This is a genomic window from Nitratireductor sp. J20-h4, assembly GCF_056780505.1.
In genome coordinates, this window is the sequence record NZ_CM165557.1 from 4,174,028 (window position 1) to 4,287,410 (window position 113,383).

Here is a 113,383-nt window from a genome sequence, read left to right on the forward strand (position 1 = left end):
CGTCTCGCTCAACGCCAAGGACAGCGACATCGTCAACATGGCCGCGATCGCGGCCTACAATGCCGGGGCATGACGCGCCGACCCGCGCCCCGAAAACGGGGTCGGCCAAGGCCGCTTTCAGTGTCCCGGCCTGTCGTCCTCGGCCTCGTCATCGGCGGCGGCGGGCTCGAAGCGCGCCTGCCACCGCGCCAGCAATCGCAGGCGGGCGGTCTCGCCGAGATGGCCGCAACGGTGCATCTCCTGGCGCAGGGCGAGCCGCAGGGCCGTGCGGGCGAGGCGGGTTTCGGACGGCGTGAAGCCGTCGGGCGCCTGACCGCGCGCCAGGGCGGTTAGCACCCGGTTCTTCTCAGCGACAGCCTCCGGAAGGCCATATGTCGCCAAAAGGGCCTGGAAGCCGGCATGCAGCGCGGCGTCGAAGGGCCGGTCCTCGCCCAGCGGGCCGATCACCGGATGGCCCGGATGCAGTGATGCGAGCGGCATCAGCCCGTCGGGAATCGGCGTGTTGGCGGAATGGGTGCGGCCCGTCCTGAGAAGTCTGGGCAGAACGTGGGTATGCGGCCCCGGCGGCGACACGCCGCCGGTGTCGGGACCGCCGATCTTCTGGAACACCTCGACCCGGCCGATCCCGGTGACGGCGACGCGATGCGGATGGGCGGCAAGAATTGCCGCCATCGCCGGGTTGCCGGGCTCCAGCAGCGAGCGGCCGACCGACGAACGCAGCACGGCAAGCAGCGCGGCGTCTCGGGTCCGGACGCAGAAATCCGACTGCGGCAACGACAAGCCCATATCGAACAGGATCGCGCCGCGATCCGCCTCGCGGATCGCACCGTCGTCGGGACCGAGTTCGCTGAGCGTCGCGCGGCAGGCGCGGCGGGCGGCGGCCTCGGGCAGGCACAGCGCCAGCGCATGGCTCCAGCGATGCCGTTTCGGGCTCAGCGTTTCATAGGCGACGGGAACGACTGCCGCCAGCGCCGCGTAGTCGAGCGCGACGCCGCCTCGCGCGGTGGCGCGCGTCAGCGTTTCGGGATCGTCCACGATCGCCGTCTCGCCGTCGTCGTGATGAAATTCGGCGATGGCGCCGAAAGTGCCCATGCTCCAGCCGCACTGCCAATCCGCCAGGGCGCGTCGCAACAGATTTTCAAGATCGTTCACCGGTGCACGGTCCTTTCGTTCTTGGCGTTCGACGCCACTAGGTCCAACGGCTGCACGACGAGACCGCCGGCTGCCTCGCCGAAAAAGGCTTCGACGGCATAGATGTCCCGCAGCCGTTGCGGCGTCAGCACCTGCCGGGGCGGGCCATCGGCGACGATGCGGCCGCGGTCGAGCAGCACCAGCCGCGTGCACCAGCGCGCGGCAAGCCCGAGATCGTGCAGGGAGGCGACGACGCCGCGGCCCTCGCGGGCGAGATCCGCGAAGAGGCGCATCAGGCCGATCTGGTGCTCGGGATCGAGGCCGGCGGTCGGCTCGTCGGCAAGCAGCAGCGGCGCCTCCTGCGCCAGCGCGCGGGCAATCAGCACCCTGGCCTTCTCGCCGCCGGATAGCTGGGTCGCCGGGCGGTGACGGAAGGCGGCGATCTCCATGCGCCCGAGCGCGGCTTCAACGGCCGCGCGATCCTGCGCGCCGGCGGCGGCGAACGGGCCGCGATGCGGCGCGCGGCCGAGCCCGACCAGCATTTCGACCGAAACCGGCCAGGCGATCTCGCGCTCCTGCGGCAGATAGGCGATGCGCAGGGCGCGCTCCCGCGCCGACAGCCCCGCCGCCGGCATGCCGCCGATCTCCACCGTGCCGCGCGCGGTAACCAGTCCCAGCGCCGCGCGCAGCAGGGTCGACTTGCCGGCGCCGTTCGGCCCGATCAGCCCGACGAATTCGCCTTCGCCGACGCGCAGCGACACCTCGCCGAGAACGTCGCGCCCGCCAAGCGCGACCCCGATCCCGGACAGGGCAAGCAGGCTCATGCCAGCCTCCCGCGGCTGCGCCAGATGAGCCAGAGGAAGAACGGCGCGCCGACGATCGCCGTCAGAACGCCGAGCTTGAGATCACGGCCGGGCGCGATCAGCCGCACCAGAATGTCGGCCGCCATCAGGACGCACGCGCCGCCGAGTGCCGATGCCGGCAAAAGCCTTGACGGGCGCGCGCCGACCAGAGGCCTGAGCAGATGCGGCACGACGAGGCCGACAAAGCCGATCGCGCCGGCCACCGCCGTCGCCGCGCCGACGCAGGCCGCGGTGCCGAAAACGGCCAGGAAACGTACCCGGCGCATGTCGACGCCGAGGCTCGATGCCGCGTCGCCACCCAGCGTCAGCGTGTCGAGCGGCCGGGCGAGCATGGCCAGCATCGCCCAGCCGAGGAGGATGAACGGGCCGGCCAGCCAGACATGGTCCATGGAGCGGTCGGTGAGCGAGCCCAGCATCCAGAACAGGATTTCGAGCGCAGCGAACGGGTTGGGCGACAGGTTGAGCGCCAGCGAGGTCATTGCGCCGGCGAAGCTCGACACAGCGACGCCGGCCAGAATGATGGTCAGCGTGCCGCCATGCATACCGGCCAATGCCTGGACGACGAGCACGCCCGCGACCGCGGCCGCCAGCGCCGACAGCGGCAGGGCGAGCGGAAAGGCGGCCGACAGGCCGGTATAGATCGCCAGCACGGCGCCGAGCGAGGCCGAGGCGCTGACGCCGATCAGCCCCGGCTCTGCCAGCGGATTGCGCAGGTAGCCCTGGAGCGCGGCGCCCGAAAGGCCGAGCGTGGCGCCGATCATCAGGCCAAGCAGCGCGCGCGGCAGGCGTATTTCGCGCATGATCAGGACAATCGCGCCGCCATCGCCGGAGACGAGCGCGGCAAGCGAATCGGCAAAACCGATCGCCGCCGGCCCGACCGTCAGCGACAGGACCAACAGCAGCGTCGTCGCGCCGCCGAGCAGCGCCAGCAACAGGCGGTAACGCGCCGGCTCGCTCATTCCTGCCCCGCCTCCAGCCTTCTCGCGGCCTGTTTGAGAATGCGCGCGGCAATCAGCGTGAACGGCGCGCCGCACAGCCAGTATTTGTCGGGTATGTCGACCTCGGCGATTTGGCGGGCGAAGGCGCGGAAGGCCGGATGGCGGAAATTCTCCTGGGCGAGCGCGGGGTCGTCGAAACGCTGCGCGCCGGTGACGACCAGGTCGGGATCGGCGGCAATCAGACTTTCCAGCGGCAGCCGGCCGGCGCCGGAAATGCCCAGGGCCGCGGCGATATTGTCGAGCCCGGTTTCGGCGATGACGGCGTCGGCGAGCGAGCCCGGCCCGACCGTGTAGCTGTTGGAGGAATAGACCGCCACCGAGCCCTCCGCCGGCGATGCTGCCAGCGCCGCCAGCCCGGCGTCGAGCGCGGCCGTCAGCGCCGCCGCCCGGTCCCGCCGCCCCAGAATCGCGCCCATGCGGGCGATGTTTTGCCGGATGTCGTCGAACCCGGTTTCCGGCGCGAACTCCTCGACGCGAAAGCCGAGCCGGCGCAGCAGCGCCACGGTCGTGCGCGTCGTGTAGGTGCCGGCGATCACCAGGTCCGGCCGCATCAGGAAGATTTCCTCCGCCAGGCCGTGATTGACGACATAGGCTCCGGCGCGCCCGGCAAGCACCGAGGCGCCCGGATCGGCAGCCAGATGCGAGACCGAATGGAGCTGGTCCTCATCCGCGATCAGCATGGCAAGCTGGTCGGTGCACAGATTCATCGACACGACGCGTTTGGGTGCAGACGCGGCGTGCGCGGTCGCCGACACGCAAATCGTCAGGGCGGCCATGCACGCCGCCCCGAGCCATCGACAAAGGAAAAGCCGTTGCGTCATCGCGCTCAGAAACTGCCCTTGAGACCGAAAAAGGCGACCAGGCCCTGGGCGTTGTAGCCGAGCACGTCCTCATACTCCTCGTCGAACAGGTTCTCGATACGGGCAAACCCCTCGACGGTTTCGTTGAAGCGGAAACTGCCGCCGACATTGACCACCGTATAGGGCTTCAGCCTCACACGGGAGGACGGAAAGGTCGAGAAGTCGAGATCGAGCATCTCGCCGTTGACGACGACTTCGCCGAAGACGCGGGCGCGGTTGTCGTAGAAACGATAGGCCGCGTTCAGCGATCCCGAATGTCTTGGCCGACGCACCTCCACCAGGCGCGGCCCGCCCGCCACCGCCTGCTCGGTGGCGTCGGTATAGGTGTAACTCGCCGTCGCGGTGAAGCCGTTGAAGAGATCGACCGTGGCGGCGACCTCGACGCCCTGGCGTTCGCTGCGGCCATCGAGATTGACCGGCGTCGGCAAAGGCCCGTCATAGGCGGTGGCGATCTCGTTGGTGAGATCCTGATTGAAATAGGTCAGGTCGACGATCAGCATGCCGCCGAAAAAACCCTGCTCGACGCCGACATCCCAGCCGAAGCTCTCTTCGGGCAGCAGGCCCGGATTGCCGATGAACTGGGTCGGCAGATACCCGAACTGCTCGAAAAAGGTCGGGTTGGTGACCCCGGTGCCCAGCGAGGCATGCAGGCGGGTGTCGATGCCGGGAATGCGCCAGGCGCCGCTGAGGCTATAGGTGGTGGCGTCGCTGAAGGCGTCGTTGTCGTCGCGCCGCAGCGCGGCATTGACGGAAAACTGGTCGAGGAACTCACCACGATATTCGCCGACGAAGGAATTGGTGGAGCGGGCGAGCTTGTTGGCCAGATGCGAGGGCAGGAAGGTTTCCCGCTCCCACTCATAGCCGCCGGTGAGCCGGTGGCGCGCTTCCAGCAGGCTCGGCGTGTCGAATTCCCAGCTCGCCTGGTAAAGCCCGTTATAGCGGCCGCCCGAATTGGACGACGTCACCGCGCCGCCGGCGGAATATTCGCGGAACGTGTCGCTGCCGGTGAAGCGCAGGCGCTGGGTCAGCGCGCCGTCGAGCGCGACATGGGTCGCGCCGAGTGAGCCGAACAGTTCGCGGCTCGCGACCTGGTCGTCGGTGTCGAGCACCTGGCCATAGGTCGGGCTGCCCCAGCCATAATCCTGTGCGTCGAGGTCGCTCTTGCGGTCCACGTAACGCAGCGTGCCGTCGACGCTGAGCGCGGGCGTCAGGTCGACCGTGAAACGGCCGTTGAGCGTGGCATTGCGGTCGCCGTCGCGTTCGGTGCCGTAATCGGAGACGTTGAAGCCGCCGGTATTGCGCAACAGGCCCGACAGTGCCACGTCGTAATTCTCGCCGCCGCCGCGCATCGACAGACCGCCGAGCCAGGTGCCGTCGGTGCCGGCCTCGGAGCGGATGGAGGTCGAAAATCCGTTGCGTTCGCCGCGCTTGGTGATGATGTTGATCACGCCGGCGGTGGCGTTGGAGCCCCAGAATGCGCTCTGCGGGCCGCGCAGCACCTCGATGCGCTCGATGTCGTCGACCAGAAGGCTGCCGAAATCGAACTCGCCCGAGGAGGTTTCGCTCATCTCGATGCCGTCGATCATCACCAGCACGTGGTTGCCCTCCGCGCCGCGCATGCGCAGCTGGGTCAGGCCGCCATAGGAACCGGTACGCGACACGGCCACGCCCGGCACCATGCGCAGGGCGTCGGCGACGTAACGCACCCGGTTTTCCTCCAGCGCCTCGCCCGAAATCACCGTATGGGCGCGGCCGGATTTCTCGGCCTCCACAGGCGTGCGCCCTTCGCTGATCAGCAACCGGTCGAGCTTGGTGATCTCGGTGTCGGCATCCGCCGGTTCCTCGGCCTGTGCGCCCGTCAGCCCGACGAATGCCAGCGTGCCGGCAACGATATATTTCCTGACCATACCTGTCCCTTGTGCGGTTGGTCGCGCAACGCGGCATGGCGTTGCGCGGCATCAATCAACCGCAGGCGGAGATCGGTCTTGGGCAGATCGGCAAACATAGGCGTCCTCACCCCTCGGCCGTTCCCGGCTGCGGCAACACTTCATCGAATGTCACCGCAACGGACGGCCGCGCCTGGACACACCCCGTGTCCTGGCATGGGTGACCGGTCCTGGCAGGTCTCCTGACTTCCGTCTCGTCGCCCGGCTCCGCCTTCCCGGCCGCGAACGGCCAGTGGCATCATGGAAGCGGGCTCAACGGTTACAGTTGCGGGGGCAGCCACGGATTTGGCCGGCATGCGGCCTCACCGTGTTCCCTTTTCATCCGCCCGAGGGCGGAACCAGTTCCGTGCGCGACCCTAGAGATATCAGCAAAAGCTTGTCAAGCGCGTGCGCGGAGAACTCCGGCGTGGTCCATCGGAAAGTTCTCGCTCATCGTTCCGTGCCCGAATAGGCCGGGAGGCGCGTCTCGATCGTGGCGCAGAGATCGAGCAGCGCCCGCTCCCTGCCCGGCTTGCCGACAACCTGGACGCCGAACGGAATTCCGTTCGCATCGCGCCCGATCGGCAGTGTGACCACAGGCCACCCCAGCAAGGTGACCGGAACGGTGAAGCGGGTCAGTGCGTCGAAATAGAAGAGCGGACCGGCGGCGGTGTCGAAGCGCTGTGCGTAGTCGCGCACCCCGGCCCTGTCCGAGCTCGGGTCGAGATGTCGAAACGCACACAGGCCGGTGACCGGCAGCACCAGCGCGTTGACGCCGTCAAAACGCGCGGCGGCCTCGCGCCGCGCTACGGCCATGCGCGCCAGATTGTCGGCATGGCGCGCACCGTCCCTGCGATATCCCGTATGAACGTGGGCGAGGAAACCCGGCGAACGCCGCGCCGGGCTCCGGTCGCGCCGTAGCAGCCAGCGAATCGGCGCTGGAATCAGCGCACCGGTCTCGTAGCCCATGATCTCGCCGAAAAGCCGGTAGCTCTCGGGTTTAAACAGGAGACGCATCGGGTCGGGCTCGACGTTAACGCCCGTGGCGGCGAGCCGGGTGGAAAACCCGTCCCAGACCGTGCGGGCCGCCGCCTCCATCGGCGGGGGCGAATCAGGCGTCCACAGGCCGATCCGGTACGATCCCGACGTTTCTTTTCCGGTTTCGGCTCTGGCAAGACAGTCCCAGAGAAAGGCGAGATCGTCGACCCGCCGCGCGATCGGCCCTATCCGCGCGAAGTGTTGCAGGCGCTGTCCGCCGGGCAGCATGCCGTCGGAAGGCCAGCCGCCCTCGGTCGGGGTGAGCGAGGTCACGCCGCACCATGCCGCCGGCAGGCGAAGCGAGCCGGCAAGATCGGCGCCGATATCGAGAAGGCTCATGCCGCTCGCCACCGCCGCCGCGCCGCCGCCCGAGCTGCCGCCTGCGGTGAAGCGGGGATCGTGCGGATTGCTGGTACGGCCGCGACGGCGGTTGAACGTCTGGAAATCGAGCGCGTTGGGCGGCAACGCGGTCTTGCCGGTCACCTCGGCGCCGAGCCCGACCAGCCTGGCCACGATCGTCGCGCTCGCCCGGTCCGCGCGCCGGCTGGGACGCTCGAGCCCGAATGTCCGCGGCCACCCCCCGGCCGCGATCTGGTCCTTGACCGTGACAGGCAGGCCGTTCAGCGGCCCTTTCGCCGTGCGGGGCGACTGTTCGCGACGGGCCTCGAACGCGTTGACGACCGGTTCGACGTCTTCGCGTCGGGCGCGCAAGGCGCGGTAGAGGGCTTCGCGCGTCGCTTCGTTTGCGAGCCCGGCGACGGTCTCGCGCAAAGGGCGGGTCAGGATTTCGGGTAGGTCGATGGTCATGGTCTTCTCCAACGCTGCGTTCGCCCCGTTGGATAAGCCCCGCCGACCGGCCTAGGCTTTCCCGATCGTGCTTTTGTGGATCGGAAGGTGGACAAGCGCGCTCAGCGCTGCACCCGGCGCCTCGGTCCGCGAGGTCAGATAGGTTTCCACCATCCATCCGGGCCGCAGCCTCAGCTTCAACCGGCCCAGGCCGACGCGCGCGGCGCGATGCCAGGTCAGGTGCAGCGTGTTCAGCGGCCCGTTATGGGGAAAGATTGCGTAGAGCCCGGCCTCGATCCCCGTCCGCCCCTCCGCCCAGGCCAGGCTGCGCTCGGTGTCGAAAAGCGCACCGAAATGGGCGACGGCACTCTGATCCTCGAAGGCAGCGGGACCTTGGGCATAACCGGCGGCGAAAGCCGCCTCGTCCTTGCCCAAGATGCGCGCCAGCTCGCCGAACGCGGCTCGTGTCGCAGCCAGGTCGGGGAAGTAGCGCCCGTCGATCATGCCGGTCGCCCGCCGCCAGCACAGCCATTGCTGCGGCATCTCCACCAGATCGCAGGCCATGGCGAACGATTGGACCTCGACAGGTCTCAGGAAAGGACGCGGCGGCGCGCCGCACAGGGCCGAATCGAGCCCATCGCGGCGAAAGGCATCGGGCGTGATGCCGAAATGCGCCTTGAAGGCACGCGTCAGCGCCGCGTGGGTCTCGAACCCGCAATCGAGTGCGATGTCGAGAATGCGCGCGTCGGTTTGGCAGAGCGCGATCGCCGCGCGTTCGAGCCGCCTGGCTCGGAGATAGCCGGCGACCGTTTCGCCCGTGGCCGCCGCGAAGCGGCGCTGGAAATGGTGCTGAGCCATTCCGCTATCCCTGGCCAGGTCGGCGATGCGGTGGCGGGCAGTCAGGTCACGCTCGATCGCCGCGCAGGCGCGGGCGATATTGGCGGCATTGCGGGCATGCCTGTCGGATGGGGCTGACATTGCCAGTCACTACGGAAAAATCGCCGCCGATCAAAGCCCGTAAAGCGCGCGGCCGGCTTGGATGCCGGCCCACCTTCGAGTGTGCGCCGGACGCAGCGGGAATATTTTCGACAATGTATGCTGCGGGATATGGCTTGTTCGTGATAGCCGTTCGGCCACACGTCATCATCATCCAGCGAAACCGAACCGGAGGTTCCCATGCAGCTTAACGTCTATCTGGCCGGTGAGATCCATACCGACTGGCGCGAGACGATCGTGACGGCCTGCGAGGGCCTCGACATCGACTGGTTCGGCCCGGTGACCGACCACGATGCCTCCGACGATTGCGGCGTGGAAATCTTCGGCGCCGAAAGCGACAAGTTCTGGCACGACCGCAAGGGGGCGCTGCTCAACGCCGTGCGCATCCGCACCGGCATCGAGCGCGCCGACGTGCTGGTGGTGTGTTTCGGCGAAAAATACCGGCAGTGGAACGCGGCCTTCGACGCCGGCTATGCGGCAGCGCTCGGCAAACCGATCATCGTGCTGCATCCGCCCGAATTCGACCACGCGCTGAAGGAGGTCGACACCGCCGCCAACGCGGTCGCCCGCACCCCCGCCGAAGTGGCGCGCGCGCTGCGCTACCTGGTCACCGGCGCCCTTTGAGGCAGGTTGCCGCCATCGCCGGCAAAACGCGCGCCCCGGATCGGAAGACGTCTCAGGCGGGCGCGGCGCGGCTTGCTTGAGCCGATAGCCGGGCGGCCAGTTCGGTCCGGTTGCGGACGCCGAAACGGCGACGGAGATTGGCCACGTGCTCCTTCACCGTGTTTTCGGAGATCGACATGGCGCGCGCGATTTCCTTGTTGCTGCGTCCCAGGCGCACCAGCCGCGCGACCTCGGCCGAGCGGGGTGCAAGGGCGGCTTCGACACCGCCGCCCGACGGCGCGTACGGCGTAAAACCGCTTTCGGCGATCCGGTCCAGCGCCATCGAACTCGCGCGGCAGATAATGTCCATGCGCATGCGAACCAGCTCGTCGGAGCCGCTGCCGTCACCGGGGCCGGCCGTGTAGAGGATCCCCGCCAGTTCGCCGTCGAGGCATAACGGACCGCATAGATTGCCGTCATAACCCCAGCGCCTGAGCAGCCGGAACATTTCGCTGTGACGCCAGTGGCGGTCGCCATAGATCGACATGCCGGTGGTCGCCACGGGCCGTTGATGCAGGCTTTCGATCAGCGGGTCGTTGGCGCCCAGCCGGTCGGTATAGTCGTCGAGCATGCCGGGATCGACGTGGTGGCTGTATTTGAGCACCGGCATCGAGCCGTCGAGCAGGTAGAACCCGAGCGTCGGCGTGCCGACGAGCCGGCTGACGGCGCGCTGGCAGGCATGCCCGAGTTCGCTCATGGAACCGCTGCAGGCGATCGAGGCCACGCAGTCGGCCAGCACCGCCTCCGTTACGCGCGGAGCCTGCATTCCTCCCGTCCTCCCGACATCGACCTCCTCATCAGGTCCGATCGCCCGAACCGCCCCTCCCAGGCCGCCCCTCCGGCTGGTCGCGCGCAGGCTTTGACCAGTCGAGCATGTCATCATATCGCGCCGCGTCGCCGGCACCTACCCCCCCGAACGCGGGGGTTGTCGCAGCGCGCGAGCCGCCAGCATGGTTGTCGCATCGGGCGCCGTGCCGACCACGTATGCAGCGATCGGCCGGCGATACCCCGACGACAGTCACGCGGCGGCAATCGGGTCTCCGCGCCACGGATTTCATAGGGAGCGCAGATCGATGAACGTCCACCCCAAGCAACGCGATTACCTCGCACGCGTCGACGAGATTCTGCCGCTCGTGGAGGAGCGTGCCGGCGCGGCCGAGGCGCTGGGACACCTGACCGACGATGTCGTGGCCGCGATGCGCGGCTCCGGCCTCTACACGATGATGTACCCGGCCGCCGTCGGCGGCGGCGACGCGACGCTGGTCGAGATGATGCGCGTCGTCGAGCGCCTGTCGCACGCGCACGCCTCGGTCGGCTGGTGCACGATGGTCAACAACATGGAAGGCATGATGATGGCCGCCTTCATCGCCGACGAAGGCATCGCCACCGTGTTCGCCAACGGGCCAGACATCACGATCGCCGGCAACGGCGTGCCGCGCGGTTTCGCGCGTCCGGTGGACGGCGGGTACATGATCCGCGGCCGCTGGGCCTATGGCAGCGGCATCCATCACGCCGAATGGATCCACACGGGCTGCTTCATCACCGACCAGGAGGGCAACATGGTGATGGGCGAAGACGGCCCGAAGATCATCATCACCCACCATCCCCGCGACACGATCAAGCTGCTCGGCAACTGGGACGTGCTCGGCCTGCGCGCCACCGGCAGCTACGACTACACCTTGCCGGACGGGCAGGAGGAGCTGTTCGTACCGGCCACGATGACCTACAAGTTCGATGACACGGTGCCGCTGCGCGGCGGTCCGCAATGCGGTCTCGGCCTGGCCGGGCTCAGCGCCTTCGGCCATACGAGCTGGGCACTCGGCGTCGGCCGTCGCGTCCTCGACGAACTGGCCAAGGTGATCGTCGAGCGCACTGATCCGTTCGGCAAATCGGCCGACAGCCCGAGCTTCCGGTTCCAGTTCGCGCAGGCCGAGGCGCGCTACCGCGCCGCACGCGCGCTCGCCTATGAGACGTGGCTCGCCATCGACGCGCGCGCCATGAAGGGCGAAGCCCAGCCGCTCGAGGCGGTGACGATGGCCAAATTGTGCCTGCGCCACCTGCACGACGTGATCTCCGACGTCGCCACTTTCGCCCATCGCGCCGCGCGCGGCGCCTCCCTGCACGCCACCCCGATGCAACGCGTCTATCGCGACATCCACGCCGGCACCCAGCATATTCTGATGGCCGACCAGATCGTCGAGGAATGCGGGCGCGCCCTGCTCGGCTCAACCGGCGAGAACGCCGAGTGGACCGTCTTCGGCATCAAGGGATGACGCCCGACCTCCACCGCCCGCCGCATGGCCGAGAGACGTTTGCCGGGAGAACGCCGATGAATGCCGAGCCCGCCCAGCGTGCGCCGCGGATCGTCGGCTTTTGCGGCACGACCTGGCGTCCGGCCCGCGCCTGCGCGCTGGTCGAGGCCGTCGGCGGCGAATTGCGGCGCGCGCACGGCCTGCACCCGGTCATCCACGACCTGGCCGACGTGGTGCCCGATCTGTGCTCGACACGGCCCGAGGCGATGGGTCCGCGCGCCCGCGCGCTCCTGGCCGAACTGCAGGCAGCCGACGGCATCATCATCGGCTGCCCGGTGTTCCAGGGCTCCTTCCCCGGCCTGTTCAAACACGTCTTCGACATGGTCGCGCCGGGTGCGTTGCGCGACCGGCCGGTACTCTTGACGGCGGTGGGCGGGGGCATGCGCCATTCGCTGATGGTGGAACATCAGCTTCGCCCGCTGTTCGGCTTCTTCGAGGCCCGGACCGTGCCGACCGCCGTCTATGCGTGCGCGGCCGAACTCGAGCCGGGCCGGCCGCTGCCGGCGCCGCTGACGGCGCGGATCGGCATCGCCGCGGAGCAGTTCGCCAGGCAGTTCGACCATCGCAGGGCTTCGGCCGCATGAAAACAGGAAAGCAAGCCATCATGAAAGACGCCCATCTGCGGGGTTTTGCCCGCACGAGCCGGACGATCAACGGCATCCGCACTGAACTGCTGGAGATCGGCGACGGCCCGCCGCTGGTCTTCCTGCACGGAACCGGCACCTTCACCGGCTTCGAGATGGCCCGGCAATGGGCCGCCTCGCATCGGGTCATCATCCCGTTCCATCCGAATTTCGGACTGTCGGCCGACAGCCCCGACTATGACGGTATCGAGGACTACGTTCTGCATTATCTCGACCTGTTCGACAGCCTCGGACTCGGAGCGATAGACCTAGTCGGCTTTTCGCTCGGCGGCTGGATCGCGGCCGAGCTCGCCCTGTGCCAGCCCGCACGCGTTTCCAGACTGGTTCTGGTGGCGCCGGCGGGACTGGTCGACCCGCAGGCGCCGGCCCCGAACCTGTTTGCGCTGGAACCGCAGGAAATGCCGGCCTATCTCGCCCATGATCCGGCGCGGATCCTGCCGTATCTACCGTCCGGGCCGGACCCGGTGTTCGAGGCGGCGCTGGGACGCGAGATGGGCGCGGCGCAGCGGATTGTCGGCGACGACATCCAGGGCAACCCTTTGCTGTCGCGCTGGCTGCACCGCCTGACCATGCCGGTCCTGTTGCTGTGGGGCGCTGAGGACCGGCTGCGCCCGACGGCGCAGGCGCAAAGCTGGGCCGACCGGCTGCCCGATGCCCGAACGCACATGGTCGCCGCGACCGGCCATCTCGTTTTCGAGGAAACCCCCGAAGCGGCGCGGGTCGTCACCGATTTCCTGGGCGACTGAGCCTTTTCCAGAATCACGACACACAGCGGAGCTAGTCAGCACATGAGCTTTCCCACCGACACCATGCCTGCGGGCATCACCACCAAGGACGAGGCCACGAACGGCCTGGTGTGGAGCATTCTCGGCCAGACCTACACGCTCAAGCAGACCGCGGCGGATTCGATGGCCTGGCATGCCGTCTTTCCGTCGGGAACCTTCGTGCCGCCGCACGTGCACCCGACGCAGGACGAATTCGTCTACGTGCTTGGCGGCGTCTATACGATCTGGCTCGACGGCAAGGAAGAGCAGGCTCGGCCCGGCGATCTCGTGCGCATGCCCAGGGGCATCGCGCACGGCATTTTCAACAAGGGCGACGAAACCGCCACCAGCCTGTTCTGGGTGACGCCGCGGCGTTCCCTTCAGGAATTGTTCGCGCGCATCCACAACGTTCCCGACCCGGCGGAGGTGGTGCGCATCGCCGCCGAGCACGAGGTCGACTTCCTGCCGCCGCCGGCCGCATGATTTCTCGGGCGGGCGCCGTCCGCCACGCAACCCGGCGCGCGAGTACGGTCATCCGCCCCGCGCGTCTGGAAACCGTCTTGTCTCGCCGGGATACAACCGTGAAGGCAACAGCGGATTGAGGAAAAAGTAACACCACGACAGGTAAAGGGTTCAGTCAGGGCAACCGAACGCCACTGCAATCCGGCGCAAAGACGAGGTGAAGGCCCGATGCGCCTCACGATCCATCCAGTCAACGCGTTTCAGAATGCCGTCCGGTTCACGCCGGACCGCCATTTGATCACCAGCACCCACCCGAAATGAGGCCGCTCCCGCCGGCCGGCTGAATGCTCCGCCGGGCCGGGATCTACCCCGCCTCCATCGAGGCAAGGCGCAAATTCGCTTAATATGATTTCCAGAAACCAAAGACATACTCAAAAGGAAGATCCACATGTGCAGCAAAGCCGACACGAAGACCATTGGACGGCGCAATCTGCTCGCCGGCGGGCTGGCGCTTTCCATCGCGGCGCCGTTCGTCTCCCGCGCGCATGCGCAGGAAACCGCGTCCGCGCCGGTGACGCCCGATGAAGCGTTGCAGCGCCTGATCGACGGCAATGCGCGTTATGTGGCGAACGCGCCGATCAACACCGATCACTCCGTCGGCCGGTCGAACCGGGCGCTCGGCCAGCAGCCCTTCGCGGCGATCGTCAGCTGCGCGGATTCGCGCGTGGCGCCGGAACTGATCTTCGACCAGGGCCCCGGCGAATTGTTCGTCGTGCGGGTTGCCGGCAATTTCATCAACGAAGAGGGCCTGGCGAGCCTCGAATACGGCGCGGCCGTTCTCGGCATCAAGACGATCGTCGTGTTGGGGCATACGTCCTGCGGCGCGGTCGACGCGACGATCAAGTCGGTCCAGGACGACACGCTGCCGCCCGGCCATCTGCCGAGCCTGGTCAACGCCATTCGTCCTGCCGTCGAGCAGGCGATCGCCGAGGGCTCGAGCGACCTGCTGGCGGCCGCGACCGCGCGCAACGCCAAGCTCAACGCCGAGGCCGCGCAGACGGCCGCGCCGATCCTGTCCGACCTCAGCGCGTCGGGCCGGCTCAAGGCCGTCGCCGGCGTTTATGAAATCGCGACCGGCAAGGTCGATTTCCTGTAGCACCTTCCAAGATCGGCTCCGATCACGATCGCGCGGCAGCAATTTGCCATCATGACGCGGGATCGTGATCGGGGCCGGTGGCCGTCCATCCGGTCGACACGGCTTGTGGCTCGAATTCCTCCATGACCCGGCTGTATCGCCAGGCTCCGCTCGATCCCGGCTCCGGCCGTATGGCGACCGCCTGGACTTAGCGATCGGGAACGAATCGCGCCCCGCACCGTTGCCATCGGGCTTGGCAGCGGCATGCGGACCGCGCAAGATGCTGGTTCCGGTGCGGGAGGGCACGAGGCGACCATGGCGCTCGCGATCTATCTGTTGCTTGCGACGGTTCTTCTCGCCGGAACGGTGCTTCCATTCCTGCCGGTCGCGCACGGGCTTGTGCGCGTCGGCGATTTTCCGCGCCAGCAATATCTCGCCCTGGCGCTCGCGTTGATCGCGGCCGCACCGTTCTTCGCCGAGCGGACGGCAATCTGGCTGGGGCTGCTGGCACTGCTGGCGGCGGTGGCGTTCGTTCAGGCGGTGCTGATCGCGGAATTCACGCCCTTTGCGCGCAAACAGTCAACCGGCTTCGACCCGACCAGGCACGACGGCGACGCTTTGCGTCTCGTCGTCGCCAACGTCAAGATGTCGAACCGGCAACGCCAGGCCATGCTGGCCGAGTTGGAACGCGCCGAACCCGACATCCTGGTGCTGATGGAAGTGGACGATGGCTGGGCCGCCGCCCTGTCGCCGCTTACCGGCTTGTATCCGCATGTCGTGTCGCGCCCGCAGAACAACAGCTACGGCATGATCGTCGCAAGCCGTCTGGAGCTCGCCGACATCGCGCTCCAGTGTTTGCTGACCAAGGACGTGCCCTCGGTGGTGGCGACGGTCCGAACGAAGGCTGGCCGGCGCTTCCGGCTCTATGCCCTCCATCCCGAACCGCCGGTGCCGCACCGCGGCACCACGGGGCGCGATGGGGAAACCGCGCTGGTCGCGCTTCGTGTGCGCGAGGAGACATTGCCGGTGATCGTCACCGGCGACCTCAACGACGTCGCCTGGTCGACGACCACCCGCCGGTTTCGCCGGGTCAGCCGCCTGCTCGATCCGCGTATCGGCCGGTCTGTCTTTTCCACCTTCGATGCCCGCATCCCGCTGCTGCGCTGGCCTCTCGACCATCTGTTCCATTCCGCCGAGTTCCGGCTGGTCGGCATGCGGCGGCTGGCGCCGTGCGGGTCCGACCACTTCCCTGTCTCCTTCGATCTGGTGCTGTGCTCCGAGCCCGACGCGGACAGCCACCCCCAACCGGCCGATGGCGACGACGTCGCACACGCGCGCGAACTGGTCGAATCCGCCCGCAAACGCGACGAAAAGCCGATCGGCGGCGACTGGGAGACCTGACGGCGCCGGATCAGCCGTACCAGGGCCCCTGAACGATTTCGGTCTCAACTCCCGCTTCGGCAACCTTGCCGGCGAAGGCCTGCGGATCGCTGCCCTTATAGTGGTACGGATAGGCGTAATCCGGCTTGAATTCGGCGACGGCCGAACTCGCCTGGTCGATATCCATCGTGAACGGCAAGTTCATCGGCACGAAGGCGATGTGGATCTTTTCCAGCGCCCGCATTTCGGGGATGTCCTCGGTATCGCCGGCAATATAGACGCGGCGGCCGTCGATGGTCAGCACATAACCGTTGTCGCGGCCCTTGGGATGGTACTTTAGCCGCGCCTCCGTGGTGTTGTAGGCGGGAACGGCGTCAACGCTGAGCGCGCCGATATCGGTGCTTTGACCATTGCCGATCGCGGTGGCCCTGGCCTTGAGATCGTCGGGCAGCATGTCGAAGACGGCCGGATTGGTGATCAGCCGGGTGCCATCCTGAACCAGCGCCTCAAGTGTCTCGACATTGTAGTGGTCGCCGTGCTCGTGCGTGATCAGGATCAGGTCTGGCGCCGGCCGGCCCTGATAGGCCTCGGCGCCACCAACCGGATCGTTGTAGATCACCAGTCCCGGCACGGTCATGACGAAGGACGCGTGGGCAATCGGATGGACGGTGATTTTTCCGCTGTCGGTGTCGTAGCTGTCGCCGTTCACCTGGGCGCGGGCGTGAAACGGCACCAATGTGGTCGCGCCGAGCCCGACAAGGCCTGCCGCGCCGAGCTTGAGTGTATCGCGTCGTGTGAAGATCATTCCTGCCTCCGTTCGCTGGAGAAGCTGTTGCGTGTGGTGCAAACCGGCAGGACTCTCCCACACTCGGAGCCGGCCGCAACCGACGTTAATGTGAGCGGTTCGGGAAATCCGGACGTTCGGCCGCTGCGTAGGAGACAGATCGTGCCGTCGGGCGATTTAAGCCGCGAAACGCTGGGCGTCGGCGCCGTAATAATTGATGTAGCGGCCGGCGATCCACTCGACGGGCAGAATCACGAACACATCGGTGGTGTGGAAATCTGCATCCACCACGCAGCCCTCGCCGAAACGGGCCCCGACCCGCAGATAGCCCTTGATCAGCGGCGGCAGCTCGGCCATCGCGGCGCGGCTGTCGATCGCTTCGGCCGGCATCAGGTCCATCGTCTGGTAGCGCGACGGCACGGCGCGGACGCGCCACGCGTCTTCGGCGCGGAATTTGTGGGCGAGATAGGACAAGGCCCGCGCGTGGGCGGCCGGAAAGACGCCCGGAAAGGATGCACAGCCGGTCATCACGTCGATGCTATGCCGCCGGCAATAGGCCCATATGCCCTGCCACAAGAGTTCGACCGTGCGCTTGGATCGATAGTCCGGCAGCACGCAGGACCGGCCCAGTTCTAGAAACCGGCGCTCGGAATGCCGGGCGACAAGCGATTCGAGCTCGAATTCGTCGGTGGAATAGAATCCGCCGGCCGAGGCTGCGATTTCCTGGCGCAACAGCCGGTAGGTGCCGACAATGCGACGCGGATCGGGGCCGGGCAGCGTGGTGTCGAAGACGAGCAGATGATCGCAGATCGAATCGAAATGATCGGCGTCGCGCTGCTGCAGCATGTCGCCGCGCGCGCCGAGTTCGTCGTAAAACACCCGGTAGCGCACCTCCTGCGCCGCCGCGATTTCGCTCTCGTCGCGGGCAAGGCGCACCTCGAGCGTGCCGATTCGGCCCAGCACCTCGCCCGGCGCGACCGTCTCCAAGCCGCGGGCGGCTGGTGAAGGCATGTCCTTCCCGATCGCGCGCATCGGCATGGTCGATTCTCCCTCGTCGCGAGACTGCTCGCGCAGATACGAAGCCATGACTACAATAGGATGACAGCCGACTCGCCGCAAGCACAGCCTCAGGCGGCGACCTGGTGGCGGACGGCCTCCACCAGGTCGTGCGGGTCGAGCGGCTTGGTCACGAAACCGTTGGCGCCGTGCGACAGCACGTCGTGACGGGTTTTTTCCTGGCTGTCGGCCGACAACACCATGATCGGCACCGCCGCCAGCCCCTTTTCCTCCTCGTGCTTGCGAATCAGGGCGATGGCGTCGAGCCCGTCCATGACCGGCATGTGGAGATCCATCAGCACGATATCGAAGGGTCGGCGGCCGCGCGCGGCACGCACGGCTTCCACGGCGGCCTTGCCGTCGCGGACGTGATGCACGACATGGCCAGCCTTTTCGAGCACCGAACGGGCCATCAGCGCGTTGATCTCGTTGTCCTCGGCGATCAGGACCTGCAGGCTCGAGGCGCTCTTGGCCGACGGCTTGCGACGCTTGACCTCGAGGCGGTGAACGGTGCCGTGAGCCGGCGCATCGCCGGCGCCGTGGGTGAGGATGCGCAACAGGGTGCGCCCGCGCACCGGGCGGGCCAGGAAGGTCGAATAGCCGACCGCGCGATACTGGAACAGGCGGCCCCGATCGCCGGGCGCGATCAGGATCACCCCCTCGAGAGCGCGGGCGGCGACATCGCGAAGCCCGGCCAGGATCGCGCCGTCGCCCGATTCGAAGACAGCATCGATTAAAACGATCTCGAACGGTTCCTTGCGGGTGCGGATCAGTTTTTCCGCGTCGGACGGACTGCGCGCCACGGCGGCGCTGCCGCCATGGGCGGTTGCCGTCGCCATCATGGCGTCGGCCTCGACCGCATTCGCCGAAACGATCAGAATCGATTTGCCGTGCAGGGCGGCGGGATTGTCTTGCGCGAACACGGTGTCGGCCGGCAGCGGCAGGTCGAAGGAGAATTCCGAACCCTTGCCGACCTCGCTCTCGACGACGATGTGCCCGCCCATGGCATCGACGATGCGCTTGGAAATCGCCAGGCCGAGGCCGGCGCCGCCATGTTTTCGCGTCGGCGTGCCGTCGACCTGCTCGAACTCGCGAAAGATGCGGCCGATTTCGGCGGTGGTCAGGCCGGGACCGCTGTCGATCACCGAGAACCGCAGGGCCGGCGCCTCGCCATCACCGCTGATGCCGACGCGAACCAGCACGCCGCCTTCCTCGGTGAATTTCACGGCGTTGCCGATCAGGTTGAGCAGAATCTGCCGCAGGCGCCCGGGATCGGCCTCAATGGTAGCCGGAACGCCCTGCGTGATATGGCATCCCAGCCCGATCTTTTTGGAAAAGGCGCGCGCGGCCATCAGTTCCACGACATTCTCGACCAGTTCGTGCGGCGAGATCTGCTGTGGCTCGAGCTCCAGCCGGCCGGCCTCGATCTTGGAAAAATCGAGCAGGTCCTCGATCAGCGCCAGCAGCGCGTTGGCCGAGGTCGAGATCGCGCCGACATAGGTGCGCTGCTCGGGCGACAGGTCGGTATCGGCCATCAGCTTGGCCATGCCCATGATGCCGTTCATCGGCGTGCGGATCTCGTGGCTGACCGTGGCCAGGAAGCGCGATTTGGCCTGGCTTGCGAACTCGGCGCGTTCGCGCGCGGCGATCAGCGCGGTCTCGGCGCGCTTGCGCGCGGTAATGTCGCGCGCGATGGTGCGGTGCGACACGGCGCCGGTTTCCTCGTCGCGGACCGAAAGCTCGATCCAGGAAAACCAGCGCAGCCCCTCCGGCGTTTCGATCGGCACGTCGGCCGAACTCAGATATTCGCCATCGGCAAAGGCGGCATCGGGGACCATGCCGACTTCGACGCCGAGCTCGTCCAGCGTACGGCCGCACAAATCGCGCGGCTCGCGACCGAAAACGCCGGCGAAGACACTGTTGGCATAAACGATCCGGCCGTCCCGGTCGCGGTGCACGACGATATCGCCGAGCGCGTCGATCAGGCCGCGGAAGCGCTGCTCGCTTTCACGCAGCTCCCACATGCGGTCTGCGAGTTCCTCGATCTCCGCGCGGGTGCGTTCGGCGTCCGAACGCGCCAACGCCTCGACGCGCCTGTCCTGCGCGATCGTCGCGCCGAAAATGGCGAGGCCGGAGAGACCTGTGGCGAGGAGGCCCAAACTCAGCAATTGCGGCGCGCCCGTCAGGAAGGCCAGCCCGGCAAGCACGAGGACGGCCACGACGATGGCCAGACTGCCCAGAACATGGCGGTCATGCGCGCGGGAAACCATGGATGTGGCGCGCTCGAGCCGCTGCGGCACGGCGGCTGTGATGTGCCGTGACGGGGCTGCCTGGGTGGAGAAAAACTTCCGCGCGTCCATGGCCGGACCCTAGCCCGGCACTGATTAGGGAAGATTTTGGCTGCCTGCTAAAATTTTAGCGAAACCGCACGGTTTTTCCGCCCGGACGCAGGCTCGCACAGGTTTGTGTTCAAAGGCCCATGTCGACCACGACCCGGCCGCGAATGTCGCCGTCCATGATCGCGCGCGCCGCCTCGAGAATGCCATCGAAGCCGATCGTGGTCGACAAGGTCGAGAGCTTGTCGCGGTCGAGGTCGTCGGACAGCCTGCGCCACGCTTCCTCGCGCAGGGCGAGCGGCGCCATCACCGAATCGATGCCGAGCAGGGACACGCCGCGCAGGATGAAGGGCGCGACGCTCGACGGCAGGTCCATGCCCTGGGCAAGGCCGCACGCCGCGACCGCGCCGCCATAGGACGTCATCGACAGGACGTTGGCCAGTGTGTGGCTGCCGACGGCGTCGACGCCGCCTGCCCAGCGTTCCTTGCCGAGCGGCCGGGCCGGGCCGGAGAGCTCGGCGCGATCGATGATCTCGGCCGCGCCCAATTCCTTCAGATAGTCCGCCTCGCTGGTCCGCCCGGTCGAGGCGACGACGTGATAGCCCAGCCGGGACAGGATCGACACCGCGACCGACCCGACGCCGCCGGCCGCGCCGGTGACGACGACCGGGCCGCGATCGGGGGAAATGCCGTGCCGCTCCAGAGCCATGACGCACAGCATCGCGGTATAGCCGGCCGTGCCGATCGCCATGGCGTCGAGCGGCGTCATCGTCCCGGGCAGCGGCACCAGCCAGTCGCCGCTGACGCGGGCACGCCCGGCAAAGGCGCCGTAATGGGTCTCGCCCACGCCCCAGCCATTGAGGACGACCTTGTCGCCTTCCTTCCAGCGGGCGTGACCGGACGACAGCACCGTGCCGGCAAAGTCGATCCCCGGGATCAGCGGAAAGCGGCGGATCACAGGTGCCTTGCCGGTGATGGCGAGGCCGTCCTTGTAGTTCACCGTCGTCGCTTCGACGGCGACCGTCACATCCCCTTCCATCAGATCCGCCTCGGACATCTCCTCAACGCGTACGGCCTGGGTCTTGTCCTCGTTGCGGGAGACGAGAATGGCTCGGAAGGTTTCGGACATTGGGCTTTCCACGGTCTGGTTGCACGACTGAGCCCGACTGTGCTGGCTCGGGGCGGCCAGGTCAACTGCCGCCGGAGCGCCGCTGCCGCCGCCACGGCAGGATTTCCTGCAGGATGACGAGCCCGGCGCCGAGCGTGATCATCACGTCGGCGAGGTTGAAGACGGCGAACGACCAGACCGGCGTGTGAAACAGCACGTAATCGACCACGTAGCCGAGCCACACGCGATCGATGAGATTGCCGAGCGCGCCGGCGATGATCAGCGCGAAACCGAACCGGGCGGCGAGCTGATCCGCGTCGCTGCGCGCCGCAAGCCACAGCACGAACAGGATCACCGCCGAGGTGACGATCACCAGGGCGGTGTCGCCCAAATCCGCAAACAGCGAAAAGGCGATGCCGTAATTGCGCGTGTGAAAAAGCGCCAGAAAAGGCAGCAACTCGATCCGCTCGTAGAGCGCCATGCCGCTTTCCACCAGGCGCTTGATCCATTGATCGAGCACGACCCCGCCCGCCACGATCGCCAGATAACCCAATCGCATCATGCCGAGGGACCATCCAGAGCTAGGGCCGAGCGCCTGATTTCGTAAAGCATGACGCCGGTGGCAACCGCGAGATTGAGCGAATCGGCGCGGCCGGCCTGGGGAATGCGCAACAGCCGGTCGCAGGCCGATGCCAGGCTGTCGGGCAGACCCTGCTGTTCGTTGCCCATCACAAGCACGACCGGCCGACCGGCATAGTCAAGGCTGCGATAGTCGACCGCACCCTCGAGATGGGTGCCGGCGACGAGCCCCGAAAACCCGGCCCGCCAGGCCAGGAACGCATCGGCCGAGGCCCGGGCCACCGGCACGGCGAAAATCGAGCCCATGGTCGCGCGCACCGTTTCCGTGGCGAAGGGATCGGTGCACTCGCCGACCAGGATGACGCCGCGGGCGCCGACCGCGTCGACGGTGCGGATGATGGTGCCGAGATTGCCCGGGTCGCGGACCCGGTCGAGCGCGACCCAGACATCGTCGCCGGCGGGGGCGATGTCGGCGAGCGGCATCCAGCGCTGCGCGAACACGCCGGCCACGGCCTGCGGATTGTCGCGCCGCGAGATCGCCGCCATCACCTTGTCGTTGACTTCCAAGACGAGGCCGCCGGCGGCCACGACGCGCGCGGCGGTCTTTTCGACCAGGGCGTTGCCCAGCGCCGATTTGGAAAACAGCAGCGTGTCGAGCCGCCAGCCGAGATCGAGCGCGTCGATGACCAGCTTCAGCCCCTCGGCCAGAAACGCGCCCTGCTGGTCGCGGTGCTTCTTCATCGACAGGGCGCGGATGTCCTTGACCGCCGGATTGGCGAGGCTGGTCACTTCCTTGACCTGGCCGACGCGGCGGCCGGTTGGCGAGGGCGGCGTCATGCGCGCACCCAGCGTGAAAACAGCGAGGTCGACAGCGCGCGCCCGGCCGCCTTTTCGCGGATCACGAGTTCGCCCGATTCGACCCTGCCGCCGAGCCCGGCGCAGGCGTCGCGCATCAGCGCATGGATGGCGAAGAACGAGGCGCGGATCGAATAGGCGGTGAGCACCAGCGCGATCGGCCTGTCCGACAGGATGGCGCGGCAATTGGCGACCATCGACGGCAGATGCTCGAAAAGCTGCCAGACCTCGCCCTTCGGGCCGCGCCCATAAGCGGGCGGGTCGAGCAGGATGATGTCGTAGCGCTTGCCGCGCCGGACCTCGCGCTCGACAAACTTGGCCGCGTCCTCGCAGATCCAGCGGATCGGCCGATCGGCGAGGCGGGCGACTTCCTGGTTCTCGCGCGCCCAGGTGATGGCTTTTTTGGACGCGTCGACATGGGTGACCTCGGCGCCGGCGCGCGCGGCCACCAGCGAGGCGAGGCCGGTATAACCGAACAGGTTGAGCACCCTGATCGGGCGGTTGGCCGCCTTGATGCGGGTTTCCATGTCGGTCCAGTGCGACGCCTGTTCGGGAAAGACGCCGACATGGCGGAAGGAGGTGAAGCGGCCGAGATAGTCGATGCCGTCATGGCGCATCGGCCAGGTCTCGCCGAGCGCGGCGGCGGGAAAGCGCCAGCGTCCCATGCCCTCCTCGTCGGTGTCGCCGGTGAAAACCGCGTCGGCCGCCTCCCACTCGGCCGCCGGCAGGGCGCGCGCCCAGATCGCCTGCCCCTCCGGCCTGCGGATGCGATAGGGGCCGTATTGCTCGAGCTTTTCGCCGTCGCCGCTGTCGAGCAGCGCGTAATCGTCGTTCGCGCCGACCTCGAGGATCAGCGGCACCGTCTGCGCCGGCAAGGGACCGTCGGGGCGCACGCTCGGCGCCGAGCCCTGCCTCTTGTCGGACGCAGGGGGCCTGTCCCGGCCGGGCGCGGCTTTTTCCGGCATTGCCGGGCGCCGCGGCGGCCGATTGCCGGCGGCGGACGACCGCGCGGCGCGGCGCTTGTCGCGGGACGGTTTCACGGCCTGTCGGTTCCTTTGAACATTGCCGGCTTTTGGCACAGCCCCGGCCGGCGCGCAACGCGGCGCACGCACGGCTCCGGTCGTTCTAGCGCGCCGTCGCCTCGTAGACGGCGACGCCCGCGGCCAGGTCCTCCAGAGCGGCGCCGACCGACTTGAACAGCGTGATCTCGTCGGCGGCGCGCCTTCCGGCCCGTTCGCCACGCGTCAACTCGTAAAGGTCGGCAAGAATCCGCTCGGGGGTCAGGACGCCCGACTGCAGCGGCTGGACGATGTCGCCGGCTTCCTTGGTGGCGCCGGCGCGGGTGTCGACAAAGACCCGCGCGCGGCGGACCGCCTCGTCGTCGGCCTCGCGCATGGCCGGCGTGAAGCCGCCGACGAGATCGACATGGATTCCAGGCCGCAGCGCGGCGCCCTTTATCAGCGGTTCGGTCGAGATCGTCGCCGCCGAAACGATGTCGGCCCAGCCGAGCGCGGTGTCGAGATCGCCGGCAACCGTTGCGGCATAACCTTGATCGCGAAGTTCCGCCGCCGCCTTTTCGGCGTTTTCGGCGGTGCGGTTCCAGATCCTGATCTCGGTGATCGGGCGCACGGCGGCATGCGCCCGGACGAGAAACGGGCACAGCGCGCCGGCGCCCAGCACGAGCAGGCGCGCGGCATCGGCGCGTGCGAGATAGCTTGCCGCCAGGGCCGAGGCGCAGGCGGTGCGCCATTGCGTGAGGCGCTGGCCGTCGATCAGCGCGCGCGGCGCGCCGGTCTTGCCGTCGAGCAGCAGGTAAAGCCCGTTCACCGCCGGCAGGCCGACTGCGTTGTTGTCGGGGGTGACGGTGACGATCTTGACCCCGATATACCCGCCGTCGGAGGTACCGGTTTTTTCGAAATCGCCCCAGGCCGGCATCAGCAGCAAGGTGGAGGCGGCGCCGTCGGGCCGCTCGATCGTGTGATGGTGACGCACCGGCTGCACCGCGCCGTCGCGAAAGCGGTCCCGCAACGCTTCCACCAGCCCGGCGAAGGTTAGCGAACGGTCAACCTGGTCGCGATCGATCATGCGCATCGCGCCGCGCTCCTCCTCACAGCGATCGGCAAAAACCCGAAATCCCGACGGGAGAACCCGCCGTGACGCCGCATCCAGCGTCAGGCGCGCGTGGCCGGCACGCCGGCGCCTGCATCCCCGGAAGGTGCCGGTGCGCTCTGGCTGGTCTGGCGCAGCAAATTCTGCACTTCCTTGCTCTTGGCGCGGGCCTCGCGTCGATAACGGCCCTGACGCAACCAGGTGACGAGGCTGCCGATAATCATGCCGCAGACGAGCGCCACGAACAGCAGCACGAACAGCGGCAGGTCGGTCGTCAGCGCCGGATTGCCGGGATTGAAGGGATCGAGCGTGAAAGCGACCGGCGCCCGGTTGGCCACGGCGAGCGCAATCAGCGCCACCGCCACCGGGACCACCACGACAATGAGCACGACGCGGTTCAGCATCTTCACTCCGAATTTCCGTCCACGGACCCCATGACCGCGACTTTTCCCGAAACCCGGCACTCCGCCAGTCGAACCGCGCTTCACGCCGTTCGCGTAACCCGAGCCGGGGCGCCGCGCAAGCCGGACCGCCTCATTTTGCGTTCAGGCGCTCGCGCAGTTCCTTGCCGGTCTTGAAGAACGGGATCCACTTCTCCTCGACCTCGACGGCGTCGCCGGTGCGGGGATTGCGCCCGATCCGCGCCGGCCGGTTCTTGACCGAAAAGGCGCCGAAGCCGCGCAACTCGACCCGGTTTCCTTCGGCCAGAGCCTCGCTGATTTCCTCGAAAATGGCATTCACGATGTTTTCGACATCACGCAGAAACAGATGCGGATTGCGATTTGCAATCGTCTGTACGAGTTCGGATTTTATCATTTTTGCGCCGATCCTGCTTTGCCCGAAATCCTTGATTGTCCGAGCTTTATTGTTCCCCTGCCGCTCCCTCGGCAGGTTGCCAGAGCGATACCAGACCGTCAAGCAAGAGCCGTTCGGCGCCAAGCGCGCGCAACAGCGCCGCCCCGCCTTCTTCAAGCCCAAGCCTCCCTTCGGTTCCGCCCACGAGCGCATCGAGCCAAAAATAGGACGCGGCGTCGCGTTTCGGCTTCCAGTCGATGACGTCGAGTTCGGTGTCGACCCCCTTCGACTTCAGCCACGCAAGCGCCGTCTCCTCGCCGCCGAGGGCATCGACCAGCTTGCGCTCGAGCGCCTGGCGCCCGGTGAACACGGAACCGTCGGCGAGCCGTTCGGTCTCGACGCGCGACAGCGGCCGCCGCTCGGTCACGAGACCGACGAACCAGTCGTAGGAATCGAGGATCATCGCGCGGATCATGGCGCGCTCCTCCTCGGTGGTCGGATTGAACGGCGAGGGCTCGGCCTTGAGCGGCGAGGATTTGATCTCCTCCAGCTTGATGCCGACCTTGTCCATCAACCCGGTCACGTCGGGAAACTGCACCAGGACGCCGATCGAGCCGACGATCGAGGATTTGCGGGCCACGATATGATCGCTCGCGCTGGCGATCATGTAGCCGGCCGAGGCGGCGAGCGTGCCGACCTGGGCCACGACGGGCTTTTTCTCGGCCAGGCGGCGCACCGCCTCGAAGATCGCCTCGCCGCCGGCCGTGGTGCCGCCGGGCGAATCCACCGCCAGGATCACGCCCTTGACCCTGTCGGTCTCGGCGATCCGCTCGAGGCGGTCGAGGAGTTCCTCATCCTCGGTGATGGTGCCTTCGATGCGGACCTTGGCGATCTGGTCGGCGCCGCTGCCGGGCAGGCTGTCGCCGAACAGGCGAAACCCGTAGGCGGCAATGGCCAGGGCGGCCACCACGAGCGCGACGACGCGCCAGAAGGTGAGTTTCCGCCGCAGCCGGCGGCGGTCTATGAGGTCGTCGGCGCGCAATGCCATGTGGTGCCTCGCAAGAATCGTGTTTGGTGCCGGTCTCTTAGACCGGATCGGCCATGCAATGAAACGCCCTGAAACGGACATTTCGGCGCTGGGCGGCGTCTGCCCGCGACTTGAGGCCCTCGCAGTTCAGGCAAAATCCTCGCATGTCACCCAAAAATAACCATATTGGACTGAAAATCGAGATAAGAAGACGATACCCTGAACGGGACGGTTCGATTTATACGCACAAGCCGTCATCTGATGGATAGTCCACTCCAACGTGAAACCGGCAGACGGATGATTTCGACAGCCTCCATACAGGAGCGGGTCTTTGCATAGCGCTCACGGTCCGGGTCCAGAAACGACCGGGCGCGAGGAAGCCGCTTTTCTCAAGGCCAGGCGCTATTCGAGAAGGGTGCGCGTGGTCAAGCTTGCCCTGCCGCTGGTCGGCGCCGCGCTCGCCATCGGCTTTTTCGGCTATTCCTACGTGCTGTCGCCAAGTTCGGTGTCGATCGGCATCGGAGGCACGGCGGTGCGCGACGGCAAGCTGGTGATGGCGAACCCCAAGGTGAGCGGCTACACCCAGGACAACCTGCCCTATACGCTGACGGCGATACGCGCGATCCAGGACCTGTCTGAGACCGGCACGATCCAGCTTGAGGACATCGACGCGAAATTTCCCGTCGACGAGAACAACTGGGCCCGGGTTCTTGCGCGCACCGGCACCTATGACGACACCGGCAACACGCTTGACATTACCAGCCCCGTCACTTTCAAGACCACCGACGGCATGACCGCCAATTTGAAGTCGGCGTTCATCAATATCGAGGCGGGCGAACTCAGCACCTCCGAACCCGTCGACATCCTGCAGGATGGCTCCAGGGTGACGGCCGACACGTTCAAGGTGCTGGACAAGGGCAAGGTGTTCGTTTTCGAAAAACGCGTCCGGGTCATGATCGAGCCGCAGAATCGGGCGGACCAAGCCCCGCGCGAAGAAGCCGAGGCCGGAAACTGAGATGAACAAATTCGCAATCGTCCTTTTCGGTTTCGGCCTGAACGCGCTTCTGGCGGGCGCGGCGATGGCCCAGTCCGAGCCGCGCATGACGGGGCTGAAACTGTCTGGCGACGACCCGATCCAGATCGAAAGCGATCGGCTGGAAGTGCGCGACGCCGAAGGGATCGCGATCTTCACCGGCAATGTGAACGTGGTCCAGGGGCCGACCCTGCTCAAATCGGGCAAGATGACGGTCTATTACGCCACCGACGGCGCCACGGATTCGGCCCCCTCGGCGGGCCCCGATGCGAGCCGCATCGAAAGGCTCGAAGTCGACGAGAACGTCTATGTGAAGACGGAGACGCAGGTCGCGACGGCCGACAGGGCGTCTTTCGACATGAAGACGGAAGTTCTGGTCATGACGGGCAAGGAGGTGGTGCTGTCCGACGACGGCAATGTGCTCGTCGGCTGCAAGCTCACGGTCCAGATGGCGACCGGCCACGCCTTGCTCGACGGCTGCGACCAGTCCGATGGCGCGACAGGGCGGGTAAAAATGCTGCTTCAGCCAAAATCCCAAAGCCAGTAGGCCACGTGTTGACCGTGTTTTCGCGATTTCTTGGCGGCAGCAAGACCGACGGCGAGACGACCGGCGTGCGTCCGGATCGCGACAAATACAAGGGCACCCTGATCGCGCGCGGCCTGTCGAAGAGCTATCGCGGGCGCTCTGTGGTCAGCGGCGTGTCGATCGGCCTGCGCGCCGGCGAGGCGGTCGGCCTGCTGGGACCGAACGGGGCCGGCAAGACCACCTGTTTCTACATGGTGACCGGGCTCGTGCCGGTCGACGAAGGCATGATCGAGATCGACGGTTTCGACGTGACGACGATGCCCATGTATCGCCGCGCGCGGCTCGGCATCGGTTATCTGCCGCAGGAGGCTTCGATCTTCCGCGGGCTGACCGTGGAAGGCAATATCCGCGCGGTGCTGGAAGTGGTGGAGAAGGACCGCAAGCGGCGCGAGGAGAAGCTCGACGAGCTTCTCGAGGAGTTTCACATCCCCCATCTGCGCAAGGCGCCAGCCCTGTCTTTGTCGGGCGGCGAACGCCGCCGGCTGGAAATCGCCCGCGCGCTGGCCTCCAACCCGAATTTCATGCTGCTCGACGAACCGTTTGCCGGCGTCGACCCGATCGCTGTATCGGACATCCAGCAATTGGTGCGCCACCTGACCGCGCGCGGCATCGGCGTGCTGATTACCGATCACAATGTCCGCGAGACGCTGGGCCTGATCGACCGCGCCTATATCCTGCATGCCGGCCAGGTGCTGACCCATGGTCGCGCCGCCGACATCGTCGAAAACCCCGACGTACGCCGCCTTTACCTCGGCGAAGGCTTTTCCCTGTAGCGTCACGCATGGCGGGCTCACGGCGCGAATTCGGCGTCGAACGCTTGACAAGCAAAAGCCGGGCCAGTCTCTAATGGCCGCAGGGCTTTTCGGGTGCCGCCCCGGGAAGTTCGGCGAAAACGCGGGATTCTTGATGGCGCTGACAGCAAAGCTCCAGCTGCGCCAGTCGCAGTCGCTGGTGATGACACCGCAACTGATGCAGTCGATCCGGCTGCTGCAGATGACCCATCACGAGCTGGAGCGCTTCATCGACGAGGAAATCGAGCGCAATCCGCTAATCGAGCGCCAGGACGCCGACGCGGCAGGGACGGAACCGGGCCTTCCGGAGGCGGAGGCGAGCGACGGCAACGCAGACGGCGACTGGTTTGCAACCAGCCTCAACAACGATGCCGAAGCGCTGGCCGGCCAGTTCGACACCACGCTCGAAAACGTCTTTCCCGACGATCCCGGCGGCGGCGACCGCCTTGGCCCCGCCTTGTCGGCCAGCTGGAAATCGGGCGCCGGCGCGGGTCCGGGTCTCGGCGCGGACGGGTTCGACTTCGAGGACGTGACGGCCGCCGCGCCGAGCTTGCGCGACCATGTGCGCGAGCAATTGGCGCTTGCCTTTTCCGATCTCACCGAGCGGCTGATCGCGGCCGACCTCGCCGAGGGACTCGACGAATGCGGCTATTTGCGTCTCGACCTGGCCGAGGTTGCCGGCCGGCTCAACGTGGAGACCGATATGGTGGAAGCGGTTCTGCGCGTGTGCCAGAGCTGCGATCCGGCCGGGCTATTCGCCCGCGATCTCGCGGAATGCCTCGCCCTGCAGCTCGAGCGGCAACACAGGCTGGATCCGGCGATGCGCACGCTTCTCGACCATCTCGATCTGCTCGCACGACGCGATTTCGCCGCGCTGCGGAAATTGTGCGGGGTCGACGACAGTGACCTGATCGACATGCTGGCCGAAATTCGCGCCCTCGATCCCAAGCCGGGATCGGCCTTCCTGCACAGCGGCATCGAGACGGTGCTCCCGGATGTCGTGGTCTCGTCCGCGCCGGACGGCGGCTGGGCGGTGGAGCTCAATCCCGACGCCCTGCCGCGCGTCCTGGTCGACCAGACCTATTTCGCCCGCGTCTCGCGCGAGACAAGCTCCAAGGAAGACCGCGAATTCGTCTCTCAATGCCTGCAGAGCGCCAACTGGCTGACACGCAGCCTCGACCAGCGCGCCAAAACGATCCTGAAGGTCGCCTCCGAGATCGTGAAGCAGCAGGACGCGTTCCTGGCCTATGGAATCGGTCATATGCGCCCGCTCAACCTGCGCACCGTGGCCAGCGCGATCGGCATGCACGAATCGACCGTCAGCCGGGTGACCACCAACAAATACATGCTGACGCCGCGCGGCATGTTCGAATTGCGGTTCTTCTTCACCGCCGCCATCGCCTCGTCCGAGGGCGGCGAAGCGCATTCGGCCGAGGCCGTCCGACATCATATCCGCGAGATGATCGCGCGGGAAAATCCCGCCAAGGTCCTGTCCGACGACGCGATTGTGGATATCCTGAGGAAAACCGGGATCGACATCGCCCGGCGCACCGTCGCCAAGTACCGGGAAAGCATGGGCATTCCCTCCTCCGTCCAGAGACGCCGCGAAAAGCGCGCCCTGGCCGCGGCCGCCCCGTGAGGGCGGCGGCGCGAGCCCGGGCACGGCCCCCGCGTTGACAAACGCGGATTCAGTGACTAGAAGCCCGCCACCCGACGGGCGGCTCGCCAATTGCGGCCGCAGCAGGACGATGGCGGAACGGTATTCCGGAATTTTTCACTGAAGCCAGCATTGGTGTCGCCGCGGAGCCTTGTAAGCGGCGTCCACGGGTATACACTCGGGCGATTGCATCATGAATGGCAAGGAAAGGTCGGCTTTCAGATGAGCCTGCGCATTTCTGGCAAGCAAATGGAAATCGGCGATGCGTTCCGCGCTCGCATCGACGGTCGGATAGCCGAAGCGGTCCACAAATATTTCGACGGCGGGTTTTCGGGTCGGGTGACGGTCGAAAAGACCGGAGCGCGCTTTGCCGCTGACTGCATGCTGCATCTCGACACCGGCATGACGCTGCAGGCCGAAGGCAGGGCGCAGGACCCGCAGGCGGCCTTCGATGCGGCCGCCGACCGGGTCGAGAAGCGCCTGCGCCGGTACAAGCGACGCCTGAAATCGCACCAGGGCGCGCCCGAGGAGGCGGCCTGGACCGACATCGCCTACACGATCATGGCGCCGGTCGCGGACGAAGACGATGAAGTTCCCGAGGACTTCTCGCCCGCCATTGTCGCCGAATCCTCGCTTGCGCTCAAGACGATGTCGGTGGCGTCCGCCGTCATCGAACTCGATACCAAGGACAGTCCCGTCTACGTCTTCCGTAATGCCGGGACCGACGCCGTCAACATCGTCTACAGGCGAGAGGACGGCAATATTGGCTGGATCGACCCCTCATCGGTTTCCGGCAACAGTGCCTAGGGCCAACGCCCCGTTGACATGATTCAAACGGGTGTTGACCCTGGATCCGCGATCTGACAGCCGCGGCTCTTCCTCGCCGAAGAGACCGGGCGCGGCGTGCAGAGAAAGGAATGCGCGAACATGGATCTGAGCGATCTGATCGAGGTCCCGGCGGTGCTGCCGGCCTTGAAAGCGAACTCCAAGAAGCAGGTTCTGCAGCTTCTGGCCGAAAAGGCCAGCGCCATCACCGGTCTTCCGGAACGCGAGATTTTCGACACGATCTTGCAGCGCGAGCGGCTGGGCTCGACCGGCGTCGGCAACGGGATCGCGATCCCGCACGGCAAGCTTCCCGGCGTGGACGCCATCACCGGCGTCTTCGCCCGCCTGGAAACGCCGGTCGATTTCGAGGCGCTGGACGACCAACCGGTCGATCTGGTGTTTTTGCTGATCGCGCCGGAAGGCGCCGGCGCCGACCATCTCAAGGCGCTGTCGCGGATCGCCCGCGTGCTGCGCGACGGCGACACCGTGGCCAAGATCCGCGGCACAAAGGACGCCACGGCGATCCACACTTTTCTGGCCTCCACGCCGGCCTCGCACGCCGCATAGGCGGCATCAAGGTGCGCGTCGTCCGCGTCGCTCGGCGTTCCGCTGGGGCGTGGTGTTTTCGGAAACCGGGACCGGCTTTTCACGATCGAAGACCGAGGGGCGGCGCACCGACGCCGCCCGACGCGCGCCGCACGGCTGCGTTCAGTGGATGCTGAGCGGCGTCAGATCGTTCTGGATCGCCGCGCCGAGCGCGCTTTCGCGTTCGTCCGTCAGCATGATCGGCTGGCCGTTGGCGGCAAACAGCGCCCACAATTCGAGCCCCGGGGCCATCTCGGGCAGGCCGGGATAACGCCCGCGCAGATCGTCGCTGGACACCTTGCGCAGATACGCGACCGCGCCCTCGCCGAGATGCGCGAATTGCGCCTGGCTCATGGTCGTTTTGACGTCGTGGTTCTCGTTATGCGTCATGGCAGCCTCCATCCGTCGGACCACCCATCCGGGCCGGCCCTCTTCAGAGCTATCGGTGCAGAAATCAGTCTTTCACCGAGATGTTTATTTTTTGTACATGATGCTCGGGCTCGGGCCGGTCGAGATCGACCGACAGCAGACCGTTCTTCAGTTCCGCGCAGATCACGCGCATGCCTTCGGCCAGCACGAAGGCGCGCTGGAACTGGCGCGCCGCGATGCCGCGATGCAGAAAATCGCGTTCGACGTCGTCGACCTGCTTGCCGCGGATGACCAACTGGTTGTTTTCGGTCGCGACCTCGAGATCGCTTTCGCAGAACCCGGCCACGGCGAGCGTGATCCTGAGACAGTCGCCGCCGCCATTGCGGCCGCGTATGCGCTCGATATTGTAGGGCGGATAGCCGTCAGCAGCCTTGCTCGCCCGCTCCAGGGTCTTTTCCATCGCCTCGAACCCCAGCAGCAGCGGGCTCGAAAAAGGCGTCATTCGCGTCATCATCATGTCCTCAAAGAGCGACGTGGATAGCGGAAAACCCAGATGGCGTTTTTCCACATGCACCTGATATGGTCCGCTCCAACAACGAGTTCAAGTAGGTTTGGAGCATGCCGATGGCCGGCGGACGCAAGATCATTATCGATACCGACCCGGGCCAGGACGACGCGATCGCCATCCTACTGGCGCTCGCCAGTCCCGAGCTCGACGTGCTGGGCATCACCGCGGTCGCCGGCAATGTGCCGCTGGCGCTGACGGAAAAGAACGCCCGCAAGATCTGCGAACTGGCCGGCAGGCCCGAGACGAAGGTGTTTGCCGGCGCCGTCCGGCCGCTGGTGCGCCCGCTGGTCACGGCCGAACACGTGCACGGCCGCACCGGGCTCGACGGGCCCGACCTGCCCGAACCGACGATGACGCTGCAAAACGAATACGCCGTCGATTTCATCGTCGACACGCTGATGGCCGAGGAGGCCGGCCAGGTGACGCTGTGTCCGCTGGGGCCGCTGACCAATATCGCGCTGGCGCTGATCCGCGAGCCGCGGATCGCCCCGCGGATTCGCGAAATCGTGCTGATGGGCGGCGGGTTCTTCGAGGGCGGCAACGTCACGCCGGCCGCCGAATTCAACATCTATGTCGACCCGCACGCGGCCGAGATCGTGCTTGGCGCCGGCATCCCGGTGGTGATGATGCCGCTCGACGTCACCCACAAGGCGCTGACGACCGCCCGGCGCGTGGCGCGCTTTCGCGACCTGGCCACGCCGGTCGGCGCCGCCGCCGCGGCGCTGCTGGAATTCTTCGAACGGTTCGATGAAGAAAAATACGGCACCGATGGCGGACCGCTGCACGACCCCTGCGTGATCGCCTATCTTCTCAAGCCCGAACTCTTCGGCGGGCGGTCGTGCAATGTGGCGGTGGAAACCGCATCGGAGCTGACGATGGGCATGACCGTCGTCGACTGGTGGGGCGTCACCGACCGGCCGAAGAACGCCACGGTGATGCGCGACATCGACGATGACGGGTTTTTCGCGTTGCTGACCGACCGGCTGGGCCGGCTTTAGGGCCATTCATCTGTCGCGGGAATCGCTAAGCCGACGCGGCGACGCGAGGCGGATGGCGCGGGCCTGCGCCAGGCCTGGCGTTTCTCGATGTCAGTTCAGCGCGTAATGCGAGGTGCCGTCGGGCTTGACCGTGCGCAGGATCGTCACCTTGGTTCCCGGCTCGATATCGGGCGATCCGCTGACCACCAGGGTCTGGGTGCTGTTGTCGATGCGAATGGTGATGCGCGCGCCACCGGCCGCGCCGTCCTTGGCCGGCTCGACGGCGACCACGCTGCCCAGCATTTCCATCTGTTCGAAGATCGGCTTGTTGTCCTGCATCAGCCAGATGATGATCGGCCCGGCCAGAAGCGCGCCGATCAACACCAGCGGCAAGAGCATCCTCAGGCGGGGACGCCATGGCCCGCCGCGCGGGTCCGGCATTTGCTCCCGAACCCCGCCCGCCTTGTCTTGGCTGGAGGTCATAACCGCGCCTCGACATCCTCGCCAAGCGGGATCGCCGGCTGCGCGCCGGGCTTCAGGCAGGCGAGAGAGCCGGCGACCGCGGCGCGGCGCAGGGCGGCTTCGAGCGGTTCGCCGCGCTCCAGCGCCGCGCCCAGATAGCCGCAGAACGTGTCGCCGGCGCCGACCGTATCGACCGGCGTGACCGCCAGCGCGGCAACGCGAAAAAACCGGTGCGGCGCGGCGGCAAGCACGCCCTCGCCGCCGAGCGTGACGATGACGATGCGCCCCGTCCTGGCGACGAAATCGCGCATGCGCGCCTCGCGGTCTTCGCCTTTTAGGCCGAGGGCGCGCGCGCACAGGTCGAACTCGGTTTCGTTGGCCACGACGTAATCGGCCAGCGCCAACAGATCGGCGGCCTCGTCGCTATAGGGCGCGGTGTTGAGCACGGAGACCGCGCCGGCCGCGCGCGCGGCCTCGAGCGCGGCGCGGACCGTCTCGAGCGGGATTTCCTGCTGCATCAGCACCACGTCGCCCGCGCCGAGCGCAGCCTTGGAGACGTCGCCCGGCAGCACGGCCGCGTTGGCGCCGGCCACGACCGCGATCATGTTCTCCCCGTCGCCGCCGACCAGGATGAGGGCGGTGCCGGTCGAGGCATGGGTTTCGCCGACGCCGCTCAAGTCGACGCCGCCCCGCTCCAGCAGAGCCAGCGCTTCTGCGGCGAAGCTGTCCTTGCCGACCGCGCCGACCATGCAGACCGACGCCCCGGCGCGCGACGCCGCCAGCGCCTGATTGGCGCCCTTGCCGCCGGGCGCGGTGGCAAACGTGTCACCCGCGACCGTCTCGCCCGGACCGGGCAGGCGCCCGACCCTGGCGGTGAGGTCGAGATTGATGGAACCGATGACGATGACCAAGAGACGCCTCCCGCAAACCGGCGGCGACGCTAGCGCATCAATCGTTAAAAGGGAATCAGCAGGCCGCGGATCGCTCCGGCTAGATTAACGAGACCTGACCTGAAGCGCGGGGCGATGGGCGGCCCCGTGCCTGCGCGCCTACGGGGTCGTCTTTCCGGCCTCCCAGCCGAGGATGGCGCGTTTGCGCGTCAGGCCCCAATGATAGCCGGTCAGCGCGCCGGACTTGCCGAGCGCGCGATGGCAGGGCACGACAAAGGAGAGCGGATTGGCGCCGACGGCCGCGCCGACGGCACGGCTTGCCTTGGGCGCGCCGATCTCCGTGGCGATCGCCGAATAGGGTTTCGCCCGGCCCATCGGGATGCGCAGCAACGCCTCCCAGACTCGGACCTGGAAATCGGTGCCGATCAGCACGACCCGCAACGGCTCTTCCTGCCGCCAGCGCTGCGGATCGAAGATGCGCCCGGCATAGGGCGCGGTCGCGGCCATGTCCTCGACATAGGCGGCGTTCGGCCAGCGGCGCGTCATGTCGTCGAGGGCGGCGCGCTCGCCGCCGGCGTCGCAAAAGGCAAGGCCGGCCAGGCCGCGCTCGGTCGCCATGACCAGCGCGACGCCGAACGGCGAGACGTGGAAGCCGTAGCGGATCGTCAGGCCGGCGCCACGCGTCTTGTAGTCGCCCGGCGACATCGCCTCGTGGGTGACGAACAGGTCGTGCAGCCGCCCGGGACCCGACATGCCGAGTTCGAGCGCGGTCTCCAGAAGCGGCGTGCCCTCGTCCAAAAGCCGACGCGCATGGTCGAGCGTGACCGCCTGCAAAAACGCCTTCGGCGACAGCCCGGCCCAGCGGGTGAACAATTTCTGCAGCCCGGTCGGGGTCTCGCCGACCTCGGCCGCAAGTTGGTCGAGGGACGGCTGGTCGCGATAGTCGAGGCTGATCTTTTCGATAACGCGGCGCACGATCTCGTAGTCGCCGCCCTCTGGCGTGACGTCGCGTTCAAGGACTGCGGTGTGAGCGTTCATGGTCAAATCTCCTTGGACGCCACTATCGTTGCGCCGCATCGCGATCTCCACCCGATTCCTGACAGGGCGCAGCCAGGCGTTCAGCGCTTTTTGGCGCTCGCCAGGGCGCGGCCGAACTCGGTCGCGAAACTTTCGCGGTCGTCCGGGTTGAGGAAGCCGCCGAGCGGGACCCGCCGTCCCTGCCCCTCGACCGCCATCCCGGTAATGCCGATCTCGTCGTGGCGGGCAACCGAAAACCGGGTCCAGAACGGATTGAAGCGATGCTCCTCCGTGCGCCCTGACGGCGCGGTTTTGCGGATCGCCACGCGCGTGCGCGACACCGACACTTCCTCGCGGGCGCGTGCGGCGCGGTAATTGAGGCGAAAGGCGATGTAGAGCGCCAGAATATCGAGCCCGAAAAAGCCGACGACCGGCCAGGCGCCGGCGGCGAGGAAAAACAGGCCGACCGCGCCCCACCCCGCCACCAGCGCGCCCATCAGCAGCAGGAAGCCGGTCCGGCCGAGCGAGCGATGCGGCGTCAGCAACGCCTTGAAGAAAGGTTCGTCCGCGGCATAGGTTTCGCTCATGAGAGCGATTATAGAGCCTTCATGGTGAAGCCAAAGGACAAAAAGGCCGCACGCGCGCCGGCCCGCGCCTCGACGCCGCGCAAGAGAAGACCCCGCTCGCTCTATTCGCCGGACGAGGTGCGCGAGATTTTCCGCCGTTTCGCGGTGCAGCGCCCCGAACCGAAGGGCGAGCTCGATCACGTCAACGCCTTCACGCTGCTGGTCGCGGTGGTGCTGTCGGCCCAGGCGACCGATATCGGCGTCAACAAGGCGACGCGCGGGCTGTTCGCCGTCGCCGACACGCCGCAAAAGATGCTGGCGCTCGGCGAGGACAGGGTCGGCGACCATATCCGCACGATCGGGCTGTGGCGCAACAAGGCCAAAAACGTCATCGCGCTGTCGCAAGCGCTGATTCGCGACCATGACGGCCAGGTGCCCGCCGACCGCGACCAGTTGACGAAACTGCCGGGCGTCGGCCGCAAGACCGCCAACGTGGTGCTGAACATGGCGTTCGGGCAGCCGACATTCGCCGTCGACACCCATATATTGCGGATCGGCAACCGGCTGGGGCTGGCGCCCGGCAAGACGCCGGACGCGGTCGAGAAGCGGTTTGTGGAGATCATTCCCGAAGACTATCTGCGCCACGCCCATCACTGGCTGATCCTGCACGGGCGCTACGTGTGCAAGGCGCGCAAGCCCGAGTGCGAACGCTGCGTGATCGCCGATCTGTGCAGGGCCGCGGACAAGACCAGCGCCATCCCCGCCCCCCTCGTGGAATGCGAAACCGGCTGAAGGCAGGCCGAAACGAGCGGAAACGGCCTTCCTTGCACTTCACGGCCGAATGGACTACATCGTGCCCACATCCCGATTGCCCGGCGTATGCGCGGACGGTCCACGACCGTGCCACGCCAGCCCGCTGAGAGGCGAAGGCTTTCGTTTCGCCCCCGGGAAGGGAACCCGTTCCGTGTCGGACCAGTTCAGGACGCGGGCCAAACCGGCCGCAAGGCTGTTTGCAACCAGCGACGCTGTCGCGCAGACGAAGGAAGACCATTGCAGGTACTTGTCAGAGACAACAATGTCGAACAGGCGCTCAAAGTGCTGAAGAAGAAGATGCAGCGCGAAGGTGTGTTTCGCGAGATGAAGGCGCGCCGGTCCTACGAGAAGCCGTCGCAGCGCCGCGCACGCGAAAAGGCCGAAGCCGTTCGTCGCTCGCGCAAGGCCGCCCGCAAGCTGGCGCAGCGCGAAGGCCTGTTGCCCGGACCGAAGAAGAAGCCGCGTCCGGTGCGCCCGGGCGCGCCGCGTCCCCAGGCTGCCGGCGCCGCCGCGACGCCGGGCCAGGCCTGAGCCGACCCTTTACGGCTTTAATGTCGATCGGGCCGCGCGCCTCCCGCACGGAGGCACGCGGCCCGTTTTTCGTTACGCAGGTCCGCTCTCGATCCGTTCAGCTTTTCGCGGAATCGCAGAGCGGCTCTATCTTATTGTTTTGACGCCTTTCCGAACGGCGAACCGGTTTCCACTTCGCCTGGAAACGCTCTCGCTCGCCCTACCCGCGCGCGGCGGTGCCCGGCAGGTTCTGAGTCAGGCCTTGGTGCGCCCCGTCGACTTGGCGGCGCCCTTTTTGCCGGGCAGATGCCGGCCGAGCGCATCGCGGCTTTCGCGGCCATAGCTGGTAACGAAGTCGACGATGCGCGGCACGATTTCGGCGCGGAAACGCGAGCCGTTGAACACGCCGTAATGGCCGACGGACGGCTGCATGTAATGCACGCGCATGTCGTCGGGGATATTGGTGCACAATGTCTGCGCGGCCTTGGTCTGGCCGAGGCCGGAAATATCGTCGTTTTCGCCCTCCACCGTCATCAGCGCGATCGAACGGATCGCGGCCGGATCGACCGGCTCGCCGCGATGGGTCATCTCGCCCTTGGGCAAGGCGTGGCGGATGAACACCGTGTCGACCGTCTGCAGGTAGAATTCGGCCGTCAGGTCCATCACGGCCAGATATTCGTCATAAAAATCGCGGTGCTTGTCGGCCGAATCGCCGTCGTTCTTGACCAGATGGAGAAAGAAGTCCTTGTGGGCGATGATGTGGCGGTCGAGATTCATGCTCATGAACCCCGAAAGCTGCAAAAAGCCCGGATAGACCTCGCGGGCGAAGCCGGGATTGGGCCAGGGCACCTGCATGACGGCGTTGTCGCGGAACCAGTCGAGATCCTTTTCCTCGGCGAGCTGGTTGACGGCGGTCGGGTTGATGCGCGTGTCGATCGGACCGCCCATCAGCGTCATCGTGGAGGGCGCGAATTCGTCGCCGCGCGCCTCCATCACCGCGGCCGCGGCCAGAACCGGTACGGATGGCTGGCACACGGCCATGACATGCGTGTCCGGCCCGAGCGCATGCAGCATCTCGATGACGTAGTCGATATAGTCGTCGAGGTCGAAACGCCCCTTGGAGAGCGGCACCATGCGGGCGTCGACCCAATCGGTGATATGGACGTCGGCATGCGGCAGCATCGCCTCGACCGTGCCGCGCAACAAGGTCGCGTAGTGTCCCGACATCGGCGCCACGATCAGAAGCTTGGGGTCGGGCTTGCGACCGGCCGGCAGGTCGCGCCTGAAACGGATCACGTTGCAGAACGGCCGTTTCCAGACGGTCTCCTCGCTGACCGACACCGGCTTCCAGTCGACCACTGTGGAGGTCAGGCCGAATTCCGGCTTGCCGTAACGCCGCGTGGTGCGCTCGAACATCTCGGCCATCGCCGCCGCGGAGCGCCCGAACGCGGTGTGGGAGAGCGGGTTGAGTGGATTGCTGTAGAACAGCCGCGTCGCATCCGCCACCGCGCGATAGGGCTGGACCGCGGCATGATTCCACTCATAGACCTGATAAAACATCGAAATGTACCGCCTTCCGTTCCGATAGCCGCCCAGAATCGCGACGCGAAGGTTAATTAGTTATGACCGATGACGGTAACAGGCTTTTGCTGCATTGCAATAGAGCTGTTTCGCCCTGCACCAAGCTAGGCCTCGATGCGCCGCACCATCAGCACCCGCGCCGACGCCTCGACCCCCGGCGGCACTTCACGCAGGAACCGGGCCCGCAATGCCGGCTCGGCCCGCGCCGGTTCCAGGTCGCTGAAGCCCAGCCTGCGATAGAAAGGCGCGTTGAAGGGCACGGCGCGGAAGGTCGAAAGCGCGGCGTTGCGATAGCCCAGGCCGCGCCCCGCAGCGAGCGCGGCCCCCACAAGCGCGGTGCCGAGCCCGCGCCGGCCATGGGCAGGATCGACGGAAAGCTCGGTCAGGTAATAATGGCCGCCGACATCGCCGGTTACCACGAAACCGGCCGGCATGCCGTCCGCGGTTTCGGCGACGAGCACGCTGTTTGCGGCCGTGAAGCGGGCGAACTCGCGCGGTGAGCGCGGCGGCTCGTCGGCGAGCGCGGGATAACCATGGTCGGCGAACAGGCGCGCGGCCGCCGTCTCGACGGCGATCAGCCGCCGGGTGTCGTCGGGCCGGGCCGCTCTAATGGCATAACCGGCTGGCAGGGCGGGGATGCCGCTCAGCCTTCGTAGCCCTCGACTATGACCATTTCGGCGTCGGCGACCGTCACCCGGATCGCCTTGGCCGCCTGGTATTCGGGCGAATTATAGCAATCCTTCGCCGCCTGCAGGGAGGGAAACTCGATGACGACGTTGCGCGCGCGGCCCTTACCTTCCATCGCCTCGTAGGTTCCGCCGCGCGCCAGGAATTTGGCGCCGTATCGTTCGAAGGCCGGCTTCGCGGTCGCAACATAGTCCTTGTAGCGTTCGGGATCGCGGACATTGACATGGGCGATCCAATAGGCTTTCGGCATGTTTTCCTCCCGGGACGGTTCTGGTTCAGGCGGTTTCCATTTCCGCGACGATGGCCTGGGCGGCGGCGCGGCGGTCGCGCGCGCCGACGATCGGACGGGCGACGACGAGATGGCTCGCGCCGGCCCGCAGCGCGTCGGCGGGCGTCATCACCCGCTTCTGGTCGCCATGCGCGGCGCCGGCCGGCCGGATGCCCGGCGTCACCAGCGCCAGTTCCGGGCCGACGATCGCGCGCACGGCCGCGGCCTCTGTAGCCGCGCAGACGATGCCGCCCATGCCGGTCTCGCGCGCCTGGCGCGCGCGGCGCTCGACCAGGGCGCGGGCATCGAAGCCGTATCCGGCCTCGGTGAGGTCGCGATCGTCCATCGAGGTGAGCACGGTCACGCCGAGCAGGCAAAGCTTGCTGCCCGCGGCCGCCTCGACGGCGGCCCGCATCGCCTTGGGATAGGCGTGCACGGTCAGCATCGACACGCCCATCGCAGCCACGTTCTCCACACCTTCGGCCACTGTGTTGTCGATGTCGAGCAGCTTCATGTCGAGAAACACGTTCTTGCCCGAGGCGACGAGATCGCGTGCGAATTCCAGCCCGCCGGCAAACACCAGCCGGTAGCCGATCTTGAAGAAGGAGACGACGCCGTCGAGTTCCGAAACCGCTTTTTCGGCCGCCGCCACGTCCGGCAGATCGAGCCCGACGATCAGTCTTTCGGCCACGTTGTTCGCGTCAATCATGCATCCACCCTCGTCGACAGCATTGAGGCCCGCTCGATCAGCGTGCGGCAGACCTTTTCCAGCATTGTGTGCTGGCGTTCGTTTTTCAGCCGCCCCTCGTCGTCGAAGGCGTCGGCCGCGCCCGAGACGGAGCATTGCGGTGTAATGATCTCGGCCTGGCAGTTCATCAGCACGGCGCGCAGATGATAGAGCCCGCGCATGCCGCCGAACTGACCGTTGGACGACGAGCACAGGCCGACGACCTTGTTTTGATAAGGACGCAGCGGCGCGGCGCCGTCCGTCCTGACCCGGCTCACCCAGTCGAGCGTGTTCTTGAGCAACGGCGGGATGGAGGCATTATATTCGGGACTGGCGATCAGGAGCCCGTCATGGGCGGCGAACTGACGCGCCAGCCTGAGCGCGTTTTCGGGGATGCCCTTTTCCTTTTCGAGATCCTCGTCCATGATCGGCAACGGATAGTCTTCCAGCGAGATGCGCGTGACCTCCGCGCCCTGCAAGGCCAGTTCCTTCATGGCCGCGTCCGCGGTGCGACCGCTGAACGCGCCGCTGCGGATCGAGCCTGCGAAAACGAGGATTCGTGCCGTCATGTCCCACTCTGTCGATTTCGGTTCCAGTCCGGGTATAGGGGATATGCGCGGCAAATCAATCGTGACGGCCGATGCCGGACCATTCGCCGACGGGTAGGGCGTCAACGGCCGGCGTGCGCAGCTTCGCGCGGCGCGGATCGCGACGCCGCTTTCGTCCTATCGCCGCCGGCCTTCGACGCCGGCCTGGCCGATCAGCGCGAACAAAATACCCGTCCTGACGAGCGCGTCGGGCAAAAACCGACGGAACCGCTGCATCGGATAGAGCGATAGGAAGCGTTGAGGGGCACCGGCCCGGGCCGGGTTTCTGGCGAGATCGGCGGCCGGGTTCGGCTCAGCGATTGACCGAGCCGACGAACCGGTTGCGCTCGGCGTAGAGATTGACCCAGCGGCCGGTATGGTTGCTCGCCTGTCGTTTCAAGAACCGGTAGCCGGTTTTGCTCCACGGGCGGATATCGTCGCGCAGATTGTCGAGAATGAAATCGCCCTTGTCGGTGCGCACGGTCAAAACCGCATGGCCCTCGCCGTCGGGCTTGCGCACCACGGTGATCAGCAGGTTGGTGAGCGACACGCCCTTGCCCTGCAGCAGGCGGCGCTTTTCGAGCACGTAATCCTCGCAATCGCCGACACCGTCGGGATAGCTCCACACCTCGTCCTTGCCGAAAATGTCGATGTCGTTCATCGGCTTGACGGCGCGGTTGACCGATACGTTCACGCGCGACAGCGTCGACAGCAGGTTCTTGGTGAGCCGCGCGGGACCGCGGTCGCGCATGGCGATGGAACATTCGCGCGGATTGGCCTTGCAGAACTCGTAATGGCCGATCGGCTGCGAGGTCAGGCTGCCGGTGACCATGGAATCGACCGGCTGCGCGGCGGCAGGCGCGAGCGCCCCGGTCACGAACAGAGCCGCGAGGATCAATGGCCGGAGTCCCGGCGTCGTCTTGCCATGCATCGGCTCGCCCCCTGCAGCCCGTGTCTTATCGTTAAGAAAAGGTTAAGAGGCTTGCGCCGCCGCTGTCAATTCACGACAGCGCCAATCCGACAATCATGGTTACCATCCACAGCCGGCCGGATCCGCCGCCGGAGTGACGTCACTCCTTGTCGACGCGCCCGCGCATCTTCTTGATCGCCGCGCGGCCGGCCTTGGCCTTCAGGCGGCGCTCGACCGCGCCTTTCGACGGCCGCGTCTTCTTGCGCGGGGGCGGCGGCGGCTCGGCGGCGCGGGCGACGAGCGCCAGCAGGCGCTGGCGTGCATCCTCGCGATTGCGCTCCTGGGTCCTGAACCGGCCGGCTTCGATGACGATCACGCCGTCCTTGGTGGCGCGCTGGCCGGCCAGCTTCAGAAGGCGGTCGCGTACTTGATCCGGCAGGCCGCGGGCGTTGCGCGCGTCGAAGCGCAGCTGGACGGCCGTCGCGACCTTGTTGACGTTCTGGCCGCCGGGACCGGAGGAGCGGATGAAATGCTCCTCGAGTTCGGCCTCGCCGACCGTCACGCCGGACGCGATCGAAAACACCTCTTCGCCGGCCATACTCTTCTCCTGGGGCCCGGCCCCGACTTGCGGCGCGGTTTAGCAAGGAGAGCCTTCGTCGTTTTGCCGAACCCGCCACAGCACACACATGCCGCGCCGCAGCCAAAAAGAAAAGGCCCGGCGCGAGGCCGGGCCGATATCGGAACGGGAAACCCTCCCGGAAGCTTTATTCGGCCGCCACCTGCACCTGTGGCGCGGCGCTGCGCACGCCGGCGTCGACATGGGCCTCGAACTTGGCGAAATTGTCGATGAACATGCCGACCAGCTTGGCCGCCTGCCGGTCATAGGCGGCCTGGTCGGTCCAGGTCGCGCGCGGGTCGAGAATGGCGGCGTCGACGTCGGGCACGGCAACCGGCACCTCGAAGCCGAAATTCGGATCGGTGCGGAAGTCGCAGGCGTTGAGCGATCCCTCCAGCGCCGCCGTCAGCAGCGCGCGCGTGGCCTTGATCGGCATGCGCGAGCCGGTGCCGTAGGCGCCGCCGGTCCAGCCGGTGTTGACCAGCCAGCAATCGACGCCGTGACGGGCGATCAGTTCACGCAGGAGATTACCGTATTCGGCCGGATGACGCGGCATGAAGGGCGCGCCGAAACAGGTGGAGAAGGTCGCTTCCGGCTCGGTCACGCCCTTTTCGGTGCCGGCGACCTTGGCGGTGTAGCCGGACAGGAAATGATACATGGCCTGGGCCGGCGACAGCCGGGCGATCGGCGGCATGATGCCGAAGGCGTCGGCGGTCAGCATGATGATGTTCTTGGGATGGCCGGCACGGCCGCTGTCGCTGGCATTGGGGATGAAATGCAGCGGATAGGCGCAACGCGTGTTTTCGGTCAGCGACCCGTCGTCGAAATCGGGAACGCGGTTCTCGTCCAGAACGACGTTTTCGAGCACGGTGCCGAACCGACGCGTCGTGGCGAAGATCTCCGGCTCGGCGGCGGCCGACAGGCGGATGGTCTTGGCGTAGCAGCCGCCCTCGAAATTGAAGATGCCGTCCTCGCCCCAGCCATGTTCGTCGTCGCCGATCAGCGTGCGGCGCGGGTCGGCCGACAGCGTGGTTTTGCCGGTGCCCGACAGGCCGAAAAACACCGCCGCGTCGCCGTCGGGGCCGACATTGGCCGAACAGTGCATCGGCATCACACCGCTGTCGGGAAGCAGATAGTTGAGCACGGTGAACACCGACTTCTTCATTTCGCCGGCATAGGAGGTGCCGCCGATCAGCACGATCATGCGGCTGAGATCAACCGCGATCACCGTCTCGCTGCGGGTGCCGTGACGGGCCGGGTCGGCGCGGAACGACGGCAGGTCGATAATGGTCAGTTTCGGCTCGAACGTGTCGAGCGCCGTCCGGTCGGGACGGATCAGAAGGTTGCGGATGAACAGCGAATGCCACGCATATTCGGTCACGACCCGGGTCGGAAGCCTGTTTTCGGGATCCGCGCCGCCGGCGAGGTCCTGGACGAACAGGTCGCGGCCTGCGACCTGGGCCTGGAAATCGGCCAGCAGCAGGTCGAACTGCTCGGGCGAGATGGCGTTGTTGTTGTCCCACCACACATGCGGCTCGCTGGCCGCGTCGCGCACGACGACCTTGTCCTTGGCGGAACGGCCGGTGTGCTGGCCGGTCAGGGCAACGAGCGCGCCATGCGCGGTCAGCCGGGCTTCGCCGCGGCGCAACGCTTCCTCGTAGAGCTCGGCTTCGCAGAGATTGTAGTGGGCGGCCCCCGCCTTGCCGAGCCCGATAATGTCGATCCCGCAACGGGGATTGCGCTTGCCGATCTCTCGCATTGGTTCCGCTCCCTGGCGTCTTTTTTGCGTTGGTTCGCTCGCCAATGCGCTAACCTCGACCCGGCAAGCATCGGCCAAAGGTCACAAACAGAAAAGCCTTTTTGTTTCAAATCATTAATCGATTTAAATTTTTTGAAATTTTCTTAAATCGTTTAAAAACGGTTCGGCTGTTGAAAAAGGGTTAAATTTTTCCACCCTTGGCGACGCGTCATGCACAGGCAATCGGCGCGCAATGCCGGCCGCGCATGTGACACGACCGTCGAACTGTGCCACATTTTGTACCCAATTTGTCCGCCTATAGCCCTTTCCGGAAGCAGGAAGGGACGCCCGCTTATGAGGGATACGTTTGACATGGCAACGATCGCGCTCGTCGACGATGACCGCAACATCCTGACTTCGGTCTCCATCGCCCTGGAATCGGAGGGCTACCGCGTGGAGACCTACACCGACGGCGCGTCCGCGCTCGACGGGTTTTCCGCCCGCCCGCCCAATCTCGCCATTCTCGACATCAAGATGCCGCGCATGGACGGCATGGAGCTGCTGCGCCGGCTGCGGCAGAAGTCCGACATGCCGGTGATCTTCCTGACGTCGAAGGATGACGAGATCGACGAATTGTTCGGCCTCAAGATGGGCGCCGACGACTTCATCCGCAAACCGTTCTCGCAGCGCCTCCTGGTCGAACGGGTCAAGGCTGTGCTGCGGCGCGCCAACGCGCGCGAAGCCGCCGCCAAGTCGCCCGGCACCCAGGCGAAATCGCTCGAGCGCGGGCAACTCGTCATGGACCAGGAGCGCCATACCTGCACCTGGAAGGGCGAACCGGTCATCCTGACGGTGACCGAATTCCTGATCCTGCATTCGCTGGCCCAGCGGCCGGGCGTGGTCAAGAGCCGTGACGCGCTGATGGATTCGGCCTATGACGAGCAGGTCTATGTTGACGACCGCACCATCGACAGCCACATCAAGCGGCTCAGGAAGAAATTCAAGGTCGTCGATCAGGAGTTCGACATGATCGAAACACTTTATGGTGTTGGATACCGCTTCCGCGAGTCATAAACTGGAACAGGCGTCGGGTGGATCCCGGCAACAGATGGTAGCCGAAACCGAACGCAAACGGCCAGGCACGGCAAGAAGCGGTCCATCCGTCGTCGGATGGCTGACCGTGCCCTTGCGCCGGTTTTTGGGCCATCACATCTTTTCCAGCCTGACCCGGCGCATCCTGTTTCTCAATCTCGCCGCGCTCGGAGTGCTCGTTCTGGGCATTCTCTACCTGAACCAGTTCCGCGACGGGCTGATCGAGGCGCGGGTCGAAAGCCTGATGACCCAGGGCGAGATCATCGCCGCCGCCGTCGCGGCCTCCGCCACGGTCGAAACCGACGCCATCAGCATCGATCCGGAAAAACTGCTCGAACTGCAGGCCGGCCAGAGTCTGGCGCCGGGCACCGACCAGCTCGACAGCCTCGAATTCCCCATCAATCCCGAGCTGGTCGCCCCGCTGCTGCGCCGCCTGATCTCGCCGACCCGCACCCGGGCGCGGATTTACGACCGCGACGCCAACCTGATTCTGGATTCGCGCCATCTGTATTCGCGCGGCCAGATCCTGCGCTACGACCTGCCGCCGCTCCAGGAGACGGAGCCGGATTTCTTCGATCGCGTCGAAAAATTCATCTCCGATTTTTTCCGCCGCAGCGACCTGCCGCTTTATCGCGAACAGCCGGGCGGCAACGGCGCCGCCTATCCGGAGGTGATGCGGGCACTGATCGGCACGCCCGGTTTTGTCGTGCGCATCAGCGAACAGGGCGAGATGATCGTGTCGGTGGCCGTGCCCGTCCAGCGCTTCCGCGCCGTGCTTGGCGTTCTGTTGCTGTCGACGCAGGGTGGCGACATCGACAAGATCGTCGCCGACGAGCGCAAGGCCATCTTCCGCGTTTTCGGCGTGGCGGCGCTGGTGACCGCGATCCTGTCGATGCTGCTCGCCTCCACGATCGCCAATCCGCTGCGGCGGCTGTCGGCGGCGGCGGTGCGCGTGCGCCGCGGCGTGAGAAGCCGCGAGGAGATTCCCGATTTTTCCGAGCGTCAGGACGAAATCGGCAATCTGTCGATCGCGCTGCGCGACATGACAAAGGCGCTTTACGCCCGCATCGACGCGATCGAGAGTTTCGCCGCCGACGTCTCGCACGAGCTCAAGAACCCGCTGACCTCGCTGCGCAGCGCGGTCGAGACGCTGCCCCTGGCGCGCAACGAGGAATCGCGCAGCCGGCTTCTGGCCATCATCCAGCACGACGTGCGGCGGCTCGATCGCCTGATCACCGACATTTCCGACGCTTCCCGGCTCGACGCCGAACTGGCGCGCGCCGACGCCGCGCCGCTCGACCTGCAGAAATTCCTGACCGACCTCGTCGCGGCGGCGAGCGCCCACACCCGCGACAAGAAACAGGTCGCAATCGAGTTTCGCGTTGCCAAGGCCGGCCAGAGCGGGCGCGGCTTCCTGGTCAACGGCCACGACCTGCGGCTTGGACAGGTGTTCACCAACCTGCTCGAAAACGCCCGTTCCTTCGTCCCCGACGAGGGCGGGCGCGTTCAGCTGACGCTGGCGCGCAGCGCCCGCAACGTCCTCGTCACCATCGACGATAACGGGCCGGGTGTCCGTGCCGAAAACATCGACCGGATCTTCGAGCGGTTTTACACCGACCGGCCGCAAGGCGAGGCGTTCGGGCAGAATTCGGGCCTCGGCCTGTCGATCAGCCGCCAGATCGTCGAAGCCCATGGCGGCACGCTGACGGCCGAGAACATCCCCGGAAGCAAGTCGGGCGACGTGCGTGGCGCGCGCTTCATCGTCAAGCTGCCCGCCGAAGGCTGAGGAAACCTCGCATGGCCGGCCGATGAAAAACGTCCACGCGTGCGGGCTCGTCATCGGCGATCGCGGCGTGATCGTGCTGGGACCGTCCGGGTCCGGCAAATCGACGCTGGCGCTCGCCCTGGTGGCGCGGTGCCGGGCGGCCGGCATGCCGGCCTGGCTTATCGGCGACGACCGGCTGGTGCTTGAACGGCATGGCTCCCGCCTGGTGGCCCGCGTGCCCGACGCGATTGCCGGGCTGGCCGAGATCTACGGCCATGGGCCGGCCGCGCAGCCACACGAAGCGGCCGCGGTGATCGATCTGTGCGTCAGGCTGGTGCCGGCACGGGACGCGCCGCGGCTCGATCCCGGCGGCGTCGAACTGATCGAGACGGTGGAAATCGCAGCCCTCGCCGTGGCCGAGCGCGCGGTCGCCGCAGCGATGCCGGCCGTGCTCGCCCGGCTGGAGGCGCTCGGCCGGTCGAAGGCCGGTTGCGACGAAACGCGCGCCTGAGGGCTGCGCCCTGTCGGCGCCCGCAATCATCGCCGCCGTGCCGGCGACGCCGGATCGATACCACGACACACCACATCGCCGGCGGCGAATATCGTGATTTCTCAATTCCTTAACAGTGAAATTCCGGACCGGTCGGCCGCCGCCGGGACCGATCCGGCCACCGTCCTCGCGCCATGCCTTGACCGCTAAGAACGGTCGGGTTTCGCCATCGGTTCCGGTGTTTTTCGCCCGCACAAAGCCGTTTTCGGCCATATTGATCGGCGTGATCCGACATTTGGGCTTGTCAAAGGCCGGCCCGTCGACAAGATAGCGCACCTGCCGCCCGGTTGGCGGGTGACGAAATTGTAGAACAGATGCGCTCCGATCCTGGGAGCGCTGACGGGAGCGAAGCATTCATGATCGGAGTCGTGCTGGTCACGCACGGTCGCCTTGCCGAAGAATTCCGGCATGCCGTCGAACATGTCGTCGGGTCCCAGGACGCTTTCGAGACCGTACCCATCGACGCCGACGACGATATCGAACTGCGTCGACAGGATATCGTCGAGGCCGTCGCGAAGGTCGACGACGGCGCCGGCGTGGTCATTCTTACCGACATGTTCGGCGGCACGCCGTCCAACCTCGCCATCTCGGTGATGGAGCCCGGGCGCATCGAGGTGATCGCCGGCATGAACCTGCCAATGCTGATCAAGCTGACCAGCGTACGCGCCAATAACGACATGGCCGCGGCACTGGAAGGCGCCCAGACTGCCGGGCGCAAATATATCAACGTCGCGAGCCGGGTCCTGAACGGTAAATGACCACGACACGGCAAGTCTCGATCGTTCGAGACATCGAAATCGTCAACAAACGCGGCCTGCATGCACGCGCCTCGGCCCGCTTCGTCCAGCTCGCCGGCAGTTTCAAGGCCGAGGTGACGGTGGAAAAGGACGGCGTTTCGGTTGGCGGCACGTCGATCATGGGCCTGATGATGCTGGCCGCGAGCCCGGGCTGCAGCGTTCGCGTCACCGCAACCGGCCCCGACGCGGCACGGGCCATGGCGGCGCTGGAAACGCTGATCGCCAACCGCTTCGGCGAAGAGGCGTAAGGACGACGCCGCGACGAGTGCGCAAGGCGCCGGGCGGCTTGCGGATGCTTCCGGCCCATATGCACAAATAAAGATTTCCTTATATCCTGTTGTGAGGCTTTCGCCGATCTGCTAGACAGCGCTCCGTCGGACAGGGGCGCTCCGCAGCGCGGATGCTTGTCGGCCGGCCGGAACCAGTCGGATCCGCAGCGTGCAGCAACACAAGCGCGGGTCGGAAACGACCGTGCCCGCCCCTTCTTCCGTCCGACGCAAGTTCGAACGACCGGACGGGCCTTTCACGGCCGCCGGCTGCCGCACAGCGAAGACATCAGGAGTTAAGCGATGACAGAGAAACTGGATTACAAGGTCGCGGATATCGCGCTGGCGGACTGGGGCCGCAAGGAGATCGATATCGCCGAAACCGAAATGCCGGGCCTGATCGCGTGCCGGGAGGAATTCGGCGAGGCGCAGCCGCTGAAAGGCGCGCGCATCACCGGCTCCCTGCACATGACGATCCAGACCGCCGTGCTGATCGAAACGTTGCAGGCGCTGGGCGCGGAGGTCCGCTGGGCCTCGTGCAACATCTTCTCCACTCAGGATCACGCCGCCGCCGCCATCGCGGCCACTGGCACGCCGGTTTTTGCCATCAAGGGTGAGACGCTCGAGGACTACTGGAATTATTCCGACGCCATCTTCCAGTGGCCGGACGGCGAACCGTCCAACATGATCCTCGACGATGGCGGCGACGCCACCATGTATATCCTGATCGGCGCGCGCGCCGAGGCCGGCGAGGACGTTCTGTCGAAGCCCGGCAACGAGGAAGAGGAAATCCTCTTCAAGCAGATCAAGAAGCGCATGGCCGAAACGCCCGGCTTCTTCACCCGCCAGCGCGACGCCATCAAGGGCGTGACGGAAGAGACCACCACCGGCGTCAACCGGCTCTACCAGCTGCAGAAGAAGGGGCTGCTGCCCTTCCCCGCCATCAACGTCAATGATTCGGTCACCAAGTCGAAATTCGACAACAAATATGGCTGTAAGGAATCGCTGGTCGACGGCATCCGCCGCGCCACCGACGTGATGATGGCCGGCAAGGTTGCCGTGGTCTGCGGTTATGGCGATGTCGGCAAGGGCTCGGCCGCCTCGCTGCGCGGCGCCGGCGCCCGCGTCAAGGTGACCGAGGTCGACCCGATCTGCGCGCTGCAGGCCTCGATGGACGGTTTCGAGGTCGTGACGCTCGACCAGGCCGCGCCGACCGCCGATATCGTGATCACCACGACCGGCAACAAGGACGTGATCACCATCGATCACATGCGCAAGATGAAGGACATGGCCATCGTCGGCAATATCGGCCATTTCGACAACGAGATTCAGATCGCAGCGCTGCGCAATCTGAAATGGACCAACATCAAGCCGCAGGTCGACATGATCGAGTTCCCCGGCGGCAACCGCATTCTGCTTCTGTCGGAAGGGCGCCTGCTCAACCTGGGCAACGCGACCGGCCATCCCAGCTTCGTGATGTCGGCCTCGTTCACCAACCAGGTGCTCGCTCAGATCGAGCTGTGGACCAAGGGGCAGAACTACCAGAACGAGGTCTATGTGCTGCCCAAGCATCTCGACGAGAAGGTGGCGCGTCTGCATCTCGACAAGCTCGGCGCGACGCTGACCACGCTGTCCGACGAGCAGGCAAGCTATATCGGCGTGACCCCGGCTGGGCCGTTCAAGCCTGATCACTACAGATACTGATCCGACAAGTCGAAGACACTAGATATTGATGCCGGGCGGTTGACAAACCGCCCGGCATTACTTTTGTGGCGCACCCTTCTTCACGCCGATTCGCTTGGCCGGTACAGTGACGTGATTCGCCAGGATGGCGCGCCCGGGACGGGGCATCGCCGACGATGCGGCCGGGCGGCCATGGCGTTCATGCGGCGGAGAGGAAAAAGGGATGCCAGGACAAGGCCCGCGGGATTCGGGGATCAGCGGGCATGACAACAAGGCCAGGGCAGCGGACCGACCGGAACGCGCGGGCAACGGGCGTGCGCGATTGCGCCTGGCCGCCGGCGTCGGACTGACCGGCTATCTGTCGTCGACGATCCTCGCGCGCGCCCAGGATATTCCCAAAGCCGGGTTCGACGTTCTCAAAAACATGACATTCGGCGCCTCCGAAGTGATCCAGATCGCCACCTTCGCCGGCGTGATGGGCGCCGCGATGCTGTCGGCGATCTGGCTGATCCGCGAGCGCGGCCGCATCGCCGCGGAGAACCTCGTGCTGCGCGAGCGGATCGCGGAACTGAACGCGGCCGTACAGCGCGCCGAAGCGATGCTGACCACCAGGGATCAGAGAACCGTGGTGTGGGCGGGAGACCGGCACAAACCCGATCTGGTGGGCACGTTGACCGCGGCGCCGGGCGTTCCCGACGAGCGCAGCTCCTTCCTCGCCTTCGGGCGCTGGCTGACGGCGCGCTCGGCCGCCATGCTCGACAATGCGGTCGCCGCGCTGCGCGAGGCCGGAACATCCTTCGATCTGGTGGTGGAGGCGCAATCGGGCACGCTCCTGGAGGTGCTGGGGCGCCGGTCGACCTCGCACGCGATCGTGCGTTTTGTCTCGCTGACCCGCCGCCAGACCGCGCACGCCGCGCTCAAGGCCGAGCACGCCGCGCTGGCGACGGAGCACGAAGCCGTGCTGGCGCTGGTCGCCAATCTCGACATGCCGTTCTGGCTGCGCAGCGAGACCGGCCGGTTGCGCACCGTCAACGCGGCCTATGCCGCGGCGGTGGATTGCGACACGCCCGACGCGGCGGTCGCCCAGGGCAAGGAACTGCTGGCGACCCAGGCGCGGGAAAACATCGCACGGCAACACCTGAGCGAGCCGGCATTGCGCCGGAATCTTCCCGCCGTGGTCGACGGGGACCGCAGGCTTTATTCCGTGACCAGCGTTTGCGCCAATGGCGTGGCCGCCGGCCTGGCGGTCGACAAGAGCGACCTCGAGGCGCTGCGGGCCGAATATGAGCGTACGGTCAAAAGCCACGCCGAAACGCTGGACCAGCTTTCGACAGCGGTCGCGATCTACGACGCGGACCAGAAGCTGCGTTTCTACAACCAGGCTTTTCAGAAATTGTGGGAGCTCGACAACGCCTTCCTGGAAGCCCGGCCCGACAACACCATGTTCCTCGACCGCCTGCGCAGTGAGGGCAAGCTCGCCGAGCAGCCGGAATGGCGGCGCTGGAAGGAAAACCTGCTGTCGGCCTACCGGGCCGTGGAGCCCCAGGAACATTGGTGGCACATCCCGGACGGGCGCACGATCCGCGTCGTGGCCAGCGCGCATCCGCAAGGCGGCGTGACCTGGGTATTCGAAAACATGACCGAGCGCTTCGACCTGGAAAGCCGCTACAATGCGGCCGTGCGCGTTCAGGGCGAAACGCTGGACAATCTCGCCGAAGGGGTGGCGGTTTTCGGGCCGGACGGACGCGTCAGGCTGTTCAATCCGGCCTTCATCGCGCTGTGGCGCCTCGACGAAGCCGAAATCGGCACCAGCTCCCATATCGCCAATATCCGCGACGCGTGCGAGCGAAATTGTCCGCAAAGTCCGTGGACCGACTTCGTCGCCGCCGTGACCGGCTTCGACGACGAACGGCTCGAAACCCACGGCAAGACGGAACTCGCCGACGGCACCATCCTGTCCTATGCGATGATCCCGCTGCCCAACGGCCAGGTGATGACGACCTTTGTCGACGTGACCGACAGCGTGAACTTCGAACGCGCATTGCAGGACAAGAACGAGGCGCTGCAGAAAGCCGACCAGCTCAAGAACGACTTCGTGCAGCACGTCTCCTACGAACTGCGCTCGCCGCTGACCAATATTATCGGCTTCACCGAATTGCTGACGATGCCCGATACGGGTCCGCTCAACGAGCGCCAGCGCGATTATGTCGGCCACATCGCGTCTTCCTCCTCGGTGCTGTTGACGATCGTCAACGACATTCTCGACCTGGCCACGGTCGACGCCGGCATCATGCAGCTCGAAATCGGCGAGGTGCAGGTCACCCGCATCGTCGGCGAAGCGGCCGAACTGATCGGCGAAAAGCTGCGCGAGCACCAGATCGCGATCGCCGTCGACACGAAGGACGCGCCGCCGAGCCTGCATGCCGACGAGAACAGGCTGCGCCAGATCCTGTTCAACCTTTTGTCCAACGCCGCCAATTACGCCCCCGAGCGCAGCACGATCGCGCTCAGCTGCCGGATGATCGGCGACCAGGTCGAGTTCCGCGTCCATGACGACGGGCCCGGCATGCCGCCCGAGATCCTCGACGCGGCGTTCGAGCGCTTCGAACCCCACGCCAATGGCGGCCGCCGTCGCGGCGCCGGCCTCGGCCTGTCGATCGTCAAGAGCTTCGTCGAGCTGCATGGCGGCACGGTCGAGATCGACACCGGCGCGGCGCGCGGCACCACCGTCACCTGCCGCTTTCCGGTCGCGCCGAAAGGGGCACGGGCGGCAGCGGAGTAGCGGCGGTTGCGTATTGCCCTGCCCGACGAGGCGGCCACGACGCGCCTGGGCGACGACCTCGCCATGGCGCTTGCGCCCGGAGATGTCGTGCGGCTGCAAGGCGACCTCGGCGCCGGCAAGACGGCGCTGGCGCGCGCCATCATCCGCGCGGTTGCCGCCGACCCCGAACTGGAGGTTCCCTCGCCGACCTTCACGCTGGTGCAAAGCTACGCGCTGCGCTTCGATCTGCACCATTGCGACCTCTACCGGCTGGCCGCGCCGGACGAACTCGACGAACTCGGCTTCGACGAACTGGCCGAGACCGGGGTGGTGCTGGTCGAATGGCCCGAGCGCGCCGGCGACCGTCTCGACGGGGCCGCGTTGACGGTGCGGCTCGACCATCATGGCGACGGCCGGCTGGCGACGATCGACGGCGAGGCCGGCGCGATGGCGCGGCTCGCCCGCTCGCTGGCGGCCAGGCGCTTTCTCCAGGGCGCCGGCCGGGGCGCCGCCCACCGGCACCATTTGCAGGGCGACGCCTCCTACCGCGCATACGAGACGGTGACCGAGGCAGGCGCGCGCACCATCTTGATGAACGCGCCCGCGCAACCGGCCGGGCCGCCGCTCAGGGATGGCCGCTCATACAACCAGATCGCGCACCGGGCCTTGTCGGTCACGCCGTTCGTGGCGATGGCCGACGCCCTGCGCGCGCGCGGGTTCTCAGCTCCGCGCATCGAGGCCGCCGACCTCGACGCGGGTTTCCTGCTGCTCGAGCATCTGGGAACCGGCCGGTTCCTGTCGGCGACCGGCGAGCCGGTGGCGGAGCGCTATTGTGAGGCCGCGCGCCTGCTCGCCGCGCTGCACGAAAAAGCCTGGCCGGACAGCCTGCCGGTCGCCGGCCGCGCGCCTTACCGCGTCCCGCCCTACGATCGCGATGCGCTGATGGTCGAGGCGGCGCTTTTTATCGACTGGTATGCGCCGCATGTGCTCGGCCGGGCCGCCGACGCGGCGCTGAAGGCGCGTTTCGCCACCGCCTGGAACACGGTGTTCGATACGATCCGGGACGCCGAGACCGGTATCGTCCTGCGCGACTACCATTCGCCCAATTTCGTCTGGCGGGCCGAACGGCAAGGCTTCGACCGGATCGGACTGCTCGACTTCCAGGATGCGCTGATCGGCCCGACGGCCTACGACCTCGCATCGCTGGCCCAGGATGCGCGCGTGACCGTCCCCGAGGGGCTGGAGCGGCAGATCGTGTCGGCCTATTGTGCGGCCAGGCAATCGGCCGGGCCGTTCGACGCGCAGCGGCTGGAACGGGATTTCGCGGTCATGGCGGCGCAGCGCAACTCAAAGATTCTCGGCATCTTCGTGCGCCTTGACCGCGGCGAAGGCAAGGCCGGCTATCTGCGTCACATGCCGCGCATCCGCGCCTATCTCGAGCGCGCGCTGCGCCACCCCGCCCTGGCGCCCGTCGCCGCCTTCTATCGCGACAACGCGCTCTTGGACGCGCCCGCGCCATGAGCGCGGTCCCCGCCACCGCGATGGTGCTTTCGGCCGGGCTCGGCCTGCGCCTGCGCCCGATCACCGAAACCCTGCCGAAACCGCTGGTGAAGATCGGCGGCAAGGCGATGCTCGACCGGGCGCTCGACGCGCTGGCCGAGGCCGGCACGGCAACCGCCGTGGTCAATGTCCACCATCTGGGCGCCCGCATCATCGACCATGTCGCCGCGCGGCGCCGGCCGAAAACGCTGATATCGGACGAGCGCGCGCTGTTGCTCGATTCGGCCGGCGGCATCGTCAAGGCGCTGCCGCTTCTGGGAGCCCGGCCGTTCTTCGTCCTCAATTCCGATACGTTCTGGATCGACCAGGATCAATCCAACCTCGTCCGGCTGGCGGCCGCCTGGGACGACGACCGCATGGATATCCTGTTGATGCTCGCCGACCCGGCGCTGGCGATCGGCCATAGCGGCGGCGCCGATTTCTCGGTCGACAAGACCGGTCGTCTGCAGCGGGCGCGCGGAGCGCCGGACGGGGCGATCTATGCCGGGGCGGCAATCCTTCATCCGCGCATCTTCGCCGGCGCGACGGCCGAACCGCATTCGCTCAACCGCTATTTCGACCAGGCGATCGCCAGCGGACGCCTGTTCGGCGAACCCCTCGCCGGGCGCTGGATCACCGTTGGCACGCCCGAGGCGATACCGCTCGCCGAGGCCGCGCTGGACGCGGCGCTGGCGGAGGCCGAGGCGCGGTGAGAACCGCGCCGCGCCTCTTTTCCATCCCCCCCGGCGCGGCCTTTCTGCCGACGCTCGCCGAGGCGCTGTTGAACGGCACGCTGGTCGAGGATTTCGTCTTCGGCGGCGATCCGCTGGCGCTCGCCGACGTGACGCTCTACGTGCCGACGCGCCGGGCCGCGCGCGCGCTGCGCAGCACCTTCGTCGACCGGCTCGGCTCCGGCTCGGCGATCCTGCCGGTCATCCGACCGCTCGGCGATTTCGACGAGGACGCGGCCTTGTTCGACGAACAGGGCGCGGCCGGGCTCGACCTCGCCCCGCCGATCGCGCCGATGGAACGCCTGCTGGCGCTCGCGCCGCTGGTGCAAGCCTGGAAAAGGCGGCTGCCGGCCCATGTCGCGGCCCTGTTCGAGGAGGAGGTCACGGTACCGGCCTCGATGGCCGACGCGATCTGGCTGGCGCGCGACCTCGCCGCGCTGATGGACGAGATCGAGACCGAGCATGCGGACTGGACCGCGCTCGCCTCGCTGGTCGGCGGCGACCTCGCCGCCTGGTGGCAGGTGACGCTGGAATTTCTCGACATCGTCACAACGGCCTGGCCGCGGGCGCTTCAAGAGCGGGACCGCACCAACCCGGCCGCCCACCGCAACGCCCTGATCGACGCCGAAGCCCGGCGCCTTGCCGCCGCGCCGCCGCGCGGACCGGTGGTCGCGGCCGGCTCGACCGGGTCGATACCCGCTACCGCGCGGCTGTTGTCGGTGGTCGCGCGCCTGCCGCGCGGCGCGGTGGTGCTGCCCGGCCTCGACGCCGCGCTCGACGACCGGTCGTGGAACGCGATCGGCGATCCGCGCCAGCCGGCCTCGGCCTTCGGCCATCCGCAATACGGGTTGAAGAAGCTGATCGCCACCATCGGCGCGGGGCGGCACGACGTGGTCGAGATCGGCAGCGCGCCGCCGGCGCTGGCCGCACGGGCGCGGATCGTCAACGAAGCGCTGCGACCGGCCGAAACCACCGATGCCTGGATCGACGGCCGCGCGGCGATCGAGGCCGCGCTGGCGGCCGGCGCGCTCGACGCGGTGGTGCTGATGGAGGCGGCGCACGAACGCGAGGAAGGCCTCGCCGCCGCGATCGCCCTGCGCCGGGGCCTGGCTGAGGGCGCGAGCCACGTCGCGCTCGTCACCGGCGACCGCTCGCTCGCCCGCCGGGTCGCCTCGGAACTTTTGCGCTTCGGCATCAAGGCGGACGATTCGGGCGGCGCGCTTCTGGCGCGCACCATGCCCGGCCAGTTCCTGACCGACCTCGTCGCCGCGGTGTTTTCTCCCGGCGACCCGGTGCCGCTGCTGGCCCTGTTCAAACATCCTTTGTTCCGGCTCGGCCGCGACCGCGCCACGGCGCGCCGCCTCGGCGAGCTGATCGAACTGGTGGCGCTGCGCGGCGGCACCGGCCGCCCCGACATCACCGCGCTCGCCGCGCTGTTCGAGCGCCGGCTCGACGATTTCGCCGCCGACCCGCGCAAGCCGTTCTGGCTCGCCCGGCTCGGCGCCAGCGACATCGAGGCCGCGCGCGCCCTGCTTGCGGAACTTGCCGAGGTCGCCGCGCCGCTTGCCGCGCGACGCCGGTCCGAAGAGACCGGTCTGGGCGAAATCGCCCGACTGACGGTCGAGCTTCTGGAGCGGCTGGCGCGTGACGAGGACGGCGATCTCGCCGCGCTTTACGGCGGCGACGCCGGAGAGGCTATGGCCGGTTTCCTGCGCGGGTTGACCGAAAATACCGCCGAGATCGCCTTTGACGGCGCGGAATGGCCGGCGATCCTCGCGGCCCTGATCGCGCCGGAAACGGTCAAGCCGTCCATGGCCGGCGACAGCCGCGTGTCGATCTGGGGGGCGCTGGAGGCGCGGCTGCAATCGGTCGATCTTCTGGTGGTCGCCGGCCTCAACGAGGGGGTGTGGCCGGCCGGCGCCCAGGCCGACCGTTTCATGTCGCGGATGATGAAGGCCGGGCTTTCGCTCGAGCCGCCCGAACGCCGGATCGGGCTTGCCGCGCACGATTTCGTCATGGCCGCCGGGTGCCCGAAACTGGTGCTGACCCGCGCCGCGCGCCAGGGCGACGCGCCCTCGGTGCCGTCGCGCTGGCTGCAGCGGCTGCTGACGGTGATCGGTCCCGACGAGGCCGCGCGCCTGCGAGAACGGGGCGCCGCCTTGACCGGCTGGGCACGCGCGCTCGACACCGGCCCCGACATCGCTTTCGTGCCGCGACCGGCGCCGACGCCGCCGGTCGACACGCGGCCGCAACGGTTCTCGGTCACCGAGGTCGAGACGCTGCGGCGCGACCCCTATGCGATCTATGCCAAGCGCATCCTGGGACTGGAACCGCTGCAACCCTTGCTGCGCGATCCGGGCGCGGCCGAACGCGGCACGCTGTTTCACGACATCCTGCACCGCTTCACCGAGACCGGCACCGACCCGCACGCCAGCGACGCGGCCGAACGGCTCGTCGCGGTCGCGCGGCGCTGCTTCGCCGAGGCCGGCCTGCCGGCCGATGTCGAGGCGGTGTGGTGGCCGCGCTTCAGCGCCATGGCGGAAAACATCATCGCCTTCGAACGCAAGCGGGCGGACGGCATCGCAGCCACTCATGCCGAGCTCAAGGCCGAGCCGCAGATCATCGGCGCAACCGGGGCGCATCTGTCGGGCCGCGCCGACCGGATCGACGTTCTCGTCGACGGGCGGGCCGACATTCTCGACTACAAGACCGGCTCCGGTCCCTCGCGTGGCCAGGCCCACACGCTGGTCTCGCCGCAGCTTGCGCTCGAAGCCGCGCTTGTGGAGCGCGGCGCATTCACGGCGATCGGACCCTGCCAGCCGGCCGATCTCGCCTATGTGCGGCTGAGGCCGAACGGCGAGGTCGCGACCGAATCGATCCTCACCTACAAGCGCCAGACGCGCAGCGCGCCGGAATTGGCCACGGAAGCCTGGCAGCGGCTCGAACGGCTGGTCGCGCACTATCAAGAGCCCGCCAACGGGTATCTGTCGCGCGCGCTGCCGTTCCGGGAGGGCGACACGGATGGCGACTATGACCATCTCGCCCGGGTGCTCGAATGGTCGGCCGGCGGCGATGGCGGCGACGACGGCGGGGACGAGGCATGAGCGGATCGCGGACTATTCCCGCCGACACGCTGGCGAACCAGGCGCTGGCGTCCGACCCCGGCCTGTCGGCCTGGGTTTCGGCCAATGCCGGCTCGGGCAAGACGCATGTGCTGTCGCGCAGGGTGATGCGGCTTTTGCTGGAAGGCGTCGATCCCGCCCGCATCCTGTGCCTGACCTATACCAAGGCGGCGGCGGCCAACATGGCGACCCGAGTGTTTGCCGATCTCGGCCGCTGGGCGACGCTCGACGACGGCACGCTAACAGCCGAAATCGGGGCGCTGGAACAAAAAGCGCCCGACGGCGAGCGGGTGCGGCTGGCGCGCCGGCTGTTCGCGCGCGCGCTGGAAACGCCGGGCGGGCTGAAAATCCAGACCATCCACGCCTTTTGCGAGGCGCTTTTGCACCGCTTCCCGCTCGAGGCCAACATTGCCGGCCATTTCGAGCTGCTCGACGGGCGCATGGAGCAGGCGCTGGTCGCCGAGGCGCGGCGCGACCTGCTCGCCGGCGTCACCAATGGCGACGATGCCGGCATCGCCGAGGCGTTCGCCACCGTGCTCGCGGCCGGCGGCGAGCACGGGCTGGAAGCCCTTTTGAACGAAATCGTCGGCAAGCGCGATGCGCTCCGGCGCTTCATCGCCGCGATCGGCGGCGATGGCGGCGTTTTCGCCGACCTCCTGGAGGAGTTCGGCTTCTCGGGCGACGAGGACGAAGCCGGCATCGTCGCCGCTTCCTGGCCGGACGCTTATTTCGACGCCGGGCTCGCCGCCCGCTTCGGCGCGGTCGCGCGCGAAGCAAAGAAGAAGACCGCCGAGGCGTTCGCCGCCGGGCTGGCCGCCGCCTGCGCGGCGCCCCCCATGGAGGGCTTTTCTGCCGCGCGCGCGCTGTTCTTGAGTGAAAAGAAGGCCGGCATGGCCGAGCCCCGCCCGACCGAACGTATCCTGGCCAAGGGCGTGGCCGAGCATTTTCCGGAGTTTTCGGCCGAGTTCGCGCGCGCCGCCGACGCGATCGCCGCTGCCGCCGACCGGCTTTCCACCTGGCGCATGGTCGCGCGCAGCCGCGCCGCGCTGACGCTGGCCGACTGGCTGATCGCCCGCTACGAGCGGCTGAAATCGGCGCGCGGCTTTCTCGACTTCAACGACCTGATCACGCGCTCGGTGTGGCTGTTGTCGCGCACCGATGTCGGCGCCTGGGTACAGTACAAGCTCGACCAGGGCATCGACCACATCCTCGTCGACGAGGCGCAGGACACCAGTCCCGACCAGTGGCAGGTGGTGGCGCGACTGACCGAGGACTTTTTCGCCGGCGCGGGCGCCAGAAGTGAGACGAACCGCACCATCTTCGCCGTCGGCGACGAGAAACAGTCGATCTATTCCTTCCAGGGCGCCGAACCGGAGGCCTTCGAGCGGTACAAACGCGAATTCTCGCGCCGGGTGGAAAGCGCCGGCGGTCGTTTCGCACCGGTGACGCTCGCCCATTCCTTCCGCTCGACCGAGGACGTGCTGGCCGCCGTCGACCAGGTGTTCGCCGTCGAGGAGGCTCGCGCCGGGCTGACCCGCGATCCCGAGCCGATCGAGCATAAGGCGATCCGCGTCGGCGAGCCCGGCCATGTCGAATTGTGGGACCAGATCGCGCCCGAACAGGTCGAGGTGCCGGAGGACTGGACCGAGCCCGTCGACCATGCCTCGGCGCCGGCGGCGCGGCTGGCCGAGATCGTCGCCGACACGGTCGCACACTGGCTGAAGATCGGCGAGGTCATCGAAGGCCGCGGCCGGCCGGTGACGCCGGGCGACGTTCTCGTTCTGGTGCGCAAGCGCGACCGGTTCATCAATGCGCTGTCGCGGGCGCTGAAGAACCGCGAGATCGCGGTCGCCGGCGCCGACCGGCTCAACCTGCGCGCCCATATCGCGGTGCAGGACATGATGGCGCTCGCCCGCTTCGTCCTGCAGCCGCAGGACGACCTGTCGCTGGCCACGCTGCTGAAGAGCCCGGTTTTCGGCCTCGACGAGGAGGCGCTTTACGCGCTTGCGGCCGATCGCGGCCCGGCGCGCTCGCTTTACGGCGCGCTGCGCGCACGCGCGGATGCCGAACCGCGCTGGAAGGCGATCGCCGCCGACCTGGCGCGCTGGCGCGGCGAGGCCGACACCGGCTCGGTGTTCGCCTTCTTCGCCGCGATCCTGGCGCGCGACGGCGTGCGCCGCAAGATGGTGCGCCGGCTGGGCCACGAGGCCGGCGACATACTCGACGAGTTCCTGAATTTCTGCCTGGCCGCCGAACAGGCCGGCACGAACGGGCTGGAAGCCTTTCTGGCGACGCTGGAAAACGCCGGTCCCGACATACGCCGCGAAATGGACCAGGCGCGCGACGAGGTGCGCATCATGACCGTGCACGCTTCCAAGGGGCTGGAAGCGCCGATCGTCATTCTGGTCGACAACGGCGCCGCGCCGTTTTCCGACAGCCATCTGCCGCGGCTGATGCCGTTCCGCTCGCGAAAACGCCTTTGGGCCGATGACGGGTTCGTGTGGCGCTCCGGGGCCGATGTCGCCAACCGCCGGGCGAGGGCGATCGCCGACGGCATCGCGCACCGGGCGCGCGAGGAATATCGGCGGCTGCTTTATGTCGGCATGACACGGGCGGAGGACAGGCTGATCATCTGCGGCTATCGCGGCGTGCGTGCGCCGCAGAACGGCATCTGGCACACACTGGCGCAAGCCGCCTTCGCCACCGGGCCCGTCATTGCCGCCCAACATCCGGTCGCCGAGCTGGGCGTGCGGCGGTTCCGCGTCACGCACCAGCGCGCGGCGCCGGACGTCACGGCTGAGGCAATCGAAGAACCGAAGGCACCGGACCTGCCCGGTTTTCTCACCGAAGCGCTGCCGCCACCGCCCGCCTTGCCGCGCCCGCTCTCGCCTTCGGGCGCGGGGCTTTTGATCGAGGCGGGGCGCGAGGAGGGGGTGCGCGACGCCTCGCCGGTGCTTGCGCCGGCCGGCGCGGCATCGCCGGCCGCGCAACGCGGCACCGCGATCCACCGCCTGCTGCAGATGCTGCCAGACGTTCTGCCAACCGCGCGCGAAGCGGCCGCGCGCCGCTATCTCGACCGGTTCGGCGCCGATTGGCCGGCGGCCGAGCGCGAGAGCGCGTGGCGCTCGGTGCGCGACATTCTCGAAAATCCCGATTTCGCGCCGGTGTTCGCCGCCGGCTCGCGCGCCGAGGTGGCGCTGATGGGCACGTTGCGCCTCGGCGCGGCGGAAAGGGCCGTGTCGGGCAAGGTCGACCGGCTGGCGGTCACCGACAAAAACGTGCTGATCGTCGACTACAAGACCAACCGGCCGCCGCCGCTGAGCCTTGCAACGGTGCCGCCGGCCTATCTCGCCCAGCTCGCGCTCTACCGCGCCCTGCTGCAACCGCTTTATGCCGGCCGCAGCGTCGAGGCCGCCCTGCTGTTCACCGAAGCGCCCGCGCTCGTCCGGGTGCCGGCCGCCGCGCTGGACGAAGCCCTTGTCCGACTCACCGCGGCGTGAGACAAACGCTGCTTGACGCGCGCAGCGCCGATCCCCACATGCAGTCCGAAACGATCGATCAAGGAGATCACGATGTCCCCTCTCACGACGGACAAGAACAGCTTCAAAACCGACGTGCTCGACTCGGCCGAGCCGGTCGTGGTCGACTTCTGGGCCGAGTGGTGCGGCCCGTGCAAGATGATCGCGCCGTCGCTGGAGGAAATCTCCAAGGAAATGGCCGGCAAGGTGAAGGTCGCCAAGGTCAATATCGACGAGAACCCGGAACTGGCCGCCCAGTTCGGTGTGCGCTCGATCCCGACCTTGATGCTGTTCAAGGGCGGCGAAGTGGCCGACATCAAGGTCGGCGCGGCCCCGAAGACCGCGCTGTCGGCCTGGATCGACAACGCGGTCGCGTAACCGGCTGCGTATCCAAGCAAAACAGCCCGGCCGCCGCGCCGGGCTTTTTTGTTGGCTGGCGGGGAAGCAGTTCCGCCGGGCCGGACACGGTCCGCCGCCGCGCACGCGCAAGCGCCGGGAGCCGCTGGCTTCGGCCGCGATCGCGAGGCGCGCCTATAGCGTTTGCGGGCGAAGCGGAAGCCGGTTCGCCGTTCAAAACCGCGTTAAAACAATAAGATGGGCCGGTCTGCGAACCCGTGAAAGGCAGAACGGCCTATTGCGGCGGGGTGCCGTTTTCGGCCAGAACGTCGCCGATCAGGTAAAGCGATCCGCAAATCAGGATGCGCGGCGGCGGCTCGGCATCGTCCCATGTTGCCCGCAAGAGCTTCAGCGCGTCGGCCGGTGAATGGATCGGCTCGGCCGACAGGCCGGCCTCGTTGGCCCGCGCGGCCAGTTCGGCATTGGGCACACCGGCCTCGGTGTTTTTGACCGGCACGGCAAAAACGTGGCGCGCCATGCCCGCGAAGGCGCGGAAATAATTCACCTGGTCCTTGGTGTTGAGCATGCCGCAGATCAGGAAAAGCGGGCGCGAATGCCGGTCTTCCTGCTCGGCCAGCGTCTCGGCGATCACCGCCGCCGCGCCGGGATTGTGGCCACCGTCGATCCACAGTTCCGATCCTTCCGGCGCCAGCGCGGCCATCAGCCCGTCGCCCAGGCGCTGCAGGCGGCCCGGCCAGCGCACGCTGGTCATGGCGCGTTCGACATCGCCGGTACTGATCGGAAACCCGGCCGCCTTGACCGCCGCGATCGCGGCGGCGGCGTTGGCGAGCTGGTGTCGGCCGGCAAGCCCCGGCATCGGCAGGTCCATCAGGCCGTCCTCGTCCTGGTAAACCATGCGGCCATGTTCTGACATGGCCAGGAAATCCTGGCCGTAGATGAAACAGGGCGCGTCCAGCCTCTCGGCGGTCGACACGATCACCTCGCGCACCGTGTCGGAATCCTGATGACCGACCACGACCGGCACGCCGGCCTTGATGATCCCGGCCTTCTCCACCGCGATCAGCTCGACGCGGTCGCCCAGATAGGATTCGTGGTCGAGCGAGATCGGCATGATGACCGATACCGCCGGCCGCTCGATCATGTTGGTGGCGTCGAAGCGACCGCCGAGACCGACTTCGAGGATCGCGACATCGGCGGGATGTTCGGAAAACAGCAGGAAGCCGACGGCGGTCAGGATCTCGAACACGGTGATCTTGTCGCCGGCATTGGCCTCCGCGACCCGTTTGACCGCGTCGGCGAGCACGTCGTCTTCCACCAGGCGTCCGCCGCCCGCCGCTCCCAGCCGATAGCGCTCGTGCCAGTTGACGAGATGCGGTGAGGTGTGGACATGGGTCGTCAGCCCCGCTGCCTCGATGAGCGCGCGCGCGAAAGCGGCGGCCGAGCCCTTGCCGTTGGTGCCGGCGATATGGATCACCGGCGGCAGGCGGCGATGCGGGTGGCCGAGCCGATCGAGCAGCCGCGCGATCCGGCCCAGCGACAGGTCAAAACCTTTCGGGTGGAGTGTGGACAGCCGCGCAATCTCACGATCGGCCTTGCTGGTCAAAATCTGCATGTCCCTTCCAGACTATGGCTGGGTGGATGGAATCCGATCGTGATGCTGCCGGCCCAGGCCATCATCTCCATCGAAACCGGCACCCGTTGTTCAAGCTCCGCCGCGGTGCGGTCGATCCGCGCGGCGTTCGCCCGACCTGTGCGAGTTAGACGCGGGGCTGGTCCTCGGGCGTTTCCGGCAGCGGCGCGGCCGGTTCTTCCTGCGCCATTGCTGGTTCCTGCGGCGCATGGACCAGGATCTTGAGCAGGCGGGCGATGGTGGGTTTGAGTTCGGTGCGCGGCACGACCATGTCGACCATGCCGTGCTCCATCAGATATTCGGCCCTCTGGAACCCGTCGGGCAGCTTTTCGCGGATGGTCTGCGCGATCACTCTCGGCCCGGCAAAGCCGATCAGGGCGCCGGGCTCGGCGATATGGACGTCGCCGATCATCGCGTAGGAGGCGGTGACGCCGCCCGTCGTCGGGTTGGTGAGCACCACCAGATAGGGCAGCCCGGCCTCCTTCAGACGATCGACCGCGATCGTGGTGCGCGGCAATTGCATCAGCGACAGAATGCCCTCCTGCATGCGCGCCCCGCCCGAGGCGGCGAACAGGACGAGCGGGCGCTTCATCTCGAGCGCGGTCTCCAGCGCGTGGATGATCGCCTCGCCGGCGGCCATGCCGAGCGAGCCGCCCATGAAGGCGAAATCCTGGACGACGGCGACGATCGGCAGTCCCTCAATGGTTCCGGTCGCGCCGAGCACGGTGTCGTCCATGCCGGTCTTGGCGCGGTTTTCGCGCAGCCGGTCAGTATAACGCTTCTCGTCGCGGAATTTCAGCGGATCGGTGGCGACCTTCGGGTTTTCGAGAATATCGAACCGGCCGTCGTCAAAGAAGAATTTCAGCCGCTGGCGCGCCGAGATCTTCATGTGATGGCCCGACGACGGGATCACCCACTGATTGTCCTCGAGGTCCTTGTGAAAGACCATCTCGCCGGTTTCGGGACATTTGATCCACAAATTCTCCGGCATGTCGCGCCGGCCGAGCATGGAATTGATCTTGGGCCGGACGTAGTTGGTGATCCAGTTCATCGGTCGGTCTCCGCGTTCAGGAGAAGATGGGGCCGTCGGTCCGCCGTCGCAAGACATCGTCGCGGCGGCGTTCTTCAGGGGTACGGCCGGGGCGGGCCCGGCTTTCGGCGGGAATTCGGACGCGCTCAGCCAGCGTTTGCGCTCACAGCCTCAAGGAAAGCTTCGATCAAGGCAACATCCTTCTGGCCGGGTGCGCTCTCAACCCCGGACGACACGTCGATGCCCGGCGGAGACAGCAGGCGCAGCGCCTCGCCGATATTGGCTTTGTTGAGGCCGCCTGAAAGCATGTAGTCGACGGACGGGTCAAGCCCGGCCAGCACCCGCCAATCGAAGGCAACGCCGTTGCCGCCGGGAAGCGTGGAGCCTTTCGGGGGTTTGGCGTCGAACAGGAACCGGTCGGCGATGCCGCGATAGGCCTCGACGGGGGCCAGATCGGCGGACGCGCTCACCGAAAACGCCTTCATCACCGGCAGGCCGTGCCGCGCCCTGACCGCGGCCACCCGCTCGGGCGTTTCGCGCCCGTGCAATTGCAGCATGTCGGGCTCCATCGCCGCCACGATGGCGTCGAGCGTGGCGTCGTCGGCGTCGACGGTCACGGCCACGGCCAGGGCGCGCCCGCGCGCCGCGCGTCGCAGACCGCCCGCTGTGCCAGGGTCGACATGGCGCGGGCTCTTGTCGAAGAAGATGAAGCCGACATGGCTGGCGCCGCCCGCGAGCGCGGCGGAGACAGCTTCGGCCGTGCTCAATCCGCAGATCTTGATATCCATTGCCCCGCAATACCCCCGCCCAATGCCGCTGTCGAGCCGTAGCGTGGCGCGCGCCGCGAAAGGCCGGGTGAACCTTTCGCGCCTGGATGTGTTATCGACAGGGCAGCAACGGGATTTTTCGATGAACATGTTCGAATGGGGCGTGCACCGCCGCCCGGGGCCGGCGACAAGCTTGAACCCCGACACCTTGCTTGCGCGCGGCGCGATGATCGCGCTGCTGCTGATCGGGCTTTTGGGCTTCGTATTCATGCTGGTCGCCGGCGAATTCATCCTCGCCCCGCTGTCGCTGGCGATCGTCATCGGGCTGATGCTGGGACCGATCGCCACGCGCCTGGAAAAGCGCGGCCTGCCGTCCTGGCTGTCGGCGGCGATCGTGTGCCTGCTGTTCGTGGCGCTGGTGGCGCTGTTTGCCGCCGCTTTGATCGGGCCCCTGTCCTATTGGACCGGCGAGCTGCCGCGCATCTGGCAGAAGCTGCAGATCCAGCTCGCCCAGCTTCGCGAGCCCATCAACACGCTTCGCGACCTGCAGAACGAGCTGCGCACGGTCACCGGCGGCTCGGGGGTCACGGTGGAGGTCGACGAGGGCGGCGACGTCACCGACATCGCGATCATGGCGCCGGCTTTCGGCGCCCAGGTGCTGCTTTTCCTGGCCAGCCTGTTCTTCTTCATGGCGACGCGCCACGACATCCGCACAGGCATCATGAAGATCGTCGCCGACCGCCGCCTGCGCTGGCGCACCGCGCATATTTTCAGGGATGTCGAGACCCTGGTGTCGCGCTATCTGCTGTCGATCGCCGTCATCAATGTCGGGCTCGGCGTCACGGTCGCGCTGGTGCTTTGGATCATCGGCGTGCCGTCGCCGGCGCTCTGGGGCATGCTCGCCATGCTGTTGAATTTCGTGGTCTATGTCGGACCGGCGATCATGGCCGGTTTGTTGTTCGCCGTCGGGCTGGCGACCTTCGACACGCTTGCCGGCAGTTTCGTGCCGCCGCTGGCCTTTCTCGCCGTCAACCTGATGGAAGCGCAGTTCGTCACCCCGATGGTGCTCGGGCGCACCCTGACGCTGAACCCGTTCCTCGTGCTTCTGGCGCTTGCCTTCTGGATCTGGGTCTGGGGCCCGATCGGCGGCTTCATCGCCATCCCGGCGCTGCTGATCGCCTATGCCGTGTTGAGCAACCTCGTGCCGATCGGCCCGAAAGCGCCGCCGCCGGGCCGGTGATCGCGGATCGCGCGTGAGAACCGGTATGGGGCGGCGACGCGCCGCGAGCCATCAGGTGAAGCGGATCGCCTGCAACGCGCCGCCATTGCGCTTGAGCCAGGTCTTGGCCTCGTCGGTGCGCGGACACAATGTGCGGCACAGGCTCCAGAATTTCGGCCCGTGGTTCATTTCCTTCAGATGCGCCACCTCGTGCGCGACCAGATAGTCGATGACGGCAGGCGGCGCCATCATGATACGCCATGAAAACGACAGCACCCCGTCGGCGGTGCACGAGCCCCAGCGGCTCGTCGTGTCGCGATAGCGGATCGCCCGCGCCGGGCGGCCGACCGCGCCGGCATGGCGGGCCACCAGCGCCTCGATGTCGCGCCGCGCCTCGCGCTTGAGGAAATCGGCCAGGCGCCGGGACAGGTGCCTGCGCTCGCCATGAACGATCAGCGCCGGGTCGCCTTCGACGGCCGCCACCTCGACCGTGCCGCGGCGGCCGGGTTCGTGCACGATGAGATGCGGCACGCCGCGCAGCGGGATCTTGATGCCGGGCCGGACCTGCGGCCGGTCGGGAAATTTTTCCAGCCGCGCCTCGAGCCAGCCGCGGTGGGTTTCCAGGAAACGGTCGATCTCGCGCGGCGGCAGGCCGGGCGGCACCGTCACCCGCAAACCCTGGCCGCCGGCGTCGATCCTCAGCGTCAGGCGCCGGGCGCGCGCGTTCTCGACGATCTTCAGCGGCAGGGCGCGTCCCGCGACATCGTGCACGCGCTCGATCGGAGCGGCGCGCTTGGCGCGGGCGGGCGGTTTTCTCAGTCCGGAGAACATGGCGCGACGTTAAGCGATTCGCCGGCCGAGCGGGAGAACATCGTCACGGCATGACCCAAAGCGTCGCAGGCGCCCCTGGCCCGGCGCAGCGGCGCCATCTTCTTCGAACCTTTCCTTGCGCTGCCGCGACCAAGGCGAAGCGGCGGGATCGGCCCGTCGCAAGAAGAAGGGAAAAACCATGTTCAGGAAAATCGCCATGCTGGCGGCCGTCATATCGCTTGCCGCCTTCGCCACCTCGCTCGCCGCCGACGCCTATGCGCGCGACGGGGGCGGACCGCCGCCGCATGTCTACAAGCGTTCGAAGCCGGCCAAGACCGCCACGCCCGCGGTCACCTCCTCGGTCGAAACCGACCGGCGGGGCGGCGAGAAGCCCGCCAAGCGCCGGCCGGCCGGCAAGACCTGCCCGGCCGCCGGGAGTCCCGGCCTGTGCGACGATCGGGGCGGCCGCTGAGCGCGCCGCCCAGAGCGGCCAACAAAAACGGCGCCGTCGATGCGGCGCCGTTCACAATCGTTGCGGGCCGGCCTTCAGTCGTCGAGCAGGCCGGTCGCCTTGTCGTCGCTCGACTTTTCGCTGCGCCGGCGCTCGCGATCGGCCATGAAGCGGTCGAATTCTTCCTGGTCCTTGGCCCGGCGCAACTCGCGCAGATAGTCGTCGAACTCCTCGCGCATTTCTTCCAGCTTGCGCCGTTCGGCCTCGATGCGCTCGAGCTCCTTGCTGCGCCAGTCGTCGAAGGCGACATTGCCGGTGCGGGCGTGGCGGCTGCGACGGCCGCCCTTGTGGGCGCGGCAGGAGGCAAAAAACCCATCCGTCGCCTCGTTCACGTCGCGCTTGAAACCATCGAGCCGATCGCCCCACAGGATGTAAGCGAGCATGGCGAGGCCAAGCGGCCAGAACACGATGAAGCCAAGCACCATCAGCGCAATCGTCGCCGGCGTCCAAGCCGGACGGATCAGTGCACTCGTGGTCATATTTTCCGGTTCCTTCCGTTCGAAGCAGCCCATCCGGCTGCATGAAATCGAGATGGGCACAAAACGGGATCGTTTCAAGACAAACGCCAAGTAGAACCGGATAATCTCTTGAGAAACCTGTCTTTTTTCAGCTCTCTTCGCGGGCCAGGAGGCGTGCCGGCGCCTCGCGGCCGGTCTTGTCGCCGCCGCCAGGACCGGTTCTGGCGGCGCGGCGGGACCCGCTTAGCTGGCCTGCGCGCGCGTGGCGAGATCGGCGATAGCGCGGCGCAGCAGGGCGATATCCTGCGGCCGCGACAAGCGGTGATCGCCATCGCGGATCAGCGTCAGCGTGACATCCTCGGCCGGCAGGTGGTCGACCAGTTTCAGCGCATGCGCGTAGGGTACGTCCGTGTCCTGCATGCCCTGAAGCACCGTCACCGGGCAATGGGTCTCGATCAGGCCGGTGAGCACGCGGTTGCGCGCGCCGTCCTCGAACAGGGCGCGGGTGTAAAGGTTGGGCTCCGGCCCATATTCTGACGGTTCCTCGAAATAGCCCTGCTGTTCCAGGTCGCGGCGATGGCGGTCCGTCAATTGCGGCTCCATCAGCTCGACCGTGAAGTCGGGCGCCGGCGCGATCAGCACCAGGCCGGCGACGCGATCGTCGGGTGCGCCGCGATTGAGTGCCTGCACCATGCGCAGCGCGATCCAGGCGCCCATGGAGGAGCCGACCAGGATCTGCGGGCCGTCGGTGAAATGGCGAAACACCGCCAGGCTTTCGGCCAGCCAGCGCGAAATCGTGCCGTCGCGGAACGCGCCGCCGGATTCGCCGTGGCCCGAATAATCGTGCCGGACACAGGCATGGCCGTTCTCGGCCGCCCACAGATCGAGCTGTTCTGCCTTGGTGCCCAGCATGTCGGAGCGGTAGCCGCCGAGCCAGACCAGGCCGGGCGCCCGGCCCGGGCGGCGCCGGACCGCGATCGGCACGTTGTCGACATCGAGCATTTCGGCGGGGTGTTGTGCCATGCGTCATCCTCCGGGCGCCCTTTTGGCACAGGGCGTGCCGCCGGCAAAGGCCGGCCTTTCGCCGCAGTCGCCGCGCAAGCGGGAAGATGGTTTTTTTTGCGCTCTCGTGCTATTGACATGGCCCCGAGCGCACCGACATAGACCGCGCGATGCTTTGGGCGGGCCGGATAACCGTCCCCGAACGTCAACGGAACAAGGAGAATACGACCATTCGCAGACCTTACAAAGCCGCGGCGCCCGTCAAGGAAGGCCCGCGCGCCAATCGCGACATTCGGGCCCCGAGGGTCCAGCTCATCGATCCCGACGGAGAGAACCGGGGCGCCGTTTCCATTCAGGAAGCGCTGGAAGCGGCCGAGGAGCTCGGTCTCGACCTGGTTGAGATCGCGCCGAACTCCGATCCGCCGGTATGCAAGATCATCGATCTCGGCAAGCTGAAATACCAGACCCAGAAAAAGGCGGCCGAAGCACGGCGCAACCAGAAGGTCATCGAGATCAAAGAGATCAAGATGCGCCCGAATATCGACGATCACGATTACGAGACCAAGATGAAGGCCGTGCGCCGGTTCTTCGAGGAAGGCGACAAGGTCAAGCTGACATTGCGCTTCCGCGGACGCGAGATGGCCCATCTGGAGCTTGGCATGCAGCTCTTGAACCGGGTGCGCGCCGAGGTGGAGGAAATTGCCAAGGTCGAGGCCGAACCCAAGCTCGAAGGCCGCCAGATGATGATGGTTCTGTCTCCGCGATGACGCGGCTGAAGGCCACGGGCGGCATCGGTCGCGGCCCGTGGCGGCGGCAACCTGGCGCATGACGTCATCCCTGTCCAACACCGATCGGCCGGTCAAGGACGCGCGCGCCCTTGCAGGGTTCCAGCGTGCGCGCCGGCTTGTGCTGGCGCTTCTCATCGCGGCGATCTTCGGCGTCTTGTTGTTCGGCCAGTCGCTGTTTCCGCCCGACAGCATCGTCCACGAAACGCTGGAAATGCTGGGAAATGTCCTGATCTTCTGCGGCATCGTCGGGCGGTTGTGGGCCACGCTCTATATCGGCGGGCGCAAGTCCGAAGCGATCATCGTTTCTGGACCCTATTCGATCACCCGCAACCCGCTTTATGTTTTCTCCACGGTGGCGGCGGTCGGCGTCGGCGCGCAGACGGGAAGTCTCGTCGCCGCCCTTTGCGTCGGCATCTTCTGCGCGGCGGCGTTTCACGTCGTGATCCTGCGCGAGGAACGCCATCTCCGCGAAATGTTCGGCGCGGCCTATGCGGATTACCTGCGGCGCGTGCCGCGTTTCTGGCCGGCCCCTGGTCTTTACGACGAGGGCGAGCCGAGCGGATTTCGGCCCCGGCTCCTGTTGACGACGCTTCTCGACGGCATGGTGTTCCTGCTGGCGGCGCCGGCCTTCGAGCTGATCGACGCGCTCCAGCAGTCCGGCATCCTGCCGGTGCTGTTCCGTATGCCGTGAGGGCGGGCGCGCCGACCCTTTCGGGGGCCGACTTGCCCTCTTGCCCTTCGACGCCCCAGTCGTTATAAGGCCGCGTTCAAAGAGCCGCCCGGCAGGGCATGCCGTGGCGGTTTCTTATGCTTTCCGGATGCTGGTCCATCCGGAGCGTCATAACCTCGCTTGCGAGGCCAATAAGAAGAGGAAAGCAAAATGCCCAAGATGAAGACCAAATCGTCGGTCAAGAAGCGGTTCAAGGTGACCGCGTCCGGCAAAGTGAAGGTTCAGGCCGCTGGCAAGCGCCACGGCATGATCAAGCGCTCCAACAAGTTCATCCGTAACGCGCGCGGTACGACCGTTCTTTCCGATCCGGACGCCCGGATCGTGAAGAAGTTCATACCCTACGGCCTTTGAAACGCCGGACGCTGCAGGAAGAAATTTAAGGAGAGCATGTCATGGCCCGCGTAAAGAGGGGCGTTACCGCCCACGCCAAGCACAAGAAAGTTCTGAAAGCCGCCAAGGGTTTCTACGGCCGGCGCAAGAACACCATCCGCATCGCCAAGCAGGCGGTGGAGAAGTCGCTGCAATATGCCTATCGCGACCGCAAGAACCGCAAGCGCAATTTCCGCGCCCTGTGGATCCAGCGCATCAATGCCGGTGCCCGCGAGCACGGCCTGACCTATGGACGCCTGATCGACGGCCTCAACAAGGCCGGCATCGAGGTCGACCGCAAGGTGCTGGCCGACATGGCGGTGCACGAGCCGCAGGCCTTTGCCGCGCTGGTCGCCAAGGCGAAGACCGCGCTGGAATATCTGAAAGACACGACCCCGAACGCTTTTGAGCGCGCTGTAGCCTAACCAGCGCCTTCCCAAGCTTTCGAAAACTGGTATTTGGGAAACCCGCGCTGGCAGGGCCGGCGCGGGTTTTTCCGTGTGACGCGCAAGACATCGATCCGGCCGACCGGATCGCGAAACGGTACCGACAAGGGCAAGCGAGCAACGCCGTGACCGAACAGATGACAGACTTGAAAACGCTTGAGGCGACTTTGCTGGCCGAGATCGCGGCCGCGTCCGACGAGGCGGCGCTCGAAGCCGTGCGCGTGTCGGCCCTCGGCAAGAAGGGCTCCGTCTCCGAACGGCTGAAGATGCTGGGGACGATGTCGCCGGAGGAACGCAAGCAGATGGGCCCGGCGCTGAACGGGCTGAAGACCAGCGTCGGCGAGGCGCTGGCCGCGCGCAAGGCCGAACTGCACCGGGAAGCGATCGCCGCGCGCCTGGCGGCCGAAACCGTCGACGTCACGCTGCCGGTGCGCCAGGCCCCGGCCGAGCGCGGCCGCATTCATCCGATCAGCCAGGTGATCGACGAGATCACCGCGATCTTCGGCGATCTGGGTTTCGCGATCGCCGAGGGGCCCGACATCGAGACCGACTACTACAATTTCACCGCGCTGAACTTCCCCGAAGGCCACCCGGCGCGCGAAATGCACGACACGTTCTTCTTCCCGCCCGGCGAAAACGGCGAGCGCAAGCTGTTGCGCACCCACACCTCGCCGGTGCAGATCCACACCATGGAGGCGCAAAAGCCGCCGATCCGCATCGTCATTCCCGGCAAGACCTACCGCCAGGATTCCGACGCCACCCATTCGCCGATGTTCCACCAGCTCGAAGGGCTGGTCGTCGACCGGACCTCGACCGTGGCCAACATGAAGTGGGTGCTGGAGGAGTTCTGCAAGGCGTTCTTCGAGGTGCCGTCGCTCAACATGCGCTTCCGGCCGTCCTTCTTCCCGTTCACCGAGCCGTCGCTGGAACTCGACATCCAGTGCGACCGGTCCAGGCCGGGCGAGGTGCGTTTCGGCGAGGGCTCCGACTGGATGGAAATCCTCGGCTGCGGCATGGTCCACCCCAACGTGCTGAGGATGTCGGGGCTGGATCCGGACGAATATCAGGGCTTTGCCTGGGGCATGGGCATCGACCGGATCGCGACGCTGAAATATGGCATGCCGGACCTGCGCGACTATTTCAACGCCGATACGCGCTGGCTGCAGCATTACGGTTTCCGCCCGCTCGACCTGCCGACCCTGTTTGGAGGGCTCAGCACATGACCGACACACTCCATAGCGGCGGCTGCCGCTGCGGGGCGGTGCGCTTTTCCGCAACGGCCGCACCGCACGAGGTCGGCTATTGCCATTGCCACGACTGCCGCCGCGCCTCCGGCGCGCCGGTCTCGGCCTTCGTCTGCTTTCGCCGCGAACAGCTCTCCTTCGAGGGCGACACGCTAAAGGCCTTTGAAAACGGCCCGGTCGCACGCAGCTTTTGCGGCGCCTGCGGGACGCCGATCGCCTATGTCGACGACCGTTTGCCGGACGACATCTGGATCACGCTCGGCGCCATGGACCAGCCGGCCGCCTACAAGCCCACCCATCACGCCCATGTGCGCGAGCAGCTGCCGTTCGTGCACATGCCGGATTCGCTGCCGCGACACGTCAAATCCAGCGTACCGAGACCGACGGAAGACACACAATGAAATTCACCCTTTCCTGGCTCAAGGACCATCTCGACACCGACGCCTCGCTCGACGAGATCGTCGAACGGCTGACCATGATCGGGCTCGAGGTCGAATCCGTCGACGACAAGGCGTCGCTGAAGCCGTTCGTGATCGCCAGGGTGCTGACGGCGGAAAAACACCCCGACGCCGACAAGCTCAAGGTGCTGTCGGTCGACACGGGCAGCGGCGCGCCGGTGCAGGTGGTGTGCGGCGCGCCCAACGCGCGCGCCGGCCTGGTCGGCGCCTTCGCAGCGCCGGGCGCCTATGTGCCGGGCATCGACGTCACGCTGTCGGTCGGCAGGATCCGCGGCGTGGAAAGCCACGGCATGATGTGCTCGGAACGCGAATTGCAGCTTTCCGACGAGCACACCGGCATTATCGACCTGCCCGACAACGCGCCGGTGGGCGCGTCCTTCGCCGAATGGGCCAAGCTCGACGATCCGGTGATCGAGATCGGCCTGACGCCGAACCGCCCCGACGCCACCGGCGTTTACGGCATCGCCCGCGACCTCGCCGCCGCCGGGCTCGGCACGCTCAAATCGGGCGCGGTCGAACCGGTCGAAGGCGAGGGCAAATGCCCGGTTTCCGTCACGCTCGAGGCGCCCGATCTATGCCCCGGCTTCGCGCTCAGGCTGGTGCGGGGGGTGAAGAACGGCCCGTCGCCGAAATGGCTCCAGCAGCGCCTGATCGCCATCGGGCTCAGGCCGATCAACGCGCTGGTCGACATCACCAATTACGTCACCTTCGACCGCGGCCGGCCGCTGCACGTGTTCGACGCGGCCAAGGTGAAGGGCAACCTGGTGGTGCGGCGCGCGCGCGCCGGCGAAAAGGTGCTGGCGCTGGACGGCGCGGAGTATGCGCTGACGCCCGACATGTGCGTGATCGCCGACGACAACGGCGTGGAATCGATCGCCGGCATCGTGGGCGGCGAGCTTTCGGGCTGCGAGGACGGCACCACCGACGTGCTGATCGAGTCCGCGCTCTGGGATCCGATGGCAACGGCGCGCACCGGCCGCGAACTCGGCATCATCACCGATGCCCGCTACCGGTTCGAACGCGGCGTCGACCCGGAATTCATGGGCGCCGGCCTGGATCTGGGCACGCGCATGGTGCTCGAATTCTGCGGCGGCACGCCGAGCGAACCGGAGATCGTGCTGGGCACGCCGACCGCCAAGGACGGAGAGATTGTCGGCGAAACCGGCCACCATTACCGCGAGGTCGACTTCCCGCTGTCGGAAACCAAGCGCCTGACCGGCCTGGACGTGGACCGGGCCGAAAGCATCGCCATTTTGAAGCGTCTCGGTTTCGTTCCGAAGGGCGCGACGGACGGCGCGGTCGTGCGCTTCGTCGTGCCGTCCTGGCGTCCCGACGTCGACGGCAAGGCCGATCTGGTCGAGGAGGTGATGCGCATTCACGGCGTCAACCGGATCGCGCCGGCGCCGCTGCCGCAGACGACGGCCGTCGGCAGCCGCATCCTGACCACGCTGCAAAACCGCACCCGCGCCGCGCGCCGCGCGCTGGCCGTGCGCGGCATGATGGAGGCGGTCACCTGGTCGTTCATTCCCGAACGCCACGCCGCGCTGTTCGGCGGCGGCGCGCCGGCGCTGAAACTGTCGAACCCGATCGCCGCCGACATGTCGGACATGCGGCCCTCGCTGCTGCCGGGCCTGATCGCGGCGGCGCAGCGCAACGCCGATCGCGGTTTCGGCGACATCGCCCTGTTCGAGGTCTCGGGCACCTATCAGGGCGACCGGCCCGAGGACCAGCGCCGGGTCGCCGGCGGCGTGCGCCGCGGCACCGCTGCGCTGGAGGGCGCGGGCCGGCACTGGGCCGGCAACGCGGCGACCGTGGGCGTGTTCGACGCCAAGGCCGACGCGCTCGCCGCGCTGGAGGCGGCCGGCGCGCCGGTCGACAAGCTGACGATCGAGGCCGGCGGGCCGGACTGGTATCACCCCGGCCGTTCCGGCACGATCAAGCTCGGGCCGAAGAACCTGCTCGGCACGTTCGGCGAGTTCCATCCCGACACGCTGGAGGCGCTCGACGCGGCCGGGCCGATCTGCGGCTTCGAGGTCTATCTCGACGCCCTGCCCGAGCCCAAGGCCAAGGCGACCCGCACCAAGCCGCGCCTCGACCTGTCGCCGTTCCAGGCGGTGAAGCGCGATTTCGCCTTCGTGGTCGACAAAGGCGTGGCTGCCGGCGTCCTCACGCGCGCGGTCGCGGCCGCCGACAAGAAGCTGATTGCCGGCGTGTCGGTGTTCGACGTGTTCGAGGGCGCCGCGCTCGGGGCCGACAAGAAATCGGTGGCGATCGAGGTCGCCATCCAGCCGCAGGAGCGCACGCTGACCGACGAGGATTTCGAGGCGCTGTCGGCCCGGATCCTCGCCAATGTCGAAAAGCAGACCGGCGGCGTCCTGCGCGGCTGAACAAAAAAACGGCGCCCCGTTGCCGGGGCGCCGCGGTTTTCAGGTGATATCGCCTGCCTCTCAGGCGGGCTTGCGGAACAGCTGGATGCCCCAGGCCAGATAACCGGCATCGGCCGCCTTGACCCAGTTTTCCAGGCCGACCGCCATCTTGTCGAGATAGTCGCTCGAAGCGCCGCTCTCGCGCAGCTTGTCGTAATTGGCCAAAAGCTCCTCGCGAACCCGGAAATAATGGGTGCGCAGATCGCCGGTCAGGTCCTCCTGCGCCACGATCTCGAAGCCGAGCGCCTGCGCGGCCTCCCGGTAGAAGCGGAACGAGCCGAGGCTGTTCAACTGCAGGCGGTCGTAGACCGGCTGCAGCACGCCGTCGGGCACCTCGTCGGCCTGCATCGGGTCGGTGAAGACGAAATGGCCGCCGGGCTTGAGCACGCGCCAGACCTCGGCCAGCACCTTTTCGCGCTGGTCGGAATGCAGGATCGCGTCCTGGCTCCACACCACGTCCTGGCTGGCATCGGCCTCGGGAATGTCCTCAAACACACCGTGGACGACACGGATATTGTCGGCGAGACCGGCGCGCCGGTTCTTGTGGCGGTTGGTGTCGTTCTGGGTTTCGGAGATGTTGAGGCAGGCCGCCTCATTGCCGAATTTCTTGACCAGATGGCGCATCGAGCCGCCATAGCCGGCGCCGATGTCGAGAACCTTGGTGTCGGCATCGATCTTCGGCAGGGCCGCGATCATCCGGTCGACGGTGACGACCGACGCGTCGCGGATGTTCTTGGTGTCCTTGTAGATGCCGATATGGAGGTCCTCGCCGCCCCAGACCGTGGAATAGAACGTGTCGGCATCGTCGCCGTCATAATAATCCTCGGTGACGTCGCGGATATCGCTCTGCCCCTGCTCGCGCGCCTCGCCGCCCCAGCGCACCACGTGCAGGGTCGACTTCTCGGCCACATGGACGAAGAAATCCGGTTCGTTTTCGGTATAGGTCTCCTGGAAGTCACCATAGGTGCGCACCCGCTGGAAACCGGCCTCCGACAAGAGCTTGCGCACGTAGTTCTTGCGGATCGGGCACAAATTGAGCGTGTATTCGGCGCCGTCGGGGAAGCTGTATTTGAAGCGCACCAGGCTGTCGTCGATATGCTCGGGCTCGGCCGTGACCTTGTCGCCGCAATAATAGAATTTGTGCTTGGTCTTGAAGCCCTCGTCGAGAATGGTGTCGTAGTTGCGCTGGTCGAGGATCAGGATGCCGTCATGCTTGAGCGCGGCGTAGAACTCCGCCAGCGCACGGCGCCGGTCGGCCTCGGTGTGCAGATGGGTGAAGGAATTGCCCAGACAGATGATGGCGTCGTATTTGCCCTGGATGTCGCGATTGAGCCAGCGCCAGTCGGCCTGCACCGTCTTGAGGATCAGCCCGCGCGCCTGACCGTTCTGGAACGCCTTGGCCAGCATCGCGGCCGAACCGTCGGCCGAGGTGACGTTGAAGCCCGCCTCGTTGAGGTGCACGGAGTGGAAGCCGGTGCCGCACGCAACGTCGAGCACGGTTTCCTTGCCCCTGGCGCGCAGCACGTCGATGAAGAACTGCCCCTCGCTTTCGGCGCGCGCAGTCCAGTTGATGAGTTCGTCCCACTTCTCCACGAAGGTCATCACATATTCGCCGCGATAGAGATCGGTTTCGCGGTCGGCCAGCGGATCGTCGCCATAACGCTGCTGGTCCATTTCCAGCTCGGCATTCGGCTGTTTGAGTGCTGCCTCGTTCATATCGCTCTCCGTTTCGCCTGTGGTTCGCATCGGCCGCAGCCCGGCCGGCGCGGCGGGCAGCAGCGGCGCGGCCCGGTACGGACCACGCGTCATGGATGGTGAACGCCTCGGACCCCCGACAGGGCGGCGCCTGCCCGCACAGAAACGCGCCCGGCGGGCGCGCAAAGAGGCTGCGAGAGCAGAGGTGGCGGATTTCAAGGCGCCTGAGAAAAGGCGCGGCTCCATCGACTGGAAATGCCACCGTGATTGATGGGCGCAGGATATCGTTCGAAAACGACATTGCAAGGTCCGATTGCGACATTCTCGCCACGGATGCGTAGCACGCCGCCCAGCCGCCGCGTTTTGCCAGCGACCTCAGCAGCCTAACAGAAAAAGATCATGATGCCGGCGCGGGAAGAACGGGCGCGTTACCACCACACGCCGCCGCGGCGGATGCGGATACGCGGCCGCCCGGCCGGGTCGCCAAGCGCGGTGGCTGGCGCCGGATGCGCAGCCTCTTCCTCCGCCACCACGGCTACGCCCGGCATCAGGCCGGCAAGGTGCCGGTAGGTCGCCGCGTCGGGCCGGCGGTGTCGGCCAATGGCGGGAATGAAGCTCGCGCGCCGTTGCCGCGCGCGGCCGCCCGCATGGACGGGCACGTCCTCATCCGGCAGGTCGCGCGCGCCCTTCAAGGCCATGAGCCGCCGAACCCGCTCCTCGGTCGGCGGGTGGGTGCGCAGCACCGAAGGGTCGGGAATACGGCCGCCGGGCAGCAACAGGCTTTCCCACAGGCGTCCCTGGGCACGCTCGAGCTTGACCAACGCCGAGGCGAGCCCCTCGGGATCGCCGGTCAGCATGGCCGCGCCGAGATCGGCGTCGTATTCGCGCGTGCGCGACAGTGCCATCTGCAACAGACCGCCGACGGTGGGCGCGGCAAGCAGTACGAAGACCGCCAGCCAGGGTACCTGCGCCTGGTAGCCGCCGGCGAAGACGACCAGGTTCAACACCAGCGACAAAAGGCCGGCCGTCGACAGGACCGAGGTGAAACGCGACACCATGTCGGCCAGGGCCATCACTTTCACGTCTTCATGGGCGATGTGGCTGATCTCGTGCGCCAGGATCGCGGTCAGTTCGCGCAGCGTCATCTGTCGCATGAGCGCGTCGGTGATCGCGATCGCCGAATCCTCGCGGCGGCCGACGGCAAAGGCGTTCATCATGCGTGAGGGGACGACATGGAGAACCGGCGCCGCCGGCAGCCCGGCGCGCCGGGCGAGTTCCTCCAGGACGGCGATCCCTCTGGCGAACTGCGCGCGCGAGACGGGCCTGGCCTTATACATGGACAGGACCAGGCGCGGGCTGATCCGGCGCATCGCCATCATTGACACCGCGCCGACGAGCAGCGCGTAGACGAGCGCCGCCATACCGCCGAAAGCCCAGGCGCTGGCGGCGAGGATCGACAGACTGCCCGCGGCGAGCAGCCAGGTGTGAAGCGTATTCAGCGCACGGCTGCGCTGCTGCTGGACGATGTCGAGATTGGATTGCCGGCTCATGTGGCCAATATGGGGGCCGGGCGGCGTTTTGCCGAGTCGCGGCGATGACGCGGCGCAGGTCGGCCTTTTCCAGCGGCCGGACCGGGAGATTTTTCGGCTCCGGCGCGGCGCGGAAGGCCCGGCGGGCGGCATTTGCCGGCAATCCGCGCCGGACGACGCTTGCGCCCCGAAATCGCTGTTCTTATATACGCCGCAACGCTGCACGCGCTTTCCCTCGGGAAGCTGTGGGGCGCTTTCTTGTGAACAGGGGCTGCCGCGCCGAACGCCGCAATGGGTCCTTGGCAGCCTGCTTAGCGGAGAAGAAGAATGGCAAAAGTAATTGGTATCGACCTGGGAACCACGAATTCGTGTGTCGCGGTCATGGACGGCAAGGAACCGAAAGTCGTCGAAAACGCCGAAGGCGCGCGCACGACGCCGTCGATCGTGGCCTTTCCCGACGGCGACGAGCGCCTCGTCGGGCAGCCTGCCAAGCGGCAGGCCGTGACCAATCCTGAAGGCACGATTTTCGCGGTCAAACGCCTGATCGGCCGGCGCTATGACGACCCGGTGACCGACAAGGACAAGAAGCTCGTTCCTTACAAGATCACCAAGGCCGACAATGGCGATGCGTGGGTCGAGGTTCAGGGCAAGAAATATTCGCCCTCGCAGATCTCCGCCATGGTCCTGCAGAAGATGAAGGAAACGGCGGAAAGCTATCTCGGTGAAAAGGTCGAGAAGGCCGTCATCACCGTTCCGGCCTATTTCAACGACGCCCAGCGTCAGGCCACCAAGGACGCCGGCAAGATCGCCGGGCTGGAGGTGCTGCGCATCATCAACGAGCCGACCGCGGCCGCGCTCGCCTACGGGCTCGACAAGAAGAAATCCGGCACGATCGCCGTCTACGACCTCGGCGGCGGCACGTTCGACATCTCGATCCTTGAGATCGGCGACGGCGTGTTCGAGGTGAAGTCGACCAATGGCGACACCTTCCTGGGCGGCGAAGATTTCGACATGCGTCTGGTCAATTACCTCGCCGAGGAGTTCAAGAAGGAACAGGGCATCGACCTGAAGAACGATAAGCTCGCCCTGCAGCGGCTGAAGGAAGCCGCCGAGAAGGCCAAGATCGAGCTGTCGGCAACGTCGCAGACCGAAATCAACCTGCCCTTCATCACCGCCGACCAGTCCGGTCCGAAGCACCTGACGATGAAACTCACCCGGGCGAAGTTCGAAAGCCTGGTCGAGGATCTGGTCAGCCGCACCATCAACCCGTGCAAGGCGGCGCTGAAGGATGCCGGCGTGCAGGCCGGCGAGATCGACGAGGTGGTGCTGGTGGGCGGCATGACGCGCATGCCCAAAATCCAGGAGGCGGTCAAGCAGTTCTTCGGCAAGGAGCCGCACAAGGGTGTGAACCCCGACGAGGTCGTCGCCATGGGCGCGGCCATCCAGGCCGGCGTTCTGCAGGGCGACGTCAAGGACGTGCTGTTGCTCGACGTGACGCCGCTGTCGCTCGGCATCGAGACGCTGGGTGGCGTGTTCACCCGCCTGATCGACCGCAACACCACGATCCCGACCAAGAAGGGCCAGGTCTTCTCGACCGCCGAGGATAACCAGTCCGCGGTCACGATCCGGGTCTTCCAGGGCGAACGCGAAATGGCGGCCGACAACAAGATGCTCGGCCAGTTCGACCTGGTCGGCATTCCGCCCGCACCGCGCGGCGTACCGCAGATCGAGGTCGCGTTCGACATCGACGCCAACGGCATCGTCAACGTCTCTGCCAAGGACAAGGGCACCGGCAAGGAGCACCAGATCCGCATCCAGGCATCGGGCGGCCTGAGCGACGACGAGATCGAGAAGATGGTCAAGGACGCCGAGACCAACGCCGAGGGCGACAAGCAGCGCCGCGAGGCGGTCGAGGCCAAGAACCAGGCCGAGGCCTTGGTGCATTCCTCGGAGAAGTCGCTTGCCGAGTACGGTGAAAAAGTCTCCGAAGAGGATCGCAACGCGATCTCCGAGGCGATCGCCGCGCTGAAGACGGCGACCGAGGGCGACGATGTCGAGGACATCAAGACCAAGACCAACGCGCTCGCCGAAGTCTCGATGAAGCTCGGCCAGGCCATGTACGAAGCCTCGCAGGCCGAGGCGGCCGAAAGCGACGCCCAGGCCGACGCCGAAAAGAGCGGCGAGGACGTCGTCGATGCCGATTTCGAGGAAATCGACGACGACGACAAGAAGAAGTCCGCCTAAGCGGCTTCGCCGCCAAGCAGCAGGCCCGGCCCGCGCGCCGGGCCGGCAGGCAAAACGACAAAGCCCTCATTCGCGGCCGCTCCGCGGATGAGGGTTTTTTGTTGCGGCAGGCGGCTCTCCCGCGAGAGCGTTTCCAGGCGAAGTGGAAGCCGGTTCGCCGTTCGAAAAGCGCGTCACAACAATAGATTAGAGCCGGTCTGCGATTCTGCGAAAAGCAGAACGGCTCTAGGCGACAAGGCAAGGGGCTCTGCCTGGCGATCCCGCGCGGTCGTTTTCGACGACCGAGGACGGCAGCCATCATCTCTACAACCCGGCTCACCCGTAGCGTGTATCCAATATATATTTCTGGCTAACCTAAAGAGTATTCAATATCGCTGTCGATATGCTGAGGTATTAGGAAATTCTGAAGTATTGCATGCGATGACACTCCGGTATTTCATCGCGACGCCGGCTGATAGCGCATGCATTACCGCATCTTCGAAACCTGGCGACTGACCGCCGCGCTGACCATCATGATGTGGCATTTCCTGCGCTATGCGCCGCCGGGTCACGAGGGGGCCAGCGCGGCGCTCTATCGGCTGATGCCGCTGATGGAGATGTTCTTCATGATCTCCGGCTTCCTGATCATGGAACGCTACGGCGACAGGCTCTTGAGGGAGCGCGGCGGCTTCGGCCGCTACCTGGTGCGCCGCATCGCGCGCTTCTACCCGCTCTACCTGGTTACGCTTTTGTTCTTCTGCGTCGTCGCGCTGGCGATCGATTTCGGCTTCGTGCAGACCGGCGATCCGGGCCGCTATGCCTGGTCGGCGCTGCCGGCCAATCTGCTGCTGCTGCAGGCCTGGGGTCTGACCGACACGCTGACCTTCAACTACGTCGCCTGGTCGATGTCGGCGGAATGGTTCTGCTATCTGCTCCTGCCGCTGATCATCCTGGCCTACCGGGCCGGCGGCAAGACCGGGCTGGCGGTGCTGGCGGCGCTGTGCATCCTGGCGCTGGAAGTCGCCGTGGCGGCCAGGATCATCCCGTTCGCGAGCTGGCTGGAAGCCAACACCTGGGGCGCCTATCGCGCCTTCGCCGATTTCGCGCTCGGCGCCTTCGTGGCGATGGCGGTGCGCGACAGCCGATGGCGCCTTGAAAGCCACGCGCCGGCCTGGATCGTCTTCGCGCTGGCGATCGCGGCGATGGCGACCAATCAATATTCCTACGTGATCGTGCTGCTGCTCGGCCTGGCCATGTACTGCGCCGCGCTCGCCGAACGCAACCGGCCCGACTCCTCGCTCTACCTCGCCTTCCTGCACCCGCTCGGTAAGGTGTCGCTCGGCATCTACCTGATCCACCCGGTCATCGAAAGCGTGTTCCTGGCCATCGTCTGGCGCAAGCTGCTCGAGCCGCTCGGCCTGGTCGGGTTTTATACCTACTGGTTCGTGCCCGCCCTTGTGGTGATCGGCGTCGCCATGGTGTCCCACCGCTATTTCGAGCGCCCCGCGGGAGACTGGATCATGGGGCGGCTGCTGGGAGCAAAGCCGCGCCCGCGGCCGGCCGAGATCGCCGTGGCGCCGGCGGAGCGGGCCGGCGGCTAGCGCGGTTCGCTTCGAGAAGCGTTCATGCTTCGCTGGAGACGCCCGCGCTCTGGACGGTCTCGCGGTCCGGTCGGGACCGAGCGCCGCGGCGTCAGGCCACGGCGCGGGCCAGCGCGCATTGCGACCACAGTTCCGAAAGCGCCCGCACCAGATGGTCGATGTCGGCGTCGGTGTGCAGCGGCGACGGCGTGATGCGCAGCCGCTCGGTCTTGCGCGGCACGGTCGGATAGTTGATCGGCTGGACGTAGATGCCGTGATTGTCGAGCAGCAGATCCGAAAGCCATTTGCACTTGGCGGCGTCGCCCACCATCACCGGCACGATATGGCTCGGATTGGGCATGGTCGGGATGCCGATCGCCTCCAGGCGGGCGCGCACCTTGGCCACGCGGTCCTGATGACGGGCGCGCTCGAACTGGCTCGACTTCAAATGGCGAATCGAGGTCAGCGCGCCGGCCGCCACGTGCGGCGGCAGGGCGGTGGTGAAGATGAAGCCGGAGGCGAAGGAGCGCACGAAGTCACACAGCGCCGTGGACCCGGTGATATAGCCGCCGACGACGCCGAAGGCCTTGCCGAGCGTACCTTCGATGATGGTGATGCGGTCCATCAGCCCCTCGCGCTCGGCAACGCCGCCGCCGCGCGGGCCGTAGAGGCCGACCGCGTGCACCTCGTCGAGATAGGTCATGGCGCCGTGTTTTTCGGCGACGTCGAGGATTTCGCGGATCGGCGCGATGTCGCCGTCCATCGAATAGACGCTCTCGAAGGCGACGATCTTCGGCCGGTCGGGCCCGTATTCCGACAGGATGCGGTCGAGATCGCGCACGTCATTGTGCTTCCAGACGCGCTTTTCGGCTCGGGAATGACGAATGCCCTCGATCATCGAGGCGTGGTTGCCCTCGTCCGACACGATCACGCAGCCGGGAATGTTGGCGCCCAGCGTCGACAGCGTCGTCCAGTTGGAGACATAGCCGGAGGTGAAGATCAGCGCCGATTCCTTGCCGTGCAGATCGGCCAGCTCGCGCTCCAGCAAGACGTGGTAGTGATTGGTGCCGGAAATGTTGCGCGTGCCGCCGGCGCCGGCGCCGCAGCGCTCGAGCGCCTCGTGCATGGCCGCGATCACCTTGGGGTGCTGGCCCATGCCGAGATAGTCGTTCGAGCACCATACGGTGACCTCGCGGGTTTCGTCGCCGACAAAGCGCGTCGCGCGCGGAAACGAGCCCGCATGCCGCTCCAGTTCCGCGAAAACGCGATAGCGGCCCTCGTCGCGAAGGCCGTCGAGCTTCGTGGCAAAAAAGGCTTCGAAGTCCATCCGTGTTCTCCTTGGAACTTTTCTAACCTGCCGGACGGTTTTTGTCTTCCCTCGAAGACGCGGCAAAACGTTCCATTCAAAGATTTGCATATTTCAATGCAGGCGGTCCAGCCCCGCGTGCCGCGGGGTCTCGTCCCCCCTTGGCCCGGTTGCCGCGGCGGCGCCTTGATCTGGCGCAAGCGTGGCGCCGGCACGACGCCGAAACCGGCGGCCCCGGTTTCGAGCCGCAGCGGCCCGGCGACAGCCCTGCGGGGCGAGGCCGGGAGGCTCAGATTTCCGTCACCATGCGGTGGCCGGGCGGGTGGACCATGCGCACGAAGGTGATCGGCTTGTCGGCAAGCCAGGTCATGCGCTCGGCCACGAACACGGCTTCGCCCTCGACCACCTGCAGCAGCGCGGCCTCGTCGCGGCCGGCGCGCGCGGCGCGAAAGGCGAACTCGGCGCGCGAGAACGGCGCGTTTTCGACCAGCCATTCGTTCGGCCCGATCTCCTCGAAAGCCTCGTCGCGGGCTTCCGGCACCGCATCGAGATTGATCCAGCGCTCCTCGAACTGGAACGGCGCCCGGTCGGCCAGGTGCAGGCAGCGCAGATGCAGCACTTTGGCCGAAGCCGGCAGGGCGAGCCGCGCGCGCAGGAAATCGGGGGCGACAATAATGTCGCGGCTCAGCCGCGAATAGGCGTAGGCGGCGCCCTTGGCCTCGATCTCCTTGCGCACCAGCGGGATCGAAAGCCGTGCCTCGCGCACCGGATAAAGCGCGACCCGCGTGCCGGATTTGCGCTTGCGTTCGACAATGCCCGACCGCGCCAGTTCCTGCACCGCGCGATTGACGGTGGCGCGCGCCACGCCGAATTCGGCCGCCAGCGCCTCCTCGCCGGGGATCGTTGCGCCGGGCGGCCAGACCCGGCGGGCGATCCGGCGTTCGAGCTCGGATTTGATGTCGCGGAAGGTGGTGCGCCGATCGGTCGTCATAACCGTGCCATGACCGATTCCATGCAGCTTGCATAGCGCCGCACGATCGCATCGCGGCCGCGATGCCGCCCGTCGCGGACCATGTGGCGGCCGGCCGACCACAGATCGGTGACGGTCTCGTTGCCGCCGGCGAAGATCCAGCCGTCGAGCAGGCGGTCGCCGGTCAGGCCAAAAAGCGCCGAACGGGCCGGATCGAGCGCGAGCAGATCGGCCCATTGTCCCGGCGCAAGCGCGCCGCTGTCGCGGCCGAGCGCGCGCGCACCGCCCTCCAGCGCGGTCCCATAGAGTTCCCGGCCGCTCGACTGACCGGCGTCGGCCATCACCACGCGCAGCCGGTCGCGCAGCCGCTGCGAATATTCGAGCTGGCGCAACTCACCGGCGACGCCGATGCGGATGTTGGAATCGGAACCGACGCCGAACACGCCGCCGGCGGCGCGAAAATGCGCGCCGTCGAAAATGCCGTCGCCGAGATTGCCCTCGGTGACCGGACACAATCCCGCCGTCGCCTGGGCGGCGGCAAGCCCTGCCGTCTCCTTTTCGCTCATGTGCGTACAATGGATCAGGCACCAGCGCCGGTCGACCGCGACCGTGTCGAGCAGCCATTCGACCGGCCGGGCGCCATGAACCGCCAGCATTTCGTCGATTTCCTGTTCCTGCTCGGCGATATGCATGTGGAACGGGCGGTCGCCGCGCATTCCCGCCAGCCGTTCGAGGTCGGCGGCGCCGACGGCGCGCAGCGAGTGCGGCGCATATCCCCAACCGGCATCGCCGGGCAGCGCCTTGATCGTCGCCTCGGCGCGCGCAACCAGCTCCAGATACCGGTCGAGATCGTTGCCGAACCGCAACTGGCCGCCCGCAAGCGGCCGCCCGTCGACGCCGCCCTGGGCGTAATGCACCGGCAGCAGGGTCAGCCCGATGCCGGTCTCGGCCGCGGCGGCGGCGATGCGGGCCCCGAGTTCGCCGGGATCGGCATAGGCGGCGCCGCCGGGCTGGTGGTGCAGATAATGGAACTCCGCCACGGCGGCGAAGCCGGCCTCCTGCATCTCCATGAAGGCGAGCGCGGCGACGGCCTCGATCTCGTCGGGCTCAAGCACGTCGAGAAAGCGATACATGATCTCGCGCCAGGTCCAGAAACTGTCATGCGCGGCCGGACCGCGCGCCTCGGCCAGACCGGCCATGGCGCGCTGAAAGGTATGGCTGTGCAGGTTGGACGGCGCCGGCAGGAGCGCGGCCACACGGTGGCTGTCTGCCGCCGGCGATGCGTCGGCATTCACATCCGCGATCCGGCCGAGCTGGTCGATCTCGACCAGCACATTCGCCTGCCATCCGGCCCGGGTCAGCGCTTCACGCGCAAAAATCGACGCCATCGCACTCTTTCCAATTGACTCGTTATGTCTAGACATAATAGCGTTATTCTCGGATTTGAAAACCGGAAATCGACCCAGCGATGACGCGCAAGATCCTTTCCGACCTGCGTATCGCCACGCTTGAGGCGGGCGGGAAGCCCTACGGGCTGATCGAGCGCGGCGCGATCGGCGTCGAGGCGGGCCGCATCGCCTGGGTGGCCGCGGCCGACGCCGTGCCGGCCGGCTGGGCCGACGCCCCGTCGCAGAGCTTTGGCGGGCGGCTGGCGACCCCGGCCCTGATCGACTGCCACACCCATCTGGTTTTCGGCGGCAATCGCGCCCGCGAATTCGAGCTGCGGCTGGAAGGGGCGAGCTACGAGGAGATCGCGCGCGCCGGCGGCGGCATCGTCTCCACCGTCTCGGCCACGCGCGCGCTCAGCGAAGACGCGCTGGTGGAATCAGCGCTGCCGCGGCTCGACCAACTGATCGGCGAAGGCGTGGCGACCATCGAGGTCAAGTCGGGTTACGGCCTGACCGTCGCCGACGAGCTGAAAATGCTGCGCGCGGCGCGCCGGCTTGAAAGGCTGCGGCCGGTGCGCGTGCGCACCAGCTATCTCGGCGCGCATGCCGTGCCGCCCGAATACAAGGATCGCGCCGACGCCTATATCGACCAGGTCGCGATCCCGGGCCTGGAGGCGGCGCGGGCCGAGGGGCTGGCCGACGCGGTCGACGGGTTCTGCGAGGGCATCGCTTTTTCGCCGGCCCAGATCGCCCGCGTCTTCGATCGCGCCAAGGCGCTCGGCCTGCCGGTCAAGCTGCACGCCGAGCAATTGTCGGATCTCGGCGGCGCGAAGCTGGCGGCGTCTTACGGCGCGCTGTCGGCCGACCATCTCGAATATCTTTCCGCCGACGGCATCGCCGCGATGGCGAAAGCCGGCAGCGTCGCCGTGCTTTTGCCGGGCGCGTTTTATTTCCTGCGCGAAACGCAACGGCCGCCGGTCGCGGCGCTGCGCGCGGCCGGTGTGCCGATCGCGGTCGCCACAGACTGCAATCCGGGCTCCTCGCCGATGACGTCGCTGCTGCTTGCGGTCAACATGGCCTGCACCTTGTTTCGCCTGACGCCGGAAGAGGCGCTCGCCGGCGCAACGCGCGAGGCCGCGCTTGCACTCGGTCTCGGCGAAGAGGTCGGCACGCTCGAACCCGGCAAGCGCGCCGAACTGGCGATCTGGGACGTCGAGCACCCGGCCGAACTCGCCTATCGCATCGGCGACAATCCGCTTTACCGTCGCATCGTGGAGGCGAAGGACTGACGATGATCGTGCTGCATCCCGGCGCCGTACCGCTTGCAACGCTGGAAGCCGTCTACCGCGGCAACGATGCCGTCATGCTCGACGACCGGTTCCGCCCCGCCATCGCCAGCGCCGCCGCGCGCATCGCCGCCATTGTCGGCGGCGACGCGGCCGTCTACGGCATCAATACCGGCTTCGGCAAGCTCGCCAGCGTGCGTATTCCTGCGGACGACGTGGCGACGCTGCAGCGCAATCTGATCCTGTCGCATTGCTGCGGCGTCGGCGCCCCGCTCTCCGGCGATATCGTTCGGCTGGTGATGGCATTGAAACTGATCTCGCTCGGGCGCGGCGCGTCGGGCATACGGCCTGAGACGGTCGCGCTGATCGAGGCGATGCTGGCGCGCGACGTCCTGCCGGTGATACCCGAAAAGGGCTCGGTCGGCGCGTCGGGCGACCTGGCGCCGCTCGCCCATATGACGGCGGCGATGATCGGCGAGGGCGAGGCGGTGTTCGAGGGTCAGCGCATGCCGTCCGCCGACGCGCTCGACAAGGCGGGGCTCGAACCGATCGTGCTTGCCGCCAAGGAAGGGCTGGCGTTGATCAACGGCACCCAGGTGTCGACCGCGCTGGCGCTCGCGGGTCTGTTTCGCACCCACCGGGCGGCGCGCGCGGCGCTGATCACCGGCGCGCTGTCGACGGATGCCGCCATGGGCTCGACCGCGCCGTTCCACCCGGAAATCCACGCCCTGCGCGGCCATCGGGGCCAGATCGATACGGCGGCCGCGCTGCGCGCCCTGCTGGCCGGCTCGGAGATCCGCGACAGCCATATCGAGGGCGACCAGCGCGTGCAGGACCCCTATTGTATCCGCTGCCAGCCCCAGGTCGACGGCGCCTGCCTCGACCTGCTGCGCATGGCGGCGCGGACACTCGAAATCGAAGCCAACGCCGTCACCGACAACCCGCTGGTGCTTTCGGACGGCGTCGTCTCGGGCGGGAATTTCCACGCCGAGCCGGTGGCCTTCGCCGCAGACCAGATCGCGCTCGCAATTTGCGAGATCGGCGCGATCGCCCAGCGCCGCATCGCGCTCCTGGTCGATCCGGCGCTGTCCTTCGGCCTGCCGGCCTTTCTGGCGAAGAAACCGGGGCTGAACTCGGGCCTGATGATCGCCGAGGTGACGTCGGCCGCGCTGATGTCGGAAAACAAGCAGATGGCGCACCCGGCCTCGGTCGATTCGACGCCGACCTCGGCCAATCAGGAAGACCACGTCTCCATGGCCTGCCACGGCGCCCGGCGCCTGCTCGCCATGAGCGACAACCTGGCCGGCATCGTCGGCATCGAGGCGGTGACGGCGGCCCAGGGCGTCGAGTTGCGCGCGCCGCTGAAGACCGGTCCGGAACTGATGCGCGCCCTGGAAACGATCCGCGGCGTCGTGCCGACGCTCGAGGTCGACCGCTTCATGGCCGACGATCTGGAGGCGGCGAGCGGACTGGTGCGCTCCGGCGCGCTTAACGCCAGCGTCAGCGCCGGCATCCTGCCAAAGCTGGAGCCGGCCCCATGACCCCCGTCGACGTGCGCCAGGGCACCTCGCCCGTCATCCTCGGCCTGCCGCATACGGGCACTTTCGTGCCCGCCGAAATTTTCGAGCGGCTGAACGAACAGGGCAGGCTGCTGACCGACACCGACTGGCATGTCGACCGGCTCTATGACGGCCTCCTGCCCGGCGTCACCACGGTGCGCGCGACCTTCCATCGCTACGTGATCGACGCCAATCGCGACCCGTTCGGCAAAAGCCTTTATCCCGGCCAGAACACGACCGGCCTGGTGCCGGTAACCGATTTTGACGACCGGCCGATCTGGCGCGACGGCGCGGCGCCGACCGACACGGACGTGGCCGAAAGGCTCGACGCGTTTCACCGGCCCTATCACGCCGCGCTTGCGGCCGAGATCGCGCGTGTCAGGGCGCTGCACGGCGTCGCGGTGCTTTATGACTGCCACTCGATCCGCTCCGTCTGCCCGTTCCTGTTTCAGGGCCGCCTGCCCGACTTCAACATCGGCACCAATAACGGCCAAACCTGCGCGCCCGCGCTCGAAACGGCCGTCGCCGATATCTGCGCCGCCGCCGACGGCTACAGCCACGTCGTCAACGGCCGCTTCCGAGGCGGCTGGACGACGCGTCACTATGGAAAGCCCGCTGACAAGGTGCACGCGATCCAGATGGAACTGACGCAGGCCACCCACCTGGCCTCGGAAGCCCCGCCCTTCGACTACGATCCCCAGAAGGCCGGGCGGCTGCGGGCCCATCTCACAGAAATCCTGACGCGCATCGAGGCGATCGCGTCGTCCCTGACGTCCGGAGACCGGCCATGAGCAATCCCCGCCATAATATTCGCGACGTGCGCAGCCCGCGCGGCTCCGAACTCAACGCCCGGAGCTGGCAGACGGAAGCGCCGCTCAGAATGCTGATGAACAATCTCGACCCGGACGTGGCCGAGAACCCGAACGAGCTGGTGGTCTATGGCGGCATCGGCCGCGCCGCGCGCACCTGGGACGATTTCGACCGCATCGCGGCCACCTTGAAGACGCTCGCCGACGACGAGACCCTGCTCGTGCAATCGGGCAAGCCGGTCGGCGTCTTCCGCACCCATGCCGACGCGCCGCGGGTGCTGATCGCCAATTCCAATCTCGTTCCGCACTGGGCCGACTGGAACCATTTCAACGAGCTCGATCGCAAGGGGCTGATGATGTACGGCCAGATGACGGCCGGATCCTGGATCTATATCGGCTCGCAGGGCATCGTGCAGGGCACCTACGAGACCTTTGTGGAGGCCGGGCGCCAGCATTATGACGGCGATCTGACGGGCAAGTGGATCCTGACCGCCGGCCTCGGCGGCATGGGCGGCGCCCAGCCGCTGGCGGCCGTGATGGCCGGCGCCTGCTGCCTGGCGGTGGAGTGCGACGAGAGCCGCATCGATTTTCGCATCCGCACCCGTTATGTCGACGAAAAGGCGACCTCGCTCGACGAGGCGCTGGCGATGATCGACCGCTGGACCCGGGCCGGCGAGGCCAAATCGGTCGGCCTGCTCGGCAACGCCGCCGAGATCGTGCCGGAACTGGTACGACGCGGCGTGCGGCCGGACATGGTCACCGACCAGACCTCGGCGCACGACCCGATCAACGGCTATTTGCCGAAAGGCTGGTCGCTGGCCGAATGGCGCGCCAAGCGCGAGAGCGACCCGCAAGCGGTGGAAAAGGCCGCCCGCGCCTCGATGCGCGAACATGTCGAGGCGATGGTCGCCTTCTGGAACCAGGGCGTGCCCACGCTCGACTACGGCAACAATATCCGCCAGGTGGCGCTGGAAGAAGGGCTTGAAAACGCCTTCGCCTTTCCCGGCTTCGTGCCGGCCTATATCAGGCCGCTATTTTGCCGCGGCGTCGGCCCGTTCCGCTGGGCGGCGCTCTCGGGCGACCCGGAAGACATCTACCGCACCGACGAGAAGGTAAAGGAACTCCTGCCCGACAACGAGCACCTGCATCGCTGGCTCGACATGGCGCGCGCGCGCATCGCCTTCCAGGGCCTGCCGGCGCGCATCTGCTGGGTCGGGCTCGGCGACCGCCACCGGCTCGGCCTCGCCTTCAACGAGATGGTCGCCAAGGGCGAATTGAAGGCGCCGGTGGTGATCGGCCGCGACCATCTCGATTCGGGCTCGGTCGCCTCGCCCAACCGCGAGACCGAGGCGATGAAGGACGGTTCGGACGCGGTTTCGGACTGGCCGCTGCTCAACGCGCTTTTGAACTGCGCCTCGGGCGCGACCTGGGTGTCGCTGCATCATGGCGGCGGTGTCGGCATGGGCTTTTCGCAGCATGCCGGTATGGTGATCTGCGCCGACGGCAGCGAGGCTGCGGCACGCCGGCTGGAGCGCGTGTTGTGGAACGACCCGGCGACCGGCGTCATGCGCCATGCCGATGCCGGCTACGACATCGCGCTCGACTGGGCGCGGGAAAAGGGCCTGAGACTGCCGGCGATTCTTGGAAATTAGCGCCGTTCCTGGTCGCATAAACGTATAAAAAAGCTCGGATTGAGGGCAAAATTCGGGGAATTCAGTCGAAAAAAGGGAGAGAAAAAATGAAACGCAGAGAGTTTTTGACAAAAACCGCGCTTGGCGGCGTGGCGGCCGGCGCGGCTTTGGCCACCCCGGCCATCGCGCAGGACAAGCGCGAATGGAAGATGGTCACGGCCTGGCCGAAAAACCTGCCGGGGCCGGGCGTGGCCGCGCAGATGCTGGCCGACCGCATCACCACGCTGTCGGGCGGGCGCATCGAGGTCAAGCTCTACGCCGCCGGCGAGCTGGTGCCGGGCAACGGCGTCTTCGACGCGGTCTCGGAAGGCACGGCCGAACTCTACCATGCGGTCCCGGCCTATTGGGGCTCGAAGTCGAAGGGCATCCTGTTGTTCGGCTCGCAGCCCTTCGGCCTGAGGGCCGACGAGCAGTTCGGCTGGCTCGCCCATGGCGGCGGTCAGGCGCTTTATGACGAGATCTATGCCCGGTTCGGACTGAAGCCGTTCCTGTGCGGCAATTCCGGCCCGCAATGGCAAGGCTGGTTCCGCGGCGAGATCAACTCGGTCGACGACCTCAAGGGCCTGCGGTTCCGCACCACCGGCCTGGCTTCGGAGATGTGCGCCAAGATCGGCATGGCGGTGCAGGCGATGGGCGGTCGCGACATGTTCCAGGCGCTGCAATCGGGCGCGCTCGACGCCGGCGAATTCATCGGCCCGTGGTCGGACAGCGCGCTCGGCTTCCATCAGGTCGCCAAGAACTACTACTGGCCCGGCGTCGGCGAACCGTCCTCGGCCGAGGAGTGCGTGGTCAACGCCAAGGTCTACGAGGACCTGCCCGACGATCTCAAGGCCGCCGTCGCGCTTGCCTGCGAGAGCCTCTACAATCCGGTGTGGACCGAATACACCACCAAGCACGCGCTGGCGCTGCAGAAACTGGTCGCCGAGGAGGGCGTGCAGGTCAAGAAGCTGCCCGAAGAGGTGATCGTGGCGCTGGGCAACGCGGCCGGCGAGGTGATCGCGGATCTGCGCGAGGACAATGACGAGCTGGTCAAACGGATCGTGGAGAGCTTCCTGGCCTATCGCAGTTCGGTGGCCGACTATATGGTCTATGCCGATAACGGGCAGATGAACGCCCGGGCGCTCGACTACACATACTGACCGGGCTCCGCCGGTGCTTCGCCGCCGGCGGACCTCTTCACAAGGGGGCAGCATGACCGCGCTTGCCGACTGGCTCGACAGCGTGAACCGGACCGTCGGCAATGTGGTGCGCTGGTGCGCGATCCTGATGGTGCTGGTGCAGTTCGGGATCGTGCTTTTGCGGTACGTTTTCGGCATCAGCTTCATCGCGCTCAACGAAAGCGTGCTCTACCTGCACGCGACGCTGTTCATGCTCGGCGCCGGCTACACGCTGCTTGTCGACGGTCACGTGCGCGTCGACATCTTTTACGCCAAGGCCAGCCGGCGGCGGCAATCGGCGATCGACCTGTTCGGCCATCTCGTCCTGCTGATCCCGTCGATGACCGTGCTCCTGGTCTGGTCGTGGCCGTCGGTGCGCAATTCCTGGTCGATCCTGGAAGGCCCGATCTCGGTCGGCGGCATCCCGGCCTCCTTCCTGCTGAAATCGCTGATCCCGGCCTTTTGCGTGCTGCTCATCGTCCAATCCGTCGCCTGCCTGCTGCGCGACCTCGTCCGCCTGCGCGAGGCCGCCGCGTGATGCCGCTCGATTTGTTGATGTTCGCCGGCCTGATTGGCTGCATCCTGCTCGGCTTTCCGGTTTCGTTTTCGATCGCAGGGGTGGCAACCGTGTTCGCCTTCCTGGGATGGGCCGCCGGCCAGATGGACATCACCCTGCTCGGCGCGCTCGGCCAGCGCGTCTTCGGCGTTCTCACCAACGACGTGCTGATCGCGATCCCGCTGTTCGTGCTGATGGGCGTGGTGCTGGAGCGCAGCCGGGTGGCGGAGGAACTGCTGGAAACCATGGGCCGGCTGTTCGGCGGTCTGCGCGGCGGGCTCGGCGTTTCGGTCGTGCTGGTCGGCGCGCTGCTTGCCGCCTCGACCGGCATCGTCGGCGCGACGGTGATCGCCATGGGCATGATCGCGCTGCCGACCATGCTCCGCAACGGCTACAATCCGCGGCTCGCGTCGGGCGTGGTCTGCACCGCCGGCACGCTCGGCCAGATCATCCCGCCCTCGACACTGTTGATCATCCTGTCCGACGTGATGTCGAACGCCTATCAGCAGGCGCAGTTCGAACAGGGCAAGTTCACCGTCGAGACGATCTCGGTCGGCCAGACCTTCGCCGCCGCGCTGCTGCCCGGTCTGACGCTGGTCGGCATCTATATCGTCTACGTGCTGGCGCGCGCCTTCCTCGTGCCCGCCGATGCGCCGCCGGCCGATACATCCGAACCCCGCCCGGACCTCACCGCCATTATCGGCGCGATCGTGCCGCCGATCCTGTTGATCGTCGCCGTGCTTGGCGCGATCCTCGGCGGCGTCGCCACCCCGTCGGAGGCCGCCTCCGTCGGCGCGGTCGGCGCGGTGCTGATGGCGGGCTACCGCAACGGCGCGCCGAAAAGCCTGATCCTGCTCGGCGCCGCGGCGCTGCTGCTGCTGGCCGTGGCGGCAGGACTGGCGCCGGTTCGCCTGCAACGCAGCGACGTCACGCTGATCGGCTGGGTCCAGGGCGCGCTCTACACAGGCCTGGCGCTCGCCGGCGTCGCCGCGATCCTGGCCTCGCTCGCCCGCATGGCCCGCATCGGCATGCTGAAACCGGCGCTCACCTCGACCATGACGGTGACGGCGATGATCTTCGCCACGATTCTGACGGCCAGTATCTTTTCGCTGGTCTTTGTCGGGCTCGGCGGCGAGGAACGCATCGAACAGATCCTGACCGCCATGCCCGGCGGCCCGACCGGGGCGCTGATCTTCTGCATGGCGCTGGTGTTTGTGCTCGGCTTCTTCCTCGACTTCGTCGAGATCACCGTCATCCTGCTGCCGCTGATCGTGCCGGTCTTGATCCTGATGGGCCACGACCCGGTGTGGCTGGCGATCCTGCTCGCAATCAATCTGCAGACGTCGTTTTTGACGCCGCCTTTCGGCTTTTCGCTGTTTTACCTGCGCGGGGCCGCGCCGCCGGAGATCACCACCGGGCACATCTATGCCGGCGTCGCGCCGTTCATCGCCCTGCAACTGATCGGCATGGCCATCATCTGGCTGATGCCGGCGATCGCCACCTGGCTGCCGGCGGCGATCTTCTAGAGCCATCCTGCCATTCACGGGATCGCAGGCCGGCTCCACCTTATTGTCCTGACCCGTTTGCGAACGGCGAACCGGCGTCCGCTTCGTATCGGAACGCTCCAGGATCGCCCGTCCGCCCTATTTGCGCGCCGGCCCCTCGCGTTCGGCCGACGCCGCCCACAGATTGACGTCGGCGTCCCGGGCGTAGCGGTCGATTTCGGCAAGCTCGGCGTCGGTGAAATCGGGATTCTTCAGGGCGCCGATGCAGTCCTCGACCTGCTCGGGCCGGCTGGCGCCGATCAACGCCGAGGTCACGCGGCCGCCGCGCAGCACCCAGCTCAGCGCCATTTGCGCCAGCGTCTGGCCGCGCCGCTCGGCAATGGCGTTGAGCGCGCGGATGTTGGCGAGCGTCGCGTCGGAGAGGAAGGACGGCCTGAGCGACTTGCCTTGCGCGGCCCGGCTTTCGTCGGGGATGCCGCCAAGATATTTCGCCGTCAGCATGCCCTGCGCCAGCGGCGAGAACACGATCGACCCGATGCCGAGCTCGTCGATCGTGTCGAGCAGGCCGTCCGCCTCGACCCAGCGATTGATCATCGAATAGCTCGGCTGGTGGATCAGGCAGGGCGTGCCGAGCTCGCGCAGGATCGCGGCCGCCTCGCGCGTGCGGCGCGCATTGTAGGAGGAGATGCCGGCGTAAAGCGCCTTGCCCGAGCGCACCGCCCGGTCGAGCGCCATCATCGTCTCCTCCAGCGGCGTGTCGGGATCGAAGCGGTGCGAGTAGAATATGTCGACATAGTCGAGGCCGAGCCGCTCGAGGCTCCGGTCGAGCGAGGCAAGCAGATATTTGCGACTGCCCCATTCGCCATAGGGTCCCGGCCACATGTCGTAACCGGCCTTGGTCGACACGATCAGCTGATCGCGAAACCCGGAGAAATCGTCGCGCAGAATTGCGCCGAACGCGGTCTCGGCCGAGCCCGGCGGCGGTCCATAATTGTTGGCGAGATCGAAATGGGTGATGCCGAGATCGAACGCCTTGCGGCAGATGGCCCGCTTCACCTCATGCGGGGTGTCGTCGCCGAAATTGTGCCACAGGCCGAGCGAAATGGCCGGCAATTTCAGCCCGGAGCGCCCGCAACGCCGGTACTGCATGGTCTGATAACGGTTCTCGGCCGGCTGCCATCCCATCGGGGTCTTCCTTTCCGCGCGGCCGGGCCGCGCCGTTGTCGTCACCCCGACCAGGGGCCGTGATGGGCGCCGCCGGTATCGATCCGCTCGAAGCCGTGCGCGCCGAAATAGTCGCGCTGGGCCTGGATCAGATTGGCCGTGCCGCGCGCGGTCCGATAGGTGTCGAAATAGGCAAGCGCGGCCGAAAGCGCCGGCACGGGAATGCCGGCCGCCGCCGCCCTGGTGACCGTGCGGCGCAGGGCCGGGTGCGCGTCCTGCATGGCCTTGACGAAGCGCGGGGCGGCCAGCAGGTTGGCCGGCGCCTCCTCGTCATAGGCGCGGGCGATGTCGTCGAGGAACTGCGAGCGGATGATGCAGCCCGCCCGCCATATCCGCGCGACCGTCGCCAACGGCAGGCCCCAGGCGAATTCGCGCGAAGCGGCTTCCATCACCGCGAAACCCTGCGCGTAGGCCGCGATCTTGCCGGCATAAAGGGCGCTTTCGAGATCATCGATCACGGCCCGTTTGTCGGCTTTCGAAAAGGCCGTGGCCGGCGCGCCGTAGAGCGCCTCGGCGGCGACGCGCTCGTCCTTCATCGCCGACAGGCTGCGGGCGGCGACGGCGGCCTCGATCGCGGTGGCCGGCACCGCCATGGTCTGCGCCTCGATCGCCGCCCAGCGGCCGGTGCCCTTCTGGCCGGCGCGGTCGAGGATGACATCGACGACCGGGGCGCCGGTTTCGGAATCGCTCGCCGCCAGCACGCTGGCGGTGATCTCGACCAGATAGGATTCCAGCCGCCCGCCATTCCATGTTTGAAACAGCCGCGCCATTTCCCCGGTCTCGAGGCCGGCTCCGTCGCGCAGCAGGCCGTAGACCTCGGCGATCATCTGCATGTCGGCATATTCGATGCCATTGTGGATCGTCTTGACGAAATGCCCGGCGCCATCCGGTCCCAGATGGGCCACGCAGGGCTCGTCGCGGTAGCGCGCGGCGATGGCGACCAGCACGTCCTTGATACGCAGCCAGGACGACGGCGCGCCGCCAACCATGATGGATGGTCCGTTGCGCGCGCCGTCCTCGCCGCCCGACACGCCCATGCCGATGAAGGCGATACCGCTGCCGTCGAGTTCGTCGAACCGGCGCATCGTATCGCGGAAATTGGCGTTGCCGGCGTCGATCAAAATGTCGTCGGCCGACAGCAGCGGCCTGAGCGCGTGGATCTGCTCGTCGACGATACCGCCGGCCGGCACCATCAGGATGATCGGCCGCGGCGGCCGGATCGCGGCGGCAAGTTCGGCAAGCGTGTCGCAGGGCACGATCATGGCGCCCAGCGCGCCTGCCCGTTCGGCAAAACGGTGCGTCGTTTCCGCGGTCCGGTTCCACACCGCGATCCGGTGGCCCTTCTCGGCGATGTTGAGCGCCAGATTGGAGCCCATAACGCCAAGTCCGATCAATCCGATTTCAGCCGTGTGCATGCCGTCCCTTTCCAAGGTTACAACTCCATTCACAAACCAGTTCGCGGCCCGCCGCAAGACCGCCGCGCGCGGAACGGCGCGTTTTTCCGGTCCGTGCCGATTGGCCAAGCGCCGGGCGGCGTCGATCGCGGCACGGTCGACGCACTGGGTGCCGCCCAAGATGCAGGCCGCTCGCGTCAGGCATGGATGCAGGATGGGCGCGCGCCGGCGCGCCGCGCGACACGGCTACGCCTTGCCGGCCGCCTGCCAGCCGGCGCGGATATGGGCGATGCCTTCACGGTAGACCGCTTCCGGGCTTTCGGCGAAGTCGCGCCAGACCTTGGTGGCAGCCGCCAGATCCTTCAAACCGCGGCCGAAGGCTTCGATCGTCAGCCAGCGGTCGTAGCCGGAGCCGCGGATTGTCCGGAACGTCTCCGGCCAGGGAATGTTGCCGCGCCCAGGCGCGCCGCGATCGTTTTCGGAAATATGGACGTGGACGATATGATGGCGATTGCGCTCGAACGCCGCGATCGGATCCTGCTCCTCGATATTGGCATGGAAGGTGTCGTACATCGCCTTGATGCGCGGATGATCGACCCGGTCGAGATGGTCGGCGAGCGCGTCCATGGTGTTGAGGAGATAACATTCGAAGCGATTGAGCGCCTCGAGCCCGATGGTTACGCCCTTTTTCGCGGCATGGTCGCCGATTGCGCGTTGCGCGGCGACGGAACGCTGCAACTCGGCCGCCGTCGGCCCCTCGCCGGAAAAATGGCCAAGCGTGGAATGCAGCGGGCCGGACAGCGTGTCGGCGCCGAGCGCGGCCGTGCAGTCGATCGCCCATTTCACGTAGTCGACACCGGCCGCGCGCGCGGTCTTGTCCGGCGAGATCAGGTTCATCGCCGGGTCGCCCATCGCAGAAACGGCGGTGCGTTGAAGCCCGATCGCGTCGAGCAGGGCGCCGAGCCGCGCATAGTCTTCCGGCACGCCCTCGAAGACGGGGATCTCGACGCCGTCATAACCGGCCCGTTTCAGGTCCCTGAGCAGCGCCTCGTGCGTCGCCTCGACATGGGTCGTCCACAAGAACATGCAAAAGCCGATCCTCATCGACCGCTCTCTCCCCGTTTTTCGACTGCCGGCCGGCCGGCGGTCAACGCAGCGTACGGCCTTCGGCGTCGAAACGGCAAGTGCGCGCGGGATCGGGGGTGGCGAAGATGGTTTCGCCGGCCTCGGCCCTGAATTCGCCGAAAATGCGCACGGTCAGCAGGCCGGCCTTTTCGGTATCGATATAAAGATTGGTGTCGGCGCCGAGATGCTCGGCGTGAATGACCGTGCCCTTCCAGTCGCCCTTGTCGCGATCGACCACCAGATGTTCCGGCCGCACGCCGACGGTCCGGGCGGTTTCGCCCAGCCGCGCCCCGTCGATGAAGTTCATCTTCGGCGAGCCGATGAAGCCGGCGACGAATTCGTTGGCCGGGTTGTTGTAGAGCTCCATCGGCGCGCCGATCTGCTCGACGCGGCCGGCGTTGAGAACCACGATCCTGTCGGCCAGCGTCATCGCCTCGACCTGGTCGTGGGTGACGTAGATCATCGTCGCAGACAGCCGCTTGTGCAGCTGCGCGATCTCCAGCCTGGTGTTGACGCGCAGCGCTGCGTCGAGATTGGACAGCGGCTCGTCGAACAAAAACAGTTTGGGCTCGCGCACCACCGCGCGGCCGATCGCCACGCGCTGACGCTGGCCGCCCGACAGTTCGGCCGGCCGCCGCGCCAGATAGGGTTCGAGCGACAGCATGGTCGAGGCGATCTCGATACGCCGGGCGATTTCGGCCGCCGGCGCGCCGGACTGTTTCAGGCCCAGCCCCATATTGTCGCGCACGCTCAGATGCGGATAGAGCGCGTAGGTCTGGAACACCATGGCGATGCCGCGCTTGGCCGGCGGCACGGCGTTGACGCGCGCGCCCGCGATGGCGACCTCGCCGGCGGTCGCGTCCTCCAGCCCGGCGATGATCCGCAGCAGGGTCGACTTGCCGCAGCCGGACGGGCCGACGAAGACGACGAATTCACCGTCGGCGACCGTCAGGTCGATGCCCTTGAGCACCTCCACCCGGCCGAAGGATTTACGGATGTTTTCCAGTTTCAGCGCGTCCATGAAAGGTTCCTTCGCTTGCCGCCACCTGCCGACCGGGCGCGGGCCGGCGCGCCGGTGCAATGCTTGCGCCCGCTCACGGCCGGACCGCCTTTTGCCAGCGCACGCCTGCGTCGGCGGCGAGCATGCAGTGGGGATCGCACCGGCTCATTTGACGGCTCCGGAGGTGATGCCGCGGATCAGTTGGCGCGAGAAGATCAGATAAAGGATCATCACCGGCAGGATGGCCAGCGACAGCGCGGCCAGCACCGCGTTCCAGTTGGTGACGAACTGGCCGAGGAAGAGCTGGGCGCCGAGCGTGACCGTCTTGGTGGCTTCGGCCGGCGCCAGGATCAGCGGAAACCACAGATCGTTCCAGATCGGGATCATCGTGAAGACGGCGACGGTGGCCATGGGCGGGCGCAGCAGCGGCAGCACCAGGCGGAAGAAGATGCGGTATTCCGACAGGCCGTCGATGCGGCCGGCATTCTTGAGATCGTCGGAGATCTGGCGGGTGAACTCGGTCAGGATGAAGATCGCCAGCGGCAGCCCCTGGGCGGAGTAGACCAGCACCAGCGCGGTCAGCGTGTTGACCAGACCGCTCGCCACCATCATCTCCAGGATCGCCACCGTGCCGAGGCGGATCGGGATCATGATGCCGAGCGCCAGGTAAAGCCCCATCAGCGCGTTGCCGCGGAAGCGGTATTCGGCGAGCGCGAACGCGGCCATGGCGCCGAAGACGAGCACGATCGCCAGCGCCGCCACGGTGACGACGACGCTGTTTTGGAAATAGAGCGGGAAATTGCCCTGCGCGAGCACCGTCTGGTAGCCGATCAGGTCGAAGGTCTCGGCGTTCGGCGGCGACAGCGGCGAGCGAAAGATCGCCTTGCGCGACTTGAACGAGTTCATCACCACGATCAGCACCGGGAAAAGCGCGATCAGCGTGTAGACGATCAGGATCGCGTGGGCGGCTGCCGTGCGGGCGGGGGAGGATCTGGCCTGGCTCATCGTCGCCCCTTCAGAACTGGTAGCGCCTGAGGCGCGTCTGGATGGCGAACAGATACAGGCACACGCCCGCCAGGATGATGAAGAACATGATCGAGGCGATGGTGGCGCCCATGTTGGGATCGCCGATCTGCAACTGGAAGCCGAAGAAGGTGCGGTAGAGGAAGGTGCCGAGGATATCGGTGGCGTAGTTCGGACCTGCAAGCGCGCCCTGGGCGGAGTAGATCAGGTCGAAGGCGTTGAAATTGCCGACGAAGGTGAGGATGGAGATGATGCCGATCGCCGGCAGGATCAGCGGCAGCTGGATCTTCCAGAACTGGGCAAAGCCGGTGATGCCGTCACATTCGGCCGCCTCGAGGATTTCTTCGGGGATGGACAGCAGCGCCGCGTAGATCAGCATCATCGGAATGCCGACGAACTGCCACACCGAGATCAGGCCGAGCGTGGTCAGCGCGTATTCCTGCTTGCCGAGCCAGGGGGTGAAGAGATGTTTCAGACCGATCATGTCGAGCAGGTCCGGCGCCACGCCCCAGAGCGGGCTGAGGATCAGTTTCCAGGTGAAGCCGACGATCACGAAGGACAGGATGGTCGGCACGAAGATGGCCGTGCGGTAGAAGCCGGAAAAGCGCAGCCTGGGGTGGCTCAACAGCGCGGCCAGCAGCACGCCGACCGGGTTTTGCACCAGCATGTGGATGATGAAGAACCAGGTGTTGTTCCACAGCGCGTTCCAGAAACTCGCCGCCCAGCGCTCGTCGCCGAGCAGCGTGGCGAAGTTTTTCAGGCCGACAAATATTTGCTGGTTGTCGACGGTGGTGAACAGCGAAAGCTGCAGCGTGCCGAACAGCGGAATGATCATCACCGCGGTGTAGATCAGCACCGCCGGCGCCAGGAACACCGCGATGTGCCAGCGGATCGGTCTGCGGTCTATGCGTTCGTCTGCCATGCGCCTGCCCCCCCCCGGGGAGCCGGGCCGCCCGCAAGCGGCCCGGACATTCGGTTTCGATCCGCGCCTATTTCTCCGCGCCTATTTCTGGGGATCGTACCAGCTCGCGAGCCCTTCCTGCAGCGCGGCGGCGGCGGCTTGCGGCGTTTCGGTGCCGTTGATCACATTGGCCGATTTGACCCAGGTCTCGTTTTCGAGACTTGGGGTGCCGCGCGACAGGATCTGGTAGGTCGAGCGGATCGTCGATTTGCAGGTCTCACGCCAGGACACGAACTCCTGCGCGAGCGGGTCCTCCATCTTCACCGGCGTCGAGGACAGGGAGAAGAAGCCGGGGAGCGCGTTGGCGTAGATCGTCGCGAAGTCCGGCGAGGCAACCCAGGACAGGAAGGTCCTGGCGGCCTCGGCGTTCGGGCTCTTGGCGTTGAGGCCGATGGCGATGTCGTTGTGGTCGGAGATGTAGCAGGTGTCGCCGGCGGCCTTCACCGGCGGGGCAAACGCGCCCATCTCGAAATCGGCCTGGGTATTGAACAGCGAAATCTCCCACGAGCCCGCCGGGTAGATCGCGGCGCGGCCGAGCGTGAACAGGTTCTGGCTGTCGGGATAGGACTGCGCCTCGAAGCCATCGCCGAGATAGGCCTGCCATTTGGCGAGCGTGGCGAAGGGCTCGACCCATTGCGGGTCGGTCAGCGTCTGCTCGCCCTTGATCAGGGCCAAGCGTCCCTCCTCGCCCTTCCAGTAATTGGGGCCGATATTCTGGTAGCCCATGGTGGCGGCTTCCCACAGATCCTTGGTGCCCATCGCCATCGGGACGTAGGTGCCGTCTTCCTTGAGCTTGTCGAGAACGGCAAAGAACTCGTCCTCGGTCTCGGGCACCGCGACGCCGACTTCCTCGAAGGCGTCCTTGTTGTAGATGAAGCCGTGGATCACCGAGGCCATCGGCACGCAGAACGTGGCGCTGCCGTCGTCGGTCGACCAGGCCGATCTGGCGACGTCGGTGAAATTGTCCATGCCGGCCAGACCGGTGAGGTCGGCGAGATGGCCCTTGTTGTAAAGTTCGAGCGAGGCGTCGAACGGACGGCAGGTGATCAGATCGCCGGCCGAGCCGGCATCGAGCTTGGCGTTCAGCGCGGCATTGTATTCGGTCGGCGCCGACGGCGCGAACACCACCTTGATGCCGGGATTCTTGGCCTCGAAGGCCGGGATCAGCTTTTCCTGCCAGATGGCGAGATCGTCGTTGCGCCAGCTTTCGATGGTCAGCGTGGTGTCCTGGGCCTGCGCCTGCCCGGCAAGGCCGAAAATGCTCGTGCCGAGCAAAAATGCGGTCAATGTCTTGCGTGTCATGAGTTCTCCTCCCTGTTGGCCCTTTTACGGTATGTGCTTGCGGGCGCGGGCGGCGCCCTGGAGTGTCGAAAGCGCCGGTCTCAATCGCCAGCCGGTGTCCTGGAGCAACGCCTCGGCGGCAACGCGCGACGCCGCGCCGGCAGCCAGAAGCGTCGCGGTCTTGACCGAGCCGCCGGCCCGGTCGAGAAGCGTGCCGGCCTCGGCTTCGCCGCAGCCGGCGATCGTCGCGACGATGCGCACCGCGCGCGCTTTCAGCTTATGATTATCCGGCTGCAGATTGACCATGAAACCGTCATGCACATGACCGAGGCGGACCGCCATCAGGGTCGACAGCATGTTGAGCGCGATCTTTTGCGCCGTGCCGGCGCCCATACGGGTCGAACCGGCGACGATCTCCGGGGGCGTGGCGAGCACGACGGGAATGTCGGCGCGCTCCAACACCGGCGTTCCGGCATTGTTGGCGATGGCGACCGTGCGGACCGTGCGGGCGCGCGCTTCCTCAAGCGCGGCGAGCGCGTAGGGCGTCGAGCCGCTCGCGGTGACGGCGATCAGGCAGTCGGCCGGGCCGAGCCCGGCCTCGCGCACCGCGCGCCGCGCCTCGTCCAGGTCGTCCTCGGGCGCGCCTGCCAGCGTGTGGAGAGCGGCCGCGCCGCCGGCGATCAACACCACGATCCGCTCCGGCGCGATACCGAACGTGCCGGGCAATTCCAGCGCGTCGGCCAATGCCATCAGGCCGGAACTGCCGGCGGCGGCATAGGCGATCCGGCCGCCGTTTTCGATGGTTTCGGCGGCGAGGCGCGCGGCCCGGGCAAGCGGTTCGAGCGCGCCGCGGACGCTCGCGGCGGCGTCGAGCTGCGCGTCGGCCAGCAGCGCCAGCACGTCCTCGTCCGGCAGCAAATCAATCCCGCCAGCCTCGGGGTGCCGCTGTTCGGTCCGGCGCAACGCCATCCAATCCTCCCATTTGCACAAAACGATACCAAAAAAATACCACTTGTCCAGGAGATGTTAACGATTTTCCGGCAAGGGAAATTCCTCGCATCCTAATTGTCTTTAAAAACAACTGTTTATGACTGATACCCTTCGCGGAGAAAATAGGTCTTGGATATTGGTATTTTATTGGTATTATCCCGAAACCGGAGGATGATGACGTGAAATGGGTGTTGGGCATCGACGGCGGCGGCACGCAATGCCGGGCGGGACTGGCGACGACCGCCGGCGAGATCGTCGGGCGCGGCCATAGCGGCGCGGCCAATGTGATGACCGACCTCGACGGCACCTGCGCCAGCATCGTGGAGGCTGCGCGCGCGGCGTTCGAGGCCGCGGGACGGGAGCCCGAATTCGGCCGGACCGGCGCGGTTCTCGGCCTGGCCGGCGCCAATGTCGCCGATGTCGAACGCCGTCTCGCCGCGCAATTGCCGTTCGCCGAAAGCCGCGTCGAAAGCGACGCGCTGATCGCGCTGGAAGGCGCCCTCGGCGACCATGACGGCGCGATCGCCATCATCGGCACCGGATCGGCGTTCATGGCGCGGCACGGCGAAACAATCAGATCGATCGGCGGGTGGGGCTTTCGGCTCGGCGATCTCGGCGGCGGCGCCCGCCTCGGCCGTCAGCTGCTCGAGGAGACCTTGCTGGCCCATGACCACATCCGCCCGCAAACGGCGCTGACGACGGCGGTTCTCGCCCGTTTCGAGGCGGACCCGCGCCAAATGGTGACCTTCGCCGCCGCGGCCAGCCCGCGCGATTTCGGCGCGTTCGTGCCGATCGTGTTCGATTACGCCGACCAGGGCGATCCACTGGCCGGGCGGTTGCTGGAGGAGGTGTCGTCGCATGTCGAAGCGGCACTCGCCGCGCTCGATCTGCACCCGACGGACAGGCTTTGCCTGCTCGGCGGCCTGGCAGATCGCATCGCGGCGAGGCTGCGGGAGCCGTTCGCGGCCATGCTGCGGGCGCCGATCGCCGATGCGCTGGGCGGCGCCGTTACAATGGCGGCGCGCCGCTTCGGCCCGGCGGGGCATTGAGATGACCGCGCTGACCCGCCACATTCTGGCCGGCCTGCATGGCGGCGAAGGGCAGGGGACGCCGCTTTATCTGCGGCTGCGGCGCAGCATCGAGGATGCGCTGAGCCGCGGCGTGATCCGGCCCGGCGAGGCGCTGCCTTCCGAACGCGAGATCGCCGCGCGCGCGGACGTGTCGCGCGTGACGGTGCGCAAGGCGGTGCAGGATCTGGTCGCCAGCGGGCTGTTGATCCAGCGTCATGGCTCGGGGACTTTCGTGGCGCCGCGGGCTGACCGGGTCGAGCAATCGCTGTCGCGACTGACGTCGTTTACGCAGGATATGGCCCGGCGCGGCATGGCCGCCCGCTCGGAATGGATCGATCGCGGAATCTATCCGCCCTCGCCCGACGAGATGATGGTTCTGGGCCTGTCGTCGCGCGAACTGGTCGCGCGGCTGTCGCGGCTGCGGCTGGCCAACGACACGCCGCTGGCCATCGAGCGCGCCACGCTGTCGAGCGACGTGTTGCCCGACCCCGGCGCGGTGACCGGCTCGCTTTATCTGGTCCTGCAAAAAACCGGCAATCGCCCGGTGCGCGCCGTCCAGCGCATTTCCGCGACCAATCTCGAGGCTGACGACGCCGCGCTGCTGGGTGTTTCGGCCGGCGCGGCCGGGCTCAGCATCGAACGCATTTCCTATCTCGCCTCGGGACGGGTGATCGAGTTCACGCGCTCGATCTACCGTGGCGACACCTACGATTTCGTCGCCGAACTGCGGCTCGGCGAAGCCGACGAGACCAACGACACGGAGACCAGATGAGCGCACAAACCCATATGTGGCGGGAAATCCGCGAAATCCCGGACGCCGCGGCACAGCTGCTGCGCGACGGCGACAAGGCCCTGACGGCGGCCGGTACCGCGCTCGCCGCGCGCGATCCGCGCCTCCTGGCCACCGTCGCGCGCGGCTCGTCGGATCATGCGGCGTCGTTCCTGAAATACGCCACGGAACTCACCGCCGGCGTGCCGGTCGCCTCGCTCGGCCCGTCCATCGCCTCGATCTACGGCGCCCGGCTGAAGCTCGCCGGCGCGGCCGTGATCGCGATTTCGCAATCGGGCAAGAGCCCCGACATCGTCGCCATGGCCGAGATGGCGCGCGCGGCCGGAGCGCTGACGGCCGGCATCACCAATACGGCCGGCGCGCCGCTGAGCAGCCATTGCGACCATGAAATCGATATCCTGGCCGGCAAGGAACGCAGCGTCGCCGCCACCAAGACCTTCGTCAATTCCGCGCTTGCCGGCCTGGCGATCCTGGCGCACTGGACCGGTTCCGCCGCGCTTGCCGATGCGCTGCGCGCCTTGCCCGCCCAGCTGGAAAAAGCGGTCGATTGCGACTGGACGCCGCTGGCCGCCGCCCTGCAGAACAGCCAGTCGCTTTATATTCTGGGACGCGGACCCGGCATGGCGATCGCCCAGGAGGCGGCGCTGAAGTTCAAGGAGACCAGCGGCGTGCACGCCGAAGCCTATTCGGCCGCCGAGGTCATGCATGGGCCGATGGCGCTGGTGAAGCCCGGCTTTCCGGTCCTGGCGCTGGTGGTGCGCGACAAATCCGAACCCTCGATGCTGGCGGCGATCGAGAGCCTGGCGGCGCGCGGCGCCACCGTCTTCGCAACCAGCGACAAGGCGGGCGGCAAGGCGGCGTTGCCGATCGCGGCGACGGGCCACCCGCTGACCGACCCGCTCGCCCTGATCGCCTCGTTTTACGGGTTCGTGGAAAGTTTTTCGCGCGCGCGCGGGCTCGATCCCGATCAGCCGCCCCATCTGCGCAAAGTCACGGAAACGGTATGATGACCAAGACCGCCTTTGTCGGAGCCGAGATTTTCGACGGCGCGCGCCGCCTGCAGGGCATGGCGCTGATCGTCGGCGGCGACGCGATCGCCGATATCGTCGCCGAGGCCGACATTCCGTCCGGAAGCGAAACGGTGCGGCTCGACGGCGGGCTGCTTGCCCCGGGCTTTGTCGATCTTCAGGTCAATGGCGGCGGCGGCGTCATGCTCAACGACCGTCAGGACGTCGCGACCATCCGAACCATCTGCAACGCCCATGCCGGCTTCGGGACGACGGCGTTGTTGCCGACCCTGATCACCGAAACCCCGGCGGTGAGCCGGGCGGCGGTCGAGGCGGTGGTCGACGCCCTCGCCGGCAACGTTGCCGGGCCGATCGGCCTGCATCTGGAAGGTCCGCATCTGTCGATGGCGCGCAAGGGCGCGCACGACCCCGCACTGATCCGGGCGATGAATGATGACGACGAAGCCTTCCTGATCGAAACGCGCGGGAAACTGCCGGCGCTGCTGGTGACCATGGCGCCCGAGGCGGTCGCGCCCGAGCGGATCGCGCGGCTGACCGAAGCCGGCATCGTCGTCAGTCTCGGCCACTCCAATGCCGGCTACGAAGCGGTGGCCGAGGCCGCCGCGGCCGGGGCCTCAATGGTCACGCATCTGTTCAACGCGATGAGCCAGATCGCCAATCGCGAACCCGGCCTGGTGGGCGCGGCGATCGATCTCGGCGCCCTGTCGGCCGGCCTGATCGCCGACGGCATCCATGTCGATCCGGCCAATATCCGTATCGCCATGAAGGCCAAATCGCTGCCGGGGCGCATCTTCCTGGTCACGGACGCCATGGCCACGATCGGCACGACGATGGAAAGCTTCACGCTGAACGGGCGTACCATTCGCCGCCGCGAGGGGCGGCTGACGCTGGAGGACGGCACGCTGGCCGGCGCCGACCTCGACATGATTTCGGCGGTTCGCTTCATGCATCGCCAAATCGGGCTGCCGCTCGAGGAAGCCCTGCGCATGGCCGCGCTCTATCCGGCCCAGGCGATGGGCATCGATGCCAGGCATGGCAGGCTGAGCCCCGGCGCGCGCGCCGACATGGTGCATCTCAGCGATGCGCTGGAGATCGCCGGCGTGTGGATCGGCGGACGGGCAGCCGCGCGCTGAGGGCGCAAGAGCGGCCGCGCTTCGGGCAGCGTCAGCTCAATCAATGTGACCCGGCGTTTCCCATCGTGATGGAACCCGGCGGGCCGGGCCCAGCCAGCGCCACATTTCGGCCATAGCCGGCTTGCGACGGAAATTGCCCGGGGTTTTCACACCAATGACATCACGCATCAATTCGCTCGCCGGCCGCCTGATCGCCGGCGGCATCGTCCTTGCCGCGTCCGCGGGCGCCGCCTCGGCCGATTGCGGCCGCGCCTCGTGGTACGCGCTCACCTCCATGACCGCCTCGGGCGAGCGCATGAACCCCCAGGCGATGACCGCGGCGCATCGCACCTTGCCGTTCGGCACCAAGCTGAAAGTGGTCAACCAGCGCAACGGCCGCTCGGTGGTGGTGCGCATCAACGACCGCGGCCCCTTCATCCGCGGCCGGGTGCTCGATCTTTCCAAGGCGGCCGCACGGCAGCTCGGCTTCGTCCGCGCCGGCCATGCCAAGATCTGCATGACACGCGTCGGCTGACGGGACCGGGCCTGCCGGGCGACCGGATCAGGCGATCTTCACCCTGGGTTCGAAACGGCCGCGCACCGGCCTGTCGAGCAGGAAGGTCTTGCCGGCATCGGGCTCGGCGTCGCGCTGGCGCTCGTTCCTGCCCTTCCAGGCCGAGGTGACGACGAGCCGCGACGCGTCGGGCCCGGCAAAGGCCGGACAGGTCGCCTGCGCGGCGGGAACCGCGATCGTGCGCAGCCGGCGGCCGTCCGGCGACCAGGCATCCACGGCCCCGCCAGCCCAGCGCGCGTTCCACAGCACGCCATCGGCGTCGACCACGGACCCGTCGATGAAACCGTCGCGGCCGCGCCGGTCGACGAAGACGGCCGGCTTGCCCACCGGCAGGCCGGTTTCGGGATCGCAGTCGACGCGGTAGAGCAGGCCGCGCGGCGTGTCGGTGAAATAGCCGATGCGCCCGTCCGGCGAAAAACAGATCGAATTGGGGATCGACAAGGGCCGATAGAGCGTGCGCAGCTCACCGCGGAAAAACCAGTAGATCGCCCCCCGGTCGCGGCTTTCGTCCTTGGCCATGGTGCCGATCCAGAACGCGCCGCACGGATGCACCCTGGAATCGTTGGACCGGGTCAGCGCATTGTCGGCCTCGATCGGCCGCAGGAGCGACAGCGCGCCGCTTGCCGCGTCGCGCACATGCAGACCGTTTTCGGCCGCGATCAGCTGGCGGTCGGCGTCGACGACGGCGAACGCGCTCGCCATGAAGGGCAGGGCGTGCACCACGGTGTCGCCGTCGGGAAACGATTTTTCCAGCAGTCTTTTTCCGGTGATGTCGAACCAGAACAGCCGGTTGGTTTGAGGATCATAGGACGGCCCTTCGCCGAGTTCGCAGGCGATGTCGCACAGGATCGATACGTGGTCGGTCATCGCTCGGCCCTTTCGGTTCCGTGTCGGAGCGCACAATCCTTCCGGGGCCGGACCCTAGAGCGAGCCCGCATCGACGATCAGCGTTTGCGCGGTCACCATGCCGGCCGCCGACGAGGCGAGGAACAGGCACGGGCCGACCATGTCGGCCGGCGCGATCTCCTGCTTCAGGCATTGCCGGTCGATATGGGCCTTGAGGCCGGCTTCCGTCACCCACAGATCGCGCTGGCGTTTGGTCATCACCCATCCCGGGGCGATCGCGTTGACGCGGATACCGTACGGGCCGAGCTCGCCGGCAAGCCCCTTCGTCAGCCCGACGACGCCGGCCTTGGCGGCGGTGTAGGAGGCGAAGCCGCCGCCATTGATCATGTAGGAGGTCGAGGAGAAATTGACGATCGCGCCGCGCCCTGCCGCCTTCATCGCCGGGACGACGGCCTGTATGGCGAAGAAGTGCGGCCTGAGATTGACCGCCTGGTTGGCGTCCCAGAATTCCGGCGTCACGTCCTCGACCGCGTGACGGTCGTCGCGCGCGGCGTTGTTGACGAGGACCCCGGCCGGTCCATGGGTGGCGGCCGCCTCGGCCACGGCCGCGCGCAACGCCGCCACATCGCGCAGATCGGCCGGCAGGAACAGCGGCCGGTTGCCGGTGTCCTTCTCCAGCCGCTCGCACAGGGCCCGGCTTTCGGCTTCGGCGATATCGAGGAAAGCGACCCGCGCGCCCTGGCGCGCGAAGCCCTCCGTCAGGCAGGCGCCGATCCCAGTTCCGCCGCCAGTGATGACGACGGCGGTATCGCGCAGATCCGGAAAGATCGCATCGGTCATGGTCGCCGTGTTCCTCCGCTGACGGCCGAGCGGCCGACTTTCGGGAATCGCGCGCCGCTTGACAAGCCCCGCCGCCGGAGCCCTGAACGTCGCGTGCTGAACGGCCCGGACAGGCGGGAGGACGCGGGCGCCAGCGGGCCTCGCGCCGGCAGTTCCGGGTCCCCGCTCGGATCAGGATGCGGCCGCCGGCCTGGCCATGCTGGTCAGTTGGCGCATCGTAGCAGCGGCGCCGGCAGGCTTGCCGAACAGATAACCCTGCCCGCCGCGGCAGCCGAACTCGACCAGGCGGGCCGCCTGTTGTTCCGTTTCGATGCCCTCGGCCACCACCTCGATATCGAGGCCTTCGCACATTGCCAGGATCGCCCGGATGATGTGCTCGGACGCGCGGTCGCTGAGGATCGAGGCGACGAAGGCCTGATCGATCTTCAGCTTGTCGAAATGGAATTCCCGCAACCGGCCGAGGCTCGACTGTCCCGTGCCGAAATCGTCCAGCGAGATCCGCACCCCCTCGGCGCGCAGATCCTGGACGATTTTTTCGGCCGAGGCGGGATCGGTCATCATGCCGGTTTCGGTGATCTCCACCTCGAGCCGGCGCGGGTCGAACGAGGCGCGGGCGAGCGTCGTCAGGATGTGGTCGGCGGTATTCTGGTCGACCAGTTGCGACGGCGACAGATTGAACGAGAGGAAAAGATCGTCCGGCCAGCTCTGGGCGGCGCCACTCGCCTTGCGCAACAGCAACTGCGACAGGGCGCCGATAATGTCGCGTTCCTCGGCGATGGGAATGAAGACGCCCGGCGACACGAAACCCAGATCGCGGTCGGTCCAGCGCGCGAGCGCCTCGAAGCCGACGATCCGGCGCGTCGCCAAATCGACGATCGGCTGGAAATACGGCTCCACCTCCTCGGCCGAAACCGCCCGCCTGAGCGCCTGCTCGATGCGCGTATCGCGCTTGGCCGCATCCTCCATTTCCTGCGTGTAGACGACGACGCGTCCACGGCCGCCACGCTTGGCGTGATAGAGCGCGGTTTCAGCCTTGCGGACGAGGTCCTCCGCGCTTTCGCTCTCGACATAATAAAGCGCGCAGACGACGGAAGCCGAAAGCCGGGCACTCCGCTCGCCGAGATCGTAGGGCGCCGACAAGATCTCGATCAGCATGCGCGCCTGCTCGGACACCGCGGCCTCACTGAACGTCATCGGGAACAGAAAGGCAAACTCGTCGGCGCCGATCCGGGTGATGGTGGAATGACGATCCATGGCTGCATGCAGCCGCAACGCGACCTGCATCAGGATTTCGTCGCCGGAGGCGCGTCCGAACAGGTCGTTGATCGGCTTGAACCCGTCGAGATCGATGATGCCGATCGCGAACGGGGCCGGGTCGTCGGCCCTATCCGCGATCAGGCGCTTGATCTTGGTGACGAAACGCCGGTTGTTGC

The 113,383-nt window shown here is 67.0% G+C and carries 107 protein-coding genes and 1 riboswitch (2 of these 108 cut by a window edge); of the genes, 52 read left to right on the plus strand and 55 right to left on the minus strand.

Features of this window, described 5'->3' with window-relative positions; translation table 11 throughout:
• On the plus strand, positions 1-73 hold the final stretch of the coding sequence (locus ACT2B0_RS20225; RefSeq protein WP_473460052.1) for an NADP-dependent malic enzyme. It extends 2,213 nt beyond the left edge of the window; only the last 73 of its 2,286 coding nucleotides appear in the window; its start codon lies off the left edge, out of view; the stop codon is at positions 71-73.
• A 44-nt stretch (positions 74-117) separates the two neighbouring features.
• On the opposite strand, the gene ACT2B0_RS20230 is transcribed toward ACT2B0_RS20225, so the two are convergent.
• The 7 genes from ACT2B0_RS20230 to ACT2B0_RS20260 form a co-directional block, all read right to left on the minus strand.
• Positions 118-1,152, minus strand: coding sequence for a DUF6925 family protein (locus ACT2B0_RS20230; RefSeq protein WP_473460053.1), 1,035 nt, complete (start codon positions 1,150-1,152; stop codon positions 118-120).
• Positions 1,149-1,955, minus strand: coding sequence for an ABC transporter ATP-binding protein (locus ACT2B0_RS20235; RefSeq protein WP_473460054.1), 807 nt, complete (start codon positions 1,953-1,955; stop codon positions 1,149-1,151). Before ACT2B0_RS20235 ends, ACT2B0_RS20230 begins: the two co-directional genes overlap by 4 nt.
• The gene (locus ACT2B0_RS20240; protein ID WP_473460055.1) at positions 1,952-2,953 is read right to left on the minus strand and encodes a FecCD family ABC transporter permease; all 1,002 of its coding nucleotides are present in this window, start codon (positions 2,951-2,953) and stop codon (positions 1,952-1,954) included. The genes ACT2B0_RS20235 and ACT2B0_RS20240 overlap by 4 nt, the downstream gene beginning before the upstream one ends.
• Complete coding sequence (locus tag ACT2B0_RS20245) at positions 2,950-3,768, minus strand: ABC transporter substrate-binding protein (RefSeq protein ID WP_473460056.1); 819 nt, start codon at positions 3,766-3,768, stop codon at positions 2,950-2,952. The genes ACT2B0_RS20240 and ACT2B0_RS20245 overlap by 4 nt, the downstream gene beginning before the upstream one ends.
• A 50-nt stretch (positions 3,769-3,818) precedes the next feature.
• Positions 3,819-5,759, minus strand: coding sequence for a TonB-dependent receptor plug domain-containing protein (locus ACT2B0_RS20250; RefSeq protein ID WP_473460057.1), 1,941 nt, complete (start codon positions 5,757-5,759; stop codon positions 3,819-3,821).
• Between the two features lie 194 nt (positions 5,760-5,953).
• A riboswitch (cobalamin riboswitch) is annotated at positions 5,954-6,156 on the minus strand.
• A 71-nt stretch (positions 6,157-6,227) separates the two neighbouring features.
• Positions 6,228-7,622, minus strand: coding sequence for an amidase family protein (locus ACT2B0_RS20255; protein WP_473460058.1), 1,395 nt, complete (start codon positions 7,620-7,622; stop codon positions 6,228-6,230).
• A 51-nt stretch (positions 7,623-7,673) separates the two neighbouring features.
• On the minus strand, positions 7,674-8,579 hold the full coding sequence (locus ACT2B0_RS20260; RefSeq protein WP_473460059.1) for a helix-turn-helix domain-containing protein: 906 nt from the start codon (positions 8,577-8,579) through the stop codon (positions 7,674-7,676).
• 198 nt (positions 8,580-8,777) lie between these two features.
• On the opposite strand from ACT2B0_RS20260, the gene ACT2B0_RS20265 reads away from it, so the two are divergent.
• Positions 8,778-9,221: a YtoQ family protein gene (locus tag ACT2B0_RS20265; protein ID WP_473460060.1), complete on the plus strand. Its 444-nt coding sequence runs from the start codon at positions 8,778-8,780 to the stop codon at positions 9,219-9,221.
• 52 nt (positions 9,222-9,273) lie between these two features.
• Here the strand turns inward: ACT2B0_RS20265 and ACT2B0_RS20270 are convergent, their stop codons facing one another.
• Entirely contained in the window at positions 9,274-10,026 is a 753-nt protein-coding gene (locus ACT2B0_RS20270) for a helix-turn-helix transcriptional regulator (RefSeq protein WP_473460061.1), read from the minus strand.
• Positions 10,027-10,333: 307 nt separating this feature from the next.
• Between ACT2B0_RS20270 and ACT2B0_RS20275 the strand changes: the two genes are divergently transcribed.
• From ACT2B0_RS20275 to ACT2B0_RS20300, 6 genes are all read left to right on the plus strand, one after another.
• Positions 10,334-11,533 carry an acyl-CoA dehydrogenase family protein gene (locus ACT2B0_RS20275; protein WP_473460062.1) on the plus strand — a complete coding sequence of 400 codons (1,200 nt, stop codon included), beginning with the start codon at positions 10,334-10,336 and terminating at the stop codon, positions 11,531-11,533.
• Between the two features lie 56 nt (positions 11,534-11,589).
• On the plus strand, positions 11,590-12,156 hold the full coding sequence (locus tag ACT2B0_RS20280) for an NAD(P)H-dependent oxidoreductase (protein ID WP_473460063.1): 567 nt from the start codon (positions 11,590-11,592) through the stop codon (positions 12,154-12,156).
• A 20-nt stretch (positions 12,157-12,176) separates the two neighbouring features.
• Entirely contained in the window at positions 12,177-12,962 is a 786-nt protein-coding gene (locus ACT2B0_RS20285) for an alpha/beta fold hydrolase (RefSeq protein ID WP_473460064.1), read from the plus strand.
• A 42-nt stretch (positions 12,963-13,004) separates the two neighbouring features.
• Positions 13,005-13,463, plus strand: coding sequence for a cupin domain-containing protein (locus ACT2B0_RS20290; protein ID WP_473460065.1), 459 nt, complete (start codon positions 13,005-13,007; stop codon positions 13,461-13,463).
• A gap of 427 nt (positions 13,464-13,890) precedes the next feature.
• Positions 13,891-14,598, plus strand: a complete 708-nt coding sequence (locus ACT2B0_RS20295; protein WP_473460066.1) for a carbonic anhydrase — start codon at positions 13,891-13,893, stop codon at positions 14,596-14,598.
• A gap of 294 nt (positions 14,599-14,892) precedes the next feature.
• Positions 14,893-15,978 carry an endonuclease/exonuclease/phosphatase family protein gene (locus ACT2B0_RS20300; protein WP_473460067.1) on the plus strand — a complete coding sequence of 362 codons (1,086 nt, stop codon included), beginning with the start codon at positions 14,893-14,895 and terminating at the stop codon, positions 15,976-15,978.
• 10 nt (positions 15,979-15,988) lie between these two features.
• Here ACT2B0_RS20300 and ACT2B0_RS20305 read toward each other — a convergent pair whose 3' ends face one another.
• The 11 genes from ACT2B0_RS20305 to sppA form a co-directional block, all read right to left on the minus strand.
• Positions 15,989-16,762 carry an MBL fold metallo-hydrolase gene (locus ACT2B0_RS20305; protein ID WP_473460068.1) on the minus strand — a complete coding sequence of 258 codons (774 nt, stop codon included), beginning with the start codon at positions 16,760-16,762 and terminating at the stop codon, positions 15,989-15,991.
• 156 nt (positions 16,763-16,918) lie between these two features.
• Positions 16,919-17,752, minus strand: a complete 834-nt coding sequence (olsB, locus tag ACT2B0_RS20310; protein ID WP_473460069.1) for a l-ornithine N(alpha)-acyltransferase — start codon at positions 17,750-17,752, stop codon at positions 16,919-16,921.
• 116 nt (positions 17,753-17,868) lie between these two features.
• Positions 17,869-20,157: a response regulator gene (locus ACT2B0_RS20315; protein ID WP_473460070.1), complete on the minus strand. Its 2,289-nt coding sequence runs from the start codon at positions 20,155-20,157 to the stop codon at positions 17,869-17,871.
• 109 nt (positions 20,158-20,266) lie between these two features.
• A complete protein-coding gene (gene acuI / locus ACT2B0_RS20320; RefSeq protein WP_473460071.1) occupies positions 20,267-21,262 on the minus strand; it encodes an acrylyl-CoA reductase (NADPH) in 996 nt (331 codons plus the stop codon).
• A gap of 61 nt (positions 21,263-21,323) precedes the next feature.
• Positions 21,324-21,803 carry a signal peptidase II gene (gene lspA, locus ACT2B0_RS20325; protein ID WP_481658428.1) on the minus strand — a complete coding sequence of 160 codons (480 nt, stop codon included), beginning with the start codon at positions 21,801-21,803 and terminating at the stop codon, positions 21,324-21,326.
• On the minus strand, positions 21,800-22,657 hold the full coding sequence (locus ACT2B0_RS20330) for a TrmH family RNA methyltransferase (RefSeq protein ID WP_473460073.1): 858 nt from the start codon (positions 22,655-22,657) through the stop codon (positions 21,800-21,802). Before ACT2B0_RS20330 ends, lspA begins: the two co-directional genes overlap by 4 nt.
• On the minus strand, positions 22,654-23,715 hold the full coding sequence (locus ACT2B0_RS20335; protein WP_473460074.1) for an RsmD family RNA methyltransferase: 1,062 nt from the start codon (positions 23,713-23,715) through the stop codon (positions 22,654-22,656). Before ACT2B0_RS20335 ends, ACT2B0_RS20330 begins: the two co-directional genes overlap by 4 nt.
• A gap of 85 nt (positions 23,716-23,800) precedes the next feature.
• Complete coding sequence (gene lhpI / locus ACT2B0_RS20340) at positions 23,801-24,766, minus strand: bifunctional Delta(1)-pyrroline-2-carboxylate/Delta(1)-piperideine-2-carboxylate reductase (RefSeq protein ID WP_473460075.1); 966 nt, start codon at positions 24,764-24,766, stop codon at positions 23,801-23,803.
• A gap of 80 nt (positions 24,767-24,846) precedes the next feature.
• Positions 24,847-25,188, minus strand: coding sequence for a LapA family protein (locus ACT2B0_RS20345; protein ID WP_473466129.1), 342 nt, complete (start codon positions 25,186-25,188; stop codon positions 24,847-24,849).
• A 130-nt stretch (positions 25,189-25,318) separates the two neighbouring features.
• Positions 25,319-25,600 carry an integration host factor subunit beta gene (locus ACT2B0_RS20350; protein WP_106572951.1) on the minus strand — a complete coding sequence of 94 codons (282 nt, stop codon included), beginning with the start codon at positions 25,598-25,600 and terminating at the stop codon, positions 25,319-25,321.
• A gap of 46 nt (positions 25,601-25,646) precedes the next feature.
• Positions 25,647-26,627, minus strand: a complete 981-nt coding sequence (gene sppA, locus ACT2B0_RS20355) for a signal peptide peptidase SppA (protein WP_473460076.1) — start codon at positions 26,625-26,627, stop codon at positions 25,647-25,649.
• Positions 26,628-27,027: 400 nt separating this feature from the next.
• Between sppA and lptC the strand changes: the two genes are divergently transcribed.
• The 6 genes from lptC (at position 27,028) to ptsN (ending at position 32,065) form a co-directional block, all read left to right on the plus strand.
• The gene (gene lptC / locus ACT2B0_RS20360; RefSeq protein ID WP_473460077.1) at positions 27,028-27,621 is read left to right on the plus strand and encodes an LPS export ABC transporter periplasmic protein LptC; all 594 of its coding nucleotides are present in this window, start codon (positions 27,028-27,030) and stop codon (positions 27,619-27,621) included.
• A gap of 1 nt (position 27,622) precedes the next feature.
• A complete protein-coding gene (locus tag ACT2B0_RS20365) occupies positions 27,623-28,186 on the plus strand; it encodes an LptA/OstA family protein (protein WP_473460078.1) in 564 nt (187 codons plus the stop codon).
• A 65-nt stretch (positions 28,187-28,251) separates the two neighbouring features.
• Complete coding sequence (gene lptB / locus ACT2B0_RS20370; protein ID WP_473466131.1) at positions 28,252-28,998, plus strand: LPS export ABC transporter ATP-binding protein; 747 nt, start codon at positions 28,252-28,254, stop codon at positions 28,996-28,998.
• A gap of 133 nt (positions 28,999-29,131) precedes the next feature.
• Positions 29,132-30,655, plus strand: a complete 1,524-nt coding sequence (gene rpoN, locus ACT2B0_RS20375) for an RNA polymerase factor sigma-54 (RefSeq protein ID WP_473466134.1) — start codon at positions 29,132-29,134, stop codon at positions 30,653-30,655.
• 240 nt (positions 30,656-30,895) lie between these two features.
• A complete protein-coding gene (gene hpf / locus ACT2B0_RS20380) occupies positions 30,896-31,480 on the plus strand; it encodes a ribosome hibernation-promoting factor, HPF/YfiA family (protein ID WP_473460079.1) in 585 nt (194 codons plus the stop codon).
• Positions 31,481-31,600: 120 nt separating this feature from the next.
• On the plus strand, positions 31,601-32,065 hold the full coding sequence (ptsN, locus tag ACT2B0_RS20385) for a PTS IIA-like nitrogen regulatory protein PtsN (RefSeq protein ID WP_473460080.1): 465 nt from the start codon (positions 31,601-31,603) through the stop codon (positions 32,063-32,065).
• A 141-nt stretch (positions 32,066-32,206) separates the two neighbouring features.
• Here ptsN and ACT2B0_RS20390 read toward each other — a convergent pair whose 3' ends face one another.
• Positions 32,207-32,473 (minus strand): BQ00720 family protein, encoded by a 267-nt coding sequence (locus ACT2B0_RS20390; RefSeq protein ID WP_473460081.1) that lies wholly within the window; start codon positions 32,471-32,473, stop codon positions 32,207-32,209.
• A 64-nt stretch (positions 32,474-32,537) separates the two neighbouring features.
• Entirely contained in the window at positions 32,538-32,963 is a 426-nt protein-coding gene (locus ACT2B0_RS20395) for an Hsp20 family protein (RefSeq protein ID WP_473460082.1), read from the minus strand.
• A 113-nt stretch (positions 32,964-33,076) separates the two neighbouring features.
• Here ACT2B0_RS20395 and ACT2B0_RS20400 point away from each other — a divergent pair, with 113 nt between their 5' ends.
• Positions 33,077-34,018 (plus strand): nucleoside hydrolase, encoded by a 942-nt coding sequence (locus ACT2B0_RS20400; RefSeq protein WP_473460083.1) that lies wholly within the window; start codon positions 33,077-33,079, stop codon positions 34,016-34,018.
• Between the two features lie 90 nt (positions 34,019-34,108).
• On the opposite strand, the gene ACT2B0_RS20405 is transcribed toward ACT2B0_RS20400, so the two are convergent.
• The 4 genes from ACT2B0_RS20405 to ACT2B0_RS20420 form a co-directional block, all read right to left on the minus strand.
• Entirely contained in the window at positions 34,109-34,480 is a 372-nt protein-coding gene (locus ACT2B0_RS20405) for a hypothetical protein (protein WP_473460084.1), read from the minus strand.
• Positions 34,477-35,370 carry a ribokinase gene (locus ACT2B0_RS20410; RefSeq protein WP_473460085.1) on the minus strand — a complete coding sequence of 298 codons (894 nt, stop codon included), beginning with the start codon at positions 35,368-35,370 and terminating at the stop codon, positions 34,477-34,479. Before ACT2B0_RS20410 ends, ACT2B0_RS20405 begins: the two co-directional genes overlap by 4 nt.
• 138 nt (positions 35,371-35,508) lie before the next feature.
• Entirely contained in the window at positions 35,509-36,387 is an 879-nt protein-coding gene (locus tag ACT2B0_RS20415; RefSeq protein WP_473460086.1) for a methylated-DNA--[protein]-cysteine S-methyltransferase, read from the minus strand.
• A gap of 80 nt (positions 36,388-36,467) precedes the next feature.
• Entirely contained in the window at positions 36,468-36,953 is a 486-nt protein-coding gene (locus ACT2B0_RS20420) for a DUF2244 domain-containing protein (RefSeq protein ID WP_473460087.1), read from the minus strand.
• 21 nt (positions 36,954-36,974) lie between these two features.
• On the opposite strand from ACT2B0_RS20420, the gene nth reads away from it, so the two are divergent.
• Both nth and rpsU read left to right on the plus strand, forming a co-directional pair.
• Positions 36,975-37,724: an endonuclease III gene (nth, locus tag ACT2B0_RS20425; protein ID WP_473460088.1), complete on the plus strand. Its 750-nt coding sequence runs from the start codon at positions 36,975-36,977 to the stop codon at positions 37,722-37,724.
• 258 nt (positions 37,725-37,982) lie between these two features.
• On the plus strand, positions 37,983-38,276 hold the full coding sequence (gene rpsU / locus ACT2B0_RS20430) for a 30S ribosomal protein S21 (RefSeq protein ID WP_156711771.1): 294 nt from the start codon (positions 37,983-37,985) through the stop codon (positions 38,274-38,276).
• A 234-nt stretch (positions 38,277-38,510) separates the two neighbouring features.
• Here rpsU and ACT2B0_RS20435 read toward each other — a convergent pair whose 3' ends face one another.
• The 8 genes from ACT2B0_RS20435 to ACT2B0_RS20470 all read right to left on the minus strand — a co-directional run bounded on the left by ACT2B0_RS20435 (position 38,511) and on the right by ACT2B0_RS20470 (position 45,390).
• Positions 38,511-39,815 carry a polyhydroxyalkanoate depolymerase gene (locus ACT2B0_RS20435; protein WP_473460089.1) on the minus strand — a complete coding sequence of 435 codons (1,305 nt, stop codon included), beginning with the start codon at positions 39,813-39,815 and terminating at the stop codon, positions 38,511-38,513.
• A 125-nt stretch (positions 39,816-39,940) separates the two neighbouring features.
• The gene (locus tag ACT2B0_RS20440; RefSeq protein ID WP_473466137.1) at positions 39,941-40,555 is read right to left on the minus strand and encodes a GNAT family N-acetyltransferase; all 615 of its coding nucleotides are present in this window, start codon (positions 40,553-40,555) and stop codon (positions 39,941-39,943) included.
• Entirely contained in the window at positions 40,480-40,773 is a 294-nt protein-coding gene (locus ACT2B0_RS20445; RefSeq protein ID WP_473460090.1) for a DUF1330 domain-containing protein, read from the minus strand. Before ACT2B0_RS20445 ends, ACT2B0_RS20440 begins: the two co-directional genes overlap by 76 nt.
• Before the next feature lie 25 nt (positions 40,774-40,798).
• Entirely contained in the window at positions 40,799-41,500 is a 702-nt protein-coding gene (gene pyrF, locus ACT2B0_RS20450; RefSeq protein WP_473460091.1) for an orotidine-5'-phosphate decarboxylase, read from the minus strand.
• Entirely contained in the window at positions 41,497-42,087 is a 591-nt protein-coding gene (locus ACT2B0_RS20455; protein WP_473460092.1) for an NADPH-dependent FMN reductase, read from the minus strand. Before ACT2B0_RS20455 ends, pyrF begins: the two co-directional genes overlap by 4 nt.
• Before the next feature lie 331 nt (positions 42,088-42,418).
• Positions 42,419-43,036, minus strand: a complete 618-nt coding sequence (locus ACT2B0_RS20460; protein ID WP_473460093.1) for a transglutaminase-like cysteine peptidase — start codon at positions 43,034-43,036, stop codon at positions 42,419-42,421.
• Positions 43,037-43,175: 139 nt separating this feature from the next.
• Positions 43,176-43,613, minus strand: coding sequence for an alternative ribosome rescue aminoacyl-tRNA hydrolase ArfB (gene arfB / locus ACT2B0_RS20465; protein WP_473460094.1), 438 nt, complete (start codon positions 43,611-43,613; stop codon positions 43,176-43,178).
• 166 nt (positions 43,614-43,779) lie between these two features.
• Complete coding sequence (locus ACT2B0_RS20470; protein WP_473460095.1) at positions 43,780-45,390, minus strand: phosphoenolpyruvate carboxykinase; 1,611 nt, start codon at positions 45,388-45,390, stop codon at positions 43,780-43,782.
• Positions 45,391-45,741: 351 nt separating this feature from the next.
• On the opposite strand from ACT2B0_RS20470, the gene ACT2B0_RS20475 reads away from it, so the two are divergent.
• From ACT2B0_RS20475 to trxA, 12 genes are all read left to right on the plus strand, one after another.
• On the plus strand, positions 45,742-46,443 hold the full coding sequence (locus ACT2B0_RS20475; RefSeq protein WP_473466139.1) for a response regulator transcription factor: 702 nt from the start codon (positions 45,742-45,744) through the stop codon (positions 46,441-46,443).
• A gap of 34 nt (positions 46,444-46,477) precedes the next feature.
• On the plus strand, positions 46,478-48,247 hold the full coding sequence (locus ACT2B0_RS20480; protein WP_473460096.1) for a stimulus-sensing domain-containing protein: 1,770 nt from the start codon (positions 46,478-46,480) through the stop codon (positions 48,245-48,247).
• A gap of 22 nt (positions 48,248-48,269) precedes the next feature.
• Positions 48,270-48,737, plus strand: coding sequence for an HPr kinase/phosphorylase (locus ACT2B0_RS20485; protein WP_473460097.1), 468 nt, complete (start codon positions 48,270-48,272; stop codon positions 48,735-48,737).
• 395 nt (positions 48,738-49,132) lie between these two features.
• Positions 49,133-49,534 (plus strand): PTS sugar transporter subunit IIA, encoded by a 402-nt coding sequence (locus tag ACT2B0_RS20490; protein WP_473460098.1) that lies wholly within the window; start codon positions 49,133-49,135, stop codon positions 49,532-49,534.
• Complete coding sequence (locus tag ACT2B0_RS20495) at positions 49,531-49,821, plus strand: HPr family phosphocarrier protein (RefSeq protein ID WP_473460099.1); 291 nt, start codon at positions 49,531-49,533, stop codon at positions 49,819-49,821. The genes ACT2B0_RS20490 and ACT2B0_RS20495 overlap by 4 nt, the downstream gene beginning before the upstream one ends.
• A gap of 321 nt (positions 49,822-50,142) precedes the next feature.
• Complete coding sequence (ahcY, locus tag ACT2B0_RS20500; protein WP_473460100.1) at positions 50,143-51,543, plus strand: adenosylhomocysteinase; 1,401 nt, start codon at positions 50,143-50,145, stop codon at positions 51,541-51,543.
• A gap of 202 nt (positions 51,544-51,745) precedes the next feature.
• Positions 51,746-54,304: a sensor histidine kinase gene (locus ACT2B0_RS20505; protein WP_473460101.1), complete on the plus strand. Its 2,559-nt coding sequence runs from the start codon at positions 51,746-51,748 to the stop codon at positions 54,302-54,304.
• A 6-nt stretch (positions 54,305-54,310) separates the two neighbouring features.
• Positions 54,311-55,804, plus strand: coding sequence for a tRNA (adenosine(37)-N6)-threonylcarbamoyltransferase complex ATPase subunit type 1 TsaE (gene tsaE / locus ACT2B0_RS20510; protein WP_473460102.1), 1,494 nt, complete (start codon positions 54,311-54,313; stop codon positions 55,802-55,804).
• Complete coding sequence (locus ACT2B0_RS20515) at positions 55,801-56,535, plus strand: nucleotidyltransferase family protein (RefSeq protein WP_473460103.1); 735 nt, start codon at positions 55,801-55,803, stop codon at positions 56,533-56,535. The genes tsaE and ACT2B0_RS20515 overlap by 4 nt, the downstream gene beginning before the upstream one ends.
• Positions 56,532-59,657, plus strand: a complete 3,126-nt coding sequence (gene addB, locus ACT2B0_RS20520) for a double-strand break repair protein AddB (RefSeq protein WP_473460104.1) — start codon at positions 56,532-56,534, stop codon at positions 59,655-59,657. Before ACT2B0_RS20515 ends, addB begins: the two co-directional genes overlap by 4 nt.
• Positions 59,654-63,175 (plus strand): double-strand break repair helicase AddA, encoded by a 3,522-nt coding sequence (gene addA / locus ACT2B0_RS20525; RefSeq protein ID WP_473460105.1) that lies wholly within the window; start codon positions 59,654-59,656, stop codon positions 63,173-63,175. Before addB ends, addA begins: the two co-directional genes overlap by 4 nt.
• Positions 63,176-63,241: 66 nt before the next feature.
• Positions 63,242-63,571 (plus strand): thioredoxin, encoded by a 330-nt coding sequence (gene trxA / locus ACT2B0_RS20530; RefSeq protein WP_280951747.1) that lies wholly within the window; start codon positions 63,242-63,244, stop codon positions 63,569-63,571.
• A gap of 253 nt (positions 63,572-63,824) precedes the next feature.
• On the opposite strand, the gene ACT2B0_RS20535 is transcribed toward trxA, so the two are convergent.
• The 3 genes from ACT2B0_RS20535 to ACT2B0_RS20545 all read right to left on the minus strand — a co-directional run bounded on the left by ACT2B0_RS20535 (position 63,825) and on the right by ACT2B0_RS20545 (position 66,998).
• Positions 63,825-65,156 (minus strand): bifunctional folylpolyglutamate synthase/dihydrofolate synthase, encoded by a 1,332-nt coding sequence (locus ACT2B0_RS20535; RefSeq protein WP_473466142.1) that lies wholly within the window; start codon positions 65,154-65,156, stop codon positions 63,825-63,827.
• A gap of 151 nt (positions 65,157-65,307) precedes the next feature.
• Complete coding sequence (gene accD / locus ACT2B0_RS20540) at positions 65,308-66,231, minus strand: acetyl-CoA carboxylase, carboxyltransferase subunit beta (protein ID WP_473460106.1); 924 nt, start codon at positions 66,229-66,231, stop codon at positions 65,308-65,310.
• 125 nt (positions 66,232-66,356) lie between these two features.
• Complete coding sequence (locus tag ACT2B0_RS20545) at positions 66,357-66,998, minus strand: phosphoribosylanthranilate isomerase (protein ID WP_473460107.1); 642 nt, start codon at positions 66,996-66,998, stop codon at positions 66,357-66,359.
• A 121-nt stretch (positions 66,999-67,119) separates the two neighbouring features.
• Between ACT2B0_RS20545 and ACT2B0_RS20550 the strand changes: the two genes are divergently transcribed.
• Positions 67,120-68,217 (plus strand): AI-2E family transporter, encoded by a 1,098-nt coding sequence (locus tag ACT2B0_RS20550; RefSeq protein WP_473460108.1) that lies wholly within the window; start codon positions 67,120-67,122, stop codon positions 68,215-68,217.
• Positions 68,218-68,268: 51 nt separating this feature from the next.
• Here ACT2B0_RS20550 and ACT2B0_RS20555 read toward each other — a convergent pair whose 3' ends face one another.
• A complete protein-coding gene (locus tag ACT2B0_RS20555; protein ID WP_473460109.1) occupies positions 68,269-69,027 on the minus strand; it encodes a M48 family metallopeptidase in 759 nt (252 codons plus the stop codon).
• Positions 69,028-69,205: 178 nt separating this feature from the next.
• Between ACT2B0_RS20555 and ACT2B0_RS20560 the strand changes: the two genes are divergently transcribed.
• Complete coding sequence (locus ACT2B0_RS20560; protein ID WP_473460110.1) at positions 69,206-69,478, plus strand: hypothetical protein; 273 nt, start codon at positions 69,206-69,208, stop codon at positions 69,476-69,478.
• 74 nt (positions 69,479-69,552) lie between these two features.
• On the opposite strand, the gene ACT2B0_RS20565 is transcribed toward ACT2B0_RS20560, so the two are convergent.
• On the minus strand, positions 69,553-69,996 hold the full coding sequence (locus ACT2B0_RS20565) for a DUF2852 domain-containing protein (protein WP_473460111.1): 444 nt from the start codon (positions 69,994-69,996) through the stop codon (positions 69,553-69,555).
• A gap of 222 nt (positions 69,997-70,218) precedes the next feature.
• A complete protein-coding gene (locus ACT2B0_RS20570) occupies positions 70,219-70,998 on the minus strand; it encodes an alpha/beta hydrolase (RefSeq protein WP_473460112.1) in 780 nt (259 codons plus the stop codon).
• A 209-nt stretch (positions 70,999-71,207) separates the two neighbouring features.
• Between ACT2B0_RS20570 and infC the strand changes: the two genes are divergently transcribed.
• The 7 genes from infC (at position 71,208) to pheT (ending at position 77,399) form a co-directional block, all read left to right on the plus strand.
• Entirely contained in the window at positions 71,208-71,744 is a 537-nt protein-coding gene (infC, locus tag ACT2B0_RS20575) for a translation initiation factor IF-3 (protein ID WP_473466145.1), read from the plus strand.
• A gap of 58 nt (positions 71,745-71,802) precedes the next feature.
• Complete coding sequence (locus ACT2B0_RS20580; protein ID WP_473460113.1) at positions 71,803-72,456, plus strand: methyltransferase family protein; 654 nt, start codon at positions 71,803-71,805, stop codon at positions 72,454-72,456.
• Positions 72,457-72,645: 189 nt separating this feature from the next.
• Complete coding sequence (gene rpmI, locus ACT2B0_RS20585) at positions 72,646-72,846, plus strand: 50S ribosomal protein L35 (protein WP_473460114.1); 201 nt, start codon at positions 72,646-72,648, stop codon at positions 72,844-72,846.
• Between the two features lie 41 nt (positions 72,847-72,887).
• On the plus strand, positions 72,888-73,289 hold the full coding sequence (rplT, locus tag ACT2B0_RS20590) for a 50S ribosomal protein L20 (protein ID WP_473460115.1): 402 nt from the start codon (positions 72,888-72,890) through the stop codon (positions 73,287-73,289).
• Between the two features lie 158 nt (positions 73,290-73,447).
• The gene (gene pheS, locus ACT2B0_RS20595; RefSeq protein ID WP_473460116.1) at positions 73,448-74,533 is read left to right on the plus strand and encodes a phenylalanine--tRNA ligase subunit alpha; all 1,086 of its coding nucleotides are present in this window, start codon (positions 73,448-73,450) and stop codon (positions 74,531-74,533) included.
• Positions 74,530-74,955 carry a GFA family protein gene (locus tag ACT2B0_RS20600; RefSeq protein ID WP_473460117.1) on the plus strand — a complete coding sequence of 142 codons (426 nt, stop codon included), beginning with the start codon at positions 74,530-74,532 and terminating at the stop codon, positions 74,953-74,955. The genes pheS and ACT2B0_RS20600 overlap by 4 nt, the downstream gene beginning before the upstream one ends.
• Positions 74,952-77,399 carry a phenylalanine--tRNA ligase subunit beta gene (pheT, locus tag ACT2B0_RS20605; protein WP_473460118.1) on the plus strand — a complete coding sequence of 816 codons (2,448 nt, stop codon included), beginning with the start codon at positions 74,952-74,954 and terminating at the stop codon, positions 77,397-77,399. The genes ACT2B0_RS20600 and pheT overlap by 4 nt, the downstream gene beginning before the upstream one ends.
• Before the next feature lie 60 nt (positions 77,400-77,459).
• On the opposite strand, the gene ACT2B0_RS20610 is transcribed toward pheT, so the two are convergent.
• Positions 77,460-79,154: a glycine/sarcosine N-methyltransferase gene (locus ACT2B0_RS20610; protein WP_473460119.1), complete on the minus strand. Its 1,695-nt coding sequence runs from the start codon at positions 79,152-79,154 to the stop codon at positions 77,460-77,462.
• A 407-nt stretch (positions 79,155-79,561) separates the two neighbouring features.
• A complete protein-coding gene (locus ACT2B0_RS20615; RefSeq protein WP_473460120.1) occupies positions 79,562-80,683 on the minus strand; it encodes a zinc metalloprotease HtpX in 1,122 nt (373 codons plus the stop codon).
• 306 nt (positions 80,684-80,989) lie between these two features.
• On the opposite strand from ACT2B0_RS20615, the gene dnaK reads away from it, so the two are divergent.
• Positions 80,990-82,906 (plus strand): molecular chaperone DnaK, encoded by a 1,917-nt coding sequence (gene dnaK / locus ACT2B0_RS20620; protein WP_473460121.1) that lies wholly within the window; start codon positions 80,990-80,992, stop codon positions 82,904-82,906.
• Between the two features lie 461 nt (positions 82,907-83,367).
• Positions 83,368-84,486 carry an acyltransferase family protein gene (locus ACT2B0_RS20625; RefSeq protein WP_473460122.1) on the plus strand — a complete coding sequence of 373 codons (1,119 nt, stop codon included), beginning with the start codon at positions 83,368-83,370 and terminating at the stop codon, positions 84,484-84,486.
• Positions 84,487-84,577: 91 nt separating this feature from the next.
• Here ACT2B0_RS20625 and hemA read toward each other — a convergent pair whose 3' ends face one another.
• From hemA to ACT2B0_RS20640, 3 genes are all read right to left on the minus strand, one after another.
• Positions 84,578-85,792, minus strand: coding sequence for a 5-aminolevulinate synthase (gene hemA, locus ACT2B0_RS20630; RefSeq protein WP_473460123.1), 1,215 nt, complete (start codon positions 85,790-85,792; stop codon positions 84,578-84,580).
• A gap of 268 nt (positions 85,793-86,060) precedes the next feature.
• Positions 86,061-86,762 (minus strand): GntR family transcriptional regulator, encoded by a 702-nt coding sequence (locus tag ACT2B0_RS20635; RefSeq protein ID WP_473460124.1) that lies wholly within the window; start codon positions 86,760-86,762, stop codon positions 86,061-86,063.
• Complete coding sequence (locus ACT2B0_RS20640; RefSeq protein ID WP_473460125.1) at positions 86,759-88,129, minus strand: formimidoylglutamate deiminase; 1,371 nt, start codon at positions 88,127-88,129, stop codon at positions 86,759-86,761. Before ACT2B0_RS20640 ends, ACT2B0_RS20635 begins: the two co-directional genes overlap by 4 nt.
• A gap of 80 nt (positions 88,130-88,209) precedes the next feature.
• Here ACT2B0_RS20640 and hutI point away from each other — a divergent pair, with 80 nt between their 5' ends.
• The 7 genes from hutI (at position 88,210) to ACT2B0_RS20675 (ending at position 96,713) form a co-directional block, all read left to right on the plus strand.
• Positions 88,210-89,418, plus strand: coding sequence for an imidazolonepropionase (gene hutI, locus ACT2B0_RS20645; protein ID WP_473460126.1), 1,209 nt, complete (start codon positions 88,210-88,212; stop codon positions 89,416-89,418).
• Between the two features lie 2 nt (positions 89,419-89,420).
• Positions 89,421-90,956 (plus strand): histidine ammonia-lyase, encoded by a 1,536-nt coding sequence (hutH, locus tag ACT2B0_RS20650; RefSeq protein WP_473460127.1) that lies wholly within the window; start codon positions 89,421-89,423, stop codon positions 90,954-90,956.
• Positions 90,953-91,765: an N-formylglutamate deformylase gene (gene hutG / locus ACT2B0_RS20655; protein ID WP_473460128.1), complete on the plus strand. Its 813-nt coding sequence runs from the start codon at positions 90,953-90,955 to the stop codon at positions 91,763-91,765. Before hutH ends, hutG begins: the two co-directional genes overlap by 4 nt.
• Positions 91,762-93,435 carry a urocanate hydratase gene (gene hutU, locus ACT2B0_RS20660; protein ID WP_473460129.1) on the plus strand — a complete coding sequence of 558 codons (1,674 nt, stop codon included), beginning with the start codon at positions 91,762-91,764 and terminating at the stop codon, positions 93,433-93,435. Before hutG ends, hutU begins: the two co-directional genes overlap by 4 nt.
• Before the next feature lie 86 nt (positions 93,436-93,521).
• Entirely contained in the window at positions 93,522-94,613 is a 1,092-nt protein-coding gene (locus ACT2B0_RS20665) for a TRAP transporter substrate-binding protein (protein WP_473460130.1), read from the plus strand.
• Between the two features lie 52 nt (positions 94,614-94,665).
• The gene (locus tag ACT2B0_RS20670; protein WP_473460131.1) at positions 94,666-95,169 is read left to right on the plus strand and encodes a TRAP transporter small permease subunit; all 504 of its coding nucleotides are present in this window, start codon (positions 94,666-94,668) and stop codon (positions 95,167-95,169) included.
• On the plus strand, positions 95,169-96,713 hold the full coding sequence (locus ACT2B0_RS20675) for a TRAP transporter large permease (protein WP_473466147.1): 1,545 nt from the start codon (positions 95,169-95,171) through the stop codon (positions 96,711-96,713). The genes ACT2B0_RS20670 and ACT2B0_RS20675 overlap by 1 nt, the downstream gene beginning before the upstream one ends.
• Before the next feature lie 117 nt (positions 96,714-96,830).
• Here the strand turns inward: ACT2B0_RS20675 and mgrA are convergent, their stop codons facing one another.
• The 8 genes from mgrA to ACT2B0_RS20715 form a co-directional block, all read right to left on the minus strand.
• Positions 96,831-97,877: an L-glyceraldehyde 3-phosphate reductase gene (gene mgrA / locus ACT2B0_RS20680; RefSeq protein ID WP_473460132.1), complete on the minus strand. Its 1,047-nt coding sequence runs from the start codon at positions 97,875-97,877 to the stop codon at positions 96,831-96,833.
• Between the two features lie 41 nt (positions 97,878-97,918).
• Positions 97,919-99,331 (minus strand): NADP-dependent phosphogluconate dehydrogenase, encoded by a 1,413-nt coding sequence (gene gndA, locus ACT2B0_RS20685; protein ID WP_473460133.1) that lies wholly within the window; start codon positions 99,329-99,331, stop codon positions 97,919-97,921.
• A 225-nt stretch (positions 99,332-99,556) separates the two neighbouring features.
• Positions 99,557-100,414 (minus strand): sugar phosphate isomerase/epimerase family protein, encoded by an 858-nt coding sequence (locus ACT2B0_RS20690; protein WP_473460134.1) that lies wholly within the window; start codon positions 100,412-100,414, stop codon positions 99,557-99,559.
• Positions 100,415-100,457: 43 nt separating this feature from the next.
• Positions 100,458-101,456 carry an ABC transporter ATP-binding protein gene (locus ACT2B0_RS20695; protein WP_473460135.1) on the minus strand — a complete coding sequence of 333 codons (999 nt, stop codon included), beginning with the start codon at positions 101,454-101,456 and terminating at the stop codon, positions 100,458-100,460.
• A 144-nt stretch (positions 101,457-101,600) separates the two neighbouring features.
• Entirely contained in the window at positions 101,601-102,440 is an 840-nt protein-coding gene (locus tag ACT2B0_RS20700) for a carbohydrate ABC transporter permease (protein WP_473460136.1), read from the minus strand.
• 10 nt (positions 102,441-102,450) lie between these two features.
• Positions 102,451-103,380 carry a carbohydrate ABC transporter permease gene (locus ACT2B0_RS20705; protein WP_473460137.1) on the minus strand — a complete coding sequence of 310 codons (930 nt, stop codon included), beginning with the start codon at positions 103,378-103,380 and terminating at the stop codon, positions 102,451-102,453.
• Between the two features lie 81 nt (positions 103,381-103,461).
• The gene (locus tag ACT2B0_RS20710) at positions 103,462-104,721 is read right to left on the minus strand and encodes an ABC transporter substrate-binding protein (RefSeq protein WP_473460138.1); all 1,260 of its coding nucleotides are present in this window, start codon (positions 104,719-104,721) and stop codon (positions 103,462-103,464) included.
• Positions 104,722-104,745: 24 nt separating this feature from the next.
• Positions 104,746-105,669, minus strand: coding sequence for an N-acetylmuramic acid 6-phosphate etherase (locus ACT2B0_RS20715; RefSeq protein WP_473460139.1), 924 nt, complete (start codon positions 105,667-105,669; stop codon positions 104,746-104,748).
• A 200-nt stretch (positions 105,670-105,869) separates the two neighbouring features.
• Here ACT2B0_RS20715 and ACT2B0_RS20720 point away from each other — a divergent pair, with 200 nt between their 5' ends.
• The 5 genes from ACT2B0_RS20720 (at position 105,870) to ACT2B0_RS20740 (ending at position 110,225) form a co-directional block, all read left to right on the plus strand.
• The gene (locus tag ACT2B0_RS20720; protein WP_473460140.1) at positions 105,870-106,739 is read left to right on the plus strand and encodes a glucosamine kinase nucleotide-binding domain-containing protein; all 870 of its coding nucleotides are present in this window, start codon (positions 105,870-105,872) and stop codon (positions 106,737-106,739) included.
• A gap of 1 nt (position 106,740) precedes the next feature.
• A complete protein-coding gene (locus ACT2B0_RS20725; protein WP_473460141.1) occupies positions 106,741-107,532 on the plus strand; it encodes a GntR family transcriptional regulator in 792 nt (263 codons plus the stop codon).
• Entirely contained in the window at positions 107,529-108,557 is a 1,029-nt protein-coding gene (locus tag ACT2B0_RS20730) for an SIS domain-containing protein (RefSeq protein WP_473460142.1), read from the plus strand. Before ACT2B0_RS20725 ends, ACT2B0_RS20730 begins: the two co-directional genes overlap by 4 nt.
• The gene (nagA, locus tag ACT2B0_RS20735; RefSeq protein WP_473460143.1) at positions 108,554-109,711 is read left to right on the plus strand and encodes an N-acetylglucosamine-6-phosphate deacetylase; all 1,158 of its coding nucleotides are present in this window, start codon (positions 108,554-108,556) and stop codon (positions 109,709-109,711) included. Before ACT2B0_RS20730 ends, nagA begins: the two co-directional genes overlap by 4 nt.
• A 154-nt stretch (positions 109,712-109,865) precedes the next feature.
• Positions 109,866-110,225 (plus strand): septal ring lytic transglycosylase RlpA family protein, encoded by a 360-nt coding sequence (locus ACT2B0_RS20740; RefSeq protein WP_473460144.1) that lies wholly within the window; start codon positions 109,866-109,868, stop codon positions 110,223-110,225.
• A 27-nt stretch (positions 110,226-110,252) separates the two neighbouring features.
• Here the strand turns inward: ACT2B0_RS20740 and ACT2B0_RS20745 are convergent, their stop codons facing one another.
• The 3 genes from ACT2B0_RS20745 to ACT2B0_RS20755 all read right to left on the minus strand — a co-directional run.
• Positions 110,253-111,131, minus strand: coding sequence for an SMP-30/gluconolactonase/LRE family protein (locus ACT2B0_RS20745; RefSeq protein ID WP_481658429.1), 879 nt, complete (start codon positions 111,129-111,131; stop codon positions 110,253-110,255).
• 54 nt (positions 111,132-111,185) lie between these two features.
• Positions 111,186-111,950 carry an SDR family NAD(P)-dependent oxidoreductase gene (locus ACT2B0_RS20750; protein ID WP_473460146.1) on the minus strand — a complete coding sequence of 255 codons (765 nt, stop codon included), beginning with the start codon at positions 111,948-111,950 and terminating at the stop codon, positions 111,186-111,188.
• A gap of 171 nt (positions 111,951-112,121) precedes the next feature.
• Positions 112,122-113,383 carry the 3' portion of a putative bifunctional diguanylate cyclase/phosphodiesterase gene (locus ACT2B0_RS20755; RefSeq protein ID WP_473460147.1) on the minus strand. It continues 79 nt past the right edge of the window, so 1,262 of the gene's 1,341 nt are visible here — the last part of the coding sequence; its start codon lies off the right edge, out of view; the stop codon is at positions 112,122-112,124.

Bases quoted from the DNA above. Each gene is read 5' to 3' on its own strand.
- ACT2B0_RS20460 (WP_473460093.1), bottom strand. From the start codon at position 43,036: ATGCATGGCAAGACGACGCCGGGACTCCGGCCATTGATCCTCGCGGCT.
- ACT2B0_RS20475 (WP_473466139.1), top strand. From the start codon at position 45,742: ATGGCAACGATCGCGCTCGTCGACGATGACCGCAACATCCTGACTTCG.
- ACT2B0_RS20745 (WP_481658429.1), bottom strand. From the start codon at position 111,131: ATGACCGACCACGTATCGATCCTGTGCGACATCGCCTGCGAACTCGGC.
- sppA (WP_473460076.1), bottom strand. From the start codon at position 26,627: ATGGCATTGCGCGCCGACGACCTCATAGACCGCCGCCGGCTGCGGCGG.
- ACT2B0_RS20690 (WP_473460134.1), bottom strand. From the start codon at position 100,414: ATGAGGATCGGCTTTTGCATGTTCTTGTGGACGACCCATGTCGAGGCG.
- ACT2B0_RS20480 (WP_473460096.1), top strand. From the start codon at position 46,478: ATGGTAGCCGAAACCGAACGCAAACGGCCAGGCACGGCAAGAAGCGGT.
- lhpI (WP_473460075.1), bottom strand. From the start codon at position 24,766: ATGCGCATGATCGATCGCGACCAGGTTGACCGTTCGCTAACCTTCGCC.
- ACT2B0_RS20495 (WP_473460099.1), top strand. From the start codon at position 49,531: ATGACCACGACACGGCAAGTCTCGATCGTTCGAGACATCGAAATCGTC.
- hemA (WP_473460123.1), bottom strand. From the start codon at position 85,792: ATGGACTTCGAAGCCTTTTTTGCCACGAAGCTCGACGGCCTTCGCGAC.
- ACT2B0_RS20270 (WP_473460061.1), bottom strand. From the start codon at position 10,026: ATGCAGGCTCCGCGCGTAACGGAGGCGGTGCTGGCCGACTGCGTGGCC.
- hutU (WP_473460129.1), top strand. From the start codon at position 91,762: ATGAGCAATCCCCGCCATAATATTCGCGACGTGCGCAGCCCGCGCGGC.
- ACT2B0_RS20470 (WP_473460095.1), bottom strand. From the start codon at position 45,390: ATGCGAGAGATCGGCAAGCGCAATCCCCGTTGCGGGATCGACATTATC.
- ACT2B0_RS20615 (WP_473460120.1), bottom strand. From the start codon at position 80,683: ATGAGCCGGCAATCCAATCTCGACATCGTCCAGCAGCAGCGCAGCCGT.
- ACT2B0_RS20490 (WP_473460098.1), top strand. From the start codon at position 49,133: ATGATCGGAGTCGTGCTGGTCACGCACGGTCGCCTTGCCGAAGAATTC.
- hutG (WP_473460128.1), top strand. From the start codon at position 90,953: ATGACCCCCGTCGACGTGCGCCAGGGCACCTCGCCCGTCATCCTCGGC.
- rpmI (WP_473460114.1), top strand. From the start codon at position 72,646: ATGCCCAAGATGAAGACCAAATCGTCGGTCAAGAAGCGGTTCAAGGTG.
- ACT2B0_RS20550 (WP_473460108.1), top strand. From the start codon at position 67,120: ATGAACATGTTCGAATGGGGCGTGCACCGCCGCCCGGGGCCGGCGACA.
- ACT2B0_RS20365 (WP_473460078.1), top strand. From the start codon at position 27,623: ATGAACAAATTCGCAATCGTCCTTTTCGGTTTCGGCCTGAACGCGCTT.
- ACT2B0_RS20245 (WP_473460056.1), bottom strand. From the start codon at position 3,768: ATGGCCGCCCTGACGATTTGCGTGTCGGCGACCGCGCACGCCGCGTCT.
- acuI (WP_473460071.1), bottom strand. From the start codon at position 21,262: ATGTCCGAAACCTTCCGAGCCATTCTCGTCTCCCGCAACGAGGACAAG.
- ACT2B0_RS20610 (WP_473460119.1), bottom strand. From the start codon at position 79,154: ATGAACGAGGCAGCACTCAAACAGCCGAATGCCGAGCTGGAAATGGAC.
- ACT2B0_RS20295 (WP_473460066.1), top strand. From the start codon at position 13,891: ATGTGCAGCAAAGCCGACACGAAGACCATTGGACGGCGCAATCTGCTC.
- ACT2B0_RS20400 (WP_473460083.1), top strand. From the start codon at position 33,077: ATGGCCGGCGGACGCAAGATCATTATCGATACCGACCCGGGCCAGGAC.
- ACT2B0_RS20445 (WP_473460090.1), bottom strand. From the start codon at position 40,773: ATGCCGAAAGCCTATTGGATCGCCCATGTCAATGTCCGCGATCCCGAA.
- ACT2B0_RS20715 (WP_473460139.1), bottom strand. From the start codon at position 105,669: ATGGCGTTGCGCCGGACCGAACAGCGGCACCCCGAGGCTGGCGGGATT.
- ACT2B0_RS20395 (WP_473460082.1), bottom strand. From the start codon at position 32,963: ATGACGCGAATGACGCCTTTTTCGAGCCCGCTGCTGCTGGGGTTCGAG.
- ACT2B0_RS20670 (WP_473460131.1), top strand. From the start codon at position 94,666: ATGACCGCGCTTGCCGACTGGCTCGACAGCGTGAACCGGACCGTCGGC.
- ACT2B0_RS20305 (WP_473460068.1), bottom strand. From the start codon at position 16,762: ATGATCTTCACACGACGCGATACACTCAAGCTCGGCGCGGCAGGCCTT.
- ACT2B0_RS20695 (WP_473460135.1), bottom strand. From the start codon at position 101,456: ATGGACGCGCTGAAACTGGAAAACATCCGTAAATCCTTCGGCCGGGTG.
- ACT2B0_RS20250 (WP_473460057.1), bottom strand. From the start codon at position 5,759: ATGGTCAGGAAATATATCGTTGCCGGCACGCTGGCATTCGTCGGGCTG.
- ACT2B0_RS20290 (WP_473460065.1), top strand. From the start codon at position 13,005: ATGAGCTTTCCCACCGACACCATGCCTGCGGGCATCACCACCAAGGAC.
- ACT2B0_RS20740 (WP_473460144.1), top strand. From the start codon at position 109,866: ATGACATCACGCATCAATTCGCTCGCCGGCCGCCTGATCGCCGGCGGC.
- ACT2B0_RS20730 (WP_473460142.1), top strand. From the start codon at position 107,529: ATGAGCGCACAAACCCATATGTGGCGGGAAATCCGCGAAATCCCGGAC.
- ACT2B0_RS20315 (WP_473460070.1), bottom strand. From the start codon at position 20,157: ATGGACGCGCGGAAGTTTTTCTCCACCCAGGCAGCCCCGTCACGGCAC.
- gndA (WP_473460133.1), bottom strand. From the start codon at position 99,331: ATGCACACGGCTGAAATCGGATTGATCGGACTTGGCGTTATGGGCTCC.
- ACT2B0_RS20390 (WP_473460081.1), bottom strand. From the start codon at position 32,473: ATGACGCATAACGAGAACCACGACGTCAAAACGACCATGAGCCAGGCG.
- hutI (WP_473460126.1), top strand. From the start codon at position 88,210: ATGACGCGCAAGATCCTTTCCGACCTGCGTATCGCCACGCTTGAGGCG.
- ACT2B0_RS20515 (WP_473460103.1), top strand. From the start codon at position 55,801: ATGAGCGCGGTCCCCGCCACCGCGATGGTGCTTTCGGCCGGGCTCGGC.
- ACT2B0_RS20420 (WP_473460087.1), bottom strand. From the start codon at position 36,953: ATGAGCGAAACCTATGCCGCGGACGAACCTTTCTTCAAGGCGTTGCTG.
- pyrF (WP_473460091.1), bottom strand. From the start codon at position 41,500: ATGATTGACGCGAACAACGTGGCCGAAAGACTGATCGTCGGGCTCGAT.
- ACT2B0_RS20255 (WP_473460058.1), bottom strand. From the start codon at position 7,622: ATGACCATCGACCTACCCGAAATCCTGACCCGCCCTTTGCGCGAGACC.
- ACT2B0_RS20415 (WP_473460086.1), bottom strand. From the start codon at position 36,387: ATGAACGCTCACACCGCAGTCCTTGAACGCGACGTCACGCCAGAGGGC.
- ACT2B0_RS20710 (WP_473460138.1), bottom strand. From the start codon at position 104,721: ATGACACGCAAGACATTGACCGCATTTTTGCTCGGCACGAGCATTTTC.
- accD (WP_473460106.1), bottom strand. From the start codon at position 66,231: ATGAACTGGATCACCAACTACGTCCGGCCCAAGATCAATTCCATGCTC.
- ACT2B0_RS20285 (WP_473460064.1), top strand. From the start codon at position 12,177: ATGAAAGACGCCCATCTGCGGGGTTTTGCCCGCACGAGCCGGACGATC.
- ACT2B0_RS20725 (WP_473460141.1), top strand. From the start codon at position 106,741: ATGACCGCGCTGACCCGCCACATTCTGGCCGGCCTGCATGGCGGCGAA.
- ACT2B0_RS20580 (WP_473460113.1), top strand. From the start codon at position 71,803: ATGACGTCATCCCTGTCCAACACCGATCGGCCGGTCAAGGACGCGCGC.
- ACT2B0_RS20405 (WP_473460084.1), bottom strand. From the start codon at position 34,480: ATGACCTCCAGCCAAGACAAGGCGGGCGGGGTTCGGGAGCAAATGCCG.
- ACT2B0_RS20560 (WP_473460110.1), top strand. From the start codon at position 69,206: ATGTTCAGGAAAATCGCCATGCTGGCGGCCGTCATATCGCTTGCCGCC.
- ACT2B0_RS20485 (WP_473460097.1), top strand. From the start codon at position 48,270: ATGAAAAACGTCCACGCGTGCGGGCTCGTCATCGGCGATCGCGGCGTG.
- ACT2B0_RS20705 (WP_473460137.1), bottom strand. From the start codon at position 103,380: ATGGCAGACGAACGCATAGACCGCAGACCGATCCGCTGGCACATCGCG.
- ACT2B0_RS20330 (WP_473460073.1), bottom strand. From the start codon at position 22,657: ATGACGCCGCCCTCGCCAACCGGCCGCCGCGTCGGCCAGGTCAAGGAA.
- ACT2B0_RS20435 (WP_473460089.1), bottom strand. From the start codon at position 39,815: ATGTTTTATCAGGTCTATGAGTGGAATCATGCCGCGGTCCAGCCCTAT.
- ACT2B0_RS20455 (WP_473460092.1), bottom strand. From the start codon at position 42,087: ATGACGGCACGAATCCTCGTTTTCGCAGGCTCGATCCGCAGCGGCGCG.
- ACT2B0_RS20235 (WP_473460054.1), bottom strand. From the start codon at position 1,955: ATGAGCCTGCTTGCCCTGTCCGGGATCGGGGTCGCGCTTGGCGGGCGC.
- arfB (WP_473460094.1), bottom strand. From the start codon at position 43,613: ATGGCCGGCGAAGAGGTGTTTTCGATCGCGTCCGGCGTGACGGTCGGC.
- nagA (WP_473460143.1), top strand. From the start codon at position 108,554: ATGATGACCAAGACCGCCTTTGTCGGAGCCGAGATTTTCGACGGCGCG.
- ACT2B0_RS20750 (WP_473460146.1), bottom strand. From the start codon at position 111,950: ATGACCGATGCGATCTTTCCGGATCTGCGCGATACCGCCGTCGTCATC.
- ACT2B0_RS20625 (WP_473460122.1), top strand. From the start codon at position 83,368: ATGCATTACCGCATCTTCGAAACCTGGCGACTGACCGCCGCGCTGACC.
- ACT2B0_RS20345 (WP_473466129.1), bottom strand. From the start codon at position 25,188: ATGCTGAACCGCGTCGTGCTCATTGTCGTGGTGGTCCCGGTGGCGGTG.
- ahcY (WP_473460100.1), top strand. From the start codon at position 50,143: ATGACAGAGAAACTGGATTACAAGGTCGCGGATATCGCGCTGGCGGAC.
- ACT2B0_RS20505 (WP_473460101.1), top strand. From the start codon at position 51,746: ATGCCAGGACAAGGCCCGCGGGATTCGGGGATCAGCGGGCATGACAAC.
- ACT2B0_RS20555 (WP_473460109.1), bottom strand. From the start codon at position 69,027: ATGTTCTCCGGACTGAGAAAACCGCCCGCCCGCGCCAAGCGCGCCGCT.
- hpf (WP_473460079.1), top strand. From the start codon at position 30,896: ATGAGCCTGCGCATTTCTGGCAAGCAAATGGAAATCGGCGATGCGTTC.
- mgrA (WP_473460132.1), bottom strand. From the start codon at position 97,877: ATGGGATGGCAGCCGGCCGAGAACCGTTATCAGACCATGCAGTACCGG.
- hutH (WP_473460127.1), top strand. From the start codon at position 89,421: ATGATCGTGCTGCATCCCGGCGCCGTACCGCTTGCAACGCTGGAAGCC.
- ACT2B0_RS20665 (WP_473460130.1), top strand. From the start codon at position 93,522: ATGAAACGCAGAGAGTTTTTGACAAAAACCGCGCTTGGCGGCGTGGCG.
- ACT2B0_RS20635 (WP_473460124.1), bottom strand. From the start codon at position 86,762: ATGACGACCGATCGGCGCACCACCTTCCGCGACATCAAATCCGAGCTC.
- olsB (WP_473460069.1), bottom strand. From the start codon at position 17,752: ATGCCTTCACCAGCCGCCCGCGGCTTGGAGACGGTCGCGCCGGGCGAG.
- pheT (WP_473460118.1), top strand. From the start codon at position 74,952: ATGAAATTCACCCTTTCCTGGCTCAAGGACCATCTCGACACCGACGCC.
- lspA (WP_481658428.1), bottom strand. From the start codon at position 21,803: ATGATGCGATTGGGTTATCTGGCGATCGTGGCGGGCGGGGTCGTGCTC.
- ACT2B0_RS20260 (WP_473460059.1), bottom strand. From the start codon at position 8,579: ATGTCAGCCCCATCCGACAGGCATGCCCGCAATGCCGCCAATATCGCC.
- ACT2B0_RS20275 (WP_473460062.1), top strand. From the start codon at position 10,334: ATGAACGTCCACCCCAAGCAACGCGATTACCTCGCACGCGTCGACGAG.
- dnaK (WP_473460121.1), top strand. From the start codon at position 80,990: ATGGCAAAAGTAATTGGTATCGACCTGGGAACCACGAATTCGTGTGTC.
- ACT2B0_RS20350 (WP_106572951.1), bottom strand. From the start codon at position 25,600: ATGATAAAATCCGAACTCGTACAGACGATTGCAAATCGCAATCCGCAT.
- pheS (WP_473460116.1), top strand. From the start codon at position 73,448: ATGACAGACTTGAAAACGCTTGAGGCGACTTTGCTGGCCGAGATCGCG.
- ACT2B0_RS20640 (WP_473460125.1), bottom strand. From the start codon at position 88,129: ATGGCGTCGATTTTTGCGCGTGAAGCGCTGACCCGGGCCGGATGGCAG.
- ACT2B0_RS20700 (WP_473460136.1), bottom strand. From the start codon at position 102,440: ATGAGCCAGGCCAGATCCTCCCCCGCCCGCACGGCAGCCGCCCACGCG.
- ACT2B0_RS20545 (WP_473460107.1), bottom strand. From the start codon at position 66,998: ATGGATATCAAGATCTGCGGATTGAGCACGGCCGAAGCTGTCTCCGCC.
- ACT2B0_RS20565 (WP_473460111.1), bottom strand. From the start codon at position 69,996: ATGACCACGAGTGCACTGATCCGTCCGGCTTGGACGCCGGCGACGATT.
- ACT2B0_RS20265 (WP_473460060.1), top strand. From the start codon at position 8,778: ATGCAGCTTAACGTCTATCTGGCCGGTGAGATCCATACCGACTGGCGC.
- nth (WP_473460088.1), top strand. From the start codon at position 36,975: ATGGTGAAGCCAAAGGACAAAAAGGCCGCACGCGCGCCGGCCCGCGCC.
- ACT2B0_RS20570 (WP_473460112.1), bottom strand. From the start codon at position 70,998: ATGGCACAACACCCCGCCGAAATGCTCGATGTCGACAACGTGCCGATC.
- addA (WP_473460105.1), top strand. From the start codon at position 59,654: ATGAGCGGATCGCGGACTATTCCCGCCGACACGCTGGCGAACCAGGCG.
- ACT2B0_RS20300 (WP_473460067.1), top strand. From the start codon at position 14,893: ATGGCGCTCGCGATCTATCTGTTGCTTGCGACGGTTCTTCTCGCCGGA.
- ACT2B0_RS20675 (WP_473466147.1), top strand. From the start codon at position 95,169: ATGCCGCTCGATTTGTTGATGTTCGCCGGCCTGATTGGCTGCATCCTG.
- rpoN (WP_473466134.1), top strand. From the start codon at position 29,132: ATGGCGCTGACAGCAAAGCTCCAGCTGCGCCAGTCGCAGTCGCTGGTG.
- ACT2B0_RS20600 (WP_473460117.1), top strand. From the start codon at position 74,530: ATGACCGACACACTCCATAGCGGCGGCTGCCGCTGCGGGGCGGTGCGC.
- ACT2B0_RS20280 (WP_473460063.1), top strand. From the start codon at position 11,590: ATGAATGCCGAGCCCGCCCAGCGTGCGCCGCGGATCGTCGGCTTTTGC.
- ptsN (WP_473460080.1), top strand. From the start codon at position 31,601: ATGGATCTGAGCGATCTGATCGAGGTCCCGGCGGTGCTGCCGGCCTTG.
- ACT2B0_RS20240 (WP_473460055.1), bottom strand. From the start codon at position 2,953: ATGAGCGAGCCGGCGCGTTACCGCCTGTTGCTGGCGCTGCTCGGCGGC.
- rplT (WP_473460115.1), top strand. From the start codon at position 72,888: ATGGCCCGCGTAAAGAGGGGCGTTACCGCCCACGCCAAGCACAAGAAA.